This window comes from Streptomyces sp. RKAG293 (assembly GCF_023701745.1).
Lineage (GTDB): Bacteria > Actinomycetota > Actinomycetes > Streptomycetales > Streptomycetaceae > Actinacidiphila.
The window spans coordinates 4,088,902-4,203,588 of the sequence record NZ_JAJOZB010000001.1 but is presented as its reverse complement, the minus strand read 5'-3'; the positions used below and the strand labels follow the sequence as shown (position 1 = coordinate 4,203,588).

Here is a 114,687-nt window from a genome sequence, read left to right as displayed (position 1 = left end):
CCGTGCGACGCGGCGGAGCTGCGGGCCGCCGGCGCGGATGTGGTGCTGGACAGCCTGACCGAATTCCCCGCCTGGTTCGCCGGCTACGCGCCCGCGGCCGCCTGACCCTCGCGGGCTTCCTGAACCCGGCGCTTCTGCGCGAGAGCGGAGCGCAGCAGCCCGCCGAGCGCCAGCGCCAGACCGGCGCCCATCAGCATCGACACGAAGTACGCGGACGTCGGCAGCGGGTCGGAGCCGAGGAACAGCGGAACCATGGTGGCCAGCGTGCTCACGGCGCCCACGAAGAAGACGATCGCGCCGACGCGCACCAGGACGTCGCCCGCCCCGCGGGTTTCGGACGTTGCGGGGGTCGTCCCCCGGGAGTGAGGTGTGTTGGTCACCCGACCAGGGTAGATCGGGTCCAGAGAGATGGGGGACCACGGCGTCTTGTCACGGGCCATCGGGCCAATAGGCTGGTAGCACGAGCAGGTCCGGTCAGGACGGGCCTGCCGCACTGCTATCCAGGGCCCTTTCGGGGGCTTTACGAGCGATGAGGACGAGGTCGGACGTGCCTACCGGCAAGGTCAAGTGGTTCAACAGCGAGAAGGGCTTCGGCTTCCTCTCCCGCGATGACGGCGGCGACGTCTTCGTGCACTCGTCGGTGCTGCCCGACGGGGTGGCCGCGCTCAAGCCCGGCCAGCGTGTGGAGTTCGGAGTCGTCAACGGCCAGCGCGGCGAACAGGCGCTCTCCGTCACCCTCCTCGAACCCGCACCGTCCGTCGCGGCCGCCCAGCGCCGCAAGCCGGACGAACTGCTGCCCATCGTCCAGGACCTCACCACGCTCCTGGAGGAGGTGGCGCGCTCGCTGCAGCGCGGCCGCTATCCGGAGAAGACCCACGGCCACAAGATCGCGGGCGTGCTGCGCGCGGTGGCGGACCAGTTGGACGTCTAGGGATCGGTGGCAGCGGGGGTTCCGCAGCTTCAGAACGTCAGTGCGTCGGGGCCGAGGGGCGGTACCAGTCCCTCGGCAGCCGCGCGGGTGAGCAGCCCGCGGACCGCCGCGTAGCCGTCCTCACCGAGGTCGGCCGTGAACTCGTTCACATAAAGCCCGATGTGCTGGTCGGCGACCGCCGGATCCATCTCCTGCGAGTGCGCCAGCACGTAGTCGCGCGAGGGCGCCGGATCGTCCCACGCCATCCGCACCGACGTCCGGATCGCGTCCGCCAGCGCGTTCAGCTTCTCGGCGCCCAGCGACCGCTTGGCGATGATCGCGCCGAGCGGGATCGGCAGGCCGGTGGTGTCCTCCCAGTGCTCGCCCATGTCGGCGAGCTTGTGCAGCCCGTACTGCTGGTAGGTGAAGCGCGCCTCGTGGATGACCAGGCCCGCGTCGACCCGGCCGTCCCGCACCGCGGGCATGATCTCGTGGAACGGCATGACGACGACCTTGCCGATCCCCTCCGGCACTTCGGCCGCCGCCCACAGCCGGAACAGCAGATACGCCGTCGAGCGCTCGCTGGGCACCGCGACGGTCTTCCCGGCCAGGCTCATGGGCTCGCGGGTCAGCACCAGCGGGCCGCAGCCGCGGCCCAGGGCGCCGCCGCACGGCAGCAGCGCGAACTCGTCCAGCACCCACGGCAGCACGGCGTACGACACCTTCAGCACGTCGTACGCGCACTCCGCGCCCTGTTCGGCCAGGGTGTTGGTGATGTCGATGTCCGCGAACGTCACGTCCAGGGCGGGCGCGCCCGGCACCAGTCCGTGCGCCCACGCGTGGAACACGAAGGTGTCGTTCGGGCAGGGCGAATACGCGATCTTCATGTCAGGTCCCCAGGTCCTCACCGTCGAGCGTCGCCGGGAGTTTCCCGAAAGCCCCGGTCAGCGCGGCGAGCGCCGCCCCGATCCGCCAGGCGGCACGGTCCCGCGGGCCCACCGGGTTCGACACCGTACGGATCTCCAGCACGGGTACCCGGTGCGCCGCCGCGGCCTCCGCGACGCCGAACCCCTCCATGGCCTCGACGACGGCACCGGGATGGCGGCCCGCCAACTCGGCGGCCCGCTCGGCGCTTCCGGTCACCGTGGACACGGTCAGGACCGGTCCGTGGACCGCGCCCAGCGCCCGTGCCACGGCCGCGCTCAGCGCGGCGGGCGGGCGGTGCTCGCTCACTCCGAAGCCCAGTTCCGCGACGGGCAGGAAACCGTCGGGCGTCTGCGCGCCCAGGTCCGCCGCCACGATGGTCTCCGCGACGGCCACCGCCCCCAGGGGGCGGCGGGCTGGAAGCCGCCGCCGATCCCGGCGGAGACCACCAGGTCGTACGGGGACTCCGCCCGGGCCAGCGCCGTGGCCGTGCCGGCCGCCGCGGCGGCCGGGCCGACCCCGGCGGCGATCACGTCGCAGTGCACCGCGGGGTGCGCGGCCGCGCGCAGTCCCGCGGTCACGGCATCCCGTTCCGCCGCCACCGCGGTCACCACCAGCAGACGCATCTCCGCGGACCCGCTATGCGGCCTTCTCCAGCTTGAACTGCCAGACGCCGAAGACGTTGTCGGCGGTGGCGTCGGAGCTGCCGACGATGTTCAGCGTGGCGTTCTTCAGCGGCATCGAGCTGCCGGTCTGCGGGTCGCTGACCGTGAAGATCCCGGCGGACTCGGTGAGCGTCCAGTACGTCTCGTCCTTCAGGACGTCCGTCTTCTGGTTCACGCCCGAGGCGATCAGCCAGCCCTTCTCACCGATCGACGGGTCGACGCCGACCCGGATCTTCTCACCCGGCTTGACCTTGATCGTGTGCTTGGGGGCGGCGCTCAGGCACGCGATGAAGATCGCGCTCGGCAGTTTCTTGCCCTTGGCGTAGCACTTGGCAGTGGCCTCGGTGGTCACGGTCTTGGTGCCCACGGTCACGGTTGCCAGCGGGGTCGGCTTCTCACAAGCGGTGAGGAGGACCAGCCCGAGGGACACGGCACCGAGGGCGGCGGCAGCGCGGCGAATGCTCATGGAGGTGAGGCTACCGGGCGGTCGGCTTCCCGCCGCGCGGGGGTACGGCGTGGCGTCACGCCGCGGGAGGTCACGGGGCGGGAGGTCACGGGGCGGGGACGTCCGGCGGGCGGTGCGTCACGCCACGCGCGGGCGGGCCGTTCCGCGCCGGGCCGCGCCCATCAGGCCGCGGACCGACAGGACGAAGCCCACCAGCACCAGGCCGGCCGCCACCGCCATCCCCAGCGGGCCGATCAGCGGCAGCAGTATCCCGAGCCCGCCGCCGACCACCCATGACAGCTGCAGGGCGGTCTCCGAACGGGCGAACGCCGACGTCCTGACCTCTTCCGGGACGTCGCGCTGGATGAGCGCGTCCAGCGACAGCTTGCTCAGCGCCTGGGCGATACCGGCCACCGCGGCGACCGCCGCGACCGTCACCGTGCCGTACATCAGCGCCGCGACCGTCGTCGCCGCGAGCGCGCCGATCAGCGCCATCGCGATGATGACCTCCGGGCCGCGGGACTTCAGCCACGCCCCGAGCGCGGTCCCCAGCGCGTTGCCCGCACCCGCCGCGACCGCCACCATGCCGAGCGAGAACGCCGGGGTCAGACCGCTGAACGGGTGCTCGCGCAGCAGGAACGCCAGGAACATCGTCAGGAAACCGGACAGCGCGCGCAGCCCGGAATTGGCCTGCAGCGCGTGCAGCACGGACGATCCGACGCCCAGCAGCCCGGGCTTGCGTCCCGGCCCGCGCAGCCCGTCGCCCGGCAGCCCGGCGCCGGGCGTGTCGATGCCGTCGCCCGCACCGCCCGCGTCGGCGGCCCGCAGCTCGGCGAACCGCGCCTTCGCCTCGCCCTTCGCCGAGTCCACCTTGTGCGGCAGCGACATCGACAGCAGCGCCCCGCCCGCGAACACCACGAACGCCCCGTACAGCGGCCACTGCGGCCCGATCATGTGCAGCCCGGCACCGATCGGCGCCGCGATCGCCGTGGCCAGCAGCCCGGCCAGCGTGACCCGCGAATTCGCCTTCACCAGCGTGGTCTGTCCTGGCAGAAGTCTCGGCACGACGGCGCTGCGCACCACGCCGTACGCCTTCGACGCCACGAGCACGCCCAGCGCCGCCGGATACAGGCCGAGGCCCGCCGTCGTCACCACCGACGCCATCGTCCAGGCGAGCACCGCCCGCGCCAGCATCGCCATCGCCATGGCGGCCCGGCGGCCGTGCGTCATCCGGTCCAGCAGCGGGCCGATCACCGGCGCGAGCAACGCGAATGGCGCCATCGTGACCAGAAGATAGAGCGCCACCCGGCCGCGCGCCTCGCCGGTCGGTACCGAAAAGAACACAGTGCTGGCGAGAGCGATCGTGATCAACATGTCGCCCGCAGAATTCACCGCGTGCAGTTCGATCAGTTTCGCGAGTCCGGACTCGCCCGCCCCGTGGGCGTGCGTGGACCGCCGAATGCGGCGGCGCACGGCCCCACCGGACCGTTGCGCCGCGTTCACCAGGGCGCGTCCCGCCCTGCGAAGGGGCCCCGGGCCGGACTTCACTGCGCTTGCCACGAAGGCCATCCTGCCCCAAATGAGCTGCCTGTCACCCCCTCCTTTGCGCACGCGGTGCGCACGGGTAGCGTGCGATCGCGCAGAATGGGTGCCAACAGGTGCGCCCGAGGTCGTTCGGGTAGGGAAAGAAGCGTCGACGCGGTCCGCAGGTCCGCTCCGTTTTGGCCCCCGCCCGCCTCCGGCGGCGCACACGTGAGACGGCGTAACGGAGAGAATCGATTCTTGTGAGTGCTGCGATGCGAAGCCGTACCCCAGACCGCCTGTGCGCCGAGGCGGTCGATGTCGCGCTGGCTGTGACCGAGGAGGCCGCCGGGCCGCAATCGGTCGGCGAGCATCTTGGCGTCGTCGCCGAGGGCGACCGCGTCGTCACTCACTATTTCGCCTGTAAGGAACCCGCGTACCGCGGGTGGCGCTGGGCCACCACGCTCACCCGGGCCTCGCGCGCCAAGAACATCACGATCGACGAGACCGTGCTGCTGCCCGGCGACGACTCGATCCTGGCCCCCGAGTGGGTGCCGTGGAGCGAGCGGCTCCGTCCGGGTGACATGGGGCCCGGCGACCTGCTGCCCACCGAGTCCGACGATCTCCGGCTCGAACCCGGCTGGAGCGGTGAGGACGCGCCGCTGCCGAACTCCGTCGTCTCGGAGGAGCTCGCCGACGTCGTCGAGGCCGAGGACGCCGAGCTGTCCGGCCCTGCGGCCGCGCTTCCCGCGATCGGCAGCATCGGCGCGATCGCCGGGGAAATCGGGATGGGCCGGCGGCGTGTCCTCTCGCGGTACGGCCTGCACGGCGCAGCCGACCGCTGGGAGGAAGAGTTCGGCCCCAAGACGCCGATGGCCCAGGCGGCCCCGGCCAACTGCCTCAGCTGCGGCTTCTTCGTCCCGATCGCGGGCTCGCTGCGGCAGGCGTTCGGCATCTGCGCGAACGAGTTCTCGCCGGCGGACGGGCGTGTCGTGTCGCTGGGGTACGGGTGCGGGGGCCACTCGGAGGCGGCGGTGATGCCGAAGCCGCCGGTGCCGGCGCCGATGACTCTTGATGAGATCAACGAGGTGGATCCGCTGGTGCTGCATCCGGATCGGCAGGGGTCGGTGGAGGAGTCGACGCCGGCGGAGGAGCTGGGTCACTCGTAGCGGGTCGGTTCGTGGTTTCGGTGCCGGCGCCCTCCGGGGCGGGGCTTCGAAATCGACTATTTACGATCCCCCAACCTTCGGCCGGGGGTGCCCCCAGCCGCTCACAAATAGCTCGGCAGCATTTCGAAACCCCACCCCTGCGGCCCCGGTCACCTGGCGTCACAGCCGGCCGGCGGGAGCACGGGTCGGCGGGGATCGACCGGCCGGGGTCGAGCCGGATGCCGACGCACGTGCATCCTTGCCGGCAAAGGGCGGGCGGGTGGGGATAGCCCGCCGCAGGCGTGACGGTGTCGCGGGGGCGCGCGTACCCGCACCCCCGCTGCCGCTGGCGCAATGGCCCGCGGGCACCCGCCGCCCGTCTGGACCCGGCCGGCAGGCCAGAGGGCGGGTGGGTGGGGAAAGCCCGCCGCAGGCGCAACGGCGTCGCGGGCGCCCCGCTTACCCGCACCACCTGCCGGCAGGCGCTGATGTACCTGCACACCCGCCGGAGGCGGTGCGGCCCGCCGTGGGCGGGACGGCGTCGCGGGGGCTCGCGTACCCGTACCCCCATCGGCAGGCGCTGACATACCCGCCCGGCCCGCCGGAGGCGCATGTAGCGATACCTTCCCCAGGCAGGGGATTACGCGAGGCGAGGGAGACACCGACGTGAGCGGCGCAGCGGCGGTACGGGAATCCGGTGGGGCAGCGGCGGCGGATGGTTTCGGGACGGGGCGGCTGCGCCGCGGTGTGCTGGACGCGTGGGCGGCGTCGGCGGCGCGGTTCAGGGAGGACGCCAACGCCGAGGAGGACCTGGCGCTCGGCGGCTACCGGGACCGGCTCGTCGTCGAGCTGGCGCAGAACGCGGCGGACGCCGCGGTGCGGGCCGGGGTGCGGGGCCGGCTGCGGCTGACGCTGCACGCGGCGGAGGGCGACAGCCCCGCCGTGCTGGCGGCGGCGAACACCGGGGCGCCGCTGGACGCCGCGGGTGTGGAGTCGTTGTCGACGCTGCGGGCGTCGGCGAAGCGGGAGGACGCGGAGGCCACCGTCGGCCGGTTCGGCGTGGGGTTCGCGTCGGTGCTGGCGGTGAGTGACGAGCCGGCGGTGGTCGGGCGCTCCGGGGGTGTGCGGTGGTCGCTGGCGGAGGCCAGGGCGCTGGCGGCGGAGACGCCGGGGCTCGCGGACGAGCTGCGGCGCCGGGACGGGCATGTGCCGCTGCTGCGGCTGCCGTTCCCGGCGGAGGGTTCGGCGCCGGACGGGTACGACACGGTCGTGGTGCTGCCGCTGCGGGACGGTGCCGCGGAGGATCTGGCGGAGCGGCTGCTGGCCGGGATCGACGACGCGCTGCTGCTGACGCTGCCCGGACTGTCCGAGGTCGTGGTCGACACGCCGGACGGCGTAAGGACTTTGACGCAGCGTCAGGATGACGGAACGGTCCTCGTGGAGGACAGCGCGGCGGGTGCCGCGACCCGGTGGCGGGTGGCGTCGGCGGCGGGTCCGCTGGCGGCCGGGCTGCTGGCGGACCGGCCGGTGGAGGAACGGTTGCGGCCGGTGTGGTCGGTGACCTGGGCGGTGCCGGTGGACGGGGACGGTTCGCCGGGCCGGCCGCGTACGGCGGGCGTGGTGCACGCCCCGACGCCGACGGACGAGCCGCTGGGGCTGCCGGCGCTGCTGATCGCGTCGTTCCCGATGGATCCGAGCCGGCGGCACGCCGCGCCGGGTCCGCTGACGGACTTCCTGGTCGCGCGGGCGGCCGAGACGTATGTGGGGCTGCTGCGCGACTGGCAGCCGGTCGGTGTGGGCATCGTGGACCTGGTGCCGGGGCCGCTCGGCAAGGGGGAGCTGGACGCGGAGCTGCGCCGGCAGGTGCTGGCCGGCTTGCCCCGTACGGCGTTCCTGCCGCGGGCGGTGGCGGTGCCGAAGAGCGGCGACGCGCCCGAGGTGGCGGAGGGCCGGTGGGACGGCGGGGTCGGCGGTCCGGTGGTCGAGGGCGAGGCGCTGCGGCCGGTGGACGCCGAGGTCGTGGAGGGTGCGCAGGCGGAGGCCGTCAGTGTGCTCGCCGAGGTGTTCCCGACGCTGCTGCCGGCGGGTCTCGAGCGCCGCCCGGAGCTGCGCGCGCTGGGTGTGGCGCGGTTGTCGCTGGCCGACGCGATCGACCGGCTGGCGGGCGCCGAGCGCCCGGCGGTCTGGTGGCGCCGGCTGTACGACGCGCTGGCCGGGACGGATCCGGACCGGCTGACGGGCCTGCCGGTGCCGCTGGCGGACGGCCGGACGGTCGTCGGTCCGCGCCAGGTGCTGCTGCCGCTGCCCGACGGCGAGGTGGACCTCGCGCCGCTGGCCCGGCTGGGGCTGAAGGTGGCCGACCCCGAGGCGGTGCATCCGCTGCTGGAGAAGCTGGGCGCGCTGTCCGCGACGCCGAACGCCGTGCTGACGACCCCGCAGGTGCGGGCGGCCGTCGCCGGTTCGCTGGATTCGGGGGAGATCTGGGACGAGGACGGCCTGGACGCCGATGAGCTGGCGGAGGTCGTGCTCGGGCTGGTGAAGGCGGCGGGTCTCGCGCCGGGTGACGAGCCGTGGCTCGGGGCGCTGGCGCTGCCCGACGACGAGGGTGAGCTGGCCCCGGCGGGCGAGCTGGTGCTGCCGGGCAGCGCGCTGGAGCAGGTGCTGCGGGAGGGCGAACTGGCCCCCGTGGACCAGGAGCTGGCGGACCGCTGGGGCGAGCAGCCGCTGACGGCCGTGGGGGTGCTGGCGACGTTCGCGCTGGTGCGGGCGGCTGACGTGGTGCTGGATCCGGACGAGCTGGAGCCGCGCGAGAGCGACTGGGCCGAGCCGGACGACGTCGGTCTGCTGGACGCCGTCGACGTGTGGTGCGAGGACGTGCTGGACCGGCTGCCGGAGACGGATGTCCCGCCGGTGGCCACGGAGATCGTCGCGGTCCGGGATCTGGATCTGGTGGACGACGACGCGTGGCCGCAGGCGCTGGCCATGCTGTCCCGGCCGCCGCTGCGCGACGCGATCACCGCGCCCGTGCGGGTGCTGCTGCCGGACGGTACGACCGAGTCGGTCCGCGCGTACTCGGCGTGGTGGCTGCGCGACCACCCGGTGCTGGACGGCCGCCGCCCGGTCGGTCTGCGGGCCGCCGGGGGCGATCCGCTGCTGGCGGGGCTGTACGACGAGGCCGATGTCGACGTGGACGAGCAGGTGCTGCGCGCGCTGGGCGTCCGGACGACGGTGTCGGCGCTGCTCGACGAGCCGGGCGGCGGGGCCGAGCTGCTGGCGCGGCTGGCCGACCCGGACCGGCCGGTGACCTCCGCCCAGCTGCTGCGGCTGTACGCGGCGCTGGCCGCGCTCGACCCGGAGCAGGTGACGCTGCCGGACGAGCTGCGGGCCGTCGTCGACGGTGAGGTGCGGGTCGTGGACGCGGCTGACGCGCTGGTCGCGGACGCCCCTGACCTGCTGCCGCTGGCCGCCGGGCAGCCGCTGCTGCCGGTGCCGCCGTACCGGGCGGGGGACCTGGCGGAGCTGTTCCAGGTCCGCCGGCTGAGCGAGGCGTACGACGCGCCGGTGGTCTCCGAGGGGGAGACCCACGACGTTCCGCCGGCCGTGCACGAGCTGCTGCCGACGGCTCCCCGGTCGTACGTCGAGCACGAGGAGCTCGTGGTGGCGGGCGGCACGGAGCTGGACTGGCGCTACGTCGACGGCGTCCTGCACGCCGCGACCGTCGAGGGTGTCGCGGCCGGGCTGGCGTGGGCCGCGGGGCAGTGGCAGCGCCGCTTCGAGCTCGCGGCGCTGCTGGAGGACTCGTCCCGCACCGAGGAACTGGCCCGCGCCCGCTGGTTCGACTAGGGCCTGTCGTCTGGATCTCTAGTGGCCTGAGCTGAGTCTGGCCGCCTGGGTCCGCCCCACTTCGGTGGCGCGGCCCAGGAAGTCGGCGATGACGTCGAGCTCGCGGTCGCTGTACCCGTCGAGGATCTCGGTGAAGGCCTCGCCGGGCTCGTCCCAGGCTTCCCCGACCCTGGTGAGCGCCTCGGGCGCGAGGGCGACGAGCGCGCGCCTGCGGTCGCCGGGGTCGGCGGTCCTGACGACCAGGCCGGCCTTCTCCAGGCGGTCGACGAGCCGGGTCGCGGAGCCGGCCGTCAGGCCGGTCAGTTGGGCGATCCGCCCGGTGCTCAGCGGCTCCGGCTCCATGCCGAGCAGACCCAGGCACTGAAGGTCGGTGGGGTGCAGGCCGAGGTGGTCGGCCATGGCCTGGTTGAAGACCGTCCAGGCGGCGTAGTGGCGCTGGCTCTCGTCGGCGATCCGGGCGAGCAATTCTTTTCGGCTTGACATCGGGTCCTTCTTGCTCCAAATTTATGTGTGTGACGCAACATCTGCGCGGCGCAATCTGATCGCCGCGGTTGCATCCTACGCGGCTCAGGCCGCGCCCTTCTCTCCGAAAGACCAGCTCTCATGTCCACACTCACGCTTTCCCCTGCCACGGCCGCCGAGGCCGTCTCCCCCAACCGGCGGTGGGCCATCCTCGCCGTCATCCTCATCGCCGACGTCCTGGACCTCCTGGACGCGACGATCACCAACATCGCCGCACCCACCATCAGCAAGGACCTGAACGGGGGCGCCGCCCTCATCCAGTGGCTCGGCGCCGCCTACGCCCTCGCGCTCGGTGTGCTCCTCGTCGTCGGCGGCCGCCTCGGCGACAAGTTCGGCCGCCGCCGCGTCTTCCTCATCGGCCTCACCGGCTTCACCGTCGCCTCCATCGCCTGCGGGCTGTCCTTCAGCCCCGCCTCGATCATCGTCGCCCGCCTCGTCCAGGGTGCCTTCGGCGCCCTGCTGATCCCGCAGGGCTTCGGCATCCTCGGTGCCGTCTTCCCGCGTGACCAGATCGGCAAGGCGTTCAGCGCCTTCGGCCCGACCCTCGGCATCTCCGCCGTCGGCGGCCCGATCCTCGCCGGCTTCCTCATCGACGCCGACCTGTTCGGCGCCGGCTGGCGCTCCATGTTCCTCATCAACATCCTCCTCGGCGGCTTCGCGATCGTCGCCGCCGTCAAGCTCCTCCCGAAGGACACCGGCGACTCCACCACCGCCGTCGACGGCATCGGCTCCGGCCTGCTCGCCGGCACCATGCTCGGGCTGCTCTACGGCCTGATCGAGGGCTCCTCCAACGGCTGGACCCTCGTCCCGTTCGCCTCGCTCGCCGCCGGCCTCGTCTTCTTCGGCCTGTTCTGCCACCGCCAGCGCACCGCCGCCAGCCCGCTCATCCAGCCGTCGCTGCTCAAGAACCGCGGCTTCACCTCCGGCCTCATCCTCGGCATCGTGTTCTTCGCCGCCAACGCCGGCCTGCTGTTCGTCCTCTCGCTCTTCCTGCAGAACGGTCTGGGCTACTCCCCGATGCGCGCCGCGCTCGGCCTCGCCCCCGTCGCCGCCGGCATCGTCGTCGCCTCCATCGCCTGCTACCAGCTCGTCGGCAAGCTCGGACGCAATCTCGTCCTCATCGGCCTGCTGATCACCCTGATCGGCACCGGCTGGCTGCTCGCCCTCGTCCACACCTACGGCACCGACCTCGGCACCTGGTCGCTGCTCACCCCGATCCTGATCATCGGTCTCGGCATGGGCACCTGCTTCGGCACCATCTACGACGTCACCATCGGTGACATCGACCCCAAGGAAGCCGGCAGCGCCAGCGGCTCCCTCAGCGCCGTCCAGCAGCTCGCCAACGCCATCGGCGCCGCCGTCGTCACCACGGTCTACTTCAAGACCCTCGCCTCCGACGACGAGGCCCACGCCATGACCTACAGCCTGATCGTCGTCGCCTGCGTCGCGCTCCTCAGCACCGGCCTCGTGTGGCTCATGCCGCGCAACGCCCAGCCCGACGACCACCACTGACGCCGCATCACCGCAGCACCGCACCACCCGACATCCCCCAAGGGGCGCCCGCACCGGGCGCCCGGACCCGGAAGGACCACGACATGACCATCCTCGTCACCGGAAGCCGCGGCCGCATCGGCACCACGCTCATCGGCCTGCTGCACGAACAGGGCTTCAAGATCCGCGCCGCGTCCAGCGATCCCGACGAGCTCGTCCTGCCGGACGGCGTACCCGACGTGAAGCTGAGCCTCGCGGAGCCACATACGTTCCCCGACGCCCTGGCCGGCGTCGACTCCGTCTTCCTGTACGCCAACTCCTCGCACATCGAGGAGTTCATCAAGATCGCCAACGACGCCGGGGTGCAGCACGTGGTGCTGCTCTCCTCGTCCTCCGTGCTCGGTCCCGACGCGAGGAACGACGCCATCGCCCGGCAGCACCTGGAGGTCGAGGAGGCCCTCGCGTCCTCCGCCCTGCCGTACACGTTCCTGCGGCCCGGCGCCTTCGCGACCAACACGCTCTACTGGTCCTGGCCGCTCAGGACCACCGGCGCCGTCAGCCTGCCGTACCCCGGCGCGCACAACGACGCCGTCCACGAGTCGGACATCGCCGAAGCCGCGGTCGCCGTCCTGAAGGACCCGGCGCTGCGCGGCGGGGCGTACACCCTGACCGGCGCCGCGTCCATCACCTTCGGCGAGCAGATCGACCAGCTCGCCCGCGCCACCGGCCGGCCCTTCACGTTCGACGCCGTCACCCCCGAGGCCTGGAAGGCGGAGATGGCGGAGTACGTGCCCGCCGCCTACGCCGACGGGCTGCTCGCGTACTGGCGCTCCACCGACGGCAAGCCCGTCGACCTCACCACCGCCGTCGAGGAGCTCACCGGCCACCCGGCGCGCAGCTTCGCGGTGTGGGCCGCGGAGAACGCCGCCGAGTTCGTGAAGTAACCGCCGTATCCCGGGTGTCCCCGGTATCCCGGTGGGTCGTCAGTCGCTGTCGCGGACGCGGAGCGTTCGCCAGACCAGTTCCAGAACGAGCCCGGCCGCGACAGCGACCCCCACCGCCACCCACGGACCCTCCGTACCCACCAGCTTGAGCGCGAAGAACGTCTGCAGCCAGGGCGTGACCAGCACGATCAGGAAGCCCGCGCCCATCGCCAGCACCAGGCAGACCCGCCACAGCGTGTAGGGGCGGGCGACGATGGCCAGCACCCACATGGAGATCAGGAACAGGGTGAGGGTCGCGTTGCTGGTCTCGGCGTCCAGCGCCCCGTCACCGGTGTAGTGGTGGCGGGCCAGCAGGTACTCGCCGAACGTCGCCACCCCGCAGATGACGCCCGCGGGCGCCGAGTAACGCATCACCCGCCGGACGAAGTGCGGCTTGGCCCGCTCCTTGTTGGGGGCGAGCGCGAGGAAGAACGCCGGGACACCGATGGTCAGCGTGGACAGCAGCGTCAGATGGCGGGGCAGGAACGGATACGGCACCTGCCAGAAGACCACCAGCAGCGCCAGCAGCACCGAATAGACGGTCTTGGTGAGGAAGAGCGTCGCCACCCGCGTGATGTTCCCGATGACGCGGCGGCCCTCCGCGACCACCGACGGCAGCGTGGCGAAGCTGTTGTTGAGCAGCACGATCTGCGCGACGGCCCGGGTCGCCTCGGATCCCGAGCCCATGGAGACGCCGATGTCGGCGTCCTTCAGGGCGAGTACGTCATTGACGCCGTCGCCGGTCATCGCGACGTTGTGGCCCCGGGACTGGAGCGCGGCGACCATGTCGCGCTTCTGCTGCGGGGTGACCCGGCCGAAGACCGCGCCGTTCTCCAGCACGTCCGCCATCGCGTCCCGGTCGGTGGGCAGTTGACGGGCGTCGACCGGGTGCTCCGCGCCGGGCAGCCCGAGCTTGCCGGCGACCGCGCCGACCGAGATCGCGTTGTCGCCGGAGATGACCTTGGCGTGCACGCCCTGCTCCTCGAAGTACCGCAGGGTGTCGGCGGCGTCGGGGCGCAGCCGCTGTTCCAGGATGACCAGCGCCTGCGGGACGACGTCCGAGGCGACGCCCGGATCGTCGAGCCGGCGCTCGGTGCGCGCGAGCAGCAGCACCCGCAGGCCCTGGTTGTTGAGTTCGTCGATGTCGGCGAGTGCGGTGTGGCCGGTGGGCAGCAGGACGTCGGGTGCGCCGAGCAGCCAGCTGCTGCTGTCGCCGTCGGGCTCGTTGAAGGCGGCGCCGCTGTACTTGCGCGCGGAGGAAAACGGCAGGGCTTCGGTGCAGCGCCAGCCGTCGGCGCCGGCCCCGTCCGTCACCGTCGCGGGGTACGCGGCGACGATCGCCTGGAGGCTGGCGTTGGGCCGCGGATCGGAGCCGCCGAGGGCGCCGAGCACCTGCTGGATGTACGGCTCCGTGGCGCCGTCGAGCAGCCGCAGCCCGGTGACGTCCATCCCGCCCTCGGTGAGGGTGCCGGTCTTGTCGAGGCAGACGACGTCGACCCGTGCCAGGCCCTCGATGGCGGGGAGTTCCTGCACCAGGCACTGCTTGCGGCCGAGCCGGATGACGCCGATCGCGAAGGCGACGGAGGTGAGCAGCACCAGACCCTCGGGGACCATGGGGACGATGCCGGCGACCGTACGGCGCACCGCCTCGCGCCAGTCGTGGTCCTGGAGCACGAGCTGGCTGATGATCAGGCCGATCGCGGTCGGCACCATCATCCACGTCACGTACTTGAGGATCTGGCTGATGCCGTTGCGCAGTTCGGAGTTGACGAGGGTGAAGCGGGACGCCTCCTCGGCCAGCTGCGCGGCGTAGGCCCCGCGGCCGACCTTGGTGGCGGTGAACGCGCCGCCGCCCGCGACGACGAAGCTGCCCGACATGACGGGGTCGCCGGGCTTCTTCAGCACCGGGTCGGCCTCACCGGTGAGCAGCGATTCGTCGATCTCCAGCCCTTCGGCCTCGACGACCTCGCCGTCGACGACGGCCTTGTCGCCCGGGCCCAGCTCGATGAGGTCGCCCAGCACGATCGCGGAGGTGTGGATCTCGACGGCCGTGCCGTCGCGGCGCACGGCGGGCTTGGCCTCGCCGATGACGGCGAGGCTGTCGAGGGTCTTCTTGGCGCGCATCTCCTGGATGATGCCGATCGCCGTGTTGGCGACGATGACGAAGCCGAAGAGGCCGTCCTGGATCGGGCCGACGACGAGGATGACGAGGAAGAGCACGCCGATGATGGCGTTGAACCGGGTGAAGACGTTGGCCTTGACGATCTCGGTGGTGGAGCGCGACGACCGCACCGGAACGTCGTTCACCTCGCCCCGGGCCACCCGCTCGGCGACCTCACTACTGGTCAGTCCGGCGTTGCGGGCAACGACCTGGGTGTCCGTGCGATCCGTCATGGCACCGACGCTACGTGCGGATCGCCCGGTTCACCCGCCGGACGGAGCGTTCCGGGTGACCGTTCGGACGGGTATGGGGTGATGTTCTACGGGGTGACGTTCCGGTCGTCCTGCGGGGCTTCCCGCTGCGCGGCTTCGCGCTGCAGGGCCGCGTTGCGCCCCCGGACGTACCAGAGGCCGAAGAGGCCGAGCAGGGTGCCGGCGAGGCAGGTCCAGATCCACCAGGCGTGGCCGTGGTCGGCGTACCAGCCGTAGAAGGGGAGCTGCCCGATGAAGAGCACGAACCAGACGACCGTGCCGACCAGGACGGTCGCGATGTCGTTCGCTTCCAGCGGCTCGGGTGTCTCGTGCGTGGCTTTCCACTTGCTCATGCGGTCAGGGTACGTGGTGCCGACAGGTGCTCAATTGTGGGTGCGGCCGGTCGCCGCAAGGGTCTACGCGCGGAGATAGCGCTCGATCATTCGTTTGTTCATACTGAAGCCGTCCCCCTGGTGACTGGTTTCAGTCGTACGAACGCACAAATAGAGGACCCACATGTCCCCCTCGGCCACCGCTTCGGTCGACGCCAAGAACCCGTCACCCGTACCGCCCAAGAACGGCCTCGACCACTTCTTCCGGATCTCCGAGCGCGGATCGTCGGTCTCCCGCGAGGTCCGGGGCGGGCTCGCCACCTTCTTCGCGATGGCCTACATCATCGTGCTGAACCCGATCATCCTCAGCTCCGGCGTCGACAAGTACGGCCACCACCTGGACGGCGGCCAGCTGGTCACCGCCACCGTGCTGACCGCCGCGCTCACCACTCTCCTGATGGGTGTCATCGGCAATGTGCCGATCGCGCTCGCGGCCGGCCTCGGTGTGAACACCGTGGTCGCCCTGCAGCTCGCACCCAGGATGAGCTGGCCGGACGCGATGGGCATGGTCGTGCTGGCCGGTTTCGCGATCATGCTGCTGGTCGCCACCGGGCTGCGCGAGCGCGTGATGAGCGCGGTGCCGCTGGGGCTGCGCAAGGGCATCGCGATCGGCATCGGCCTGTTCATCATGCTGATCGGCCTGGTCGACTCGGGCTTCGTCACCCGCATCCCGGACGCCGCCCACACCACCGTCCCGCTGCAGCTGGGCTCGGACGGCCACCTCAACGGCTGGCCGGTGCTGGTCTTCATCCTGGGTGTGCTGCTCACGCTGGCCCTGATCATCCGCAGGGTGCCGGGCGCGATCCTGATCAGCATCGTCGCGATGACGGTGCTGGCCCTGATCATCGACGCGGTCGCGGACATCCCCGGCATGGCCTGGGGGCTGACCGTCCCCCAGTGGCCCGGCAACCCGGTGGCCAGCCCGGACTTCGGACTCATCGGCAACGTCAGCCTCTTCGGCGGTTTCGGCAAGGTCGGGATACTGACCGGGGTGCTGTTCGTCTTCACCGTCCTGCTGTCCTGCTTCTTCGACGCGATGGGCACGATCCTCGGCGTCAGCGACGAGGCGCACCTGCTGGACGAGAAGGGCGACCTGCCCGGCATGAACAAGGTGCTGATGGTCGACGGCATCGCCACCGCCCTCGGCGGCGCCACCTCCAGCTCCGCCAACACCTGCTTCGTGGAGTCGACGGCCGGTGTCGGCGAGGGTGCCAGGACCGGCCTCGCCAGCATCGTCACCGGGCTGATGTTCGTGCTCGCGCTGTTCTTCACCCCGCTCGCCACGATGGTCCCGGCCCAGGCCGCCACGCCCGCGCTGATCGCGGTCGGCTTCCTGATCCTGGCGAACAGCGTCCGGGACATCGACTGGGACGACTTCACGATCGCCGTCCCGGCGTTCCTGACGATGGTGATGATGCCGTTCACGTACTCCATCACCAACGGCATCGGCATCGGCTTCGTCACCTTCTGCCTGCTGCGGCTGGCCGCGGGGCGCGGCCGTGAGGTGCCGGTGGCCATGTACGTGGTCGCGGCGGTCTTCGGCTTCTACTACCTGATGCCGGCCCTCGGCCTGACCTGAGGCCCGGCCCGGGTCCCGGCCTGCGGCCCGGCCCGACCTTCCCGGGGTCGTCCCGGGGTCGTCCCGGTGTTGTGCCGGGGTTGTGCCGGGGTGTCACCCCGGCGGAGCGGCGTAGAACCGCTCCGTCTCGTCGACGGCGGTCTTGAACCGCTCGTCGAAGTCGTCGCGAACGAGCGTCCGGACCACGTAGTCCTGGACGCTCGTTCCGCATTTGGCGGCGTGGTCACGGAGCCGATCCAGCAGGTCGGCGTCTATACGCAGGCTGAGCACTCTCGATGCCATATGCCAAAGGTCCCCGGCGAGGGTGGTTCCAGGTGTCGTTTTCGGGCGCTAACTCACTCATATGGGTGAGGTTTACTTAGCCTAGGTAATGAGCTACCCTAATGAATGTGACCGAACTGTCCGAGGACGACCGCGCCGCAGTGAACTCTCTGCGCTCCGCAGTGATGCGACTGTCGCGGCGACTGCGCCACCAGCGGGTGGACGAGTCGCTCAGCCCGACCGAGATGTCCGTGCTGGGTACCCTCGCCCGCTGCGGCTCCGCCACACCCGGGGAGCTGGCCCGCAAGGAGCACGTCCAACCGCCCTCCATGACGCGCATCGTCGCGATGCTGGAGGCCAAGGACCTCGTCCGCCGGGACCCGCACCCCGACGACCGCCGCCAGGTGGTCGTCAGCCAGACGGAGCAGGCCGAGGCGATGCTCGAGGAGAGCCGCCGCAAGCGCAACGTGTGGCTGGCGCAGCTCACGGAGGGGCTGAGCGACGACGAGCGCGCCGTGCTGCGCGCCGCCGCGCCGGTCCTGGAGAAGCTCGCACAGCTGTAGTGACACCCGAGATGTAGTGACACCCGACCGGCGGACGGCGGGTGCGGAAGAACGTGGAATACCAGAAGTGAAGCGCAACGCCACACAGGGGAGGCGAACCTAGATTGAGTTCGGCAGCCGGCTCAGACACCGCACCCGGACAAGAACCCGATACGACCACGAAGCGCGGCATGTTCAGCTCGCTCAAGGTTCGTAACTACCGGCTCTTCGCGACCGGCGCGGTGGTGTCCAACACCGGCACCTGGATGTCGCGGATCGCCCAGGACTGGCTGGTGCTCAGCATCACCGGTTCTTCTTTCGCGGTGGGTATCACCACCGCCCTGCAGTTCCTGCCGATGCTGCTCTTCGGCCTGTTCGGCGGTGTGATCGCCGACCGTTACCCCAAGCGGCAGATCCTGCTGTGCACCCAGGCCGCGCTCGGCGGGCTCGGCCTGCTGCTCGCCGCACTGACGCTCAGCGGGCACGTCCAGGTCTGGCACGTGTACGTCATCGCCTTCGCCCTCGGCATGGTGACCGTCGTCGACAACCCGGCCCGGCAGACGTTCGTGGTCGAGATGGTCGGCCCCGGCGAGATACGCAACGCGGTCTCGCTGAACTCCGCGAACTTCCAGGCCGCCCGGCTGATCGGCCCCGCCGTCGCCGGTGTCCTGATCACCGCGGTCGGCAGCGGCTGGGCGTTCCTGCTCAACGGACTGTCGTTCCTCGCCCCGCTCGCCGGCCTGCTGATGATGCGTACCGCCGAGCTGCACAAGGTCGAGCGGGTGCCGCGAGGCAAGGGCCAGCTGCGGGAGGGCCTGCACTACGTCGCCGGGCGTCCGGAGCTCATCTGGCCGATCGTGCTGGTCGGGTTCATCGGGACCTTCGGCTTCAACTTCCCGATCATCCTCACCGGCTTCGTCAACCACGTCTACCACTCCGGTGCGAGCACCTACGGGCTGCTGAACACCATCATCGCGCTGGGCTCGCTGGGCGGCGCGCTGCTCGCCGCCCGCCGCGGACGCACCCGGCTGCGGCTGCTGGTGGCCGCCGCGTTCGCCTTCGGCATGCTGGAGGTGGTGGCCGCGGTGGCGCCGTCCTTCTGGATGTTCGCGCTCCTGCTGCTGCCGATCGGCGTCTTCGGTATGACGTTCAACACCTCGGCTAACGCCTCGGTGCAGCTCGCCTCCGACCCCGCCATGCGGGGCCGCGTCATGAGCCTGTACATGATGGTCTTCGTCGGTGGCACCCCCATCGGCGGCCCGGTCGTCGGCTGGGTGACCGACACCTACGGGGCCCGCGTCGGATTCCTCTCCGGCGGCCTCGTCGCGGCCCTCGCGGCGGTCGGTGTCGGCCTCGTGCTGGCCCGGGTCGGCGGGCTGCGGCTCAAGGTGGACCTGCACCGGGGAAAAGACCACCGGCTGATCGAGTTCGTGCCCCGTGAGGGCGCGGCCGCCCCACTGGTGACGGCCGCGTGAGGCCGTCGGCATGAGGCTGTTCGCGGCGGTACTGCCGCCCTCCGGGGTGGCGGACGAACTCGATCCGGCCGTCTCCCCGCTCCACCGGCTCCCCGGAGCCGGCCGGCTGCGCTGGACCGAACGCGCCGGGTGGCACTTCACGCTCGCCTTCCTCGGCGAGGTCGCCGACGCGACGCTCCCCGCGCTGCGGGACGGCCTCGCGGCCGCCGCCCGCCGGCACGCGCCCTGCGAACTGCGGCTGTCCGGCGGCGGCCGGTTCGGCGAGCGGGCGCTGTGGGCGGGCGCCGCGGGGGACACCGGCCGGCTCGCGGAACTGGCGGACTCCGTCCAGAGCGCCGCCCGGCAGGCCGGCGTCGATCCGGCGCAGGAGCACCCGTACACCCCGCACCTCACGCTGGCCCGCAGCCGCGGCGGCGTGGCCCTCGGCCCGTACGCCGCCGCGCTCGACGGATTCCTGGGCACGCCCTGGTCCGCCGACACCCTCGCGCTGGTGCGCAGCCACCCGGCGCCGGACGCCCACTACGAGACGGTGGCGACCTGGCCGCTGGGTCCGTGACCCCGGCCGGTTAACCTCGACACGTGGACCCCAAGACCCGAACCCGTGTAGTGACCGCCGCCCTCGTCCTGATGCTCGTCGTGGTGGTCGCGGGCGCACTGCTGCGCTGAGAGGCTGCCGCGCCGGCCCGCGGCCACCGGACCTGCCCGCCGGGCCCCGATTCTCACCGGGACCCGGCCAGCCAGGTACTACCAGGCGAAGGCTTCCGGGGACGGCCCCGGGCCGGGGAAGACCTCGTCCAGTGCGGCCAGGAACTCCTCCGACAGCTTCAGCTCGACCGCGTTGAGCGCCGAGTCCAGCTGCGCCTGCGTCCGCGGGCCGACGATCGGGCCGGTCACACCGGGCCGGGTCAGCAGCCACGCCAGACCGACATCACCCGGCGCCAGCTCGTGCTTGTCGCACAGGTCCTCGTACGCCTGGATCTGGTCGCGCTGCGCCGCGCTCTTGAGCGCGTCCGCGCTGCGGCCGGACGTCGAGCGCGCGCCGCCGCCCTCGCGCTCCTTGCGGAGCGCCCCGCCGAGCAGCCCGCCGTGCAGCGGCGACCACGGGATGACCCCGAGGCCGTACGCCTGCGCCGCCGGGATGACCTCCATCTCGGCACGCCGCTCGGCCAGGTTGTACAGGCACTGCTCGCTGGTCAGGCCCAGCGAACCGCGGCGGGCGGCCGCCTCGTTGGCCTGCGCGATGTTCCAGCCGGCGAAGTTCGACGAGCCGGCGTACAGGATCTTGCCCTGCTGGACGAGGACGTCGACGGCCTGCCAGATCTCGTCCCAGGGCGTGTTCCGGTCGATGTGGTGGAACTGGTAGAGGTCGATGTAGTCCGTGCCGAGCCGCTTCAGGCTCGCGTCGGCGGCACGGCGGATGTTGAGGGCGGAGAGCCGGTCGGCGTTCGGCCAGGCGTCACCCTCGGCGGCCATGTTGCCGTAGACCTTCGTCGCGAGAACGGTCTTCTCGCGGCGCCCGCCTCCCTTGGCGAACCAGGACCCGACGATCTCCTCGGTGCGGCCCTTGTTCTCGCCCCACCCGTACACATTGGCGGTGTCGAAGAAGTTGACGCCCGCGCCGAGCGCGGAGTCCATGATCGCGTGACTGTCGTTCTCATCGGTCTGGGGACCGAAGTTCATGGTGCCGAGCACCAGGCGGCTGACTTTGAGACCCGTGCGTCCGAGCTGCGTGTACTCCATGACCCCTAAGCCAAGCTCTTCGAGTGCGCTCGAAGCAAGGGGGTGGCCGCCCGCTGGGACGGGCGTGTCAGCGGGCGCCGCGACCAGCCCACGGCCTAGGGCCTGTCGTCTGGATCTCCGCGGCGTCGCGGTGTCCAGCACGCACATCTGCCGCGTTGTCGTCGGTCGACGACGCTCCGCGTCGCCTCCCTCCTCCGCCTTGCAGCTGCACGCACCGGACACCGCTCCTTCCCCCACGGAGATCCAGACGACAGACCCTAGCTCCGCGCATACGGTCCGCCGACCCCCCAGGCCTGGTGCATCGCGTCGGCGAACGCGGCCGCGAGGCGGTGTTCGCCGGAGGGACCGGGGTGCGTGCCGTCATAGGTGTCGGACGGCAGCTCGTAGCCGTCCGGCCGGGAGGCGAGCAGCAGCGGCGAGGCGCCGGTGTCCAGATCGGCGACGGCCTTGGCCATCCGGACGTTGAGATCCCGGCACTGCTCGGCGAAGGGGAGATCGTGGTCGGCCCGGACGTTGGGTATCACCGGCAGCAGCACCATACGGATCCGTGGATTGCCGGCCCGTGCCTCGCCGACGAAGCTCCGCAGGTTCTCCGCGGTCTGCTCGGCGGTCGTGTAGAAGCCGAGGTCGATCAGACCGAGCGAGATCAGCAGGAGATCGGGACGGTGCGCGCGCACCGCGTCCCCGATCAGCGGCGCCATGTGCAGCCAGCCCTCGCCCCAGCCGGCCAGGTGCCGCCGGGCGTCCGGCGGGAAGGCCGGGTCGGCGTACGCGTGCGAGACGGGCTCGCCGCTCTCCTTGTCGTGCAGCGCGGCGCGCGGGCCGACCACAGTGAACGGCTCGCCGAGCGAGCACAGGTGCTGCCACATGCGGTAACGCCAGGTGAAGTCGCCCGCGCTGCCGATGGTCATGGAATCGCCGACGAACATATAACGCACGCTGAGATCATCGCGGATACCCGGCCCCGGCCGCGATGCCCGGCGGCGTGAAGCCCGACACATGACGGGATGGCAGGCTGGGGGCATGCCGCGCTCCCGCATCGCCCTCGCCGCCTCCGTCGCCGCCGTGGCGTTCGCCGTTCTCGGACCGGTGCCGGGGGCCGTCGCCGACGGCGGGCCCGCCGTCGCGTTCACCATCAGCGACCCGCGGATCACCGAGTCCAGCGGGCTGGCCGCCAGCCACCTCCACAAGGGCGTGTACTGGACCCACAACGACAGCGACGACGGCCCGTACGTCTACGCGGTGGACTCCGCGACCGGCAAGACCGTCGCCAGGGTCACGATGCGCGGCATCGACCCCCGTGACGTGGAGGCGATCTCCATCGGCCCGGACGGCGACATCTACGTCGGCGACATCGGCGACAACCTCGGCGGGACCTGGCCGCATGTGTGGATCTACCGGTTCGCCGAGCCCAAGCAGCTGGGGAACACGACGGTGGACGTCGTCCGCTACACGGTCCAGTACGAGGGCGGCCCGCGGAACGCGGAGGCGCTGATGGTGCACCCCAAGACCGGCCGGGTCTACATCGCCAGCAAGAACGAGGACGGCGGCGCCCTGTACGCGGGCCCGAAGAAGCTCAGCCCGAAGGGCGTGAACGTCTTCCGGAAGATCGCCGAGGTGCCCTGGGTGACCGACGGTTCTTTCTCGCCCGACGGCACCCGGCTGGTGCTGCGCGGCTACTTCTGGGCGACCGCCTGGCGGTGGTCGGGAGACGCCCCGACGAAGATCGGCAGCCTCGATGTGCCGATGCAGCGGCAGGGCGAGTCGGTGGCCTTCACCCCGGACGGCCGAGCACTGATGTACGGCAGCGAGGGGAAGAACAGCGAGGTCTGGCGGGCGCCGCTCAACGGCGAGGACCTGCCGGACTCCGTGGCCCCGGACGCCGCCGGATCCACCGGAACGGGCCAGCCGGGTGGCAAGGGACCGGGCGCGGACGCCGCCAAGGACGGCTCGTCCGGCCACGGTGCGACCGTCGTCGGTTTCGCGGTGCTCGCCGCGATCTTCGTCGCGGCGACCGGCCTGCGCCGGATCCTGCGCCGCCGCCCCGAGTGACGAGGGGCCCGGCCGTCACCGGCCGGACCCCTCGTCAGTCGTACGTCGCGTGGGCTGTTACAGCTTGTCGATGACGTAGTCGATGCAGACCGTCAGCGCCTCGACGTCGGCCGGGTCGACCGCCGGGAACATCGCGACACGCAGCTGGTTACGGCCCAGCTTGCGGTACGGCTCGGTGTCCACGATGCCGTTGGCGCGCAGCGCCTTCGAGATCTGCGTGGCGTCGATCGCGTCGTCGAAGTCGATGGTGCCGATGACCTGCGAGCGCTGCTCCGGGTCGGCCACGAACGGCGACGCGTACGAGGACTTCTCGGCCCAGCCGTACAGCCGCGACGAGGAGTCCGCGGTGCGGGCGACCGCCCAGTCCAGCCCGCCCTGGCCGTTGATCCAGTCGAGCTGGTTGGCCAGCAGGAAGAGCGTGGACAGCGCCGGGGTGTTGTACGTCTGGTTCTTCGTCGAGTTGTCGATCGCCGTCGGCAGGTCGAAGAACGCGGGGATGTGCCGGCCGGACCCGGCGATCTCGGCGGCGCGCTCCAGCGCGGCCGGGGAGAACGCGGCCAGCCACAGGCCGCCGTCCGCCGCGAAGGACTTCTGCGGGGCGAAGTAGTAGACGTCCGTCTCGGTGATGTCGACCGGCAGGCCGCCCGCACCGGAGGTGGCGTCCACCAGGACGAGTGAACCGGCGTCGGCGCCCGGTACGCGCTTGATGGGCGCGGCGACACCCGTCGAGGTCTCGTTGTGCGTGAACGCGTACACGTCCACACCCGCCTCGGCGACCGGCACCGGGTGCGTACCCGGGTCGGACTTGACGACCGACGGGTCGTCCAGCCACGGCGCGAGCTTGGCGGCGGTCGCGAACTTGGAGGAGAACTCGCCGAACGACAGGTGCTGGGACTTCTGCCGGATCAGGCCATGGGTGGCCATGTCCCAGAACGCGGTGGACCCGCCGTTGCCGAGCACTACCTCATAGCCCTCGGGCAGGGAGAACAGCTGCCGGACACCTTCACGGACCTGGCCCACCAGGTTCTTCACCGGAGCCTGCCGGTGAGAGGTGCCGAGCAGGGACGTGCCGGTCGCGGCCAGCGCTTCGACCGCCTCCGTCCGTACCTTGGAGGGGCCCGCGCCGAAACGGCCGTCGGCGGGCTTGATGTCAGCGGGAATCTGGATATCAGCCACGGGCGAAGCGTAATCCGTCCTGAACCCGCTCTCGCTACTGGTCCACCCGGTGAGACAAGGTTGGCGTATGGATCTTGAGCAGGCGATGCGGGCGGCGGTACGGGGCACGGTCGCGTTCGACGCGGGGGCGCGGGCACTGGTGACGATGGACGCGTCGAACTACCGGCGGGTCCCGCTGGGCGTGGTGGCGCCCCGCGACGCGGACGACGTGGCGGCGGCGCTGGCGGTGTGCCGGGAGTACGGCGTACCGGTGGTGCCGCGCGGCGGCGGCACCTCGATCGCCGGGCAGGCGACGGGGGTCGGAGTGGTGCTGGACTTCACCCGCCATATGCGGGCGATCGAGCACATCGACCCCGAGGCGCGCACCGCGATCGTGCAGCCGGGTGTGGTCCTCGACGATCTGCGGGCGGCGGCCGCCGTACACGGGCTGACCTTCGGCCCGGATCCGTCCACCCACAGCCGCTGCACCCTCGGCGGCATGATCGGCAACAACGCGTGCGGCTCGCACTCGGTCGCCTGGGGGACGACCGCGGACAACGTGCACGAGCTGGAGGTGCTGACCTACGGCGGGGAGCGGGCCACCCTCGGCCGCGGCCTGCCGGGACCGCTGCACGACCGGACCGCCGCCTTCGCCGACGAGCGGCTGTCCGTGCTCCGCACCGGCTTCCCCGACCTGCCGCGCCGGATCTCCGGCTACGCCCTGGACCGGCTGCTCCCCGAGCACGGCCGGGATCTGGCGCGCGCCTTCACCGGCAGCGAGGGCACCCTCGGCGTGCTGACCCGCGCGACCGTACGGCTGGTGGAGCCGCCGGCCGCCCGCGCGCTGGCCCTGCTCGGCTACGAGGACGAGAGCGCCGCCGCCGAAGCCGCGCACCTGCTGCTGCCCCACCACCCGCTGACCGTCGAGGGCATGGCGGCCGACCTGGTGAGCGCCGCCGCCCGGGAGTCGCTGCCGCGTGGTGCCGCCTGGCTGTTCGTGGAGATGGGCGGCAGCACCGCGGCCGAGGCGCGGGCCCGCGCCTCGGAGCTGTGCCGCCACGCCGCCGCCGACGGCGCCAAGGACCACACCGTCGTCTCGGAGCCGGCCGAGCAGCGCGCCCTGTGGCGGATCCGCGAGGACGCCGCAGGCACCGCGACCCGGATGCCCGACGGCAGCGAGGCATGGCCCGGCTGGGAGGACTGCGCGGTGCCGCCGGCCCGGCTGGGCGCGTATCTGCGGGAGTTCAGGGCCCTGCTGGGCGAGCACGGCCTGCGCGGCTCCCCGTACGGACACTTCGGCGACGGCTGTGTACATGTCCGTATCGACTTCGATCTGCTGACACCGGCGGGCATCGCCCGCTTCCGGCGTTTCTCCGAGGAGACCGCCGACCTGGTCGTCGCCCACGGTGGCTCGCTGTCGGGCGAGCATGGCGACGGCCAGGCGCGGGCGGAACTCCTGCCGAAGATGTACGGCCCCGAACTCGTGGCTCTCTTTGGAGTTTTCAAGGATCTCTGGGACCCGGCGGGCGGAATGAACCCCGGCATGCTCGTCCGCCCCGCTCCTATGGATAGCAACCTCCGCTTCGACGTGCTGCCGTCGCGTGCGTCGCATCCCGTCGACGTCGAGTTCACCTATCCGGGTGACGGCGGCGATTTCACGGCGGCCGTCCGGCGCTGCGTGGGCGTCGGCAAATGCCGTACGTCCGCGACCACCTCGACCGGCGGGGACAGCGTGATGTGCCCGTCCTACCGCGTGACGGGGGAGGAGCGGCACTCCACGCGCGGACGGGCCCGGCTGCTGCACGAGATGCTCGCCGGCGAGATCATCGAGGACGGCTGGCGGTCGGAGGAGGTCCGCGACGCGCTCGACCTGTGCCTTTCCTGCAAGGGGTGCCGCAGCGACTGCCCGGTCGAGGTGGACATGGCGACGTACAAGGCCGAGTTCCTGCACCACCACTACGAAGGACGGCTGCGCCCCCGCTCGCACTACTCGATGGGATGGCTCCCGGTCTGGCTGAGAGCCGCCGCACCGTATGCGCGCGTCCTGAACGCCCTGGCACGGGGGCCGCTGGCGGGTCCGGCCAAGCGGGCCGGCGGCATCGCGCCGGAACGCGACATCCCCGCGCTGGCGCACGAGTCCTTCCGCGCCTGGTGGAACCACCGCGCCCTACGCCAGCAGGCCGCCCGCCCGGCCGGCCCCGGCAAGGCCGCGCCCGGAACGACTGCGCCCGGAACGACCGCATCTGGGACGACGGCGCCCGGCACGACCGCGCCCGGCACGACCGTCGTGCTGTGGCCCGACACCTTCACGAACCATCTGGCGCCACAGGTCGGACAGGCCGCGGTGAAGGTGCTGGAAGCCGCGGGCCTGCGGGTCGTCCTGCCGCCGAAGGCCGTCTGCTGCGGTCTGACGTGGGTGTCCACCGGGCAGCTGGACCGGGCCCGTACGGTCATGCGCCGTACGGTCGACGCCCTCGCACCCGCGCTCGACGCCGGGCTGCCGATCGTCGTCCTCGAACCCAGCTGCGGGGCGGCGCTCCGCGCCGACCTGCCGGAACTGCTCGGCTCCGGCGATCCCCGCGCGGCCCGGCTGGCCGCCTCCGTCCGGACCTTCGCCCAGGCGCTGGAGGAACTGGCACCCGGCTGGGTGCCGCCCCGCCTCGACCGTGCCGTCGTCGGACAGACGCACTGCCACCAGCACGCCGTGCTCGGCGACGCCGCCGAGCGGCGGCTCCGCGAGCGCGCCGGCCTCACCGGCACGCTCACCGGCGGCTGCTGCGGGCTGGCCGGCAACTTCGGTTTCGAGCAGGGCCACTACGAGGTGTCGGTGGCCTGCGCCGAGGAACAGCTGCTCCCGGCGGTCCGGGAGGCACCCGCGGGGGCCGCCGTCCTGGCGGACGGGTTCTCCTGCCGCACCCAGCTCGCGGAACTGGCCGGCACACCGGGCCGGCACCTGGCAGAACTCCTGGCGGAGGCGCTGCCGGACGCCTGAGGCCGGAGCAGCGGGACACGGCGAGGCCACCAACGACTGTGGCCTGCTCCCACCCCGGTACGAGGGTGGGAACAGGCCACAGCATCAACGATTCAGCAGCGCCTGACGCGGACTCAGTGCCCGATGCCCGCGAAGCCGTCGACCTCGCGCGGGTTGCGCGGGCCGGGGCCCATGTACCGGGCGGAGGGGCGGACGAGCCGGCCGGTGCGCTTCTGCTCCAGGATGTGGGCCGACCAGCCCGCCGTCCGGGCACAGGTGAACATCGACGTGAACATGTGCGCGGGAACCTCGGCGAAGTCCAGGACGATCGCCGCCCAGAACTCCACGTTGGTGGCGAGCACCCGGTCGGGACGCCGCGCGTGCAGCTCCGCGAGAGCCGCCTTCTCCAGCGCCTCCGCGACCTCGAAGCGGGGGGCACCCAGCTCCTTCGCCGTACGCCGCAGCACTCGCGCACGCGGGTCCTCGGCGCGGTACACGCGGTGGCCGAAGCCCATCAGGCGCTCGCCCTTGTCCAGGGCGCGCTTGACGTAGGCGCTCGCGTCGCCGGTCCGCTCGATCTCCTCGATCATGCCGAGGACGCGCGAGGGGGCGCCGCCGTGCAGCGGGCCCGACATGGCGCCGACGGCGCCGGACAGGGCCGCGGCCACGTCGGCACCCGTGGAGGCGATGACGCGGGCGGTGAACGTGGAGGCGTTCATGCCGTGCTCCGCGGCGGACGTCCAGTACGCGTCGACGGCGGCCACGTGCTTCGGGTCGGGCTCACCGCGCCAGCGGATCATGAAGCGCTCGACGATCGTCTGCGCCTTGTCGATCTCCTTCTGCGGGACCATGGCGTGGCCCTGGCCGCGCGCCGACTGGGCGACGTAGGAGAGCGCCATGACGGCGGCGCGCGCGAGGTCGTCACGGGCCTCGTCGACGTCGATGTCCAGCAGCGGTTTCAGACCCCACACGGGGGCGAGCATGGCGAGCGCCGACTGGACGTCGACACGGATGTCGCCGGAGTGCACCGGGATCGGGAACGGCTCGGCAGGCGGCAGGCCCGGATTGAACTTGCCGTCGACCAGCAGGCCCCACACGTTTCCGAATGAGACATGGCTGACGAGATCTTCGATGTCGACGCCTCGGTAACGGAGAGAGCCGCCTTCCTTGTCAGGTTCGGCGATCTCCGTCTCGAACGCGACTACTCCTTCGAGTCCGGGTACGAAGTCGGACATCAGGCGGCTCCTCGTGATGTGGTCGACAGGTGCTTGGCCGGCCGGCTGCTTGGACGGCCATTCCGGTAATGCCCCGCTCAGGTGATGGTCACCCTGCTCCATCGGAGACCCGAGGCCGGAGTCAGAAACGGTATCTCTTGATGTCAAGAGGCCACAGCCGCCCGACCCGCAATTCTGTCGGTTCTGGCACATGACGGGAAGCGTGAGGTGCGGCACACTCTTCGGCCCGGCCGGCCCGTTTGCGGCCCGGAAACCCCTACCGGCCCGGCGCCTGACCCCCACAGGACTCCGTCAGGACGACACGGAACCCCCCACAGGACGACAGCAGAACCCCCGTCAGGACGACACAGGACCCCGGCAGAACGGCCCGCGTGGCGCACCCCCGGGACGTACGGGGCCCAGGGGAGGCAAGATGTCCGGGTGCAGCATCATGTCGATCCCGCCGTCATGCGCGAGCAGTACCGCGCCCAGGGTCTCACCGAGGCCGAGCTGGCCGCCGACCCGTACTCGCAGTTCACCCGCTGGTTCGCGGACACCGTGACCGCGGGTCTCACCGAGCCGAACGCGATGATCGTCTCGACCGCCGACGCCGAGGGCCGCCCCAGCTCACGGACCGTGCTCCTCAAGGGCTTCGACCCGCGCGGCTTCGTCTTCTACACGAACTACGGCTCCCGCAAGGGCCGCGATCTGGTGGAGAACCCGCAGATCTCGCTGCTCTTCCCCTGGCATCCGATCGCCCGCCAGGTCATCGTCTCCGGCACCGTCGAACGCGTCTCGACGGACGAGACCGCCCGGTACTTCCGCAGCCGCCCGCACGGCTCGCGGCTGGGTGCGTGGGCCAGTGCGCAGTCCTCGGTGGTGGAGTCCCGGGAGGAGCTCGAACGGCGCTACGCGGAGCTGGAGGCGCGCTACCCGGAGGGCAGCGACGTCCCGGTGCCGACGTACTGGGGAGGCATCCGGGTGCGCGCCCGGAGCGTGGAATTCTGGCAGGGGCGCGAAAACCGGCTGCACGACCGGCTGCGCTACGAGCGCGCCGACGGGGAGAGCAGCGAAACGGGCGCCTGGAACGTCGTACGGCTGGCGCCGTAGAAACCCGCTGCGACCGCGGCCTTTCGACAACGCAAACGACCCGCGGGCTGCCCCCTGGAGTTTCCTCCAGGCACCGGCCGGACAAGTCCGACGAGCCCGCGGGTCGGGTGACTGCGTGGGATTGGCCCGCCCCTCGACCCCGTGCACGGAGTCTGCGCGACGAGCTTGGTGCGCGGGACTAGCCCGCAGTCACCTCACGTGTCCGACTGCACATCATGCTGCGAACCACCTCCCTTCATGTGTGACCGCAACATTAGGAACCGGCCCCGGGACGCACAACCGATTTATCGAAATGCCGTGTGGGCTGGGTCACACCGGGGTTGAATGATTCGACGTGCAGCCATTCGATGCGAAGCCGCTCAGTGATGGCGACGAGCAGCTACTCGCCGCTCTGCTCGACGGTATGGAGGCGGGCCTGTGCGCCTTCGACCGCGACGGTGTCATCACCCACTGGAATTCCGAAGCCGTACGGATCCTCGGCTGGTCGGCGGACGATGCCGTCGGCCGCCACGGCTTCTCGGGCTGGGCCGCCCGTAGTGCCGACGCGCATGACGTGCAGACGAGGCTGCTCGGCGCCATGGACGCGCCCGGCCGCCAGGTGCACGAATTCGCGCTGCTGACCAAGGACGGCCACCGGGTGCTCGTCCGCACCCAGTCCGCGGCCGTGCAGGGGCAGGACGGCCGCCCGGCCGGGGTCTACTGCGCCTTCTCCGAGGTGCACGCCCAGATCGACCTGGAACGCTCCATCGCGCTCAGCGAGGCGCTCTTCGACGACGCCTCGTGGGGTGTCGTCCTGATCGACGCGGACCTGCGGCCCGCCGTCGTGAACGCGCACGCCGCCCGCCTGCTGCGCACCGGCCGGGACACCCTGCTCGGCCGGCCGCTCGGCGATCTGCTGGAGCAGGGCCTGGAGGAGCTGGAGACGGCGCTGCAGCACGTGCTCGCGGAGGGCAGCCCGCCGGTCCCGTCCGAGCTGTGGCTGAGCCTGCGCGGCGACGAGAGCGCCAAACGGCACTGCTGGCGCAGCGGGTTCGTCCGCCTCGGGTCGCCGCTCGGCGAGGAGCCGGTGCCGCTGGGTGTGGGCTGGCTGTTCCTGGACGTGACGGAGGCCAAACTCGCCGAGCAAGAAGGATCGTTGCTGCGCTTCCGGCACAACCAGCTGCACCGGGCCGGGCGTACCGCGTCCGAGTGCGAGGACCCGGTGGAGGCCGCGACCACCTATCTGGACTTCGCGCTGGCCGGGTTCGCCGACCACGCGCTCGTCGACCTCGCCGGGGACGACGGCCGGCTGGTGCGCGCCGCCTCGACCCCGGAGGGGTCCTCGGGGCCGTGTCTGCCGGTCCCGGTCGGCACGATCCCGGTGGCGTACGGGGTGGCGCACCCCGTGCTGCAGGCCGTGGAGCGGATCGGCACCGTACGCGCCAGCTTCGGCGCCCTCGCCGCGGCCGAGCCCGCCTCGCGGGCCAGGATCGACGAGTGGGCGGCGGCCCGCCGTTGGCCCGAGGGGACCGTCCACGGCCTCTCCACGGTCCTGCGGAGCCGCGGACGCACTCTGGGCGCCGTCACGTTCCTGCGGGGCGCCGGGCGCCGTCTCTTCGACCGTTCGGACGCGGCGTACGCGGAGGACGTGGCCGTGCGGGTGGCCGCGGCGCTGGATCTGGCGCAACAGCTGGGCTGAGGGCTGGGCCGAGAGCCGTGCCGGTGCGGCGCCGCCGCCCCGGACCGCCGAACGGCCCGGTGCCGGCCCAGTGCCGGCCCAGTGCCGGCTCAGTGCCGGCTCAGTGGCGGCTCAGTGGCGGAAGAAGATCCGCGAGCCGTACTCCTCGAAGATGCGGCCGTTCCAGTCGTGGCCGCCGTCCACGTTCCCCGAGCGCAGCAGCGGCGGCGTGATGCCACGGGCGGCGAGCTCCGCGACCGCGGTGGCGACGACGGCCTGCATGAGGGCGCTGGTCACCACGGTCGAGGCGGGGGCGAACGGCGCCGGGACGTCGTCGCGGACGAGCTCCGCGTCGCCGACGGCGATCTTCGAGTCGAGCACGATGTCGCAGTGGTCCTTGAGGAACGTGCCGGACACGTGCCGGGGCTTGGTCTCCTTGGCGTAGGCCACGGAGGTGACACCGATGACCGTCAGGCCGAGGGCGCGGGCGTTCTGCGCCATTTCGACCGGCAGGGCGTTGCGCCCGGACAGCGAGATGACGACGAGGACGTCGCCGGGCTTGGCCGGGCTGGTGTCGAGCACGGCGCCCGCGAGGCCGTCGACCCGCTCCAGGGCGCTGCCCAGGGTCGCGGGCATGACGTCGATACCGACGACGCCGGGCACCGCGAGCAGGTTGACCAGGGCGAGGCCGCCCGCGCGGTAGACGACGTCCTGGGCGGCGAGCGAGGAGTGCCCGGCGCCGAAGGCGAAGATCCGGTTGCCCGCGGCGACGGCGTCGGCGATGGCCTTGCCCGCCGCTGTGATACCTGCGGACTCCTCGTCCCGTACCCTCCGGAGAAGGGCGATGGCCGCATCGAAGTATTCGCCGGCCAGATCGTCGCGGGGCTCACTCATGCGGATCACCGTGCGGCCACGCTGCCGTCGCTGTCAAGAATCCCGCGCCGGGGCCGGTTGTCGGTGGGATGCGTCAGAATTGGTGCAGGGCCACGCACTAGCTATTGAGGGGCGCGCATGTCCGGACTCATCGACACGACGGAGATGTATCTCCGCACCATCCTGGAGCTGGAAGAGGAGGGTGTGGTCCCCATGCGCGCCCGAATCGCCGAGCGGCTCGATCAGAGCGGTCCGACGGTCAGCCAGACGGTGGCGCGCATGGAACGTGACGGCCTGGTGCATGTCGCCGGCGACCGTCACCTGGAACTGACCGACGAAGGCCGGCGGACGGCGACGCGCGTGATGCGCAAGCACCGGATCGCCGAATGCCTGCTCGTCGACGTGATCGGCCTGGAGTGGGAGCAGGTGCACGCCGAGGCCTGCCGCTGGGAGCACGTCATGAGCGAGGCGGTGGAGCGCAAGGTGCTGGAGCTGTTGCGGCATCCGACCGAGTCGCCGTACGGGAACCCGATCCCGGGTCTCGAGGAGCTGGGCGAGAAGGCCGAGGCGGATCCCTTCCTGGAGGAGGGCATGGTCAGCCTGGCGGAGCTGTCGCCGGGCCCGGCCGGCGCCAGCGTCGTGGTGAAGCGGATCGGCGAGCCGATCCAGACCGACGCCCAGCTGATGTACACGCTGCGGCGGGCCGGTGTGCAGCCGGGCGCGGTGGTGAGCGTGACGAGCTCCGCGGGCGGGGTGCTCGTGGGCAGTGGCGGCGAGGCCGCCGAGCTGGGTGCCGAGGTCGCGTCGCACGTCTTCGTGGCCAAGCGGTAGGACCCGCGGTTTGTCCTGGTGGGAAAGGGCGGGGGCCCCGGCGCCTGATGGCGCCGGGGCCCTCCTCCCCTTGTCCCTCCCCTGGTGGTGCTCCCCTCGGAGGACCCGGAACCCCGAGCTTCCCGAGTACTCCGCGCGACCGCTTCCCCTTCGTGTCGCGCCCCGCAGGAGATCTCCCCTCGGCTACGGCGGTCAATCCTTGAGTGATGTCACTCGAAAGAGCGATGTTGTGCGCGTGACCCGTCTTATCGAATAGAAGTTCGATAACGTAGGCGCCGGAACGACCCGACCAGTTCGTCAGGGGGTGCGGCACATGATCCGACGTATCGAGGTGACCGGAGCGGGCTCCGTCCGGCTCGCCGCCTGGGATTATGCGGCCGAGTCCAAGGAGGGCGGCTCCGACCGGCCCGGGGTCCTGCTGCTGCACGGACTCATGGGCCGGGCCTCGCACTGGGCCGGCACCGCCCGCCGGCTCGCCCCCCGCTACCGCGCCATCGCCCTGGACCAGCGCGGCCACGGGCGCAGCGACAAGCCCGAGGGCCCGTACAGCCGCGAGGCGTACCTCGCGGACGCCGAGGCGGCCGTCGAGCAGCTCGGGCTCGCTCCCGTCACTCTCGTCGGGCACTCGATGGGCGGTCTCACCGCCTGGCAGCTCGCCGCCCGCCGACCGGACCTGGTGCGGGCCGTGGTCGTCTGCGACATGCGCGCCGCCGCCCTCGGGGAGGCCAGCCAGCGCGAGTGGGAGTCCTGGTTCGCGTCCTGGCCGCTGCCCTTCGCCAGCCTCGCCGACGTGCGCAAGTGGTTCGGCGAGGACGACCCCTGGGTCGATCCTCCGCGCCCCACCAGGGGTGATTTCTACACCGAGATCATGGAAGAGCGCGGTGACGGCTGGCGACCCGTCTTCGCCCGCCGCCACATGCTCCGCTCCCGGGCCCCGTGGATCCTTGACGCCCACTGGGAGGAGCTCACCCAGGTCCGCTGCCCCACCCTCGTCGTCCGCGGCCTGGAGGGCGAACTGGGGCGTGCCGAGGCCCAGGAGATGGTCCGCGTCCTGCCCCGCGGCAGCTATGCCGAGATCCCGGACGCCGGCCATCTCGTCCACTGGGAACAGCCCACCGCCTGGTACGAGACGGTCGAGCGGTTCCTCGAGGACTCCGCGATACCGCGGCAGCGGACCGAGACGAGCTGACGGGCACCGGCGGCAGGCGTCAGGAGCCCTCCGCCGCCTGCTCCTCCGGCGGTGTGAAGCTCACCGTGCGCAGGATCGCGACCGTCATGTCGCTGATCTCGCCCCAGTAGTCCACGGCGGCCGTGTCGAGGGTGAAGACGGCGGTGAACGGACCGGTGGGGAACGGCACGTAGACCTGGATCTGGCCGGTGAGCAGCGCGGCGTCCTCACCGGTCGCGGTCATCTCGCCTCCGATGGTGATCTCCCGCATGGAGACGGCGGAGACGGCGGGACCGCACGGCAGGTCCAGCCAGCGCGCGTCGTTGAGCGGGTCGCGGGTCATGATCTCGCGCAGTCCCAGCGCGGCCACCTCGACCGACGGATGGTCGGACTCGACGGCGGAGACGGTGAACGAGCAGTGCGCGATGCCGCCGTCGTCGATGCCGAACAGGCCCATCGCCGAGAAGGCCAGCCCGCCTTCGGTCATCAGCTCGGCGAGTCCCGCGTAGAAGAGCGCGGCCGGCGTCCACAGGTCGTCGTCGCCGTTGGGGAACAGCTCCCGTACGAAGTCCGCCGCGCCCGCGGCGCGTTCCTCCGGGGTGGCGGCGATCGGGAGGGGGTGGAAGCCGTCGGGGACGACGAACCACATGGGAGGTATGTCCGGTCCGCCGAGGGCGGTCGGGACGGAAGGGGTGAGATCGGAAATGGTCATGGAGTCGTGTCGCTCACAGGTCGCCGGGTCGGGGTGCCGCGGGCGCGCCCGCGTCGTCCATCAGGATCGTGTGGGTTTCGAACAGGCCCTTGCCGAGCTTCGCCGGGACGCGTGCCTCGACCCGGACGATGCCGCTCGGGAGCACCGTGAAGGCCGGGGCCTCGGCGTTCGGCGGGAGTTCGGTCAGGAAACGGGCGACGCGCTCGCGCTGCCCGTCGGTCAGCTGCTCGTCGGTCAGGGTGCTGACCGTGCCGTTCAGGTGCTGGACGACCTTGGCGGCGTTGTCGGCCGCGCCGGCGGACATCCGGACCCAGGATCCGTCCGCGAAGGTGATCAGCAGATCGGCCTTGGTCTCGGCGTACTCCCGGCGGTCCGCCCGCGCGATGCGCTCACGCGGCGCCTCCCAGAGCACGTCCGCCGGGGCCGTCACGGACGGGATGCCGAGGACGACCAGCCGCCGGTCGGTCACCACCGCGTCGGTGCGGTAGCCCTTGGGCTGCCGGGACGGGTCGAGCTGCCACGGCAGCGTACGGGCCACCGTGCCGGGCGCCGCCCACAGGACGGGGAAGTCCCCGACCTCGTTCGCGGGGTCCTGCGGGTCGCCGCGCAGGGCGACGTCGCCGAAGGGCGAGCCCGGCGCGCCGCCCGCGTTGGAGATGAGGTTGAGCAGCAGCGGGATGCCCAGCCAGGCGGCGCGGCCGGCGCGCTGCGTCGTCTGGTCGCTCTTCGTCCGCACGGTGAACTCCGGTCCCGGCGGCCAGCCGGCGGCCACGAGGTCCGGCTGGATGTCGTGGCGGCCGGTGTCCCGGTACCAGCGCGAGCCGGAGACGGGCGGGGCCATCCCGGTCGCGAAGCGCAGTGTGGTGCGGAACAGCGAGGCCTCGCCCGCGTCCGGATACCAGTCCATCGTCTCGCCGTCCTCAGTGCTCGGGTGCCCGCCGACCAGGGTGGGGTGGATCGGCGAGCGGTGGATCAGGGTGCGGTGGTTCCGTGGGCGCCGGCTCATTGGGCGCCGGTTCGGTGGGCGGTGCCTCAGTGGGCGGTGGCCGCCTGGTTGAACCGGTCGCCCGGGTGCAGGGCCTCACCGATGTGCTGTGGAACCGACCATAGCTTCGGTGCGATCTTGATCCCGGCGTCGATACCGCGGCCGAGGCCGGACATCGGGTTGATCGCCCACTTGCCCTTGCTGATGAGGTCCAGGCCGCGGGTGCCGAGCCACTGGCCCTTGGCGTAGTTCTGCTCGGCGACCAGGCCGAGCCGGCCCATCGTGCCCTCGGCCTTGATCAGACCGCCGCTCTTGAGGCCCCACAGGCCGATCGTCTTGCCCTTGACGGTGAAGCTGACGGCGCCGGCCACCCGGTCGCCGACACCGACGATGTTGCGGCCGATGGTCGTCACCCCGCGGAAGCCTTCGCCGAGTTCGGCCGCGCGGCCGGCCGCCACGGCGCCGTCGGCGACCTTGACGCCCTTGGAGAACGCCCCGAGGCCGGGGACCGCGCCGAGCGCGTCCAGCCCGATGGACATCCAGCTGACATCCGCGCCGGCCGCCTTGGCGACGAGGTGCGCCACCAGGGCGAGGGCGCTGGTGGCCACCGCCGCGCCCGCGAAGATCGCTCCGAGCGGCTCGAACGGGGCGGTGATGATGGCGAGCATGCCGAGGATGCCGCTGAGGTCGCCGAGCAGGTCACCGATCATCTTGATCATGTCGGCGTGGTCCTGGACCCACTTGACCGTGTCGTTCCAGGCGCCCTCGACGCCGCTGACCATGCGGTGGAAGAGGCCCGGCTTGTCGGGCGCCATGTCGCCGGCCTTGTCGAGGTCGTGACTGACGGACTGGGCGGCCCGGGTGAAGCGGTTGTGGAGTTCCTCGGCCCGGTGCCGGACGCCCTGCATGGCCGTGTCGGCGTCGGTGACGTCCTTGTGCTTCTTCTTGTTCTCGTCGGCGGCCGTGGGACTGGGGGAGGCGCCGGGCTGGGGGTGCGGGGTCTCGGTGCCGCTCGGGGTGGCGGTGGGGCCGGAGCCCAGCGCCCGCTTGGCGTCGTCGAGGGTGCCCTGCTTGGTCGCGGCCTCGCGCTCCAGCGCGGCGGCCTCGTCCTGGAAACCGTGCAGTTGCTCGGCCCAGCCGCCGATCGCGGTGGCGGCGCGGCCGAAGGAGTCGTGCGCCTTCTTGATCAACGGGGTGACGTCATGGGATATGTGCTGGCTGAAGGCCTTGGCCGCCTCGCCCTTCCAGTAACCGCACTCGATCTGCTGCAGCTCGCTGACGGTCGTCGTCAACTCGGTCGTCAGATCGCCCAGTTGCCGGGACAGCGCCCGGGTCTGCTCGACGTCGCCGGGCGTCGGATCGAACCCGAGGTGGGGGAAACTGCGGGTCACGAGCACTTGCCTTCCGGCTTGAGGGAGTTGGCGAGCTGGAGATCGGCGTCGTCGAAGGTCTTGCCGATCTGGTCGATCATCTGGACCGCGGTGTCTGCGTGCTCGCCGATCTGCTTGACGCCGTACTTCCACTCGTCCGCGAAGTCGTGCACGTCGTCGATGAGCTTGGGCGCCCCGACGCCCTCACCGTTGGCGTTGCCCATGGTCCGGCTGACGTTCTCCATGCGATGCGCGATGGTGGAGAACGTTCTGCGCAGGTCCCCCATCACGGTTCCGTTGATCTGCAGATCACCCATGGTTCATCCCGTTGAATTCGTTGAACGATTTGTCGGTCCGGACCTTTCGGACGGTCACATCCGTGGTCCTGAAGAACGTGCCGGCCGGGGGGTCCTCATCGATTGTCCGTCCGGGCCGCCCCAGCTGATCTTCCAAATGATGGAGATCCTGCGTGGATACGGTGTCCCGTTCGTCATCCGCCCGTCAGACGACGTCACACGGCTGTGACGTCACTCGTGCGGCTGATGGTTCCCCACCCTACGCACGGGCCGAAAGGTGAGGGGGACCGCATCCGGGGGGCGAAACCCGGCGCAATAGGCTGCCACGTCGGGGCGACCCGACCATACGTATGCGTACACAGGAGACGGGGGTGGCTGTTGATGCAGCCATTGGAGCCGGAAGACCCGCAGAGCCTAGGGGCGTACCGCCTGTTGGGACGGCTTGGCGCCGGCGGCATGGGACGGGTCTATCTCGCCCGGTCGCCGGGCGGCCGGACCGTCGCCGTGAAGGTGGTCCGTCCTGAACTGGCCGAGGACGCGCAGTTCCGTGCGCGGTTCCGGCACGAGGTCGAGATCGCGCGCGCGGTCTCCGGGGCCTATACGGCGCCTGTCGTCGACGCCGACACCGAGGGGCGGCTGCCGTGGCTGGCGACCGCGTACGTACTCGGCCCGCCGCTCAACGAGGTGATCGAGCAGCACGGCCCGCTGCCCGAGGCGTCCGTGCGCGCGCTGGGTGCCGGGCTGGCCGAGGCGCTCGTGGTGATCCACGGCGCGGGACTCGTGCACCGGGACCTGAAGCCGTCCAACGTGCTGCTGGCCGCGGACGGGCCACGGGTGATCGACTTCGGTATCGCGCGGGCCGTCGACGGCGACCGGATGACCAGTACGGGCGTGGTCGTCGGCTCGCCCGGGTTCATACCGCCCGAGCAGGCGGTCGGCGAGGTGGCCGGGCCTGCGGGCGATGTCTTCTCGCTGGGCGTGGTGCTGGCGTACGCGGCCACCGGCCAGCAGCCGTTCGGGATCGGGACGGCGGCTTCGCTGCTCTATCAGGTGGTGCACGGCATCCCCAATCTGACCGAAGTGCCCGCCTCGCTGCGGCCGTTGGTGCTGGCGTGCCTGCAGAAGGATCCGGCGCAGCGGCCGACGCCGCAGCAGATCAGCGAGGCGCTGGCACCGGACGGTGCCGCCTCCGTACTGCACAACTGGCTGCCGGGCCCGGTCTCCTCGACCATCGCGCAGCACGCCTCGCGGATCCTCGACCTGGACACCCCCGCCCACGGGACGGGCGCGGCCACCGTGCCGGAGGGACCGCCACGCACGCCGACCACCCTCGACCAGACGGCGCTGGAGCCCGCTTCACGTGCTTCCGGGTCGCGCTCCCGGCGCGGGTTCCTCGCCCTTGGCGCGGGTGTCGCGGTCGCGGCGGCGGGCGGCGGGGCCGTGTGGGCGTTCGGCGGGAAGGAGGGGAAGGGCGGGAAGGACCCGGTGGTCGATCCGACCGGCCGAGTGACGAACAGCAGCGGTCCCACGCCGGATCCGGTGTTCACCACCCCGGCGAGCGGTATGAGCCCGAAGGCGCTGTGGCGCAAGCAGGCCCAATCGCTGAGCCTGCAATACGGCGTCCCGGCCATGGCGTACGGCAACCTGATGATCATCTGTGGCAACCCGCTGATCGCGCACGACATCGGCACCGGTGAACTGAAGTGGTCCACCCCGGAGGTCGCGGACCTTTCGCATGAACTGGTGAGCGGCCACGATCTGCTGTTCTTCATGAGCCCTGAGGCCAACGGTGACTTCGTCGGCATCAGCCCGGTGAACGGCAAGGAGGCCTGGCGCAGCAACCTGGGCGGACGGCTCACCGACCCGAAGCCGATCGCCGCCGACGACAAGCACGTGTATCTCATCGCCACCATCCAGGATCCCAACGCCACCGAGACCAGCAAGACCCGGACGGTGGTGGCCGCCGTCGACATCGGCACCCGCAAGATGCTGTGGCAGCAGGAACGTGACCCGGGCGCCGGTGACTGGGACGTCTCGGCGACGACCGACGGCAGCTATCTCGTCTACGCCGACAACAACTACAACGTGACGGTTCGCGAGGTGGCGCACGGCAACCAGGTGTGGACGAAGAAGGTGGGCGAGGACGCCGCCTACCGGCCGGTCCTGCACGGTGACAAGGTCGTCATCGGCGGCAAGTCCATGCGCGGCTACGACCTGAAGAGCGGCGCCGAGCGCTGGTCGGTACCCGCACAGCACAAGAACGGCTTCAGCTCCCCGCTCTCCTCCGCCGACGGTGTGGTGTACGGCGCCGTGGTGTTGAAGGGCGTCTGGGCGGTCGACGCGCAGAGCGGGAAGGTGCTTTGGCAGCGCGAACTCACCGACGGGACCGGGCCGTTGCAGTTCGTACGGGCCGGGGACTCCGTCTATGGAGTGTCGTACTTCCAGGAGGGAGGCATCTTCGCCTTCAACGCCAAGAACGGTGCCCCGCGCTGGATCTACCGGAACAGCGCCAACGACGGCCTCTCCGAGGACAAGGGTGGCGCCGGCGTCTGGACCCTCACCGCCGCGGGCAAGCGCCTGCTGGTGGTCCACGGGGACCTGCTGTACGCGCTGCCCGCCGTCTGACGGGCTTGTCCCTTGGCACATGGGCTCGTCCCACCACAGGCGTGATTCGCCTGTGGTGGGACGGCCTGGCCTCGAGGCCGTCAGGCCAGCGGCACCGTCACCGTGCGCGGTTCGCCGTCGCCCAGGTGCAGGAGCGCGCGGCCGGGGGTGACCTGACCGCCGGCGCTGCTGCGGGCGAGGCGGACGCCGATCAGCTCGCCGCTCATCGTCTGCTGCGGTGAGAGCAGCGCGCCTCGGCGGGCCTTCTTCGCGTCGACCTGCCAGCCGGAGAAGCCGGAGCAGATGTCCTCCTCGCTGCCGGCCAGCACGAGCGCCCGGCGCAGGTCCGTGCCGCGCGCGATGATGTCGCGCAGGACGTCCTTGGCGTCGATGTCGCGCAGCAGCTCGGCGTCGTCGAGGAGGACGACGGCCGGGCTCCCGCCCGCCGCTTCCAGCGCCTTGGTCAGATCCTCGGCGGACAGATCGCTCTCGGTGAAGACCCCCAGCACCCCTTCGGTGCCCGCGAGGTCGCGCAGCGGCGACGGCCGCGGTGCGACGACGATGATGCGGGAACCCTGCTTGAGAAAGCTGCGGGCGAGCGACAACAAGACCGTGCTGCGGCCGGACTTGCCGGGGCCGCCGATGACGAACGCCGGCAGGCCGTCGGACAGGTCGGGGCCGTAGCCCATGATCTCGTCGCCGCCGACGCCGACCAGCCCCCACAGAGGGGAGCGGGCGGCATCGGTGTCGCGCATCTCCCAGGCGTCGGCGAACGACAGCCGCGACGGCAGCACGTCGACCTTGAACGGCCGCCGCGAGCGCGGCACGTCGGCGTCCCGTTCCAGGACCGCCGACCCGATGGCGGTGATCGCGGCGGCCTGGCCTTGCCCCGACGCGTCCGGGGCGAGCAGCGCGACCTGCGTCTCGATGCCGGACTCGGCGCGGTAGGCGCGGCCGGGGGCTATCTCGTCCGGGACCTTGCGGGGGTTGACGCTGATGAGGGAGAAGTCGGAGCGGTCCGAGAGCCGGAACGCCATCTTGTCCTCGGTGAGGGTGGCGATCCGGCCCGCCATCAGCGTCCGGTCACCGGTGATGATCACGTGGATGCCGACGCTCGCGCCCTCGCGGAGCATCGTGAACAGGTCGTCGGTCAGCGCCCCGTGGTCGAGTTCGCCGAGCGAGGGCAGCCAGCCCTCCCAGCGGTCGAGCAGCACGACGATGTGCGCGAGCTGGTCCTCCTCGGGGACACCGCCGCGCTGCTCGCCGATGTCCGCGTAGCCGTCGGCGGCCAGCACCTCCTGGCGGCGGGTCATCTCGGCCTTGAGGCGGCCGATCAGCCGGATCGCGCGCTCGGTCTGCGCACGGCCGACGACCGCGCCGCAGTGCGGCAGCCGGGACAGCGCGTTGAGTGCGCCGTTCCCGCAGTCGATGCCGTAGATGTGCACGTCCCGGACGCTGTGCGTACGGGCCAGTGAGCCGGCGATGGTGCGCAGCAGCTGGGAGCGTCCGGAGCGCGGGGCGCCGGCGACCAGCAGATGGCCGAAGGTGCTGAAGTCCACGGCGACCGGGCGCCTGGCCTGCAGCGCCGGAAGGTCCTCGATGCCGTACGGCGCGGGCGGAAGCGCGCCCGTCGCGGCGGGTACCGGCAGGTCGTCGAGGAGCAGGGTGTCGGGGAGCGCGGGCAGCCACGGGCTGTGCTGGGGCGGGATGCCGAGCCGTTCGTTGGCTTCGCAGACCGCCTCGACCAGCACCTTCAGGTCGGTGATCTCGTCCTCCTCGCCCTTGGCGCCGGCGGGGCGCCGCGGTACGGGGCGGCCGAGCTGCGACCACTCGACGAGGCCCACCCAGGGGGAGGCGACCGTCGGATCCACGGCGCCGGGGCGCCGGCCGCCGACGCGTCCGGACTGGAACGGCACGAGCGAGGTCGCCCCGAGCCGGACGTAGGCCCGGCCCGGGGTGGACTTGGAGATGGTGCCGGCGTCGGGGGCGTCGATGACGTCGGACGATTCGCTGGCGTCGGTGACGCGGAGGGCGATGCGGAGGTTGGTGTTGGCGCGGATCTCGGGGGAGACGACGCCGGAGGGGCGCTGGGTGGCGAGGATGAGGTGGATGCCGAGCGAACGGCCTCGCTGGGCGATGTTGACCAGGCCGGTGACGAAGTCGGGCAGCTCACGGACCATCGAGGCGAACTCGTCGATGACGATGAGGAGCCGCGGCATCGGCTTGAGGCCGGGCTGCCGCTTCATCAGGTCCGTGTAGTCCTCGATGTCCTTGGCCCCGGCCTCGGCCAGGATGTGCTCGCGGCGCTTGAGTTCGGCGCCGAGCGATTCCAGGGCGCGCTCGACGAGGTGCGCGTCGAGGTCGGTGACCATGCCGACGGTGTGCGGGAGTTGCACACAGTCCTTGAACGCCGAGCCGCCCTTGTAGTCGATGAGGACGAACGTCATCGCTTCCGGGGTGTTGGCGACGGCGAGCGACGCGACGATGGTCTGCAGCAGCTCCGACTTGCCGGAACCGGTGGTGCCGGCGATGAGCCCGTGCGGCCCGTCCTTGCGGATGTCGATCGCGAACGGCCCGTCGTAGGACTCCCCGACCACCGCCTGCGTCGAGATGGGGCTGAGCCGCCAGCGCGCGGCGATCGCGTCGCCGGTCGGCGGTTCCAGCTCCAGTACGTCCAGCAGCCGGCTGGAGCCGGGGATCGCCGAGTCCTCCGCGTCGCCGCTGATGTCGCGGATGGGGGAGAGGCAGCGGGCGAGCCGCGCGCACCAGGCGGGCGACACCAGGTCGGGGCGGACCTTGCGGAGCCGCGCGGCTCCGCTCTGGTCCACGCGCAGCCGGAACGAGCCGGCGGCGGGCTCCACAGCGGTGGCCGTGGACGCCTGGCTGCCTTCGTACCAGGCGTTCAGAGACGGGAAGCCACCCCGCTGGGCCGCCGCTTGCCCGACGGGCGCCTGTCCCTGGGCCGGGATCTGGTTCTGGTGCGGGGACGGGTTCTGGGCGGGCGTCTCGAACTCCGCGATCACCACGGCCTGGCACTCGCCCGGCAGGAAGCGTTCTTCCGAGTCCAGGCACAGCGCGTACATGCCGACTGCCGGACCCTCCCGGAGCAGTGCGACGACGCCGGGCAGCGACCGCAGGCGCCGCGAGCCGTCGAAGACCACCACGATGTCCGGGTCCTTGAAGAACGCGGCATGGTTGGAGGCGCTGCCCGCCTTCTGCTTGGCCTTCTGGCGTCCGTCGAGTATCGACGTCAGCTCGGCGATCCGGGCCGCCACCGTTTCGGCGTCCGTGCCGAGCAGCGCGCTCGCGTCCTGCCCGTCGGTCGGCCGCGAATGCGGCAGCCAGCGCACCCAGTCCCAGCTCTCCTGTCCCGACGCGTCGGTCAGTACGTAGAACTGCACGTCCATCGGGCTGTGCAGGGCCGCGGCCTGCGCCACCGCCCAACGGCCCATCGCCCGCACGCTGTCGCCGGGCGCGGCGAAACCGACCACGCCGAGCCGGCGCAACTCCACCGCGACCGGTGCGTCATCGATCTCCCAGGCGACCTGCCTGCGGTGCTCGTCCTGCTCGGGGTCGTCCAGCACGACCTCCGACGGGAGCTTCGCGGTGCCGACGCGCAGCAGCAGGTGATCGGTGTCGCTGCGGCGGCGCTCCCAGAGCCGGGTGCGCGGCCCGGTCGCGGTGTTGAGCACCGTCGCCGGGTCGGGGGACGCGGCGGCCCGGTCCTGCCGCTCGGCCTGGAGGGCTTCCTGCGCGTCCGTCTCGATGCGCTCCTTGTGGGCGCGGTACTCCGTGACGGTCTTCGTGTGCGACTTGCGGCCGTTCTTCTTGTCCATGAAGTAGTTGCCGATCATCACCATCGGACTGACGACCGCCATGAGCAGGTACATCATCCGGTGCATCATGAACGCCATCGTCACGGACATGACCAGCGGCATCAGCGCCATCAGCCACGGCAGCGGCCGGGCGTTGATGTCCCCGGGGGGCGACGGCAGCCGGAAGAGCGTGGTGCGCTCGGGCGGCAGCATGCGCGGCGGCCGGTTGTAGTCGAGGGTGCTGCCGTCGTCGCCCGGGTGCAGGGCGGCGTTCGGCGGGATGTACGGGCCCAGTTCCAGCAGCGAGTTGCCGAGCGCGATCTGCTCGCCCAGAGGCCAGTCGCGGGTGGCGCCGTCGATCGCGACCTGGCACGTGCCGCCCATCCCGACGGAGAGCACGGCCGCGCGCTCCGCCAGTTCCGAGTCCTCGATCCGGATCCGGACCGATGTGCCGCGCCCGATCTCCACCCGGCCGATGCCCAGCCGGTGCACCGCCCCGGCGTCCGGCCCGCCCGCCACCCGCAGTTCGACCACGCCGGCCGGCTCGCCCGGCAGACAGCCCGCCGGGTCGTAGAGGCTCACGACCGCGCCCTCGCGCAGCGGTGACTCCGCCACGGTCCGCGCCGGATCCACGGCGTACCCGTCCACGTACAACGCGGGCGATCCCGGCTGCCGGGCCGTTCCGCCGCTGATCGAGATGATCGCCGCGCCGTCCCCGCCGACCTGTCGGTCCAGCTCCCGCGCGATGTCGGCCACGGTCGACGCCGCGTCGGCGTCCAGCACGACATCCGCCCGGTTGCCGCCGAGCGGATCCACCACGGTCAGTGTCAGTCGCACGATCGTCCTCCGGGGGGTCCGACTAGGTCATACGGACGATATCCGCCCCACGAGTCCCAGGAACAGCCGCGCCGGGGATGCGAGGGTGCTGCGCCGCTGGTACGGCGGTCGCAGGGCCGGTTCGCAGAAAGTTGTCCACAGGCGGATCCGGGGGAGGAAAGGGACGAGTCATCATCAGTACATGACCGCGAACCGAGTCTCACGGCGAACCCGTCCCGCTACCTCTCCCCGCGATGGTCACGCCCTCGCCCATCTCCGCCAGGACGGCGTCGCGACCGTCCGCCAACTGCGAGTCCTAGGTGTGGGAAGCGGGGTCCTCGCCCACCGATGCCGCCCCGGCGGCCCGTGGCAGCGACTGCTGCCGCGCACCTACCTCTTCCACAACGGGCCCCCGACCGCACGACAACGGACCAGAGCGGCGCTCCTGTACGCGGGCGAGGGCGCGATGCTCACCGGGCCCGAGGCGTTACGGCTCTTCGGCCTGCGCTATGTCCCGCCCCTGCCGGGGACGCATGTGCTCGTACCCTGCAACCGGTACACCGGCAGCCGGGACTTCGTCACCGTCCTGCGCTCCCGGCACGTACCGAGGCCCCGCAACGTCGCCGGCTTCCCCACCGCGCCGCTGCCGCGGGCGCTGGTGGACACCACCCGGCTCGGAGCCGACCTCCAGCAGGTCAGGGCCGCCTGCGCCGAGGCCGTCCAGCGCGGCCGCTGCTCCGTCGAAGCGCTCACCGAGGAGATCCTCGGCACCTCGGCCCGCGGCATCGCCCCGATCCGCGCCGTCATACAGGAGCTGCTCGCCGGAGTCCGCTCCGTCTCCGAGGCCCAGGCCCGCGAAGTGCTGCGCACCGGCGGCCTGCCGGAACCACTCTGGAACGCCACCCTGCTGCTCGCCGACGGCACGTTCCTCGCCACCCCCGACGGCTACTGGCCGGACACCGGTGTGGTCCTGGAGATCGACTCCCGCGAGTACCACCTCAGCCCGGCCGACTGGCACCGCACCATGAACCGCCGCAACCACCTGGCGTCCCACGGCCTTCACCCCCTGGCCTTCACCCCAGCCCAACTCCGCCACACCCCGACCACCGTGATCCGCCACATCGCCCAGGCCCTGACCACGTACGGGGGCTGTGCGCCGGGGCATATCCGGGCGGTGCCGATCGGTTAGGCGCGCGCGTCAACAGTGCGGCGGTCGGGCAGCCGCTTCGCGGTCATGGCCGACCGCGAGAGGCGTCGGCCATGACCGGCCGGACTACGACGTCGGCTTGCCGACGGCCTGGATCTCCTGGACGGCGACGGGCTGGTCGAATGTCGAGTAGCCGTCCGGCAGGCGCTGCCCCGCGCCGATCTGGGGCGTGGCGGTCGGTGTCCAGCTGACGGTCCAGGTGATGCGGGCCCTGAGGGTGTACCCGCCACCGCCGGTCGTCGCCTTCCGGTACGTGATGTTGCATGCGGCGCCCGAGGTGTCGACCTGGTAGGCGGCACCCGATTTGGCGAAGGTGTAGTCGCACGACTGGGGGTCGGCGTACTGGGTTCCGGCGTCGATGTGCAGCGCCGAGGGGACGGCGACCACGGTGGCGGCGAGGTTCACAGCTGGCAGCGCGGCGGTCACCCAGACCGGGTCCACGGGATCGTCGAACTTGATGAAGGTGGGCAGGTTGACCTTCTGGCCCGCTGCAGCGGGACTCAAAGTCACCTGGCGCGAGGGCAGCTTGGTCGCGCCATAGGCGGCTTTGGAGAGCATCTCAGCGGTGATGACGGGACCGGTGGGCGGATCGGCGGGTCCGATCCATTGCCAGGAAGGCGATGCCGAGCACAAGGGGGAGCCGGGCGGGAGACGGTCGTTCTGCACGAGCAGCCACCACGTACCCTTGTCGCCCTTGTGGTAGTGGATCGCCTCCATTTCCGACCGTATTTGGTAGTAGTAGTCGTAGACCGTATCCGAGCCGTTCTGTCCGGCTTCGGTGTACTTGGCCATGAGATAGGCGTCGAACTCTTCGGGCGTGTAGAAGGGCTCGTACCAGCACGGGGGTGCGGTCCAGTTCACGTCGGAGGAGGCGATGGGCTTGGCGTCCTTGCCGTCGCTGCTGCCGGACCACTTGACCTGAGACTTGATCACGGTATTGGTCGGAGCGGGCGTCCCAGGGGTGGGCGGCAACGTGTCCTTGGCCACGGCGGGCGAGACGGTGGTGGCGAGGACGGCCAGGCACATCCCCAGGCCGACGATGCCGTACTTGTAAGGCCACTTCAGCTGCGGCATTCCTTGACGCCCTCCGTGTAGGTGTAGTTGAGCACCTGCCAATCACCTGCTGCGTTCTTTGAAAGGACCATGTTCCAGCGGCTGAAGTCCGCGAGGGACGGAGTCGTCGACACGGCCTTGCCCGTCTTGCGATTCTTCGAGAACGCCTTGCTCTGGTCCTCGCAGAGCAGCACGCTCGCCTTGTCCTTGCCGGTGATCTGCACCGTCGGCTGGTAGTAGCGGTACGTTCCGGTGACGGTCATTCCGCTCTTGCCGAACTTGATCACCGAGTCGGCGAGTTGGGCGCCTTGGAGCCCGGCGAAGTAGCGCTTGAGGTTCGCGCTCTTCGCGCCGCTGGCCTTGGCCTCGACCCACGAGGTCATCGCGAAGGAGCTGTCCCGCAGCACGGCCTTCTTCGCGGCATCCGTGCTCTCGAACCCGTCGACCTGGACCTTGACGTCGGCCGGCAGCTTGAACGTCGGCGCGTTCGGTTCCGCTGCGGCCGCCGAGGTGGTCGGAGCTGCGGTCGGGGTGGTGGTCGGGACGCCGGAGATTCCTTCGGAGGGTTTGGCGTCGCTGCCGCAGGCGGTCAGGGCCAGGGCCAGGGCCGTGGCCGTGGCGAGGGCGGCGGCGATGGGCGGCGTGCTGCGGGTCACGATGGGGTCCCCCGTGTGATGCGCGGACAGAGCGTTGAGGCTCGACGCTACCGGTGATGTCCGAGCGGTTATAGGGACCCTGCCCGTTCTGTGACCGGGTCCGTACGCCGGGGTCACATTCCTGACTGAAGTCCGTTCACCGATGAATGATCCCGGACAGTTCTGTTGCGCTTCCGTGAGTCTCCTGTCACACGATGCGCCTTGAGGGTGTTTATGCGGCGCTGATAGCGTGCGGTGACTTGACACCGGCCTGCGGGCTGTCGCCATCCGGAGCGCGACGACCTCTCCCCACGCAGCCAGGAGTCCAAGCACGCCAGCTCGACGGGGGCATTGACGTGAAGATCAGGGAACGTTCCGCTGCAGGTGGCAGTGGTGGTAGGCCGTCTGTGCCCGGGCCGATGATGGGTGGGCCGACGGGTGAGCGGCTGCCGGTCGCGCCGCGGGAGCGGAAGCCGGCGCTGGCGGCGCTCGCCGTACTGCTCATCCTCGTCGGGGCGCTGGGTGCGACGGTGCTGGTCATGCGTGCCGGGAACCGGATTTCGGCGATCGAGATCACCGAACCCGTACCGGCGGGGGAGCGCATTCCGGCTTCGGCGATCCGTGAAGTAATGGTCGCCGATGGTTCGGATATCAGTTATGTGAAGTGGTCGGACCGGACGAGGCTCGCCAACTACCGAGCCGCCGCCGACCTCGTCAAGGGGTCCGTTCTCGTCGGGCCGATGCTCAGCAGTGAGGAAAATCAGCTCAAGGCGGGCAAAGCGATCATCGGGCTCTCCCTCAAGGGCGGGCAGTTCCCCGAGGGGTTGAAGATCGGCGACACGGTCGCGGTCTACCGGGTGGGCAACGACGCGGCGAAGTCCACCGCGGGCAACTCCGGCAACTCCGGCGGCGGGAACACCCTGCTCGCCGACAACGCCAAGGTCAAGGCCGTCCCGGCCGGCGGCGGCGACGGACTCGGGAGCAGCGGCACCGCGTACTCGATCGTCGTCGACCAGAGCGACGCCGGCCCGCTGACGCTGGCCGCGTCCGCCGGCGAGGTCTCGCTGGTGCTCGTTCCCGCCAGCAAGGGCTGAGGCCCGCCATGGCACTTATCGCGATCGCGGCCGACAAGGGTTCGCCCGGTGTGACGACGACGGCTGTCGCCCTCGCCGCCGTCTGGCCGCGCCGCGCGCTGCTCGTCGAGGCGGACCCGTCCGGCGGTGACCTCGTCTACCGCAGCCAGGCCGCGCACGGCGGTGTGCTCGACCCGAACACCGGCATGCTGTCGCTGGCCGCGACGGCCCGCCGCGGGCTGGCCGCGGAACAGCTGTGGGACCACGCGCAGCCGCTGGCCGGGGGCCTCGACGTCGTCGTCGGGCTCGGCGGTTCCGAGCAGGCGGCCGGGCTGGTCGGGCTGTGGCCGACGCTGGGCCGGGCGTTCGCGACGCTCGCCGAGTCGCCGAACGGCGCGGCCGACGTGCTCGCCGACTGCGGCCGGATCGGCGCCGACTCGCCCTCGCTGGAACTGTTCTCGCATGCCGCGCTCGTCCTGCTGGTGTCCCGGACGGAGCCCGAGCAGCTCGCCAGGGTGCGGGACCGCGCCGCGGCGCTCTCCGCCAAGCTGCACGGTTCGCAGCGCGGCGCGGCCGCGCTCGGCTTCCCGCCGATCGGCGTGCTGCTGGTCGCCGAACCGGGACAGAGCGCCCGTATCGTCAGCCAGGTCAACGACATGCTCGTCGCCTCGCAGATCGCCGCCCGCGTCGTCGGCACCCTCGCCCACGACCCGGCGGGTGCCGAGCAGCTGGCCGGCCGCCGCCGTGGCCGGCTCGACAAGTCGCTGCTGATCCGTTCGGCCCGGCAGATCACCGCCGATGTGCCGCACCGGTACGGGGTTCTTCGATGAGCGGGGTTCTCCGATGAGCGCGATGGACCACCAGCTCGTCAAGCGGTTCCGGCAGGACGCGGGTGACCGCATATCCGAGCAGCGCCGCCTCGACCAGGTGTCGGGCGTGCCCGCGATGTCCCCCGAGGACGAGCGGCAGTTCGCCCGCGCGGTCATCGCGCAGATCCTGGAGGACTACGCGCGCGCCGAGATCAACCTCGGCCGCACGCCGCCCAACGCGGAGGCCGAGGAGGCGTACGCGGCGGCCGTGCACGCCGCGCTGTTCGGCGTCGGACGGCTGCAGCCGCTGCTCGACGACCCCGAGGTCGAGAACATCGACATCAACGGCTGTGACCAGGTGTTCGTCGGGTACGCGGACGGCCGCGAACTGAGCGCCGACCCGGTGGCCGAGTCCGACGAGGAGCTCATCGAGCTCATCCAGGTGCTCGGCGCGTACTCGGGCCTGTCGTCGCGCCCCTTCGACTCGGCGAACCCGCAGCTCGACCTGCGGCTCCCGGACGGCTCACGTCTGTCCGCCGTCATGGACGTCACGCGCCGCCCCGCACTCTCCATCCGCCGGGCCCGGCTCGGCAAGGTCTTCCTCTCCGACCTGGTCGGCAACAACACGCTCACCCCGGAACTGCACTCGTTCCTCAGCGCCGCCGTGCTCGCCCGCAAGAACATCATGATCGCGGGCGCCACCAACGCCGGGAAGACGACCCTGCTGCGCGCGCTCGCCAACGTCATCGGGCCGACCGAGCGTCTGATCACCGTCGAGCGGGCGCTGGAGCTCGGGCTCGACCAGTTCCCGGAACTGCACCCGAACGTCGTGGCGTTCGAGGAGCGGCTGCCCAACTCCGAGGGCCAGGGCATGATCTCGATGGCCGAGCTGGTGCGGCGGTCGCTGCGTATGAACCCCTCGCGCGTCATCGTCGGTGAGGTGCTCGGCGACGAGATCGTCACCATGCTCAACGCGATGTCGCAGGGCAACGACGGCTCGCTCTCCACGATCCACGCCAACAGCTCCGCCGAGGTCTTCAACCGCATCTCGACGTACGCCCTCCAGGCGAAGGAGCGGCTGCCCGTCGAGGCGTCCCAGATGCTCGTCGCGGGCGCCATCGACTTCGTCGTCTTCGTGCAGCGGCGCAACGACTTCGAACGCGGCGGCACCCTGCGCCGTGTCGTCACATCCATCCGGGAGGTCAACGGCATCGACGGCCGCGTCCTGTCCAGCGAGGTCTTCGCGGAGGGCCAGGACGGGCGGGCCTACCCGCACGCGCCGCTGTCCTGCCTGGACGAACTCCTCGCCAACGGCTACCAGCCCTCGGGGGTGTGGCGATGATGACCGGTGTGTTCTCCCTGCCCGTGCTGTACGGACTGCTGGCCGGCACGGCCGTCGGCGGCGGTATCGCGCTGTTCGTCGTCGCGCTGCGCGGCTGGGCGCCCAAGCCGGGCGCCGCCAACGACAACGGCAAGCGGGCCGCCGAGCTGGTCCGCTTCCTGTCCACCCGCGGCTCGCTGGCGATCGGCGGCGGACTCGTCGTCCTGGCGCTCACCCGGTGGATGGTGATGGGCGCCGCGACCGGCATCCTCGTCTTCACCTGGGACCGCCTCTTCGGCGGCGCCGCCGAGGAGCGCGCCGCGATGAAGCGCGTCGAGGCGCTCGCCGCCTGGACCGAGTCGCTGCGCGACACCATCGCCGGCGCCGTCGGCCTGGAGCAGGCCATCCCCGCCTCGGCGCGGGCCGCCGCCCCCGCGCTGCGCACCCACCTGGAGGCGCTCGTCGACCGGCTGCGGTCGCGTACTCCCCTCCCGGACGCGCTGCAGCACCTCGCCGACGAGATCAACGACGCCTCCGCCGACATCATCATCGCGGCGCTCATCCTCAACTCGCGCCTCCGCGGCCCGGGTCTGCGCGAGGTCCTCGGCGCCCTCGCCAAGTCGGCCCGCGAGGAGGTCGACATGCGGCAGCGCGTCATGGCGCAGCGCGCGAGCACCCGGCGCAGTGTGCAGATCGTCATCGTGGTGTCGGTGACCTTCGTGCTGGGGCTGGCGATCTTCAACCGGAGCTTCGTCGAGCCGTACGGGACGGCCGTCGGCCAGCTGGTGCTGGGCGTCGTGTGCGCGCTGTTCGCCGCCGGGTTCTGGTGGCTGCGCAATCTGTCGAAGATCGAGACGCCGGAACGGTTCCTGACGCACGCACCCGAGCGACAGGAGATGGGCGCCCGATGAACAGCATCTTCCTGACCGTGACCGTCGGCGCCATCGCCGGTCTCGGCATCTTCGCCCTCGTCCGGGCGCTGATGCCGAACCGCCGTGGTGCGGTCGCGACCGTCGCGCAGATCGACGCGCTGCGCGCGGCGGGGCCGTCGAACGGTCCCGCACCGCGCGCCACCGACCTCAAGGGGCGGCTCGGCCAGCGCGTTTCGGCCTTCTACCTGCAGCAGGGCTGGGAACAGCGCTCCCTGCGGGCGGACCTCGCCGTGCTCGACCGCAGCTGGGACAGCTTCCTCGCCACGAAGGTGATGCTGTCCGCGGTCGGGGTGTTCTTCGGCCCGTTCCTGTTCGCGATCGCCTGGCAGCTCGGCGTCGGCAGCAACCCCGTCATCCCGCTCTGGATGGCGCTGCTCTTCGGCGGTCTCTTCTTCTTCCTGCCGGACGTGGAAGTACGGCGCGACGCCGTCGACAAGCGCCGCGACCTGCGGCGTGTCATCGGTGCGTACCTCGACCTGGTCTCCATGAACCTCGCGGGGGGCCGCGGCCTTCCCGAGGCGCTCATGGCCGCCGCCGAGATCGGCGACGGCTGGGCGCTGCTGCGCATCCGCAACGCCCTCGCGGACGCGCGGATCACCGGCACGAGCCAGTGGGTCGCCCTGGGGCGGCTCGGCGACGAGCTGGGGGTCGAGGAACTCAAGGACCTGTCGGTCACCTTGGGGCTGGTCGCCGACGACGGTGCGAAGGTGCGCGAGTCGCTCGCCTCGCGGGCGGAGACGATGCGGCACCGGGAGCTTTCCGAGATCGAGGGCGGGGCAGGCGAGAAGTCGCAGTCCATGCTCGTGGCCCAGTTGTTGCTCTGTGCGGGCTTCCTGGTCTTCCTGATCTTTCCGGCCGCGATGCGGGTCTTCAAGGTCTGAAACGCCTGAAACATCCGAATCGCCTGAGACATCTGATGTGCAGAGTCTGATCCACGTAGTCACCGAGTCGAGAGGACTTGAACCATGAACCGTTTGCCCATCAGTCACCCCGCGATCGATTTCCTCGTCACGTTCATTCAGGGGCGGGTGCGTCACGCCCGCTCGGAGGAGACCTCACGCGGCGCGTCCGCCGTGGAGTGGGTCATCATCTCGGCCGTGGTCGTGACCATCGTCGGTGTGGTCGCCGCACTGATCAACAACGCGCTCAAGGGCAAGGCCACCGACGTCGGCAACTGCATCTCGGGCACCACCGACACGGGTACCTGCAAGTAAGCGGAGTGATGAGCAGCCGATCAGGGTCTTTCGTACGCCGCAGGCTGGACGCCGCCCGCGGTGACAGCGGTGTGGGCAGTCGCAGCGGCTCCGGTGGCGACCGCGGCATGACCGCGATCGAGTTCGTCTTCCTGACCCCGGTGCTCTTCTTCATGATCTTCGCGACCGTGCAGTTCGGGCTCTTCTACTTCGCCGACCATGTCGCGCAGGCCGCCGCCCAGGCGGGCGCCCGCAAGGCGCGGGCCGAGGCGGACGGCAACCCCGGTGGCTGGGAGGCGAAAGCCAAGGCCACGGCATCGAGCTATATCCAGCAGCTCGGGCCGAACCTGCTGGAAGGCCCGACGGTGACGTCCTCCGGCCCCGCCGACAACACCGTGGGGATCCGGGTGACGGCCACCGTGCCGACGGTCTTCCCGGGGATGACGTTCACGGTGAACGAGCACTCGCAGGGCCCGATCGAGCGCTTCGTACCGGACATCGGGGGCTGAGGCCGGACATGCGCAGTTGGCTGCGGAACAGGGCCCGTCGGGGCGGCCACTCCGGCGATCAGGGGATCTCCACCATCGAGGTGGTGATCCTCGCGCCGGTCATGATCCTGTTCATCCTCGTCCTGGTCGCCTTCGGACAGCTGGTCGACGGCCGGGGCGCGGTGGACAGCGCCGCCCGCGACGCCGCCCGCGCCGGCTCGCTGCAGCGCGACGGCGGGACGGCGATGCGCCAGGCCCAGGCGGCGGCCGAAGCGGATCTGGCGGACACCTGCCTCGACCACCCCACGGTGACGAAGACCAGCGCGGGCTTCGAGGCCGGCGGCCTCTTCTCCGTCGATGTGACGTGCACCGTCCGCGGGTTCGGGGTCCTGGGGCTCAACATCGAGAACACCATCACCGCCACGAGCGCCTCGCCGCTCGACCCGTACCGGAGGGCAGCACCGTGACGTGGCTGACGGCCCGACGCTCCGCGGCCCGCGACGACCGCGGCTCCGGCACCGCGGCGGTGCTCATGTTCGCCCTGGTGTTCATGACGCTCGCCGCCTTCGTCGTGGACGGCGGTCTGTCGATCCACCAGCGGGAGCGCGCCGCGGACATCGCCGAGCAGGCGGCCCGTTACGCGGCCCAGGACATCGACGTCGAAGCGCTGCGGAACGCGCCCGCGGGAACCCCGCCGCGCATCAACACCGCGAACTGCGACGCCCGGGTCAAGGACTTCGCCGCACGCTCCGGGCTCAGCATCGCGGACGCCGCCGCCTCCGGCTGCGACATGGCGAAGACCACCGACCAACATGTAGAGGTGAGGATCCAGCTCACCTACAGTCCCACTCTGACCGGTTTCTTCTACAGCAAGGACTTCACGGTCCACGGGACGGCGGCGGCCGAGATCGCCACCGGCTGATCCGTCCCGATCCATCCACCGCACCACCGAAGGCAGAAGGCAGAGGAACGAGCCATGGCACGCACGACCGCCAGTCGGCGTCCGGCCCAACCCGCGCAACCGGGCCGGCCGCAGCCGCCACGGCGCCGCCGTACGTTCGGTGACGTCGTCCGGGCGCTCCTGGCGTTTCTCGCGCTCGCCGTCCTGGTCGTGGGTGTGCCGGTCGCGCTGCTGAAGATCGTCGGCTCGCCGCTGCCGCACTCCTTCTCGATGGAGGTGCTGCGGGAGCCGATCACGACGGAGACGTTCATCAACGTACTGGCCGTCGTGGTGTGGCTGGCGTGGGCGCAGTTCGCGGCGTGCGTGATCGTGGAGACCAAGGCCGCGATCTCCGGGATCGGGATGCCGTCGCGGGTGCCCGCGTCCGGGCCGAGCCAGCTGCTGGCCCGCCAGTTGATCGCCGCGCTGCTGCTGATCGGCGCGAGCGCCGCCAGCCTCACGCCGGGGCTCGCGCAGCTCGGCAACCTGCACGACCAGCCGCACCGCGGCGGCCCGGCCGTGACCGCCCAGCAGACGCCGGGGCAGGTGCAGCAGCACCAGCAGCACGCGGCCGGTGCGCAGCAGCAGGGCGGCGGGGCCGCCTCCACGACGGTGACGCCGGGTGCGGCCGCCGCCGCGGAGGCCGCCAAGGAGGCGACGAAGTTCTACCGGATCCAGCCGCCGGAGGGCCGGCACCACGATTCGCTGTGGGAGATAGCCGAACGCCACCTCGGCGACGGCCGCCGCTACAACGAGATCTACCAGCTCAACAAGGACCGGGCGCAGCCCGACGGTTCGAAGCTGTCCAAGGCGAGCCTGATCCGGCCCGGCTGGATCATGGAGATGCCGGCCGACGCGCGCGGCGGCGACCTCGTGGAGATGCCGGTCGCGGCGCCGAAGCCCGCGCCTGACGTGCAGCACTACGCGGAGCGCGGCGGGGTCAAGGACACGGCGGCCGAAGGAGCCCACGCGGCGCACACCGCACCCGCCCAGACCCCGGTCCAGACACCGGCCCAGACGCCCACGCAGAAGCCCGCAGAGCAGCCCGCCCACGCCGAAGCGGCCCCGGTCGGGCCGGCCGTCGCCGCACCGTCCGCATCCCAGGGTTCCGGGCACGGATTCGGTCTGGCCGAGGCGCTCATCGGCGCCCCGCTGCTGGCGGCCGGACTGCTCGCCGCGCTGGGCCGGCGCCGCCGTACCGCGCTCTGGCAGTCGGTCACCGCGGGCGCGGTCCGCACGCCCCGCACCCCCAACGGGCCCGAGGCGGACGCCGCCGACGCGCTGCGGATCGGCGCGGACGCCGACACCGTCGCGTTCCTCGACCGCGCGCTGCGCGCCCTGTCGGCACGGCTCGCCTCGGACGGCGGCAAGCTGCCCACCGTCTACGCGGCGTGGCTCACCGACGAGGCGCTGCACCTCCAGCTGGCCTGGCCCGAGGGCCAGCCGCCCGCGCCGTGGCAGCTCGGCCAGGACCAGACGTTCTGGCGGCTGGACCGGGCGGACCTGCCCGCCGACGCGGACGTCTCCGCCAGCGCCCCGTACCCGGGCCTGGCCGCCCTCGGCACCCTCGACGGCGCCCGGCTGATGCTCAACCTCGAAGCGGTGCCCGGCATCGTGTCGCTGACCGGCGCCCGCGCCGACCGTGAGGCGGTACTCGCCTCCGTCGCCGCCGAACTCGCCACCAACGGCTGGTCGGACCGGATGACGGTGACGCTCGTGGGCTTCGCCGAGGACCTCACGGCCCTCGCGCCGGCCAGGATCCGGCACCTCGCGGACGTCCCCGAGGTCATCGAGACGATGGCCGCCGAGACCGCGCAGCGCTCCGCCGCACTGCGGACCGCCGGCCAGGACAACGTGCTGACCGGCAGGACCGGCAGCGCCCAGCACACCCAGCGCTCCCCGCACCTCGTCCTGATCGCCACCGAGCCCACCGAGGAGGAGGCCGACCGGCTCGCCGAACTCGCCGCCGACTCCGGCCGGCTGGGCATCGGCTACCTCGTCGCATCGGCCCGGGACGACCTGCCGGGCGCCGCCTGGGCGCTCGAGGTCACCGCGGCAGGCCGGCTGCTCGCCCCGCTCCTCGGTCTGGACCTGGAGGCACAGCTGCTCCCGGCCGCCCAGTACCAGGCGATCCTCGGGCTGTTCGCGGCGGCCGACCCGGACCGCGAACCGTCCGCCTCCGTACCGCCGTTCATGGTCGACCTCACCGACCAGGGCCGGCCCGGGGTGTACGCCCGCCTGCTCGGCCCGTTCGAACTCATCGGTCTGGAGACCCCGGAGGCCGGGCGCAGCCTGCTCCTCCACGAGGCGCTGGCGCTGCTCCTGCTGCACCGCGAGGGCGTCCATCCGCGGGTGCTGGCCTCCGCGCTCTGGCCGCGCGGCGTCACCGACGACGTGCGCGACGCGCTCATCGACCGGCTGCGCGACTGGCTCGGCACCGACGCCGACGGCTCGTCGCGGATGTCGTACGACGCGACCGGCCGCCTCGTGCTGTCCAGCACGGTCGTCTCCGACTGGGACGTCCTGCAGACCCTGCACCACGCGGCCTCCGAGGGCCCCGGTGCCGACGACCCGCAGACCCGCCGCCGGCTGCTGGCCGACGCCCTCGCGCTGGCCCGCGGCTCCCTCCTGGAGGACCGCGCCCCGGGCCGCTACGGCTGGCTCGCCCACGAGATCGTCGACGCCCAGCACCCGGTCCTCGTCGCCGAGGTCGCCCTCGCCCTCGCGGGTCTGCACCTCGACGCGGGCAAGCCGAAGGCCGCCGTCGCCGCCGTACAGACCGCCCTGGCGGTCACCGGCTCCGACGAGCGGCTCTGGCTCGCCCTCCTGCACGCGACCCACGCCACCGGCGACCCGGCCCGCCTCGAAGCCGCCGCCGAATCCCTCCTGGCCCGCAACCACACCCTCAACGGCGCGGCCCGCGGCCTTCCGCCCCGCGTCGAAGCCCTCCTGGACGAACTGCTCCCGACCTGGCGCGGCAGCATCGGCAGCATCGCCAACTGAGCAATCGCCAACTGAGCGATCGTCGGCCGAGCAATGGCCGGCCGAGCATCCGGCGCCCGGGCGTTCCCGCCCGGGCGTTCGGCTTGCTCAGCCCTTCGCCGTGCTCAGCCCTTCGCCACCGCCGCCAGGATCTCCGGAAGGCGGTTGAGGAGTCGGGGGGCGGTGAAGCGGAGGGATGCCGCGGCCAGGGCCAGGGCGTAGACGGCGCCGACCGGCAGCAGGATCCAGAGGTAGGCGTGGTGGCCGGCGACGTGGAGGTAGATCGTCAGGCCGACGAGCGGGAGACAGCAGGCCGCGCCGGTGAGGCCGCCGCCGAAGAGGCTGATCGCGGCGAGGCCGCCCTGGCCGGGGGCCGAGCTGCCGAACGGGTTGTCCTGCGGGAGGGCGTACGGGAAGCGGACGCTGGCGAAGGCGCCGGCGGCGATGAGGGCGCCCAGCAGGGCGAAGGACAGCCCCAGGGTCTCCGGGACGGCGTCCGGCCGGCCGAGGAGCAGGGCCGAGCCGATGGTGACGACCGTGACGTACGGGACGGCGACGGTCGACAGGGCCAGTGCGCGGGCGCGCAGTTCGGCGTGGGCGTCGGCGCGGGTGGAGATGGTGGAGGCGACCGTCCAGAAGGCGGAGCCGTCGACACCGAACTGGTTGTACATCTGCATGCCGAGGAGCCCGGCGGCCCAGCACGCCGAGTAGACGCTGCCGTGCTGGACGGCGGCCACGATCGGCAGCAGCAGTCCGACGGCCAGCGCCGTCGCCCAGGCCGCCTTGGAGCGCGGGTCGCGCCAGGCGTAGCGGAACTGGCGTTCCATCACGGTGCCGGTGCGGCCGCCGGGCAGCAGCGCGGTCAGCCGGCCGCCACCGGTGCCCGCTTCCTTCTCCGCGGCCTGGAGGGTGGAGGCGTCGGGGATGACCATCAGCCGGTACAGGCTGTGGTGCCACCAGCGGATCACCAGGGCCAGGACGGCCGCGACGTAGAGGAGTTCGAGGACGGCCGGCCCGTAGGAGCCCTCGGCCGCCGCGCGGACCGCGTCGATCGCGGGGGCGGGCGGCAGCCAGCGGAGCACGGAGGCGAGGGACTTGACCCGGTCCAGGCCGTCGGACGAGGCGAGCGAGCTGGCGCCGAGGTTGACGAGCTGTGCGCCGACCGCCACGAACAGGCCGCTGAGCAGGGCGAGGTCGCGCCCCTTGCGGCTGGTGAGCAGGCGGGTGTTGGCGGCGGCGACGGCGCGCGACAGCGCCACGCAGAGCAGGAGCACGAGGGCGACGGCGGCGACCGCGACGACGATGGAGACCGCGTTGCCCGCCAGCGCGGACACCGCGCCCGCCGTCACGATGACGGTGAAGACCGGCCCTACGCCCAGCAGCGAGGAGATCAGCAGGGCGGTGATCAGCGGCCGCGGGCGCAGCGGCAGCATGGCGAGGCGGGTGGGGTCGAGGGTGTCGTCGCCGCCGAAGAGGAACAGCGGCATCACGGCCCAGCCGATGACGAGGACGACGGCCAGCCCGACGGCGGCCGCCGGCCCGTAGTCGCTGTGGCGCAGCGCGATCATCCCGACGCCCATGGCGAGCCCGTACAGCATCGCGAAGACGACGCCGACGATCCAGCCGATGGTGCGGCCGGTGGACTGCCGCAGCCCGTTGCGGATGATGGCGAGCTTGAGCCGGATGAAGACCGGAGTGACCGACGGGTGGGTGGCTGCGGCGCTCATCGTGCGCCGCCCAGCCAGTCGAGGTCCTGGCCGCCGCGTTCGGTGGCGCCGACGAGCGACAGGAACGCGTCCTGGAGGGACGACGCCTCGCCCCGTACGTCGGCGAGCGGGCCCTGGGCGACGATCCGGCCGGCGGCCATCACCGCGACCCAGTCGCAGAGGCTCTCCACGAGCTCCATGACGTGCGAGGAGAAGACGACGGTGGCGCCCGACCGGGTGTAGCGCTCCAGGACGCCCCGGATGACCTGCGCGGACACCGGGTCGACACCCTCGAAGGGCTCGTCCAGGAAGAGCACTTCGGGGTTGTGGAGCAGCGCCGCGGCCAGCCCGATCTTCTTCCGCATGCCGGTCGAGTAGTCGACGACCAGCTTGTTCTGCGCGGCGGCGAGGTCGAGGACGTCGAGCAGCTGCGCGGCGCGTTTGTCGACCTCGGCGCCGGGCAGGCCGCGCAACCGGCCGGTGTAGGCGAGCAGTTCGCGGCCCGACAGGCGTTCGAAGAGCCGCAGTCCCTCGGGGAGTACGCCGATCCGGGACTTCACGGCGACGGGGTCGGTCCAGACGTCATGGCCGGTGATCAGGACGGTGCCGTCGTCGGGGCGGAGCAGGCCGGTGACCATGGAGAGCGTGGTGGTCTTGCCGGCGCCGTTCGGGCCGACCAGACCGATGAACCGTCCGGCCGGGAGTTCGAGGTCGATCCCGGCCACGGCCACCTGCTCGCCGAAGGACTTCCACAGGTTGTGGACGCTCACCGCGTAGCCCTGATCCGGTGCGCCTTGCTCCGGCGCGCCCTCGTCGGGCGCCCCCGCCTCGAATGTCTTCGGCACGTTGCGCCGTCCTTCCCCGTGGAGACCGCTGATCCACGGGGAAGCCTAGAGCAGGCCCTGTCAGGCCCCGGCGGGCGCTACCCGGGCCCGGCTCGCAGCCGCTTCGCGGCCGCACGCGTACGCCAGCGGGCTCAGCAGCTCCTCGACGTCGGGGAGCCAGCGGTTGAGGGCGGTGGGCTGGCGTGCCCACTGCACGGAGCCGCCGGTGCCGGTGCGGGTGGGCGGGGAAGCGATGAAGTCGCCCTCGCCACGGACCAGGAGGTCCAGGGAGGCGGGCGGCCAGCCCAGCTTGCGCAGCAGGTCGGGGACCTTGACCGACGCACCGGGCAGCACCAGGAAGATCAGCCGCCGGTTGGGGGTGCAGAGCACCGGGCCCAGCGGCAGGTCCATCCGTTCCATGCGGGCCAGGGCGAGGCAGCCGGCCACCTCGGGGACGTCGATCGCGTCGAAGGTGCGTCCGGTCGGCAGCAGGATCGACGCACGCGGCTGCTTGGACCACATCCGGCGCACCGCGACGGCGCTGCCGCTGGCCTGCGTCGCCCAGTCGGGGCGGGTCGGGTGCGCGCCGGGCGCCGGGCAGGCGGGGGAGTCGCACGAGCAGCGTGAACCGCCGCCGTCGTCCTCCAGCCAGGAGCCGGGCAGCACGTCCCAGTGCCGCTCCTCCGCGTATCGGACCGCTGTGTCGAGCAGTTGGTCGGTGAGCTGCTGCGGGGGGCTCCGATGGTGTCTTCCACGCGCTGCACAACTACCTCGGTCACCAAGGGTTACGGGGTGGAGCCGCGGCTCATCATGGGCGCACGGGTGCACGGCCGGGGGCGCGTGCGAGAACGCGGCCCCGGATGCGGGTAGTCCCTGGTGGGTGCGGAGACGTACGCCCTGGAAGAAATGCCGTGAAAACGGTGAATTCACGTCATGTGTGCTGGGCATTGATCTCTTATCGAAGATCGCCGGGGTCACCAGGGGGAGCGGGACGACGGGCGCAGGCCCGTGGTCCCGCGACGAAGGAGGGGCACGACATGGCCGCACGACCACTGGTGGCGCGGCAGCCGAACGAACGGCTGCAGGCGCTCATCCAGGAAGCCGGCTGCTCCAACGCCGGTTTGGCCCGCCGGGTCAACATGTGCGGGGCCGAGCACGGCCTCGACCTGCGGTACGACAAGACGTCCGTCGCCCGCTGGCTGAGAGGCCAGCAGCCGCGTGGCCGGGCACCGGCCATCATCTCCGAGGCGCTGGGCCGCAAGCTGGGCCGGGCCGTCTCCATCGACGAGATCGGCATGGCCAACGGCAAGAACCTCGCCACCGGCATCGGGCTGCACTTCGCGCCCACCGTCCTCGGCGCGATCGAGCAGGCCTGCGAGCTGTGGCGCAGCGACGTCGGGCGCCGGGACTTCCTCACCGGGTCGACGGTGGCCGCCTCGGCCCTCGTGGAGCCCAGCCGCGACTGGCTGATCACCCGCACCGACGGCGCCGTCGCCCGGGCCGGCGGCTCACGGGTCGGCAGGGCGGACGTGGAGGCGGTGCGGGCCACGACGAAGGCGCTCGTGGACCTGGACCACCGCTTCGGCAGCGGCCATGTCCGGCCCATCGTCGTGCACTACCTCAACAGCGTCGTGTCGGGCCTGCTGGCGGGCTCGTACCGCGAGGCGACCGGCCGTCAGCTCTTCGGCGCCGTGGCGCGGTTGACCGAACTCGCCGGGTACATGGCCATCGACACCGGGCAGCCGGGGCTCGCGCAGCGCTACTACATCCAGGCGCTGCGGCTCGCGCAGGCGGCGGGCGACCGCGGCTACGGCGGATACGTGCTGGCCGCCGGGATGAGCCATCTCGCCGAGACGCTCGGCAATCCGCGCGAGATCGCGCAGCTCGCCCGAGCTGCGCAGGAGGGGGCGCGCGGGCAGGTCACTCCCACCGCGCAGGCGATGTTCTACGCCGCGGAGGCCCGCGGGCACGCGCTGCTCGGCGACGCCCGGACGTTCGCCTCGGTCGCAGGACAGGCCGTCGACGCGCTGGAGCACTCCCAGCCGGACGACGATCCCGACTGGATCTCCCACTTCGACCAGGCCTATCTGGCCGACGAGTTGGCGCACGGCCACCGCGATCTCGGCCAGGCCGCACCGGCCGCCCGGCGCGCCGAGGAGGCCCTCGCGGGCCACCCCGTGACACGGGTGCGCCGCCGCGCGATCGGGCTGCTCCTCCTCGCCGACGCCCAGGTGCAGCAGCGCGAGATCGAGCAGGCCTGCCACACGGGCACCGAGGCGGTGGCCCTGCTGACCGGGCTGCGCTCCCATCGCGGTGCCGAATACCTCGACGACTTCCGCCGCCGCCTCGAACCGTACGGAGCGGAGCCCGCGGTACGGGAGTTCGGCGCCCATCTCCAGGAGCAGGAGGCCGCGGCGTAGGCCGTGTCGTCCGGGTGTTCGCGATACCGGCGGAATCACCACCCGCCGGAATCGATACCGGAACGACATCGCCGTGCACGACGCCCCAAGAGACGGCCGATACCTCGCCATTCGGTCCTTCCCCGTCGTCAACACGGCCCTGTCCGGCCCTCGCCCGATCGGGTGCGTGGTGGGTTCTCAGGCTGACCCGGTAGCGTGAGCCGTCGAGTCCGATGACGGGTCCGACGACGGGTGAAGGCGGGAGTTCCGGCGATGCACAGCGGACACGGCGACGAGACGCCGGACGATCAGTACCGGCAGAACCCGGGAACGCCCGAGCCCCGAAGGGGTGTGGTGCTGCCACCGGAGCAGCCGCCGCAGCACTACGAGGACCATGTGCGGCCCGCCGGCGGGCAGCCGTGGGACCAGGTGCCGGGCGCCGCGCAGCCGCTGCCGCCCGAGGCCGGCGCGGGGGCGGACGCGACGATGATGTTCCCGCCGTATCCGCAGGCCACCCCGCCCGCTCCCGCGATGCCGCCCGCGATGCCCCAGGCGCCACCCGCGGCCGCCGCACCGGTGCCGGAGGCGGACGCCACCCAGTTCCTGCCGCCGTACCCGCGCTCGTCGCCGCCCCCGGAGCCGTTCACCCCGGATCCGTTCCAGGCCGAGCCGTTCGCGCCGGAACCCTTCGCTCCCGAGCCGTTCACGCCCGAGCACTTCGGGGCGGGGACCGGGCCGGCGGGGTATCCCGCCGAGAGCGAGGCGGAGGCCACCCGGCACCTGTCGCTCTCGATCTTCGACGAGCCGTCGTACGACCAGCCGCAGGGGCCCTCGTACGACCAGTCGTACGACGAGCCGCAGTCCGCCCCGTCGGACGACTACGACCACCTGTACCGGCAGGACGGCCCCCGGCAGCAGCCGAGGCCGGAGCCGGCCCGTCAGCAGCCCTACCGGGTGCAGGCGGCGCCGCCGGCACCGGCGCCCGCCCAGGGTCATGCGGATCCCTATGACGGTGCGAATGGTACGAACAACGCGAATGGTGCGAACGGTGGCGGCGGTGGCGGATCGCGCCGCCGGCTCTCCCCGGCCGCGGTGATCGGCATCGTCGTCGGCGGCTGCGCCCTGGCCGGACTGGCCGCGGGCGCCGCGCTCAGCGCGGGCGGCGACGACGACAGCAAGGACCAGGCCAAGGCGAGCAAGCCGCCGGCCTCGTCGGCCGGGGCGTCCGCGCAGCCGGGCGGCGCCGCCGACGACGCCGCCACGAAGCAGGCGAAGACCCTGGACGCACTCCTCAAGGACAGCGGCAGCAGCCGGTCCTCGGTGGTCAGCGCGGTGGAGTCGATCAAGTCCTGCAAGAACCTGCCCCAGGCGGCGGCCGACCTGCGCGCGGCGGCCGGCCAGCGCGGCACGCTCGTCACCCGGCTCGCGGCCCTCCAGGTGGACCAGCTGCCGCAGCACGCGGAGCTGTCCGAGGCGCTGAACAAGGCGTGGGCGGCGTCGGCCGCGGCCGACAACGCGTACGCGTCCTGGGCGGACCAGGCGGCCGGCGACGGCAAGACCTGCAAGGGCGGCCACGCGAAGGGCACCCCGGTCAAGTCGGTGGGCGACCGCGAGAGCGGTAGCGCGACGGCGCAGAAGAAGCGCGCGGTCCGGCTCTGGAACGCGATCGCGAAGCAGCACAACCTGACCGAGCGTGAGTACTCCCAGCTCTGAGCCGATCGGGCGCCCGCGTCAGCGGCCGCCGGCGCGCACGCCGCTGCGGCCGGACAGGCCCTAGTTGCTCTGGCTCACCTGGCGGCCGAGCGTCGCCGCCATGTCGACGAATCCGGTGCGCGCGGCGACCAGCCGGCCGTCCTTGACGACCTGGTAGACGACCTTCGCGTTGACCATCCGCGGGTGGCCCGGCACCGGGAGCATGTTCTCGTTGCGCCAGCCGAGGTCCGGGGTGAGGCCGCCGGTCGAGATGCCGGTCGCCTTGTCCAGCGCGCGCTTGAGGGTCATCGGGTTGACCTCCTCCGCGCCCATCGTCCGGACGACCTCGGTGAAGACCGAGTAGGCGATCCAGGTGGTCTGGACGCCGGGGTCGGCGACGTCGATCCGGTTGTCGCCGAACGCGTACTTCTTCACGACCTCCTTCATCGCGTCCCACTTGGGGTCCGAGGTCGGCGGGTACCAGCCGGTGGCGAACGCGTTCTCCAGCGGGCTGTTCCTGCCGCCGGTGCTGTCGATCAGCGACTGCTGGATGCTGCCGATCACCGAGGAGAACCGGACGTCGGGCAGCTCTTCGCCGAGCCGCCGGAGTGAGTCGATGAACGTGTCCGTGCGGTCGCCGAGCACGGCCGCGACACAGGTGCCGGAGCGGGCGCTGCCGACCGCCCGCTGGGCGACGCCGGTGTACTCGGTGGAGTCGTCGGCCGTCGGCAGGTCGTTGGCGGCGGGCCGGCCGCCGGCCTTGAGGCCGGCGTCGAGGAACAGCGGGAACTGGTCGCCGACGATGGTGTCCGGCCGCACCAGGCTGACCTTGGAGCAGGAGGCCGCCAGTTGCTTCCCGTTGCCCGTCAGCAGGGCCGGCAGGCCGCCGTTGACGGGATAGGACATCGGGCTCTGGAACTCCTCCTGGGTTATCCCGTAGCCCCCGATGTACGGGATCCCGGCCGACTCCAGGGTGGAGGTGAAGCTGTTGGCGTGCTCGCTGTACGAGCCGATGACGGCGACCACGCCCTCGTCCTGGGCCCGCTGCGCGCACTTCGCGGCCTCGACGGTGTCGTTGTGGTCGTTGCAGGTGAGGACCTTGAGCTCACGGCCGTTCAGCCCGCCCGAGGCGTTGATGTGGGCCGCGAACGCCTGCGCCATGGCAGGCATTCCTGGCATGTTGGTCGATTTCGTACCGTCCGGTGCCCAGGTCATGACGACCACGGGTCCCGGGGAGCCCCCCGCGCTCCCCGGGATCACACCGCAGCCGCTGATCAGCGCCGCGCAGGTCGTCGATACAGCCAACAGGACAGCCTTGCGCGAACGCCGTTCAGTCATGAACATGGACGCTTCCGTTCCGCGCCCAACGCGGGGGTGACCCCGAGCGAACACAGCGTCACGTTCAGGTGAATTACAGGTGCGGATTCGAGGGAACGTACGATCGGTCACCGTGCAGACTTCGGAGAAGACTTCCCGCCGCGGTGCCCGCTCCTCCACGATGGGGGGCATGCCGCTCAATGACATGCCTTGGTGGCGCTGGCGCAGCAATGTGCGCTCGGCGCTGCACATGATCAGCGACCCGGTGTTCCAGCAGGAGTGCTGGCTCGCCGGGGTGCCCGGTTTCGGCGACGTCACCGACGCCGTCTACCGCCTCGTCGAGGACACCTGGCTCGACAACTGGTCCGCCGAGAAATACGTCGGGACGATCTTCCGCGACTCGCAGGAGGCCGCGCTCGTCGACGTCGCGGTGCTGCGGGTGCTGAAGATCCTGCACCAGGTGGGCGCGGACGCGCCGGTCAGCACCTACCTGGAGCACCACGCCTGGCCGGAGGCGGTCCGCGCCGCCCGTGAGGCGCACGTCAAGCTCGCGACGGCCGACGGGGACGACGTGGACGCGCCGCCGCGCTCGCTCGACGTCCTGGCGATCTACACGCGTACCGCCTGACGGACGGCGGCGCCGCGCCGGCCGCCGCGTGTGCGAGGCTGGCCCGTGTGAACGAGCCGCAATATGTGCTGACGCTGTCCTGTCCCGACAAGCAGGGCATCGTGCATGCCGTGTCGAGTTACCTCTTCATGACCGGCTGCAACATCGTGGACAGCCAGCAGTTCGGGGACCAGGACACCGGGCTGTTCTTCATGCGGGTGCACTTCACGGCCGAGCCGCCGGTGGACCAGGACAAACTGCGCGCGAGCTTCGCGGCGATCGGCAGCGCCTTCCAGATGGACTGGCAGCTGCACGCGGCGGACGAGAAGATGCGGGTCGTCCTCATGGTCAGCAAGTTCGGGCACTGCCTGAACGACCTGCTGTTCCGCACCCGGATCGGCGCGCTGCCCGTCGAGATCGCGGCCGTGGTCTCCAACCACACGGACTTCGAGGAGCTCGCCGGCTCCTACGGCATCCCGTTCCACCACATCCCGGTGACCGCCGACACCAAGGACCAGGCGGAGGCGCGGCTGCTGGAACTGGTCGAGGCGGAGCGCGTGGACCTGGTGGTGCTGGCCCGCTACATGCAGGTCATCTCCGACGACCTGTGCAAGCGGCTGCCCGGCCGGATCATCAACATCCACCACTCGTTCCTGCCGAGCTTCAAGGGCGCCAAGCCCTACCACCAGGCGCACGCACGCGGGGTGAAGCTGATCGGCGCGACCGCGCACTACGTGACGGCGGCCCTCGACGAAGGACCGATCATCGAGCAGGAGGTCGAGCGGGTGGGGCACGAGGTCACCCCCGAGCAGCTCGTGGCGATCGGCCGGGACGTCGAGTGCCAGGCGCTGGCGCGCGCCGTGAAGTGGCACAGCGAGCACCGCGTCCTGATCAACGGGCACCGCACGGTCGTCTTCGCCTGACGTGCGGTGCCGCGGGCCGTACCGGTCCGGTCAGGCGCCGGCGCCCAGCTCCTTGTAGTGGGCCTGGCAGACGTCGAAGTCCGGCAGCCGGCCGCCGTCCCGCATCTCCGCGAAGCTGGGGGCGGCCGCGTCCCGGGCGGACAGCTGGGGCGCGCCGGTCTGCCAGTCGATGCCGAGCTCGGGGTCGAGCGGGTGCACACCGTGCTCCTTGTCGGGACGGAAGACGTCCGAGACGAGGTACGAGAGCGTGGCGTCGTCGCTGAGGGCGCAGAAGCCGTGGCCCATGCCCTCCGCGATGTACAGGGCCTTGCGGTCCACGTCGTCCAGCCGGACGCCGTCCCACTGCCCGAAGGTGGGCGAGCCGACCCGCAGGTCGACCACCACGTCGAGCACCGCGCCGCGTACGCACGTCACGTACTTGGCCTGGCCCATCGGGACGTCGGCGAAGTGGATGCCGCGCACGACGTCCTTCGACGACACCGACATGTTGGCCTGCGCGAGCCGCATCGGATGCCCGACCTCGGCCTCCAGCCGGTCGAAGCGGTACCACTCCAGGAACAGCCCGCGCGGGTCGCCGTGCTGCTGGGGGGTGATCTCCCAGGCGCCGTGGAAGGACAGCGGTCGGATGTTCATCGCGGGAGGTCCTCTTCGAGGGCGAGCGTGTTGACCAGGTATTCGCCGTAACCGCTCTTCAGCAGCGGTTCGGCCAGTTTGCGCAGCTGCTCGGAGTCGATGAACCCCATCCGCCAGGCGGTCTCCTCGACGCAGCCGAGCTTCAGCCCCTGCCGCTCCTCGATGACCCGGACGTACTCCGAGGCCTGGACGAGGGAGTCGAAGGTGCCGGTGTCCAGCCAGGCGGTGCCGCGGTCCAGTACGGAGACGCGGAGCTTGCCCTGCTTCAGGTAGGTCGCGTTGACCTCGGTGATCTCCAGCTCGCCGCGCGCGCTGGGCTTGAGGCTGTTGGTGATGTCCACGACCTGGCCGTCGTAGAAGTAGAGGCCGGGGACGGCGAAGCGCGACTTCGGCCGCTCCGGCTTCTCCTCGATCGACAGCGCGTTGCCGTGCTCGTCGAACTCGACGACGCCGTACGCGGTGGGGTCCTTCACCTGGTAGGCGAAGATCACACCGCCGTCGGGGGAGCTGTGGTCCTGCAATTGCCGCCCGAGGCCCGCGCCGTGGAAGATGTTGTCACCGAGAATGAGCGCCACCGGCTCGCCGCCGATGAAGTCCGCACCGATCTGGAATGCCTGGGCGATTCCACCGGGATTCGGCTGCGAGCGGTATTCGATATTGATACCGAATTGCGAGCCGTCGCCGAGGAGCCGACGGAACTGCTCCTGGTCCTGCTCGGTGGTGATGAGCAGTATGTCGCGAATTCCCGCCATCATGAGCGTCGACAGCGGGTAATAGACCATCGGCTTGTCGTAGACCGGCATCAGCTGTTTGGAGACCGCTTTGGTGATCGGCCACAGCCGGGACCCGGTCCCGCCGGCGAGGAGGATACCACGCATGTTGTTTCTACTTTCTCCGGCGGCAGGCGGCCGATGACTGCTCGGCTTCGCCCCTGCACTCGGGGAACGGCTAGAGTTACGGCGAAGCAAACCATCTTACGCCGCCCCCCAGTAGGGGCCTGACTGGACTCTGGCACTCATGAACATTCTTGTTACCGGTGGCGCCGGATTCATCGGCTCGCAGTTCGTCCGCGCAGTCCTGTCAGGGGAGATGCCGGGGCTCGAGACCGCCTCCGTCACCGTACTGGACAAACTCACCTACGCCGGCAATCCGGAGAACCTCGCTCCGGTCGCCCACCTGCCCGGCTACCGGTTCGCGCACGGCGACATCTGCGACGCGGACTTCGTCGCCTCCGTCCTGCCCGGCCATGACGCGGTGGTGCACTTCGCCGCGGAGTCGCACGTCGACCGGTCGATCACCGGCGCGGCCGCGTTCGTCACCACGAACGTGCTCGGCACCCAGACCCTGCTGGACGCCGCCCACAAGCTCGGCATCGGCCGCTTCGTGCACGTGTCCACGGACGAGGTGTACGGCTCGATCAGCGAAGGCTCGTGGACCGAGGACTGGCCGCTCGCGCCCAACTCCCCGTACGCCGCGGCGAAGGCGGGCTCCGACCTGATCGCGCTCGCCTACCACCGCACGCACGGGATGGACGTGGTGGTCACCCGCTGCTCCAACAACTACGGGCACCATCACTTCCCCGAGAAGATGATCCCGCTGTTCGTGACGAACCTGCTGGACGGCAAGAAGGTCCCGCTCTACGGCGACGGCGGCAACATCCGTGACTGGCTGCACGTCTCCGACCACTGCCGGGGCATCGCGCTCGCGCTGCAGGGCGGCAAGGCCGGTGAGGTCTATCACATCGGCGGCGGCACCGAGTTGACGAACAAGGAGCTCGCCGGCCGGCTGCTGGAAGCCTGCGGCGCCGGCTGGGACATGGTCGAGTACGTCGAGGACCGCAAGGGCCACGACCTGCGCTACTCCCTGGACATCGGCAAGTCCCGCGCCGAGCTGGGCTACGAGCCGCTGATCGGCTTCGACCAGGGCCTCGCCGACACCGTCGCCTGGTACCGCGACAACCGCGCCTGGTGGGAGCCGCTCAAGGCCAAGGCGGCGCTTTCATGAGCGATGCCGGCACGAACGAGGACCCGGCCGCCGGCGTCACCCGCTGGCTGGTGACCGGGGCCGGCGGCATGCTCGGCCAGGAGGTCGTGGCGGCCCTCGCGGCTGATCCGGCTTCGGCCGTCACCGCCGCCACCCGGGCCGACCTGGATCTGACCGACCCCGCGGCGCTGCTCGCGGCGGTCCGCGGCCACCGGATCGTGGTCAACGCCGCCGCCTGGACGGACGTCGACGGCGCGGAGGCCGACGAGGCCGCCGCCACCGTCGTCAACGGCGACGGAGTGCGCCACCTGGCCGCCGCCTGCGCCGCCGCGGGCGCGCTGCTCATCCATGTCTCCACCGACTACGTCTTCCCCGGCGACGCCAAGGAGCCGTACCGCGAGGACGACCCGACCGGGCCCGTCAACGCCTACGGCCGCGGCAAGCTCGCCGGTGAACTCGCGGTCGCCGAGCTGCTGCCCGACAGCGGCTACACCGTGCGCACCGCGTGGCTGTACGGCGCGCACGGCCGCAACTTCGTGGCGACCATGCTGAAGCTGGCGGCCACCCACGAGACGCTCGACGTCGTCGACGACCAGCTCGGCCAGCCCACCTGGGCCCGCGCGCTGGCCGTCCGGCTCACCGAGCTGGGCCGCGCCGCGCTCGCCGGCGACGCCCCGGCCGGCGCGTACCACGGCACGGCCGCCGGCCAGGCCACCTGGTACGAGCTGGCCCGCGCCGCGTTCGAGCTGTCCGGCCTCGACCCGGAGCGGATCCGCCCCACCACGGCCGACAAGTTCGTCCGGCCGGCCAAGCGTCCGGCCTACAGCGTGCTGGGCCACGACCGCTGGTCCGCCGCCGGGCTGCCGGCGATGGCCGACTGGCGGGACGAGCTGAAGGCCGCGGTCGCGGCGGGAACGTTCGCCGCCGGAGCCTGAGTTCGGCCGGCCGCACGACGCAGGACCACGGAACGACGAAGGAGGGGCACCCGCCGCGGCGGGTGCCCCTCCTTCGTCGTTCACCGGGTTACGGCTGGCCCTTGCGCCAGGCGTACTCGCAGCCGTGCAGCAGCTGGTCCGTCTCCGGCGGGGAGATCGGGTTGAGCTTGCGCGGCGGGTCGCACTTGCCGTGCGGGGCGAACTTGGAGCAGGTGCCGTCGGGCTTCGCGAGCAGGTGCGCCTGGTAGGCGAGCCGGCCCATGGTGCTGACGCCCTTCGGGTTCTCCGGGAAGAAGGGGTCGGACTGGGCGGAGGCCGCCATGCCGGTGAGCACCACGGTGGCGGTCAGTACGCCGATGGCGGCGTAGCGGCCCGCGTTGCGGGACGCGGCCGGCGACTGCAGCGCGGGGATCGCGGCGAGCCGCTCCTTGACGCGCTCGCCGGTCAGGACGCAGGCGAGACCGAACAGCGCGAGACCGCAGTAGAGGAGCGTCTGGTAGGTACGGGGGAAGAGCTGGACCGCCTGGTCGCGCTCCATGTGGGAGGCGAAGAAGAAGCGGATCGCCCAGGCGCTGCCGAAGCAGGCGACGACGCCGATGACGGCGGAGCGGCGCAGCCCGACGGTGAGCGCCACCGCGACGCCGACCATCATCAGCGCGGTGAACACCCCGACGCCGCCGAGTTCGCCCGGCGGCGGCCACATGCCGGGCAGGTTGCCGTTGCGGGTGTAGAACGGCGTCATCGCGATGTAGCCGGGGTCGACCAGCGTCAGCGTCGAGCAGAAGCGGTCCTTGGTGCTGTCGGCGGCCGACAGCAGCATGTAGCCGTACTTGCCGCCGATGATCAGGAACGCCAGCAGAGCGGTCCCGAGGAACGCGCCGGCCCGCAGCATCCCGTCCCGCCCGGAGCGCCAGGGGAACAGCCCGACGATGGCGAGGAGTATCCCGGGGGCGGACCAGATGTGCCAGCCGGAGTAGACGATGAACAGGACGCCGAGCATCGCTCCGACGGCCGCGCCCCGCCAGGCCACGGCCGGATACGGCCGGCGCGGTGAATTGCGCAGCAGCTGCAGGAGCTTGGCGAGCAGCGGGATGAGGACGACGAGCACCAGCGGGCTGTACGGCTTGTAGACCACGACCGAGGGGATGCCGGCCAGCATGCCGACGCCGAGCGCCGGCAGCGGACGCAGGAACATCCGCCAGGCCAGGTACGCGGCCGGACCGGTGAGCGCGATCGAGATGATCAGGATCCACTTGAGGGCGAACGCCGTCTGGTGGTTGTCGACGAAGTGGTCGGCCCAGAAGGCGGTCAGGTGCGGCAGCACCGGCGGGTAGATGTTGACCATGTGGCCGCTGTGCTGGATCTGGGTGGCCCAGGCCTCCAGCCGTCCGTTGTCACCGCTCTGGCCGTTCAGCGGCCAGGGGGTGCCGCGCAGGGCGACGACCTGTCCGCCGGCCGTCATGCCCGTCGCCAGTCCGGCGATGGCGGCGCAGACCAGCCGCAGCACGATCCGGTGCACCCGGGGACTGGCCCGGAAGACCGACCAGAGCACGAGGGCGAGCAGCGGCAGTGCCACCGCGATGAGCCGGAACTGCAGCGCCGCCAGCCCGCTGACCTGTCCGATCCGGGTCATCGGGTTGACCGCGATGGACGTGCTCCACCGGGCGAAGGCGAGGGCGGCCCCGATCGCGACGGCGAACTCGGCGGCGATCATCGCCAGCCGTTTGCGCCAGGGCTTGAACGCGACAGCGGCGGCGTTGAGCACCCCTGCTGCTCCGGGCGCCCTCGGCGCGTCGGTCGGTGTCATATCTCAGTCAGCTCCAGCGATCCGGTCGGTCGCCCTGGCAGCGGCGTGACCGTCTTCGAGGTCGGTGTGTGTGCGCCGGAGCCGGACGGGTAGGGCGGCTAGCGTGCTGACCGCCGTCTTCACGTGTGAGGTGCTGCACACCAGTACTGATGAGGTTCGGTGGGACAGCGTTCCAGATCGTACGGGAATCCCGATCGGGGTTTGCCGCCGGGCGGGCCCGGGGGCCTGCGGGCACTGGCCCGCGGCCGGTCAGCCGGGCTTGACGGTGCCGATCGCCTCGGCATCCCCGACGAGTGCCCGGGTCGTCGGGTCGAAGGGCCGGTCGAAGCGGCGCAGCCCGACGCGCAGTCCGAACAACAGGGCGACGGCGGCGGCACTGGCGGCGATCGCGTAGGACAGTTCGACCTGCAGCGCCGTGCCGCCGGGCAGCAGGGGGGCGATGCCGAGGGCGAGGGCCCCGATGGTCCAGGCGACGCACAGTATGCGGTGGCCGCCGGTGGCCAGGGTGCCGCTGCTGAGCACGATCGCGGCGAGGTGGGCGACCGCGCCGAGACCCAGCAGACCGAAGTCCAGGGAGCTGAGGGCCGGCGGCGCGTGGAAGGCCGTCTCGTTCAGGGCCGGGCCGATCACCGCGCAGACGACCGCCCAGCCGGCGCCGAGCGCCGACACCATCAGCAGGTTGCCGCGCAGGGTGCGCAGGAAGCCGGCCTTGTCGCCGGCGGTGTGCCGGCCGGTGAGCTCCACCAGCAGGGACGCCTGCATCGAGCTGACCAGGAACTGCGGCACCCGCACCAGGATCAGCGCCGAGACCAGGGCGGTGACCAGCGGGGCGTTGTCCGGGTCGAGGAGCTTGGCGGTGACGACCGGAGCGTTGGCCACGGCCTGCATCAGCGTGGTGGAGACGACCAGCACGCCGAAGCCGTTGTGGATCTCACCGGGGCCGGCGGCCGGTCCCGGCCGGGACGCCCGGCGCATCGCGGGCAGGCACAGGAGCACGGCGGGCAGCGGGGCCAGCGCCATGGCCAGGCCGAAGGCGAGGAAGGAGCCGTTCGCGGCCAGCAGAGCGACCGCGGCGCCCACCCGCAGCGCCGCGTCGGCGGTCAGCTGGACGGCGTACCAGCGGAAGTTCCCGTACCCGGCGAGGATGCCGCGCGCGGTGTGCTGCGCGGCCCAGCCCACGAAGGCCGCGCCCAGCACCGCGACCATCGCCCGGTCGCCGTTGAAGAGCAGGTTCGCCAGCGGGCCCGAGGCCGCGGCCAGCGCCGCCAGGACCACGGCCAGCATCGCCGTCGCCGTGAGTATCCCGCGCCGGATGGCGGGTCCGGCGCCCAGCCCGGAGGCGGTCCGCGCGGCGACCACCCGGGTCAGCTCCTGCTCGACGGGGAAGAACAGCCCGATGCCCGCGAAGGCGATCACCGACCACAGGACGGAGATCTGGGCCATGTCGTCATGGCCGAGCGTCCGTCCGGCCAGGGCCAGGAAGATGTACGAGGCGCCGGCGTTCGCCGCCACCCCGGCCCCGACGAGAAGGGTCCCGGAAGGGAGCGTGCGCAGGAGTGCTGTGGGCGACTTCATGTGGCGGCCAGAATACCCCGGAGGGCATGACAGGTACTCGCCGGACCTGCGCCCCGAGCGGCCCGGAGCCCGTGGGGCGTGGGCGTCCACCCGGCTTTCGGCTCTTGTGGCCAAGGGGTACCATGAGCGCCGTGTCCGGCAGCGTGTGTGACGTCGCCACCCAGTCGAGGGTTGGCGGGACGTCTTCTTCGCCCTCTGCCCGGTAGCCGGTCATTCCCTGGACGTCAGCCGACGTCGGTATGACGCGGCAGCCTCGTACTCCGACCGGAAAGACGGCTGAATCGTGCAATTGTCCGTACTGACTTCGGTGACCGGCTTGGCGGTGCTCGGATGCATCGTCGAGCTGTTGCGTCGCCAGCAACTGCGCGAGAAGTACGCGGCCCTGTGGCTGCTCATCGGCCTGATCATCGCTCCGCTCGGTTTCTTCCCGACCTGGCTCGACTCGATCGCCAACAAGCTCGGCGTCGCCTCCGGTGTGAGCCTGGTGCTCTTCGCCGGCTTCGTCCTTGTGCTGCTCGTCACACTGCACCTGAGCTGGGAGTCCAGCCGTCTCGAGGCCGAGACGCGCACCCTGGCCGAGGAAGTGGCCCTGATCCGGGCGCACTTGGCGCAGAGCGCCGACCCGATGCCCGCCAACGCGGTGAAGCCCGTCATCGACGGCACCACCGGCACCGACGGGACCACCCCCACCACCCCTACGGATGATCGCGAGGCCCGGGCATGATCGATGGCCGACGGGTGCTGGTGATCGTGCCGGCGTGGAACGAGGACGCCGGACTGGCGACGACCCTGGGTGAGATCAACAAGGAACTGCCCGACGCGGACATCCTCGTCGTGGACGACGGTTCCACCGACCGCACGGCCAAGGTCGCCGCGGCGGAGGGCGCGATCGTCGCCCGCCTGCCGTACAACCTCGGCGTCGGCGGCGCCATGCGGCTGGGCTACCGCTACGCGCTGGAGTACAACTACGACGTCGCGATCCAGATCGACGCCGACGGCCAGCACGACCCGAGCTATGTGCCGGCCCTGCTGCGCGAGCTCGACAACGCCGACCTGGTCGTCGGCGCCCGCTTCGGCGGCGAGGGCGACTACCAGGCCCGCGGCCCGCGCCGCTGGGCGATGCGGCTGCTGTCCGGAGTCATGTCCAAGCTGGCCGGCACCCGGCTGACCGACGCCACCTCCGGCTTCCGCGCCTGCAACCGCGACCTGATCGAGTTCTTCGCCGGCTGGTACCCGGTGGAGTACCTCGGCGACACGGTGGAGAGCACCGTCGGCGCGATCCGCTGCGGCTACACCGTCCGGCAGGTCCCGGTCGCGATGCGGCCGCGCACCACCGGCAAGCCGAGCCACTCGCCGCTGCGCGCCATGGTCTACCTGGCCCGCGCGGGCCTGGTCCTGCTGCTCGCGCTGATCCGGCGGGTGCCGACCCAGGCCCCGCACACGATGGCCTCGGCATGACCGACCAGGATCCGTCCGGCGGCGGTTCCGCCGGACCGCGCTTCGACATCCTGATGCCGTACTACGGCGACGTCACCCTGATGCAGGACGCCGTCCGCAGCGTGCTGGCCCAGGACGGAAGCGACTGGCGGCTCACCGTCGTCGACGACGGCAAGGAGGCGGGCGTACCGGAGTGGTTCGCCGCCCTCGCCGACGACCGCGTCCGTTACCTCCGCAACGAGCGGAACCTCGGGGTGACGGGTAACTTCAACCGGTGCGTGGAGCTGTCGGAGGGCGAGTACACCGTCCTCATGGGCTGTGACGACCTGCTGCTGCCGAACTATCTGCGGACGGTGCGCGCCGCCCTGGACCATGAGCCGAAGGCGACCATGGTGCAGCCCGGCGTCGATGTCATCGACGGCGAGGGACGGTTGTCCCGGACCCTGGTGGACACCACCAAGGAGCGGCTCTACGCGCCGAAGGGCCCGCGCCCCCTCACGCTCAGCGGCGAGGACCTGGCGGTGAGCCTGCTGCGCGGCAACTGGCTCTACTTCCCCTCCATCTGCTGGCGTACCGAAGCGATGCGCAGGTTCCGCTTCCGGGCCGACCTCGGGGTCATCCAGGATCTGGCGCTCGTCGTCGACCTGCTGCTCGACGGCGCCTCACTGGTCGTCACGGACACCGTGTCCTTCCAGTACCGCAGACATGCCGTCAGCGAGTCGTCCGCCAAGGCCCTTTCGGGGGACCGCTTCGACGAGGCGCGGCGCTTCTTCCGGGAGACCGCGGAACGGCTGACGGCCCACGGCTGGAACCGCGCCGCGAAGGCCTCGCGCCGGTACTGGTCCTCACGGCTGCACGCGCTCACCCTGCTGCCCGCCGCGGCCCGCCGCGGACCCCGGGGCAGCACCCGCGGATTGATTCGGCACGCGTTCGGTTCCATCGGCAGGGGCCCCACGACCTGATTGTTACTCAGCTGCACCGCGGCGGTGAACGAATCGTTATCGACGTTCTTCGTCCGGCCGGGCGAATTCACATTCTGCGATCCTGCTCGCCTGTATGATCGTAAAATCATGAATCTGCGCCGGATAGCTCTCCTTGTCGCCGCCCTCGGCGTAGTTGTCGCAGTATGCGTTCAGTACGGCACCAACCTGCTGGACAGTGCCAAGGAGACGGTGACGGCGCTGCCGACACCCGGGCGCCCGCCGGTGCAGGTGGTGACTCCGCCCCCCGAGAAGGGCGGTCCCGGCAAAAATGTCGGAATCAATGTCGCCAAGGAAAACGCCCTTCCGGGTACGACCGACTGGAAACTGAAGAACCCCGGTCCGCAAAACGCTATCGAAGGTTATGCCGATCGGGTGAGTGTCGACCCGGGCGATAAATTCGGTCTGTACGTCTCCACCCCTGCGCGCGATTTCCAGGTGGAGGCGTACAGGATGGGCTGGTACGACGGTAAGCAGGGCCGGCTGGTCTGGTCGTCCGACCGTGTCAGGGGTCAGCGACAGGCCGCCGCGGAGACGACTCCGCAGATCTATATGGCGCGCGCCCCCTGGAAGCGTTCCCTGGAGGTCTCCACCCAGGGCTGGCCGGAGGGCGACTACCGGCTGAAGCTCGTCTCCGCCGCCGGCCACGACCGCTGGGTGCCCCTCACGGTGCGCTCGAAGTCGGCCGAAGGCCGCAGCGTCTTCATCAACGCGGTCGCCACGTGGGCGGCGTACAACTCCTGGGGCGGCGCCAACATTTACGGCGGCATCAAGGGCTACGGGGACCGGGCGCGCAAGGTGAGCTTCGACCGCCCCTACAGCGGGGCGGGCGACGGCCTGTTCGGCTGGCACGAGCTGCCGATGCTGACGCTCGCCGAGCGCATGGGCATCCCGTTGGCCTACGGCACCTCGCTGGAGCTGGATTCCGAGCCGGCCCGCTTCAAGGGCGCCCGCGGGATGATCTTCCCGAGCCATGACGAGTACTGGTCGTCGGGAATGCGGACCAACACCATCGCCTTGCGTGACAAGGGCGTCAACCTGGCATTCTTCGGGGCGAACAACGCCTACCGCCACGTGCGGTTCGAGTCCTCGCCGCTGGGCGCCGAGCGCGTCGTCACCTGCTACAAGGACGCCGCCGAGGACCCGATGAGCCTCACGGACACCGACGAGGCCACCCAGCAATGGCGGCAGGCGCCCAACCCGCGTCCCGAGTCCTCGTTCCTCGGCATCCAGTACGAATGGGCCGGGGTGCTCGCCCCGTACGTGGTCACCGACCCGAACGTCTGGATGTACAAGGGCACCGGCGCGCACGCCGGTTCGCAGTATCCGGGTCTCGTCCGCAGTGAATTCGACCGGGTCTTCTCGGACGGGAACACTCCGCGGCCCATTCAGATTCTCTCGAATTCGCCGGTGGTCATCAACGGCAAGGACAAGAGCTTCGCCAATTCGTCCTACTACACCACTGTTTCCGGCGCCGGGGTGTTCAGCGCGGGAACCCTGGGATGGACGTGTGCCGTGGACGCGTCGCCGTGCTGGGGCAAACTGCCCAAGGAAACCGGGAAATTCGCCACCAAGGTCGCCGAGAACATAATCAGCGCCTTTCAGGCGGGGCCCGCGGCCAAGGCCCATCCGGCCGTGGACAACTACGAGAAGTACGCCCGCCCGACAGGCCGTTTCAAGTACAACATGTGACCCACGTCGCACCCGTGCCCCGGCCGGGGCACGGGCGGCGCCCGCCGCTCAGAGCCGGGACAGGCTCGCGGCGGCGAAGAGCACATCGCGGATGACGTCGCGGTCCCCGTCCTGGCCCACCGCTATCCGCTCGGGCTCGAGATGACCCGCGGCCAGCTGGCAGAACTCGACGCTGTCGAGCGCGACATGGGCCACCGCCTCCTCGGCGGTGGCGAGCGCGCCGGGTGAGTCCAGGGCGATGTACCAGTTCCCCCCGCCCCGGCCCTCGACCTCCAGATGCACCGACCGGCCGGGTGAGCCCGCGGCGGTGAGCCGGGACGGGGAGGCCGTGAGTCCGGCGCGGCGGCGCCCCGCTATGGCGGTGGGCAGCATCCGGGCCGCCAGGTCGATCATGCGGTTGAGGTTGCGCGGCGCCGGCGGGTCGTACGGGTAGTCGACGGCCTCGGCGATGTCCCAGGCGTGTATCCAGCACTCGAAGGCCCGATCGAGGAAGGCGTCCCGCAGCGGCAGCGTGAACCCGCCGTACCCGACGTCCAGTCCGGCCGTCCCGTGACCGGCGAAGGACACCGTGCGCACCAGCGTCCGGCTCTGCTCGCGCCACCGGGCACGCAACGGGGCGCCCGGCACGTTCCGCGCCGTGGCCCAGTAACTCTCGGTGCGCTGCGCGGGATCGAACGGCAGCTCGTCGATGGGCAGCCCGAGCGCGGACGCGACCAGGCCGTCCACCGCGCAGAGATGGCCGATGACCTGCGCGACGGAGACCTCACGGGCCACCCGCTTGTCCTCGTACCAGCGCAGTTCCACCGGCGCGTCCCAGTAGCCGTCGCCGAGATCGCGCAGCAACGCGTCCAGCCGGGCGGACTCCGCGTCGTACGGGCCCGCCCATTCGGGCACCGGAATGCGCGCCGGGCGGCGGTCGAGACAGCCCGACAGCACCCGGGACCGCAGCAGCGGATCAAGGTCGAGCGTCTCCTCCTGGTGCAGCAGGCCGACGGCGTCGCGCAGCCGCAGCGCCTCGTCCGCGCAGGCCGCGCAGTCCGTGAGGTGCACCTCGACGGCGAGCGACTCGTCGCGTGAGCAGGCGGCCAGCGCCCAGGCGCCGAGCAGGGACTTGAGGGTGCTGTGGTCGTACGGCGGGAACGGTTCCCGGTCCGGCCCGGTGCCCGTCGTCCCGGCGGTCACCGCTGCCGCCCGTCGAGACCCGCGTGCGCGGCGGGTGCCATCGCGGTGGACAGCAGCTGCAGGCCCAGGCGCAGCCGGCGCCTGGCCTCGTCCTCCGTCACGCCCAGGTCGGCGGCGGTCTGCCGGTAGTCGCGCCGCCGGAAGTAGGCGAGTTCGAGGGCGTCGCGCAGCGGGGCCGGCATGGAGGTGACGATGAAGTCGGCGCGGGCCGCGGTGTTGGCCTCGCGGACCTTCGCCTCGACCTCGTCCTGGCTGCTCCGGCCGCGGTTCTCCGCATGGCGCAGCCGCTGCACGGCCCGGCGCTGGGTGAGCGCGGCGATCCAGGAGCGCAGCGAGCCGCGCCTCGGGTCGTAGGCGTCGGGGTTCTCCCAGAGGAAGCCGAAGACCTCGCGGGTGATGTGGTTCGCGGCCTCGTCGTCGTCCAGCACGCGGTGGGCGAGGCTGTGCACCAGCGACGCGTACCGGTCGTACAGCTCGCCGAGCGCGGCTTCCTCCCCGCGGGCCAGCCGCTGCTGCATCTTGCGGTCCCAGCGGGGTGGTGCCGGTGTCGCCATGCCGCCGCCCCTCTCCCCTCGCCGCCGGCGGTTCCGTCGGCGGCGTCCGCTCTGCCGGGCCTGCCCGGCCCCGTCAGCTCGAATGTAACCGCCACCTACGACGGCGTACGCCCCTTTGCGCCATCCTGCCGCCGTATCGGACCGCTTCTGGCGATGTGTTATGCGGGTGTGACCGCGGTACTGCTCGGCTGTGCGGGATTCCGGGCATAGGGTTCACATGATGACGCTGTCGCAATTCCCCGAGGAGCGGCCTTCCGGGCCTCCGCGGACCGCCAGGGTGGCCGGGCTGCTCCCAGCGACGTCGCGAGGTGAGACTCAGTGGAAGTAACGCAGGTCGAGCAGGACGGCTGGGCCGTGGTGATCGTCACGGGCGAAATGGACCTCCTGACCTCCCCCACCGTGCGCCAGCACGTACACGAGGCGGTCGCCGACGGGCGGCGCAGCGTGGTCCTCGATCTCGCGGAGGTGCGCTTCTGCGACTCCAGCGGAGTGGGTGTGCTGATCGCCGCGCGCCGGCTGATGCGTTCGTGTGCGGGCCGGCTCCGTATCGTCCTGCCGGACCAGGGCGCCGCCGACGACGGCTCCCATGTCAACCGGGTGCTGGCCGCCCTCGGCGTCCGCCGCCTCTTCGACGTCTACCCGGACCTCGCCTCCGCGACCGACGACTCGGCCCGGCCGATATCCGCCTAGGGCCTGTCGTCTGGATCTCCGCGGCGTCGCGGTGTCCAGCACGCACATCTGCCGCGTTGTCGTCGGTCGACGACGCTCCGCGTCGCCTCCCTCCTCCGCCTTGCAGCTGCACGCACCGGACACCGCTCCTTCCCCCACGGAGATCCAGACGACAGACCCCAGGCCGTGTTGATGGTGCCTCTCAGTACACCGGTGGTCTGGCCGGGGGCTTCGCCGGAGCCGGGCCCAGCGTCGTGGTGCCGATCGCGGCACGGTGGCCGAGGCCGGTGCGATAGGCGTCCATGGCGGCCTCGACCCGTCCGGTACTGCGCAGCAGATCGCCCAGCAGCCGGCAGAGGTCCGCGAGATCGCCGGCGGCGCCGGCGCGTTCCAGCAGGGACAGCGCGTTGACGTAGTGCTCCTCGGCGGCGTCGAGTTCGCCGTCCTCCTGCGCGATCAGACCGAGCAGCCGGTGGGCACCGGCCGCGTGGATGGCGCCGCGCTCGGGACCGATGCGGTCGAGGAGCCGGGCGAGCAGCTCGCCCGCCTCGGAGTGGCTGCCGCGCCGGCGCAGCACGTCGGCGAGTTCCACCTCCACCTGATCGGCGAAGAGCACGGACCGCTGTGCCGCCAGCATGTCGCGGGCGAGCCGCAGTTCACGTTCCGCATGCTCCAGATTGCCGTCCTGGGCGTGCACATAACCCCGCATCCAATGACATTTCGCCAGGTCGGAGCGGAAGCCCAGCCGCTGGTACAGCTCCTGTGCCGTGGCGAGCGAGGCGTCGGCCTCGGTGATCCGGCCCTCGGCGATGAGGGTGCGGGCCACGCTGCGGTGCATTCCGGCGACCAGCGCGGGATCGGTGGCGGAGGGGGCGAGTGCGAGGGCGAGCTCGGCGGCCTGGGCGGCGCGGGCGTGGGCGCCCATGTCCATGTACGGGGCGATGACGGCGGTGTGCAGGAGCAGCAGCGCGTCGGCGTCCTGGGTTGCGGCGGCGTGCAGCCCGTCGATCGCGCTCTCCAGCAGGTAGCAGGCGTAGCGCAGTTCACCCGCGAGCAGATGGGAGACCGCCCGGCCGCGGATCGCCGCGGCCCGGCGCGGCAGCGGCTCGCCCGCCAGCAGCTTCTCCACGGCCTCGAAGTGCTCGCGGGCGACGGTGAGTTCACCGGTCTCGAGGGCGCAGTCACCCAGTCCGAGCAGGCCCGAGACCTGCTCGTCCGCGAGCTCGTGGTCCCCGGCGGTGGCGAGCGCCGCGCGGAACCGGTCCGCCGCGGTGGCCGCGTCGCCCGCGGCCAGCGCGATCCGGGCCTCGCCCAGCCGGCGCGCCGCGTGCACCTGCGCCTGTGCGCGGCCCGGCCGGCGGTCCCGCGGACCTTTGCGCGCCGCAACCGCACTGTCCGTAGCGTCCGCCACGTCCGCCTCCCAAGGCCTGGTCGCGCCACGCGGCCGGACGTCCTGCGCGCGTCAACTCGGCGACGCGTCCGGGAAGTTACGTGGTCAGCAGACGCAGACTAGCCGCTGTCGGGGCATGCCCGGCCGCAGCTGTCACGGCCCGCTAATCCTGGCGGTGCCAGGGGCCCCATTGGTCCCGGTCATCCCGATCGTCCCAGTCCTTCCCGGGATTCCCGCGCTCTCAGGCTTGCCGCGAACGGGCCCTTCGCCGGCGCAGCACGACGAAGCCGGCGCCGAGCGCGAGGACCGTGAGCCCGCCGGCCAGCGCGACCCGCTTGCGGGTGAGGAGGAGGCGGTCACCGGTGACGGCGATCACGGCGGTGTTGTCGCCCGGGTCGGTGTCGAAGTTGGTGCGCGAGTTGGGGTCGTGGTCGATCTGGAGGGTCGCGGAGCCCGCCGAACCGTCGATGACCCGGTCGATCCGCAGCTGGAACGGGAAGATGACGGACTCGCCCGGGTCGAGCCAGTTCTTGGTCTCGCAGGTGTACTGCGGGGCGCCGCCGGCACCGGGCGCGTCCTCGTCGTTCGGCCGCACCGGCCGGCAGCCCTTGGGCGCCTTGACGACGGTGGTGCCCGCCGGAACGCGGACGTCGACGGCGACGACCGGGTTGCCGACGGTGATGTCGGAGACCGCGGCGGGGCCGTGGTTGGTCACCGTCACTCCGGCGGTGACGCGCCGGCCGACCGTGCCGGAGACGCGGCTGCCGGTGACCGCGAGGTCCGCGGTGTTGCGGACGGCGACCGCGGTGGTGGCGAAGTTGTCCTCCTGGTAGAGGTCATCGGCCGAGGGACCCGGGCGTGGCATCAGGCGCAGCGGGGTGCCCGTGCCCTTGGTCCAGGACGCGGTCCCGTGGGCGTCGGCGAGCGCGTCGGCGGATTTCGACGTCACGCGCAGATCCGTCCGCTCCCAGAGCGCGAAGCTCTCGGTGCGGAAGGCCGGCGGCTCGGCGAACGCGTAGGTCGCGCCGGGCGCCAGCGGCTGGTCGATCACGCAGAGCGCGGAGGCGGAGGCGGGGAAGTCGGCCGACGGCGGCGTCCGGAGGGACTCGCAGTTGGAGTGCGCGGCGGACCAGGCCAGTCCGCGGGATCCGTAGATGCGCACGATCGCGCCGGGAGCCGTCTCGTTCCCGGCGTTGGTGAGGGTGAAGGGCAGCACCACGGTGGCGCCCGGTGCCGGGGGCGCGGCCGCCCGCAGCCGGAACGGCGCGGAGGTGACCACGTCGGGGCCGGAGCCGACGGAGACCGTGGTCCGAACGGCACGCGCGCCGCCCGGTGCCCCCTTCGGGGTGTACGTGATCACGCCGTGCGCCCCGGCCCGGGCGCCGACGAGGCTGTGTATGCGAAGCGACAGCAGCTTTCCGGGGTTGGAAGGGCTGGTGCGCAGATCGCACTTGGCGACGGCGCTGCCGCGGGCGTGGGTGCAGCTGGTGGGCCAGATCACTTCCGCGACGCCGGCCAGTCCGCGGGCGTCGACGGTGAACACGCCGGGGGTGAGCGTCCCCGTGGGTCCCCCCTGCCGCAGCCCGACCTCCAGCGTGCGCAGCGCGCCCGGGTCGGGGGCGGAGGGGGCCGGCACCACGAGCCGGGCCGGCGCGGTCACCGCGATGTCCCCGCTCGGGGCGCTGCTCCGGGCGCCGCTCCGGGCGCCGCCGTCAACGCCGGCCGGGGCTACGGCGGCCGGGGCTCCGGCGAACGGGGATCCCGCGGCTCCCAGCGTCAGGAGGCACACGGCGGAGGCCACGGCAGCGGTCACAGCACCACGGAAGGACGGACTTCTCAAGGCAACCTTCAGCTGAAGAAAAGGAGATGCCTTCGTGCGGGTGTGCGATATCGAGGGCAGCGAGCAGAGGTGAGAATACGGGAACGGAGCGGGAGAATCTAGGACGGGCCGGTGCCGCCGAAGCGCTCCCGCAGCTTGAACTTCAGCACCTTGCGCAGCACGTCGTTGCGCGGCAGGGCGTCCACGATCTCCAGCTGCTCCGGCAGCTTGTGGGCGGACAGCCCGTGCTCCCGCAGATACCCGGTGATGTCCGCGAGGGTGACCGGCGGCGCACCGGCGGGCTGTTCCACGACGGCGCAGACCCGTTCACCGCGTTCGGGGTCGGGCAGCCCGACGACGGCGGCGTCGGCGACGGCGGGGTGTTCGTAGAGCAGGTCCTCGATCTCCTGGGCGGAGATGTTCTCGCCCTTGCGGATGATGATGTCCTTGAGCCGGCCGGTGAGGACGAGATAGCCGTCCGGGGTGAGCCGGCCGAGGTCGCCGGTGATGAGGAAGCCGTCCGGGTCGAAGACCTCGGCGGTCTGGGCGGTGTGGAGATAGCCCTGGCAGACGGCCTCGCCGCGCAGCCTGACCTCACCGTCGGTACCGGCGGGCAGCGGTTTGCCGTCGGAGTCCGTGATGCGGATCTCCATCGCTGCCGGCGGGCACCCCTCGGTGGTCGCGAGATGGTCGGGGGTGTCGTCGGGAGCGCCCATGGTGATCATGGGGACCTCGGTCATGCCGTAGCCGTGGGTGAGTTGGCAGCCCATCTCCCGGGTGACCTCGTAGTACAGCTCGGGCGGCATGGGCGCGCCGCCGCCGGCGAGCAGTCGCAGGCTGGGGATGAGCTTGGTGGCGGGGTCCTTGCGCTGCTCGGCCAGGAACATCGAGTAGAAGACGGTGCTGCCGCCCGCGACCGTGACGCCGTGCTCCCGGTAGGTGTCGAGCGAGGCGGGCAGCGCGAAGTGCTCGAGGAGCAGCGCGGGGAAGCCGTAGAGCAGCAGCATCACGGTGTAGTCGGGGCCGGCGACATGGGCGTAGGGGAAGGCCATGGAGCCGACGTCGTCGGGGGTGAGCCGCAGCGCGTGGGCGAGGCAGCCGCCGGCGGCGATGAGGCTGCGGTCGGTGTGCAGCACGCCCTTGGGGTCGGAGGTGGTGCCGGAGGTCCAGTAGATCCAGCGGACCGAGGTGCCGTCGGCGGGCGGTTCCGGCAGCACGGCCGGATCGCCGTCGGGGAGCCGGTCGTAGGTGGTGAGCAGGAGCGGCGGCCGGGACAGCCGCGGCGCGAGGCGGTCGGCCATCGCCGCGTAGTCGTAGCCGCGCCACTCGCCGGGTATCGCGAAGAACTCCGCCTCGGCCTCGCGCAGCGCGTAGCCGACCTCCCGGTCCCGGTAGAAGGGGATGAGCGGGGTCTGTACGGCGCCGAGCCGGGCGAGGGCGAAGGTCAGCAGCACCGTCTCGATCCGGGTGGGCAGCTGCCAGGCGAACCGGCTGCCGGGCCGGACGCCGAGGTCGTAGAGGCCGGCGGCGACGCGTTCCGCCCGGTGGCAGAGCTGGCCGAAGGTGATCCGGCGGCCGTCGGTGTCGAGGAGGACGGGGGCGTCAGGGGTGAGCTCGGCGCGGCGGGCGGCGAGCGCCCAGAGGGTGGGTGACGCACCGAGGGCCGCTGCGACGGCGGTCGGGGTCTCCTGCGCCGAGACGGTGCCGGGCTCCCGCGCCGCGACGGTTCCGGGCTTCTGCGCCGCGACCGTTCCGGGCTCCTGCGCCTGGGCCGTGCCGGAATGCGTCGGGGCCGTGCCGCTCTCCCGCGTCGGGTCCATGCCGGTCTCCTCCGTACCGTCACCACACCTGACGTAGCGTCAGATCCTGGCGGCAGCGTATGCGGCGCGGCCCCGCCGGTCCAGGGGTGTGACGCCGATGGACGCGACGTGCGTGCGTGCGTACTCTAAATCTGACGATCCATCAGATCTGCAGGGAGAGGCCGATGGAACTGCCCAGGATCATCAGCGTCGACGACCATGTCATCGAACCCGCGCACCTCTTCGAGAAGTGGCTGCCGGCCAAGTACCGCGACCGCGGTCCGAAGCCGCTGACCGCCGGTATCGGTGAGCTCGCGTACGTCGCCGGGAAGTACCAGATCACGATGGACCCGGACGGACCGCCCACCGACTGGTGGATCTACGAGGATCTCAAGTTCCCGTACAAGCGGAACATCGCCGCCGTCGGCTTCGACCGCGACGACATGACCCTGGAGGGCATCACCCGCGCCGAGATGCGCCGCGGCTGCTGGGACCCCAAGGAACGCCTGGCGGACATGGACCTCAACCATGTCGAGGCGTCGCTCTGCTTCCCGACCTTCCCGCGGTTCTGCGGGCAGACGTTCTCGGAGGCGCACGACAAGGAGGTCGCGCTCGCCTGTGTGCGCGCCTACAACGACTGGATGGTCGACGAGTGGTGCGGTGACAGCGGCGGCCGGCTCATCCCGCTGTGCATCATCCCGCTCTGGGACATCGACCTGGCCGTGGCCGAGATCCGCCGCAACGCCGCCCGCGGCGTCAAGGCCGTCACGTTCAGCGAGATCCCGACGCACCTGGGCCTGCCGAGCATCCACTCCGGCTACTGGGACCCGTTCTTCGCGGTGTGCCAGGAGACCGGCACGGTCGTGAACATGCACATCGGCTCGTCCTCGCAGATGCCCGCCGCCTCCCCGGACGCGCCGCCCGCCGTCCAGGCCGCGCTCAGCTTCAACAACGCGATGGCCTCGATGATGGACTTCCTCTTCAGCGGGGTCCTCGTCAAGTTCCCGACCCTCAAACTCGCCTACAGCGAGGGCCAGATGGGCTGGATCCCGTACGCCCTGGAGCGCGCCGACACCGTCTGGGAGGAGCACCGGGCCTGGGGCGGGGTGCGCGACATCATCCCCGAGCCGCCGTCGACGTACTACTACCGGCAGATCTTCTGCTGCTTCTTCCGCGACAAGCACGGGGTCGCGTCGCTGGACGTCGTCGGGCGCGACAACGCGACCTTCGAGACGGACTACCCGCACGTGGACTCGACCTTCCCGCACACCAAGGCGGTCGCCGAGGACCACATGAAGGGGCTCGACGACGAGACCGTCTACAAGCTCATGCGCGGCAACGCGATCCGGATGCTCGATCTCGACTTCGACCGCGGTCTCGACCTCTCGTCCTTCGCACGGCAGAGCCCCGCGCCCGCGCCCGCGGCCGGCGCATCCGGCAGGTGAGACGCGCGTGGATCTGACGTACACCGCTGAGCAGGAGGAGTTCCGGGCCGGGCTGCGGTCCTGGCTCGGCGACGTACTGCCCAAGCTGCCGCCCCGGCCCGACCCGCGCGACTGGCCGGGGCGGCGCGCGTACGACGCCGGCTGGCAGCGGATGCTGTACGACGCGGGGTACGCGGGCCTGCACTGGCCGGTCGACGCGGGCGGGCGGGGCGCGACGCCGGTGCAGCACCTGATCTTCCTGGAGGAGACGGAGAAGGCGGGCGCGCCCTATGTGGGCGCCAACTTCGTCGGGCTGCTGCACGCCGGGCCCACCATCGCCGCCGAGGGCACCGACGAGCAGCGGCGGCGCTGGCTGCCGCCGGTGCTGCGCGGCGACGAGGTGTGGTGCCAGGGGTTCAGCGAACCCGGCGCAGGCTCCGACCTGGCCTCGCTGCGGACCCGCGCGGTGCGCGACGGCGACGCGTACGTGGTGACCGGCTCGAAGATCTGGACCTCGCACGCGGAGGTCGCGGACTGGTGCGAGCTGCTGGTCCGCACCGATCCGCAGGCGCCCAAGCACCGCGGCATCTCCTGGCTCGCGATGCCGATGGACGCCCCGGGCGTCACGGTAAGGCCGCTGCGCACCCTCGCGGGGTCGACGGAGTTCGCCGAGATGTTCCTCGACGAGGTGCGGGTGCCGGTCGCGAACCGGGTGGGGGCGGAGAACGACGGCTGGCGCGTCACCATGGTCACCCTCTCCTTCGAACGCGGCACCGCCTTCGTCGGCGAGGTCGTCGCCTGCCGCCGCGTCCTGGGCGAGGTCGCGCGCGCCGCCAAGGCCAACGGCAGCTGGGACGATCCGGCGCTGCGGCGCAGGCTGGGCCGGCTAGCGGCCGAGTTCTCCGTGCTGTGGCGGCTCACCCAGTGGAACGTCAGCGAGGCGGAACGCTCGTTGCGGGCCGGCGGCACGGGCGTGCCCGGGACCGGCGGGTCGGTCTTCAAACTGCGCTACTCGCACGCCCGGCAGGAGCTGTACGACACGGCCGCCGACGTGCTGGGGCCGCTCGCGCAGGACGCCGGGCATCCGTGGACGGCGGAGCGGCTGTCGTCGCTCTCGTACACGATCGCGGCCGGCACTTCGCAGATCCAGAAGAACATCGTGGCCGAGCGCATCCTCGGCCTCCCGAAGGGTTGAGGGCCGAAGGTTGACGGCCGAGGAGCGGGGGCTGACCGTGGATTTCCAACCGACAGAAGATCAAGAGGCATTGCGGACGGGGGTGCGGGAGCTGCTCGCCGGGCGCTTCCCGCGCGAGGCGCTGCGCGCGGCGGTCGACGCGGGCGACGCGGTCGACGCCCTGGAGACCGGTTCCGGTTCTGGTTCCGGGCCTGGTTCCGGCGCCGGTTCCGGCAGCGGTTCCGCTTCCGGCTCGGCGGGCGGGCCGCCGGTGGTCGACCGGGCGCTGTGGCGTGAGCTGGGGGAGGCCGGGTTCTTCGCCCTCAGGCTGCCGGAGGCGGACGGCGGCGTGGGCCTCGGGCTGCCCGAGGCCGTGCTCGTCTTCGAGGAGGCCGGCCGCGTCCTGCTGCCGGGACCGCTGGTCGGTACGCATCTGGCGGCGACCCATCTGACCGGTCCGGTGGCGGCGGGCGCGGCGGCAGGAGAGCTGCTGGTGGCCCTGGCGCTGCCGCCCGCCCCGGTCGGCCACCTGGGCGCCGCGGACGCCGTCCTGGTGCTGGGGGAGCCCGGGTCCAGGGAGCCCGGGCCCCGGGAGCGCGGGTCGGGGGAGCGCGGGTCGGGGGAGCGCGGGGAGTTCGGCGGGACGGGCGTTGCGACGGGCATCGGGCTCTTCGCCGCGGACGGATATCCGGCGGCGGAGATCCGTTCCGTCGACCCCCTCACCCCTCTTCACCTGCCCGGCAGCGTCCTGACCCCGGCCCGTGTACCCGGCGGCGGCGCGGGCGCCGACCCGGATCTCGCCGGCGCCGACCCGGTCCTGCTGCGGCGGGAAGCCGCGCTGCTGACCGCCGCACTGCAGGTCGGCAGTGCCGGAAGGACCCTTGAGATGGCCGTGCAACACGCCCGGCAACGTGAGCAGTTCGGGCGGCCGATCGGGGCGTTCCAGGCGGTGAAGCACCTGTGCGCGGACATGCTCGTACGGCTGGAGATGGCCCGCACGGCCGTCTACGCGGCGGCGGTGTCCTGCGACGCCTTCGAGACGGCCGCGGCGCGGCTGCTCGCCGACGACGCGGCATCCCGCAACGCACGTGACTGCCTGCAGGTCTTCGGAGGGATGGGCTTCACGTGGGAGGCCGACGTACACCTCCACATCAAGCGGTCCTGGGTGCTCGCCGCCGGGCGCGCGGACGCGGAGCGCCATGAGGAGGAGCTGGCGGGGGAACTGCCCGGATGAAGGCACCGTAAATGATCAGTGACGCTGCGTTGATATCGGGTTGTGTCCTACGCGTTACTCGTGACGGACCGGAGTCGGCGTCCGGCTCGGGTACGCTCCATCGGGTGCGAGAGGTACAGAGGCGCCGAGTGGTCGCCGCCCGGCGGAGCCGGGCGGGCGCCGCGCCTGGGACGCCTGGATGTTCGAATCCTCCCCACGCGCCCCGCAATGTGCTTCGCACAGTATGCGGTACGCATACTCCTTTGCGCTGGAATATGCCCGAAGCGCTTGTTGGGGTGACTGTAGGTCAATCATGCTGTGCTACATGGACGTCACGTACGGTGACTTCTCTGTGGCGCGAGGCGATGTGTCCGCCGGTTCGGATGGTGTGAGCGGTGCAGGTGCTTCAGGTTCAGCTCGAGGTCGGCGCGGATCCCGCGGAAGTGGGCCGGGCCAGGCGATGGGCGCGCTCACGGCTTCTGGGCTCCGGCATAGGGGCCGACGAACCGCTCGCCGAGACCCTGATTCTGCTGATCTCCGAGCTCGTGACGAACGCGGTCGTGCACACCGGCTGTCCCGCGGTGCTGCGCATGCTCTTCCCGGACACCTCGGATGCCTCGGGCACCTCGGACTCGACGGTCCGGGTCGAGGTGGCGGACGCCAGCGACTGCCCGCCCACCCCACGGCACGCGCACCGGGACGAGACCGGGGGCCGCGGCCTGGAGCTGGTGGACGGGCTGGCCGACCGGTGGGGCTGGCAGCCCGAAGGAGCCGGCAAGCGGATCTGGTGCGAGGTGGACCGCGCCGAGCGGATCGCCTGCCGGGAGACCGTGGACCAGCAGCCCGGTGAGCGCCAGAGCGCGGCACACCGGGCCACCGACCGGCCCCTGACCCTCACGGACCGAACCCTCACGGACCGGACCCTCGCCGACCGGAATCTCGCAGACCGCACCCTCGTGGACCAGCGGATCAGCCTGAAGCGCCTAGAGCACTGCGACCGGTGCGACCGGACTGCCTGCCCCGCCCACGAAGGGCTCGGGCGTGGCGTCCAGGAAGAACTCGTACCGCCCCGCCTCGGCGCAGGCCTCTGACAACTCCTCCAGATTCCAGTTCTGGCCCTGCAGCATCCCCATTTCCACGAGATCGAGCCCGTGCACCGGCAGCCAGAGGTTCTCGATCTCCGGCGGGAAGATCTCGAAGGTGAGCGTGTCGTTGGCGACCGCCGCCACATCGCGCGCGTGGAACCACTCCGGCGTCCTGATGGACAGCCCGGGGACGGGAAGGCGTAGCCGTGCTTGTCGCCGCCCAGGTAGGAGCGCAGCTGGCCGGTGCGGACCAGCACGATGTCCCCGGCGCGGACCGTGGTGCCCGCCAGTTCCTCGGCCGCCTCCAGGTCCTCGGGGTGACCGCGTGGTCGCCGGGCAGCCGGTCCAGCTTCCGGGCGGCGGCGACGTCGAGCAGCACACCGCGTGAGACCAGCGTCGTCACCTTCTCGATGCCGCTGAAGGCGGCGCCGCCGTGCGCGGTGACGGAGTCGGCCGGACGGCCGTTGTAGATCTTTCCGGAGTGCGAGACATGGGTCAGGCCGTCCCAGTGGGTGGCCGCCTGCAGGCCCATGGTGACGGCGTCGTCGCTGGTGGCGATGGTCCCCGGGCCGAACATCTCCAGGTTGAGCGCGACCATCGTGCGCAGCGGGTTGACCCGGCCGGGGATCATGCCGGTCTGCACGCCGTCCTGCTGCAGCGGCAGGGCCAGCGGGACGCGCCGGCCGCTGCGCACGGTCCCGGCCGCGATGCGCACCACTTCGTCGGTGATCAGGTTCAGCGTGCCGATCTCGTCGCCCTCGCCCCACCGCCCCCAGTTGTTGATCCGTTTGGCGATGTCGTGGAACTCGGCGGGAAGCGTCACAGCGGCCTCCTGGTCGTAGGGCTTGTGCTGGGGTGTGTACTCACTCCTAGAATCTAACGGTCCGTCAGAAACCATGAGAAGGGGCGGGACGTGGGCAACTTCCTGACCGGAAAAGTCGTCGCTGTTACGGGTGCCGGGCGTGGCATCGGCCGCGCGGTCGCGCTCGCCTGTGCCGCCGAGGGGCCAAGGTCGTCGTCAACGACTACGGGGTCTCGATCGACGGCGCGAGCGAACCGGCGAGCGAGATCGCGGAGTCGGTCGTCAAAGAGATCCAGGCGGCGGGCGGCGAGGCCGTCGCCGTCGCCGACGACGTGTCGACGATGGCGGGCGGCGCGCGCATCGTCACCACGGCCGTCGAGACGTACGGGCGTATCGACGGTGTCGTGTGCGTGGCCGGCATCCTGCGCGAACGCATGCTCTTCAACATGGGCGAGGAGGAGTGGGACCCGGTCATCGCCACCCACCTGAAAGGCACCTTCACCGTCTTCCGGGCCGCGTCCGCGGTCATGCGCAAACAGGGCGCCGGCACCCTGATCGGCTTCACCAGCGGCAACCACCAGGGCAGCGTCTCGCAGCCGAACTACTCGGCGGCGAAGGGCGGCATCATCTCGCTGGTGCGCAGCGCCGCACTCGGCCTCAACAAGTACGGGGTGACGGCGAACTGCGTCGCCCCGGTCGCCCGCACCCGCATGTCGGCCAACGTGCCCATGGAGCTGAAGGAGATCGGCGAACCGGAGGACGTGGCCGCCATGGTCGTCTTCCTGCTCTCCGAGCGCGCCTCCGACATCACCGGGCAGGTCTACACCGTCGCCGGACCGAAGATCGCCGTCTGGGCGCAGCCGCGAGAACTGCGGTCGGCCTGGGGCGACGGGCCCTGGACGCCGGAACGCATCGCGGACGTCCTGCCCGGAACCATCGGCGTCGACCCGATGCCGATGCTCGAACAGCTGGAGGCGATGCGCGCGGCAGCGGCCGCGGCCGAGCGGCCCAACGCATAGCGACCGTCCGGCCCTTCATGATCGGCCCGATGACCGGAGGATCCGTGGACTTTACGTTCGGCCCGGAGGCCGAATCCTTCCGCGCCCAGGCGCGGGCCTGGCTCGCCGAACACCGTGACGGGTGGCCGGCGGGCGGGCGCGGCTGGGAGCGCACCCTCGGCACGGCCGGCTGGATAGGGCTCGGCTGGACCGGGGACTACGGCAACCGCCGGGCGACCCTCGCCCAGCAGGTCGTCTGGGGTGAGGAGTACGCGAGATCCGGCGCCCCCGGCCGGTCCGGCCACATCGGTGAGAACCTGCTGGCCCCCACCCTCCTCGCCCACGGCACCGCAGCGCAGCGGGACCGCTTCCTCCCTTCGATAGCCCGCGGCGAGGAACTGTGGTGCCAGGGCTACAGCGAACCGGACGCCGGATCCGACCTGGCCGGGATCCGCACCGCGGCGGTCCGGGACGACGGCGGCGGCTACCGGATCACCGGTCAGAAGATCTGGACGTCGCTCGCCCAGGACGCCGACTGGTGCTTCGTCCTGGCCCGCACCGAACCAGGCTCCCGCCGGCACCACGGCCTCAGCTTCCTGCTGGTGCCGATGGACCAGCCCGGCCGGATCGAGGTCCGGCCGATCCGCCAGATGTCCGGCGACGCCGAGTTCAACGAGGTCTTCTTCGACGCGGCGCACGCGTCCGCCGACCACCTCGTCGGGGCGGAGGGCGGCGGCTGGACCGTCGCCATGTCCCTGCTCGGCTACGAGCGAGGGGTGTCCACCCTCGTCCAGCAGATCGGCTTCGAGCAGGAACTGCGCGAGATCACCGACCTCGCCCGGACCACCGGCGCCGACACCGAACCCGTCCTGCGGGCCCGGATCGTCCGCCAGTGGGCCGAGCTCAGGACGATGCGCTGGAACGCCCTGCGCACCCTGGGCACCGACTCGCCCGGCGCCCCCAGCGTCGCCAAGCTGCTGTGGGGCGGCTGGCACCAGCGGCTCGGCGAACTGGCCATGGCGGTCCGGGGCGCGGAGGCCGCCACCGGCCCCACCGCCTGGACCCCGTCCCGGCCCTACGAACTCGACGCGCTGCAGCGGATGTTCCTCTTCAGCCGTGCCGACACGATCTACGGCGGCTCGGACGAGATCCAGCGCACCATCATCGCCGAGCGGGTGCTCGGCCTCCCGAAGGAGCCGCGGCCATGAGCCGACCTGTACCTCCGACCTCCGCGCACTGGATCAACGGGCAGTGGCACGAGCCCGCCCAGGGCCACTACGCGATCATCAACCCGGCCACCGAGGAAATCGTCGGGCACGCCCCCGAGGCGACCGCCGACGACGTGGACGCGGCCGTCCGGGCGGCCCGCGCCGCCTTCGATGGCTGGTCGCGCACCGCCCCGCGCGACCGTGCCGCCGTCCTCGACCGGATAGCCGACGCGATCTCCGCCCGCGCCGCCGAACTCGTCCCCCTCCTCCAGGCCGAGACGGGCGCCACCGCGCGCGTCGCCGCCGCCCTGCAACTCCCGCCGGCCGCCGACCGCTTCCGCCGCTACGCCCGCGGCGCGGTCGAGCCCGATGTCATCCCGCTCGCCCCACAACCCGTCAAAGCATCTCCTCTCGCACCCGGTGGACTGATCGGCGCCGCCGCCGTACGCCGCCCGGTCGGCGTCGTCGGCTGCGTCACCTCGTACAACTTCCCGCTCGCCAACCTCGCGGGAAAGGTCGCCCCCGCCCTGGCGATGGGCAACACGGTGGTGGCCAAGCCCGCCCCGCAGGACCCGCTGACCTGCCTGCTGCTCGGTGAGATCTTCAAGGAGGCGGGCCTGCCCGACGGCGTGTTCAACGTGATCGCCGGATCGGGGGCGGCGGCGGGCGAGGCACTCGTCGCGCACCCGGGCGTCGACATGATCAGCTTCACCGGGTCGACGGCGGTCGGGAAGGCGATCGCTTCAGCGTCCGGCCGGACGCTGAAGCGCACGCTGATGGAACTCGGCGGCAAGGGTGCGGCGATCGTCCTGCCGGAATCGGGTGGAGCGGTCCTCAAGGCGGCGGTCGGGGCGGTCGCCTCCACCTGGGCCTTCCACAGCGGTCAGATCTGCACGGCGCCCACCCGCGTACTGGTCCACCGCGACCAGTACGAGCAGGTGATCACCGCCCTTGCACAGTACGCCGGAGCGCTGACCACCGGGGACCCTGTGGATAACTCGACCGTCGTCGGCCCGCTCATCAGCGCCGCCCAGCGCGATCGCGTCGAGGCGTACATCGCCGGCGCCCGCGCCCAGGGCGCCCGCGTCGTCACCGGCGGCGAACGTCCCGACCTCAAGCCCGGCTTCTACGTCGCCCCCACCCTCATCGCCGACGTCACCCCGGACATGACCGTCGCCCAGGAGGAACTCTTCGGCCCGGTCGTCGTCGCCCTTGCCTACGACACCGAGGACGAGGCCGTCGAGATCGCCAACGGCACCCCGTACGGGCTCTACGACTACGTCTTCTCCGACGACGCGGGCCGCGCCTGGGCACTCGCCGCCCGCCTGCGCAGCGGCAACGTCGGCATCAACACCGTCCAGCGCCACCCCGAGACGCCGTTCGGCGGCTTCAAGGAGAGCGGGGTCGGCCGGGACGGCGGCTCGTTCGGACTGCACGCGTACAGCGAACTCCAATCGGTCGTCTGGCCTTCCTGAAACCGAAGGCCCTTGAGGGAACAGGACAGTTCATGAGAGGCGTCATTTTCGACGGCACACAGCCCCAGGTGGTCGACGACCTGGAGGTCCGCGGCCCAGGCCCCGGCGAGGTGCTGGTCGCCATCCAGGCCGCGGGCCTGTGCCACAGCGATCTGTCCGTCATCGACGGCACGATCCCGTTCCCCGTCCCCGTGGTCCTCGGCCACGAGGGCGCCGGCATCGTCGAGGCGGTCGGCCCCGGCGTCACCCATGTCGAGCCCGGCGACCACGTGGCGCTGTCGACCCTCGCCAACTGCGGCACCTGCGCGCAGTGCGACCGCGGCCGCCCGACCATGTGCCGCAAGGCGATCGGCTACCCGGGCAGGCCCTTCTCCCGGCAGGGCAAGGACCTGTTCAACTTCGCCTCGAACTCGGCCTTCGCGGAGAAGACCGTGGTCAAGGCCGTCCAGGCGGTCAAGATCCCGAAGGAGATCCCCTTCACCTCCGCCGCCCTGATCGGCTGCGGCGTCCTGACGGGCGTCGGCGCCGCGCTCAACCGCGCCAAGGTCGACCGCGGCGACACGGTCGTCGTCATCGGCACCGGCGGCATCGGCCTCAACGTCCTCCAGGGGTGCCGGATAGCGGGCGCCACCCGGATCGTCGCCGTGGACGCCAACCCCGCCAAGGGCGACGTGGCCCGGCAGTTCGGCGCCACCGACTTCATCGACGCGTCCGCCGTGGACGACACCGTCGCGGCCGTCCGCGAGCTGCTGCCGACCGGCGCCGACCACACCTTCGAATGCGTCGGCAACGTCAAACTCATCCGCCAGGCGATCGACCTCCTCGACCGGCACGGCCAGGCCGTCCTGCTGGGCGTTCCGCCGGCCGACGCCGAAGCGAGCTTCCTGGTGTCGTCCATGTACCTGGACAAGTCCATCCTGGGCTGCCGGTACGGCTCGTCCCGCCCGCAGCGCGACATCGCGCTCTACGCCGAGCTCTACCGCCAGGGCAGGCTGCTGCTCGACGAACTGGTCACCGAGACCTACCCCGTCGAGGACTTCGCGAAGGCCGCCGACGACGCCCACCACGGCCGGGTGGCACGGGGGGTGCTCACGTTCTGACGGGTCCGAACGGGCGCTAGCCGCCCACCTTCCGGCAGCCCGGCGACGGCGTCGTCGATCCGGGCGTCGGAGGGGGCGTTCAGACTGCTGGTGTGGCGGTGGTTGTGGTGGCGGCGGTGGCGTTGAAGGTGCGGCGGTAGGCGGACGGTGAGACGCCCAGCGCCGTGTGCAGGTGCTGCCGCATGGACGCCGCCGTGCCGAACCCGGCCCGGTGCGCGACCTGGTCGACGCTCAGGTCGCTGGACTCCAGCAGGTGGCGGGCGCGTTCGACGCGCTGCTGCACGAGCCATTGCCCGGGGCTGATCCCGACCTCCTCACGGAACCGCCGGGTGAAGGTCCGTACGCTCATCGACTCGCGCTCGGCGAGTTCGCGCAGCGTCAGCGGCCGGTCGAGCCGGCCCAGCGCCCAGGCGCGGGCGCCCGTGGTGCTGGCCAGCTGCGGTTCGGGGAGCGGCCGTTGGATGTACTGCGCCTGGCCGCCGTCGCGGTGCGGGGGGACGACGGTGCGGCGGGCGACGGCGTTCGCGATCGCGGTGCCGTGGTCCCGGCGGACGATGTGCAGGCAGAGATCGATTCCGGAGGCGACGCCGGCCGAGGTGAGGATGTCGCCGTCGTCGATGTAGAGCACGTCGGGATCCACTTTGACCTGCGGAAATAGTCGCTGGAAGTGATCGGCGCTGTCCCAGTGGGTGGTGGCGGGCCGGCCGTCCAGCAGACCGGCGGCGGCCAGCAGATAGCTGCCCGTGCAGATCGACACGACGCGGGTGCCGGGCCGGATGCGCGCGAAGGCGGCGGCCAGCGGGCCGGACAGTCGGCCCGAGACGTAGATGTCGTCGAGCTCGTGCGTCGCGGGGACGACGACGGTGTCGGCCGCCTCCAGGACCTCGGGCCCGTTCTCGACGAGGATCGGGAAGTCGGCGTCGGTCTGGACGAGCCCCGGCACGGCCGAGCAGGTCACGACCTCGTAGAGCTTGCGGCCCTCCTGGGTGCGGGCCCCGCCGAAGATCCGGGCGGGGATCCCCAGCTCGAAGGGGATCACGCCGGGCATGACCAGAACCGCCACCCGGTGCCGGTCCTGATGCCGGAACGGTCCCGCGGGGGCGTCGGCCGAGGTCGTGGCCGGGGTCTCGGCCGTTCCTCGCGCTGCGGTGCGCTGCTTCCCGGCCTGGTCCGGAGTCGTCATGGCCCGATTCTTTCACATCATGGCCATCCGGCCACTCGTTCCGTGTTGAAGCAGGCCCGAAGCTGATCGTGTGACGCAGACACCTCAAGCCCCCGCCCAGGATCCGCAGGACGTTCCGGTCTCCGAGGGACAGGACACACCGGTCTCCGAGGCATCGGACGCCGGGATACCGTCCGGCGCGGTGCCCACTCCCGGCCGGCGGTCGCGGGTTCACCGCGCCTGGTTCGTGGCCGCCGTCACCTTCGTGACGATCATCGGTGCGGCGGCGTTCGCCTCCCTGCCCGGTCTGCTGATCGAACCCCTGCACGCGGAATTCGGCTGGTCACGCGGCATGATCGGCTTCGCCGTCTCCATCAACCTCGCGCTGTACGGGATCACCGCACCGTTCGCCGCCGCCCTGATGGATCGATTCGGCATCCGCCGCGTCGTCGCCGCCGCACTCACCACCATCGCGCTCGGCGCCGGCCTCACTATCTTCATGACGCAGACCTGGCAGCTGATCCTCTGCTGGGGCATCCTCGTCGGCACCGGCAGCGGGTGCATGGCCCTCGCTTTCGCCGCCACCGTCGCCAACCGGTGGTTCGTCACCCGCCGCGGACTGGTGACCGGCATCCTGACGGCGGCCGGCGCGGCCGGACAGCTGGTCTTCCTGCCGCTGCTGTCCTGGATCGTCGAGCAGCACGGCTGGCGGCCCGCCGCCGCGACCGTCGCCCTCTCGGCGCTCGCCGTCGTGCCGTTCGTCTGGCTGCTGCTGCGTGACCACCCCGCGGACGTCGGCCTGTCGGCCTACGGGGCACCGGAGTTCACCCCCAAGCCGGCCCCGGTGCGCGGCGCCGCCCGGCGGGCGCTCAAGGCGCTGTCCGTCGCTGCTCGTACGGGCCCCTTCTGGCTGCTCGCGGGATCCTTCGCGATCTGCGGAGCCTCCACGAACGGCCTGATCAGAACCCACTTCGTACCCGCCGCCCACGACCACGGCATGCCGGTCACGGCCGCCGCGTCCCTGCTCGCAGTCATCGGCGTCTTCGACATCGCCGGAACCATCGCCTCCGGCTGGTTCACCGACCGCTTCGAGCCGCGCCGGCTGCTCGCCGTCTACTACGGGATGCGGGGACTGTCATTGATGTTCCTGCCGCAGCTGATGGCGGACACCGTGCACCCGCCCATGATCGTCTTCATCGTCTTCTACGGCCTGGACTGGGTCGCCACCGTCCCGCCGACCATCGCCCTCTGTCGTCAGTACTACGGCGACGACAGCGCCATCGTCTTCGGGTGGGTCCTGGCCGCGCACCAGATCGGTGCCGCCGTCGTGGCCTTCCTGGGCGGTGTCGCGCGGGACGCCTTCGGCTCGTACGACCTCGTCTGGTACAGCTCGGGCGCGCTGTGCGCGGTCGCCGCGCTGATGGTCCTGGTCATCCGGCGGGGCCCTCGACGAGGATCCCGGCCGTCGCGGCGGCGTGAACTGCGCGTCCCTGTCCGACCCTCTGTTTTCCCGCCCCTGTGTTAACTACTGGGCGAAACGGCCGAAGCGTCCACGGTAGAAGAGCAGCGGCCCGGCCTCGGGCGTGGTCCCGTCCGCGTCATCGGGCTCCGCGCAGCCGAGTTCGTTGACCCGGCCGACGACGATCAAGTGGTCGCCACCGGTGTGCACCGCGTGGATCGTGCAGTCGATCCACGCGGGTATGCCCGCCAGCCGCGGCGAGCCGGTGACGGGGGCGGGCGTCCAGCCGACCCCCGCGAACTTGTCCGCCCCGCTCACGGCGAAGCCGCGGCACAGGGTGCCCTGTTCGTCGCTGAGGATGTTGACGCAGAAGACGCCGGCGCGCGCGATCTTCGGCCAGGTCGTGGACGTACGCGCCACCATGAACGCGACCAGTGGCGGATCGAGCGACAGCGACGCGAAGGACTGGCACGCGAACCCCGTCGGGCCCTCCGCCCCGGGAGCGGTGACGATCGTCACCCCGGACGCGAACGTGCCCAGCACCTTCCGGAACACCCCCGGATCGACCGGCGCCCGTTCGTCCGGCCCCACGGCCCGCAAGTCCGGGCGCGGCAGCGGTTCCACGGGGCCCGCCGTCGTGGCGGCCCCTACCGACCTGAGGTACCGGACGGCGGTGGCCGCCATCCCTGCGTGTCCCATCACATCGACCATTGAAGCTGACGGTACGTCAGATGGGAAGGGGGATCCGTCGGCGGCTTGTGTAGGGCATACTTTTGAACGCGTTCAATAATGCGCTCGGGTGTGGGGAGAGGGGACAGCCATGCGCTGGATCAGACGGGGCGGGCATGAGTTGAAGGCGTGGCTGAGGACCTTCTTCCGGGGTACACCCCTCTTGGCCGCGTTCCTGACGTACGTCGCGGCGGCCTGTGTGGCGGTGGCGGGCTACCTGGCGCTGGACCCGGCCACGGACCCCCGCACCGGCAGCGAAGGATCGGTCAGCCTGCTCGGCTGCTGCCTCCCCCTGATCGCGCTCCCTCTTCTCGGGCTCTTCGCGATCAGCGGCGCGGTCCTGCACGCGCTGCCGGTCCTCGCGCTTTCCGCGCGGGTGGCCGGACGGCAGGGGCGTTGGTGGTGGCTGTGGTGCGTCCCCATCGCCGCGGGGACCGGGACGCTGTACACCCTGGTCGTCGCTTCCCCCCTCCAGGACCATGTCCTGTGGTGGGTCTGCATTTCCACGGGTGCGCTCCTCGCCGCCTGGAACGCGGGATTCCACCTGCGGCGGGAGTCGCGCACCGGGGTGACGACAGCGAGAGGCCGGATCGGATTTCGCACCTTCATGGCAGGGAGCCTCAGCGTCGCACTGCTGCTCGCCGGATCGGCGGTGGCGTACGGCACCGGTCTGGTGACGCGGTACGAGCCGCCGGTGCTGAGCGTGGCGGCCGTCGCCGGCACCTGGACGGACGGCAACGGCGGTACGGCGGTACTCACGGCTGACGGAGGAGCGGTCCTTGCCGGAATCTTCGTCGACGACGGGTTCGGGGACTTCCCGGGAGCGCTCGCGACGACGATCTGCGCCGGCCGCGGGACATGGGCCTATCAGGCGGATCCGGATGTCTGGAAGCAGCGGGTCGTGATCAACGGGCCTGGATGCGGTGACCTACAGCCCTTCGAGGTCGGCGGAAGGACCGGCCGGCCACAGCTGTTCTTCTTCGTCGGGGACCCGGATTCGCCGACGCGCTACACCCTCACGCAGCAGACCGGTTAGCGCCCTGGCCGGCCGGACCCCCCGCCGTCACCGCCTTCCGCCACCGCCCGCCGTCATCGCCCGCTGTCATCGCCCGCCGTCACCGCCTCCCGTCACCGCCCGCCGTCACCGCCTCCCGTCACCGCCCCCTGAACTCCGGGGACCTGCGCTCCACAAAGCTCCTGACGCCTTCCTGGGCGTCGTCCGTCGTCATGTTGATCTCCTGGGCGGCCGCCTCCGCCGCGAAGGCGGTCGAACGGTCGGCGTCCAGCGAGGCGTTGACCAGCTGCTTGGTCAGGGCGATGGAACGGGTCGGGCCGGTGGCGAGGCGTTCTGCCCATTCGCGGGCGGTCTTCTCCAGGTCGTCGGCGGGGACGACGCGGTTGACGAGGCCGAGGCGTTCCGCGGCGGCGGCCGGGAGGTCGTCGCCGAAGAACATCAGCTCCTTCGCGCGCTGCGGGCCGATGAGCCGCGGCAGCAGATACGCGCCGCCTCCGTCGGGCACGAGGCCGCGGCGGACGAAGACCTCGATGAACTTCGCACGGTCGGAGGCGAGGACGAGGTCACAGGCGAAGGCGAGGTGCGCGCCGATGCCGGCCGCCGTGCCGTTGACCGCCGCGATCACCGGCTTCTCGCAGTCCAGGACGGCGGCGACGAGGCGCTGCGCGCCGCGCCGGATCGTCCGGGCGACATCGCCCGCGACGCGCTCGCCGGGCGCTGCCGCGCCGCCGCTGAGGTCGGCGCCCGCGCAGAACGCGCGGCCGGTGGCGGTGATGACGACCGCCCGGACGGCGGGGTCGGCGGACGCCGCGTCGAGCAGCGCGATGATGCGTTCGCGCTGGTCCCAGGTGACGGCGTTCATCGCTTCCGGGCGGTTGAGAGTGATCCATGAGACGCCGTTGTCAGTGGCGTGAAGTACCAATGAATCAACCGGATCGACCGGCTCGGAATCATCCACATCAATCGGCTCGGCGGAATCTTCACGGGGGGTGGGCGTCATGCGGAAGTGGCTCCTTGCTGTACGGAGGGCTGGGGGCGGATCGGACGGCTCACCGGCAGACGGCTCACGGGCAGACGGCTCACCGGCAGACCGCCAGTGCGTCGAGCGCCACCGCCCCCTGGCCGCGCGGCAGCACCATCAGCGGGTTGATGTCGAGTTCGGAGAGATCGCCGCCGAGTTCCATCGCCATCCGCTGCACGCGCATGACGACGTCGACGAGCGCGTCGACGTCGGCCGGGGGCGCCCCTCTGACCCCTTCGAGCAGCCGGTGGCCGCGGAGTTCACCGAGCATGTCGCGGGCCATGTCCTCGCCGAACGGCGGTACGCGGACGGCGGCGTCGGCGAGGATCTCGACGAGCACCCCGCCGAGGCCGACGGTGACGGTCGGGCCGAAGAGGGGGTCCTGGGTGACGCCGACGACCATCTCGACGCCGCGTTCGACCATCTGGCAGACGAGGATGCCGTCGAGTTCCACGCCCTCGTAGCGGGCTATGTCGGTCAGGTCGCGATAGGCGTCGCGGACCTGGCTCGCGGAGGTCAGACCGATCTTGACCAGGCCGAGTTCGGTCTTGTGGCCGAGCTGCGCACCGGACGCCTTCATGACGACGGGGTAGCCCACCAGGCCCGCGGCCCGGACGGACCCGGCCGCGCTGGTGACCAGCTGCTCGCGCGGCACGCGGATCCCGTACGCGCGCAGCATCTGCTTCGCCGCGTGCTCGCTGAGCTGGTGGCCCGCGCGCATCAGGGCCTGGGCCTTGCGGGCGGAGGAGGAGCGTGTGCGGGGGGCGTCGTCGAAGGGGGAGCGGTAGGCGGCGGAGAAGTGGTGGTGGTCGAGGTAGGACTTGACGGCGCTGATGCAGTTGCCGAAGGTGCGGAAGGTGGCGAGCCGGGACGAGCCGAGGAGCGTGGTGCGGTAGGCGTCCTCGGTGCCCAGCGGCGAGCCCCACACCACGCACACCAGCTTGTCCGTGCTCTCCGCCGCGTCGGCCAGGTCCTGCGCGAGCTTGTCGCTCATGGGTGGGAACGGACCGGTGATCGGACAGATGAGCACGCCGACGGACGGGTCGGCGAGGATCGCGTCGATGATCTTCCGGCCGCGCCAGTCGCCCACCGGGTGACCGCCGTTGTCGATGGGGTTCGCGACGTTGAGGTAGTCGGGGATCCACTGGTGGAGTTCGGTCTGCTTCGCGTCGGACAGGCGCGGGATGTCGAGCCCGGCGGCGGTGGCGAGGTCGGAGAAGTGGGCTCCGGTGCCGCCGGATATGGAATAGACGACGACGCCGTCGGCGGTGGGCGGCTTGGCCCGCGCCAGCAGGGTCGCCGTGTCCTGGAGCTGGTCGAGCCCGTCGACGCGGATGACGCCGAACTGCTTGAAGGCCGCGTCGACGACGGCGTCGGAGCCGGTCAGCTTGCCGGTGTGGGAGGCGGCCATACGGGCGCCGGTCTCGGTGCGGCCGACCTTCACCATCACCACCGGCACCTTGTTGCGGGCCGCCCGGTCGGCGGCGAGGGTGAACGAGCGGCCGTCCCTGAGCCCTTCCACATAGGCGGCGATGGCCCCGACCTCGGGCTGCTCGGCGAAGTACGAGATGAAGTCGGCGGTCTCGAGGTCCGCCTCGTTGCCGGTGGGTGCCCAGTGGCTGATGCGGATGCCCAGTTCCTGCAGCGTGTAGAGGGGCCGGCCCTGGTGGCCCGACTGTGTGATCAGCGCGATGGCCGGCCCGGTGAGGTCGTCGCGGAACTTCTCGAAGGCGTTGAGGTTGGTGTTCGGACCGAGCAGCCGCATGCCGGAGGCGGCGACGACCTCGGCGAGCCGGGTCTGCGCGGCGGCGCCCTCCTCGCCGGTCTCGGCGAAGCCGGAGGCGAAGGCGACGGCGAACCGGACCTTGGCCTCGGCCAGCTGCTCGATGACGGGAAGGGGGTCACCGACGAGGAGCACCGCGAGGTCCACGGTCTCCGGCAGATCCGTCACCGAGGCATAGCAGGGCAGGTCGAAGACGGTCTCGCGGCCGGGGTTGACCGGGAAGAGCCGGGCCCCGACCCGCTGCGACCAGGCGATGAGCTGTCTGGTGATGCCGGTGTTCGGCCGTCCTTCCGTGTCGGACGCGCCGACCACCGCCACGGTCTCCGGCCGGAAGAACCGGTCGAGGTCCGGGACGGTGTTGTGCAGCGGACGGCCACCGACGTCGGTGTCGGACGCGCCGCGTGCGGCGGGCCCGGGGCCGGGGCTGCGGGTGCTGTATGTCGATCCAAGCATCGGTCTCGCCCGCTCCTGCTCGAAGGTATACAGAACTGACGCATAGTCAGATTACTGAACTGACGACGTGTCAGGAACAGTGCGGGCATGTGAAAGATGTGAAGGAGGCCAACTAGGCCGCTATTCAGGGGGTTTTGGGCACGCGAACCGACACCGGCGGACCCGCTCGGTGGCATCTTTGGCCGGAAACGGCCAGGGCGGGGTCCGGGGCGGGCAAGGGAGGAAAGGGTGCGTATGCGAACGGAGCGGACAGCGGCCGGTCACGGCCGCCGGGAGGTGCGGGCGGCCGCGCGGGCGATACGCCGGGCGTCGATGGCGAGTTCGCGGAACATGCCGCTGATGGGGTTGGTGAAGCCGGTGAAGTAGAGACCGGGAGCGCCGGGCGGGGTGTGCGGGCCGTGTACGAGGGGGCGGCCGTTGCCGTCGAGGACGCCCAGGTGGCCCACGAGGGGTTCCAGGCCGCGCCGGTATCCGGTGGCGGCGATGACGACCTCCGGGCTGATGCCCGAACCGTCGGCCAGCACGACCTTGTCGCCGTCGAAGCTCTCCACGGCGGCGACGGGTTCCACCCGCCGTGCCTGGATCGCGTCGATGAGGCCGACGTCCTGCACCGGGATGGCTCCGTCGTCGCGGACGCGGGAGTAGAGGCCCGTGGTGGGGCGGGCGAGTCCGTAGGCGGACAGGTCGGGGATGCTGAGCCGCTCCACGTACGGGGCGACCCGGTCGACGACCGCGGTCGGCAGCCGGCGGCAGAGGATCCCGGTGGCCTGGGCGGGCCAGCCCGCCGTGGTGCGGCGCAGGATGTGCGGCGGCGTCCGGACGGCGATCCGCACGCGGGCGGCGCCCCCCTCGATGAGGTCGACGGCGATCTCGGCGCCGGTGTTGCCGACGCCGACGACGAGCACGTCGCGGCCCGCGTAGGGCTGGGCGTTGCGGTAGTGGGCGGCGTGCAGCAGCTCGCTGGAGAAACCGTCGCGGCCTGGCCAGTCCGGCAGGTGGGGTACGTGGTTGGTGCCGGTGGCGACCACGACGACGGAGGCGGTGAGCAGCCGTCCGCCGGTGGCGGGCAGCTGCCACGTACCGCCGCCCGCACTGCCGCCCTTGCCGCCGCGCCCGCCGGCTCCTCCAGGGCTGCCTCCGGCGGTGTCGGCGCCGTCGACGCGGTCGATCCGGGACACCTCGATGCCGGTGGCGACGTCGATCCGGTGGTGCGCGGTGTAGCGCTCCAGGTAGCGGATGACGTCGTCGCGGCCGACCCAGCGTCCGTACGCGCGCGGGATGGCGAAGCCGGGCAGACCTGACAGCCGTCGCGGGGTGTGCAGATGGAGCCGGTCGTAGTGGCCGCGCCAGGACGCGGCGACCGCGTCCGACCGCTCCAGCACGAGCGTGCGGACGCCGCGTCGGCTCAGCGCCGCCGCCGCGGCGAGGCCGCCGGGTCCCGCGCCGATGACGATCGCGTCGGGGGAGGCGGTGGGTGCGGAGGGGGCCGGCGGGACGGAGGAGGTGGGCTGGTCGACCATGTGGTGCTCCCGGGGCCTGTCGGAGGGGCGGTCGGAGGGACGAACCGGAAGGTGGCAGGTGGCGCGGGAGTGAGAGTAGTCCCGGAAGCGATCAATCCGAGAGCGTTTGGCGCCGGACTCTTGCGCGGATCGGTCTCCATCCGATGAACTGACGTACCGTCAGATTTCGAGTGGGAGGCCCGCGATGCAGACGATCTGGCTCACCGGAGCCGAATGGCTCGCCGTGCTGCGCATAGGCCTCGGTCTGTGGTGGCTGGAGAGCTGGCGGCACAAGGACAAGAAGGGCTGGTTCGAGCGCGGCACCGGCATCGCCTGGGCCAAGAGCGTCGCGGACAAACACCGCTGGAGCTTTGTGCGGGGCGGCTTCACCACCGTCGTCGCGCCACGGCCCAAGCTGATGGCGTACATCGTCGTGTACGCCGAGCTGGCGCTCGGGCTGGGCCTGACGGTCGGCCTGCTGACACCCGTGGCGCTCGTCGGCGGGCTGCTCCTCAACCTGCTCTATCTCGTCCTGATGATCCACGACTGGGCCGAGCAGGGCCAGAACGCCATGATGGCGCTCATATCGCTCGTCGCACTGTTCGCGATGAGCTGGCAGGCCTGGTCGCTCGACAACCTGTGGGGGCTGTTCCTGTGACGGCGCAGCGCTTCGACCTTCCCGACATCGACGCCTTCACCCGCCCGTACTGGGAGGCCGCCGCCGACGGCCGGCTGCTGATCCGGCGCTGCGCCGCCTGCGGGGCCGCGCACCACTATCCACGCGAGTTCTGCCCGTCCTGCTGGAGCGAGGACGTCGCCTGGGAGCAGGCGAGCGGCCGCGCCACGCTCTACACCTGGTCGGTCGTCCACCTCAACGACCTGCCGCCCTTCGGCACCCGGGTGCCGTACGTCGCCGCCGTCGTCGATCTCGCCGAAGGCCCGCGGATGATGACGGAGGTCATCGACTGCGAAGCGTCCGCCCTGCGGATCGGCATGGACCTGCACGTACGCTTCCGCACCGAAGAAGCCGCTCCCGACGGGCCGGACGCTCCGGCCGCTTCCCAGGCTCCGGCCGTCGCCGTCTTCGCGCCGGCTTCGCCCACCGCACTCGAGGGCTGACCGGGCGGTCCGGTCAGCCGCCCGCCGTTCGGTAGAGGGTGAAGAGGGCGTCCTCGAAGAGGGGGCTGTAGGAGACGCTGTCGTCCGGGCCGCCGCCGTCCAGGCCGCCCACCAGGCCGATGACCTTGCCGGTCTTGGTCTTCGGGTCGAAGTCGAGCAGCCAGGGGCTGCCGGACGTGCCGTCGTAGTAGCCGCCGCAGTCCATCTGCAACTGGCGCAGGCCGGAGAGGCGGGAGGTGGCCGTCGTGCAGCTGATCGCCCGGCCCGTCGGGTCGAAGGCCTCGCCGGGGTAGCCGATCACGGTGACCTTGTTGGTCCAGCCGGGTGTCCGGGTGAGGACGTTGGCGCCGGTGATGTCCTCGATGCTCCGGCCCTCGTCGTTCTTCTTCACCCGTGCGAAGGCGAAGTCGTAGTCCGAGCCCGAGCCGGTGTCGTAGTCGTCCCACCGGGGGTCGGTGAAGACCTGGTCGACGGCCCAGGTCCCGTACGGCTGGGTCTTCGCGCCCTTGACGTAGTCGGGGACGAAGACGACGTCCGTGCCCGCCTCGCAGTGCGCGGCGGTCAGCAGGAGGCTGCGGGACGGGCTGTGGACGACGCTCGCCGAGCAGAAGTGGGCCTCGGCCGAGTCATCGACGGAGAAGAGCACGCCGACGGTCGGGATGCCGTTGATGTGCCGGGCGGCGCCGGCCGGGGCGATGGTGGTGCTGACGTTCGCGTTGGGGAGCGGTAGTTCCTCCGGCCCGAACGGAGCGGTCTGCGGCATGGCGTTCGCCATCCGCTCCGGGGTCCAGAACTGGGCCGCGGCCTGGTTCGTCCAGCCCTCCCGGGCGTTCGGCTGCGGGCTGGCCCACGGCGTCCACAGCGCGGCGGCGGTCAGCACGAGAGTGCAGGCCAGGGGCAGGGCGAACCGCTTGACCACGCGATACCCCTCTCCGGGCCGCCCGTAGATCGACTGACCGGGCCAGCGTACTCACGCACGCCGCGAAGAGGCCTTTCGTGATCTTCGATCTTCGTGATTCTTCCGACCGATGCGACACATTGTCCCGGTCGGGCCATCGCACCCCGGCCCCGGACGGGGCGGAGGAGGGAGGCGACGCGGAGCGTCGTCGACCGACGACAACGCGGCAGATGTGCGTGCTGGACACCGGGACGCCGCGGAGATCCAGACGACAGGCCCTAGCCGCGTTCCAGGATCACCGTTCCCGAGGAGCAGAACCAGCCGCCGGTGCCGGAGGCGACGGCCAGCCGCGGCAGCCGCCCGCCGGACTTGCGTACCTGCCGGTCGCCCGCCTCGCCGCGCAGCTGCCGGACGGCCTCGATGAGCAGGAACAGACCGCGCATCCCGGGGTGGCAGGCGGACAGGCCGCCGCCGTCGGTGTTGACGGGCAGATCGCCGTCGATCGTGAGCCGGCCCTTCTCGACGAAGGCGCCGCCCTCGCCCTTGGCGCAGAAGCCGAGGTCCTCCAGCGTCACCAGCGTCATGTACGTGAAGGCGTCGTAGATCTCGGCGAGGTCGATGTCGGCGGGGGTCACCCCGGCCCGTTCGAAGGCGATCCGGCCCGAGACCGCCGCAGGGGAGACCGTGAAGTCCTCCCACTCGGACATCGTGGTGTGCGAGACCGAGGTGCCCGAGCCGAGGATCCAGACGGGGGTCTTCGCCGTGTCCGGTAGGTACTCCTCGGCGGCCAGCAGCACCGCGCCGCCGCCGTCGGAGCGGATGCAGCAGTGCAGCTTGGTGAACGGGTCGGCGATCATCGGCCCGGACAGCACCTCGTCGACGGTGATCGGGGTGCGGTACATCGCGTCGGGGTTGCGGGCGGCGTTGGCGCGGGCCTGTACGGCGACCTCGGCGAGCTGTTCCAGCGTCGTGCCGTACTGGTGCATGTGGCGGCGCGCGGCCATCGCGTACTTGGAGATGAGGGTGTGGCCGTACGGGACCTCGAACTGCAGCGGTCCGCGGGCCCCGAAGGAGAGGTTCGCGGTGCGCCGTTTCGCCTTGATGTCGGCGCGCGCGGTGGAGCCGTAGACGAGCAGGACGGCGTTGGCGTGGCCGGCGGCTATCGCCTCGGCGGCGTGCGCGGCCATGACCTCCCAGGTGGAGCCGCCCACGGCGGTGGAATCCACCCAGGTGGGGCGCAGGCCGAGGTACTCGGCGACCTCGACGGGCGCGAGGATCCCCAGGCCGGCTGAGGCCAGGCCGTCGACGACCGACCGGTCGAGCCCGGAGTCGGCCAGCGCCCGGCGGGCGGCCTGGGCGTGGAGGGCGTACGGGGTGGCCTCGTCGACCCGTCCGCAGTCGGACAGCGCCACGCCGACGACGGCGACCTTGCGAGCAGCAGCAGCCATGAATCTGACGGTACATCAGATTTGAAAGCCCGGAACAGGGGGGAACGGAACAGGGGGCCGGAACGGGGGACCGGAGCGGGGATGCGGCGAGGGGGGTGGGACGGGTCCGGGCTCAGCGCCTCTTGCGCAGCTGGGCGGCCGCCGAGGACATCTGCGTCAGGGCGACGAGCGCGAGCAGGATGTACAGCACCCGCTGGAAGCCCGAGATGTCGCTCATCCAGAACTGTGCGCTGATCCACAGGACCAGCAGGGCGGCCCAGATCGCGATGTAGACCTTGAGCTGCGTCGTCGACGTGTCCGGTCCGGGGGAGAGGAAGCGCAGCGTGGTGCTGCGCGGGCGCTGCGGCTTCGGGCGCGGGGTCTTGCCGTCCTGGCTGGGGTTCTGGCTGGGGTTCTGGCTCATGCCGGACATCATGCCCGGTCGGGAATGGGTGCTCCCCGGCCCTGTGCATCTGGACTGCCGCTCCCTAAGATGACGGACCGTCAGATGAGCCTGTGAGGAGCCCGCCGATGGATGCCGCGTTCACCGAGGAGCAGGACGAGATCCGGCGCACCCTGCGAGAGGTGCTGCAGAAACGCTGCGGGCCGGACGAGGTCAAGGCCGCGGTCGGCACCGCCGCGGGATACGACGAGCCCCTGTGGCGCCAGCTCGCCGAACAGCTCGGCCTGCCGGGGCTCGGGCTGCCGACGGAGTACGGCGGCGCCGGCTGCGGGCCGACCGAACTCGTGCTGGCCTGCGAGGAGGCGGGCCGCACGCTGCTGCCGTCGCCCCTGTTCAGCACCGCGGTGCTGGCCGCCCCGCTCATCGCCGACCTCGGCACCGAGCAGCAGCGCGCCGACCTGCTGCCCAGGATCGCCGCCGGCGCCGTGACGGTGGCGCTCGCGCTGCCGGGCGGACTCGGTACGGCCCTGGGCCTGACCGGCCCGAACGACGGCAGCTGGGCGGGTGGCGGCCGCGCCGGCGGCATCCAGGCCCGCCAGGAGCCGGACGGGGCCGGCTGGCGGCTCTACGGGCAGGCCGACCAGGTGCTCGGCGGGCACAGCGCCGGCCTGCTGCTCGTCGCCGCCCACGCGGGCGGCTACGCGGCCGCCCGCACCCGGCTCTTCCTCGTCGACGGCGACGCGGCCGGCGTCGTACGCACCCGCCTCACCGCGCTCGACGAGACCCGCCCCGAGGCCCGCATCGAGCTGCGCGACGTCGCCGCCGTGCCGCTCGGCGGCGACGAGGCGGCCGACCCGGGGCCCGCGCTCGCCCGGGCAGGTGAACTCGCCGCCGCCGCGCTCGCCGCGGAGGCGGTCGGCGCCGCGGACCAGGCGCTCGCCTCGACCGTGGAGTACGTGCAGGTCAGAGAGCAGTTCGGACGTCCCGTCGGCTCCTTCCAGGCGGTCAAGCACCGGCTCGCCGACCTTTACGTCCAGGTCCAGGCGGCGCGCTCCGCCGCCTACTACGCCGCCTGGGCGGCCGCCGCCTCCGAGGGCGATCTGCCGGTCGCCGGGCCGCTCGCGCTCGCACAGGCGCTGGAGGCGCTGCGGTCCGTCGCGGGTGAGGCGATCCAGCTGCACGGCGGCGTCGGCTTCACCTGGGAGCACCACGCGCACCTGTACTTCAAGCGCGCCGCGTCCGACGAGCTGCTCTTCGGCCCGGTGCACCTGCTGCGCGCCCGCGCCGCCGACCGGGCGGGGCTCTTCGGCCCGGCGGTCGCGACGGCTCCTCCGGCGGCTCCCGTGGTTTCGACGGCTCCTCCGGGGATTCCCGCGGCTGAGGCGGCCGCGAAAACTCCGACGGCTTCGACCGAGTCGACGGCCGCCGGGAGCGCGGCATGAAGAAGACGCTGATGGAACGTTCGAAGCCACTCGTCCAGAAGGTGTCGTCCACCCGCGGCTTCGCGAAGGTCGCGCCGTACGTCGTCCCGGCCATGGACAAGGTCGTGCACCGGCTGACCAAGGGAAAGGTCCTGCTCAGTGCCCAGATGCTGCCGGGCATCGTCCTGACGGCGACCGGCGCGAAGAGCGGGCAGCCGCGCCGTACGCCGCTGGCGTGCATGCCCGAGGACGGCGGCACGTTCGTCCTCATCGGCAGCAACTTCGGGCGGACCGATCACCCGGCGTGGACCGGCAATCTGATCAGGCATCCGGACGCGGAGATCAGCTGGAAGGGGAAGGACCTGCTCGTCGTCGCCCGGCTCCTCGAAGGCCCCGAACGCGAGGCGGCCTGGGCGGCGGTCCTGAAGTTCTGGCCGCCCTACGCGTCCTACGCGGCGCGCGTGGACCGACAGATACGGCTCTTCCGTCTCGTACCGCGCGGCGCGGATCCGGTCGCGGACTGACCGCCGACGACGTATCGAGCGATGGCATCCGCACGCACGAGAACGCGGGCGCCGTACCGGCTACCTCCCCCGAGGACCGGACGGCGCCCGCGTTGGGCGTGACGTGGCAGGACGGATGGACACGTGAACAGGAGCGCGCCAAGGGCCGCTTGGGGCCTGATGAGTTACTTGACGGGCTTCTTTCCGGTGACGCCGAGATGCACCAGCAGTGCGAGGTTCGGCTTCAACTCGGCCTGTTTGACGCCCCAGCTGGTGAACCCCTTCTGGTGCGAGGCGACGGCGGCCAGCATGGCGACCAGCGAGCCGGCCATGGCGGCCGGGCTGACCTCCTTGTCGACCTTGCCCTTGCTCTGCAGATCCTTGATGGAATCCGTGAGCGAGTTGGTGACGGCGTTGAGGATCTTCATGCGGATCTTGTAGAACCGCTTGTCCCCTTCCGCCGCTCCGAGGTCGACGACGCGCAGAATCGCGTCGTTCTTCCGCCAGAAGGAGAGGAAGCCGTCGACCAGTTCCTCCGCCGCCAGGGCGCCGGACTTGCCGATCCAGGAGCGTCCGGCGACCAGGTCGGTGAGGCTCGCTCCTTCCTTGGCCATTTCCTCGGCGAGTTCGAGGACCGCGCCCTCGACGTCGGGGAAGTACTGGTAGAACGTTGCGGGGGAGGTGCCCGCCATCCGGGCCACGTCAATGACCTTGACGTCCCGGTACGGCGAGGTGCTGAGCATCTCGCCGAGGCAGTCGAGCAGCTTCTGCCGCGTCGCCTGACCTCGACGACCGGCAACACGGCCGTCGACGGTGCGAACTTGTCCTGTCATGCCGTCAGTTTACCGGCGGGTGATCAGCGCGCGATTCGGCCTCGTGCAAATGGGTTCGACCGGTTTCCGGGTGCGGTCCGGACTGCGTCGGGTGCGGTGCCGATGGCGTCGGGTGCGGTGCCGACCGCTTCGGGTGCGGTGCGGGGGTGTTTGCCCGTCAGGCTTTGCCCGGGCTCCGGCCGGACACTCCCGGGCCTGCGCCGGACACTCCCGGGCCTGCGCCGGACCTTCCCGGGTCTGCACCGGACATTCCCGGGCCCACGCCGGATAACTGGCCGTCAGACCTGTCGGCGGCTCAGTCGCCGGCGCCGGCCCCGCCGCTCCGGGACGCCTCCGGTCCGCCATTCGAGCGAATCATCTTATCAACAGCCTGTGGATAACTTCTGTGGGCAGAGCCCTTCGCAGCTCAAGAAGGGAGCATATGTTCGAATAGTGTCGGAAGTGCCGTATTCGCCGGCCTTGGCGCGACGCGGACGGCCCGCGACACGCCGTCCCGACTTCTTCATCGGTCGGGATGCGTCGGGTCGAAGTCGGCCGGGCTCAGGTCCCCCCGTGGATCGGTCGGCAGCCCGCCCCGCGGCGTCCGGGCCCGGGTTTTGCCTGGTTCCGGCCCGGTTCGGGCCCGGTCCCGCGTCCCTTCCGGCTCCGGTCAGCCGTCGGTTCACACCGGTCAGGACCCGGGGTCCGTACCGACAGAATCGACAGATGTCGTGTCGTTACGCCCCCGGGTTCGCAACTGGACCCTTCGCCAGGAAGAATCAGCTTCCATATGGGGAACACCCCACGGGGAGGGACGGGCACCGGTGGAGCAGCTGACGCAGCACGACCCGCGACGGATCGGCCCTTTCGAGGTGCTGGCCCGGCTCGGTGCCGGCGGCATGGGGCTGGTCTATCTCGCCAGGTCGGCCTCGGGCCGCAGGGTCGCGATCAAGACGGTGCGCGCCGAGCTCGCCGAGGACCAGCTGTTCCGGGTCCGGTTCAGCCGTGAGGTCGAGGCGGCACGCGCGGTCAGCGGCTTCTACACGGCCGCCGTCGTGGACGCGGACGCGCGCGCGGCCGTGCCCTGGCTGGCCACCGCGTACGTCCCCGCCCCCTCCCTCGAAGAGATCATCAACGAGGCCGGGCCGATGCCCGCCCAGGCCGTCCGCTGGCTCGCCGCCGGCGTCGCCGAGGCGCTCCAGTCCATCCACGGCGCGGGGCTCGTGCACCGTGACATGAAGCCGTCCAACGTCCTGGTCGTCGAGGACGGGCCCCGGGTGATCGACTTCGGTATCGCCAGCGGGGTGTCCAACACCCGGCTGACCATGACGAACGTCGCCGTCGGCACACCCGCCTACATGTCGCCCGAGCAGGCTCGCGACTCGCGCAGCGTGCGCGGCGCCAGCGATGTGTTCTCGCTCGGCTCGACGCTGGTGTTCGCCGCGACGGGGCACGCCCCCTTCCACGGCGCGAACCCCGTCGAGACGGTCTTCATGCTGCTCCGCGAAGGCCCCGACCTGGCGGGTCTGCCCAGCGAGCTGCGGCCCCTCATCGAGTCCTGCATGCGGATGGAAGCCGACCAGCGGCCCACGCCCGCGGAGCTCCAGGCCCAGCTCGCCCCGCATCTGTTCTCCACCGGCAGCGACGACACCGGTACGGCGTCCGCGTGGCTGCCGCCCGGGGCGGTCGCGCTGATAGAGCAGCGCCGCAGCGGCCGGCCGGCCGTCGCCGTCAACGCCAGCACCGCACCGCCGCGGCTGCCTCCCCCGCCGCCGTCCGAGCCGCCGCGCACCCCCGACCCGGAACCGGTCGGGCACGGCCGGCACGGCGTGGGCGGCCGACAGGGCCCCGGCGGCCCCGGTGGCGCCGGTGGGCTGAACGGTCCTGGTGGTTTCAACGGTCCCGGCGCGCTGAACAACGGCCCCGGCGGTCCGCATCAGGGCGGTCTGAACGCGCCGGTCGGCGGGCGCGGTGGTGCCGTGGCCGAGCCGCACACCCACGGGCCCGTCCGGCTGGCCGGTTCGGCCCCGATAGGGCCTGGCCTGCGCGTCGCGGACGCCGACCACAAGGTGCGGCCGCCGGACGGCGCCCCCGGTACGGACTGGGTGCGCCGCGGTGGCTCCCACCGGGCCAACGGGCCCGGCGCGCTCCCCGTGCAGCAGCCCCAGCCGCCGGCCCCGCCGGGGGAGTGGCGGCCTTGGCGCTTCCGCATGTCCAACGACGTGTGGGGCACGCCCGTCGTCTCCGACGGCCGCCTGTACGTCACCTCCTTCGAGGTGCACGCGCTCGACATCGCCAGCGGGCGGCGGCAGTTCAAGACCCGTGACGTCGCCTGGACGATGGCCGTCGCCGACGGCCGCATCCACGCCTCCGACGGACCGAGCCTCTACGCCCTCGACACGGCCGACGGCGGCGACCTCTGGCGCACCGGCGTAGAGGGCTGGATCTACTCGCTGCACGCCGAACGCGGCACGGTCGTCACCGGCACGCGGGGCGGCGGCGTCCAGGCCTGGGACGCCGACCGCGGTCTGCTGCGCTGGGAGCGCGGCGGCGCGCAGACCGAATTCGAGTCCCCCGAGTCGGGGCCCTCGATCGCCGCCGGCACCGTCTACTTCCAGGGCGGCGGCCGCTTCTACGCCATCGACGCCGGGTCCGGCGCCGAGCGCTGGTCCTACCCGGTCGGTGCGACCGGCGTCCCCGGCGCCACCGGCAGCGTCCCGACGCGGCCGGTCGTGGCCGACGGCATCGTCTACGTCACCGCGGGCACCCGGGTCCTCGCCCTCGACGCCAGGTCCGGGGCGGAGCGCTGGCGCTTCGACGCCCCCGCCGTCATGTTCGGGCCGCCGGCCCACGTGCCGGGCGCCGGCGCGGCGGGCGGTGGCATCTACATCGCCGACCACCTCGGCACCGTCTACGCCCTCGACCCGCACAGCGGCCGCGACCGCTGGCGCGTCGCCACCGAGCCCCGGCAGTCCCTCGAACCGGTGCTCGTCGCCGGCGGCGACGTGCTGCTGGGCGCCGGCAGCGCGCTCTACACGCTCGACGCCGTCACCGGCAATCCGAAGTGGCGCTTCGCCGCCCAGGGCGAGATCGTCGGATCACCGGTCGTCGCGGACGGACGCGTCCACTTCGGCTCGAAGGACCACTGCCTGTACACGGTGGACGCCGGGGGCGGCCAGCTGCGCTGGAAGCTCGAAACGGGCGGCGAGATCACGGGGTCGCCGGTGGCGGCGGACGGGGTCGTGTACGCGTGCAGCAAGGATCGGTGTGTGTATGCGCTGGACGCGGTGAAGGGGACGGGGGCCGCGGCGCGGCGGCCTTAGGGCCTGTCGTCTGGATCTCCGCGGCGTCGCGGTGTCCAGCACGCACATCTGCCGCGTTGTCGTCGGTCGACGACGCTCCGCGTTGCCTCCCTCCTCCGCCTTGCAGCTGCACGCACCGGACACCGCTCCTTCCCCCACGGAGA

At 71.7% G+C, this 114,687-nt stretch carries 94 protein-coding genes and 4 pseudogenes (1 of these 98 only partly in view); 54 read left to right on the top strand and 44 right to left on the bottom strand.

What is annotated here, in order from left to right:
• Nucleotides 1-105, top strand: the 3' end of a protein-coding gene (locus LNW72_RS18440) for an HAD hydrolase-like protein (protein WP_250976424.1). The gene continues 537 nt to the left of window position 1, outside the view; only the last 105 of its 642 coding nucleotides appear in the window; its start codon lies off the left edge, out of view; its stop codon occupies nt 103-105.
• Here the strand turns inward: LNW72_RS18440 and LNW72_RS18435 are convergent.
• Entirely contained in the window at nt 84-380 is a 297-nt protein-coding gene (locus LNW72_RS18435; protein ID WP_250976423.1) for a hypothetical protein, read from the bottom strand. The genes LNW72_RS18440 and LNW72_RS18435 overlap by 22 nt on opposite strands.
• A gap of 167 nt (nt 381-547) precedes the next feature.
• Here LNW72_RS18435 and LNW72_RS41215 point away from each other — a divergent pair, with 167 nt between their 5' ends.
• The gene (locus LNW72_RS41215; RefSeq protein WP_138358916.1) at nt 548-931 is read left to right on the top strand and encodes a cold-shock protein; all 384 of its coding nucleotides are present in this window, start codon (nt 548-550) and stop codon (nt 929-931) included.
• A gap of 29 nt (nt 932-960) precedes the next feature.
• On the opposite strand, the gene LNW72_RS18425 is transcribed toward LNW72_RS41215, so the two are convergent.
• The 4 genes and pseudogenes from LNW72_RS18425 to LNW72_RS18410 form a co-directional block, all read right to left on the bottom strand.
• Nucleotides 961-1,797 (bottom strand): 1,4-dihydroxy-6-naphthoate synthase, encoded by an 837-nt coding sequence (locus LNW72_RS18425; RefSeq protein WP_250976422.1) that lies wholly within the window; start codon nt 1,795-1,797, stop codon nt 961-963.
• Between the two features lies 1 nt (nt 1,798).
• Nucleotides 1,799-2,460: pseudogene (locus tag LNW72_RS18420) on the bottom strand (futalosine hydrolase).
• A gap of 13 nt (nt 2,461-2,473) precedes the next feature.
• Nucleotides 2,474-2,965: a hypothetical protein gene (locus LNW72_RS18415; protein ID WP_250976421.1), complete on the bottom strand. Its 492-nt coding sequence runs from the start codon at nt 2,963-2,965 to the stop codon at nt 2,474-2,476.
• Between the two features lie 117 nt (nt 2,966-3,082).
• Nucleotides 3,083-4,513: an MFS transporter gene (locus LNW72_RS18410; protein WP_250976420.1), complete on the bottom strand. Its 1,431-nt coding sequence runs from the start codon at nt 4,511-4,513 to the stop codon at nt 3,083-3,085.
• Between the two features lie 227 nt (nt 4,514-4,740).
• Here LNW72_RS18410 and LNW72_RS18405 point away from each other — a divergent pair, with 227 nt between their 5' ends.
• Both LNW72_RS18405 and LNW72_RS18400 read left to right on the top strand, forming a co-directional pair.
• The gene (locus LNW72_RS18405) at nt 4,741-5,634 is read left to right on the top strand and encodes a DUF3027 domain-containing protein (protein ID WP_250976419.1); all 894 of its coding nucleotides are present in this window, start codon (nt 4,741-4,743) and stop codon (nt 5,632-5,634) included.
• A gap of 645 nt (nt 5,635-6,279) precedes the next feature.
• The gene (locus LNW72_RS18400) at nt 6,280-9,456 is read left to right on the top strand and encodes a sacsin N-terminal ATP-binding-like domain-containing protein (RefSeq protein ID WP_250976418.1); all 3,177 of its coding nucleotides are present in this window, start codon (nt 6,280-6,282) and stop codon (nt 9,454-9,456) included.
• Nucleotides 9,457-9,474: 18 nt separating this feature from the next.
• Here the strand turns inward: LNW72_RS18400 and LNW72_RS18395 are convergent, their stop codons facing one another.
• A complete protein-coding gene (locus LNW72_RS18395) occupies nt 9,475-9,939 on the bottom strand; it encodes a MarR family transcriptional regulator (RefSeq protein WP_250976417.1) in 465 nt (154 codons plus the stop codon).
• Nucleotides 9,940-10,059: 120 nt separating this feature from the next.
• Between LNW72_RS18395 and LNW72_RS18390 the strand changes: the two genes are divergently transcribed.
• Nucleotides 10,060-11,490: an MFS transporter gene (locus tag LNW72_RS18390; RefSeq protein ID WP_250976416.1), complete on the top strand. Its 1,431-nt coding sequence runs from the start codon at nt 10,060-10,062 to the stop codon at nt 11,488-11,490.
• Between the two features lie 83 nt (nt 11,491-11,573).
• Nucleotides 11,574-12,413: an NAD(P)H-binding protein gene (locus tag LNW72_RS18385; protein WP_250976415.1), complete on the top strand. Its 840-nt coding sequence runs from the start codon at nt 11,574-11,576 to the stop codon at nt 12,411-12,413.
• Nucleotides 12,414-12,452: 39 nt separating this feature from the next.
• Here LNW72_RS18385 and LNW72_RS18380 read toward each other — a convergent pair whose 3' ends face one another.
• Nucleotides 12,453-14,846: an HAD-IC family P-type ATPase gene (locus LNW72_RS18380; RefSeq protein WP_250976414.1), complete on the bottom strand. Its 2,394-nt coding sequence runs from the start codon at nt 14,844-14,846 to the stop codon at nt 12,453-12,455.
• An 86-nt stretch (nt 14,847-14,932) separates the two neighbouring features.
• A complete protein-coding gene (locus tag LNW72_RS18375) occupies nt 14,933-15,217 on the bottom strand; it encodes a DUF2530 domain-containing protein (RefSeq protein WP_250976413.1) in 285 nt (94 codons plus the stop codon).
• A gap of 163 nt (nt 15,218-15,380) precedes the next feature.
• Between LNW72_RS18375 and LNW72_RS18370 the strand changes: the two genes are divergently transcribed.
• Nucleotides 15,381-16,835: an NCS2 family permease gene (locus tag LNW72_RS18370; protein ID WP_250976412.1), complete on the top strand. Its 1,455-nt coding sequence runs from the start codon at nt 15,381-15,383 to the stop codon at nt 16,833-16,835.
• Nucleotides 16,836-16,928: 93 nt separating this feature from the next.
• Here the strand turns inward: LNW72_RS18370 and LNW72_RS18365 are convergent, their stop codons facing one another.
• Nucleotides 16,929-17,117 (bottom strand): ribbon-helix-helix protein, CopG family, encoded by a 189-nt coding sequence (locus LNW72_RS18365; RefSeq protein ID WP_138353500.1) that lies wholly within the window; start codon nt 17,115-17,117, stop codon nt 16,929-16,931.
• A 101-nt stretch (nt 17,118-17,218) separates the two neighbouring features.
• Here LNW72_RS18365 and LNW72_RS18360 point away from each other — a divergent pair, with 101 nt between their 5' ends.
• The 3 genes from LNW72_RS18360 (at nt 17,219) to thpR (ending at nt 19,669) form a co-directional block, all read left to right on the top strand.
• The gene (locus LNW72_RS18360) at nt 17,219-17,659 is read left to right on the top strand and encodes a MarR family winged helix-turn-helix transcriptional regulator (protein WP_138353501.1); all 441 of its coding nucleotides are present in this window, start codon (nt 17,219-17,221) and stop codon (nt 17,657-17,659) included.
• A 104-nt stretch (nt 17,660-17,763) separates the two neighbouring features.
• Nucleotides 17,764-19,113 (top strand): MFS transporter, encoded by a 1,350-nt coding sequence (locus LNW72_RS18355; protein ID WP_250976411.1) that lies wholly within the window; start codon nt 17,764-17,766, stop codon nt 19,111-19,113.
• Nucleotides 19,114-19,123: 10 nt separating this feature from the next.
• Nucleotides 19,124-19,669 carry an RNA 2',3'-cyclic phosphodiesterase gene (thpR, locus tag LNW72_RS18350; protein ID WP_250976410.1) on the top strand — a complete coding sequence of 182 codons (546 nt, stop codon included), beginning with the start codon at nt 19,124-19,126 and terminating at the stop codon, nt 19,667-19,669.
• 188 nt (nt 19,670-19,857) lie between these two features.
• Here the strand turns inward: thpR and LNW72_RS18345 are convergent, their stop codons facing one another.
• Both LNW72_RS18345 and LNW72_RS18340 read right to left on the bottom strand, forming a co-directional pair.
• Nucleotides 19,858-20,853: an aldo/keto reductase gene (locus tag LNW72_RS18345; protein ID WP_250976409.1), complete on the bottom strand. Its 996-nt coding sequence runs from the start codon at nt 20,851-20,853 to the stop codon at nt 19,858-19,860.
• Between the two features lie 257 nt (nt 20,854-21,110).
• Complete coding sequence (locus tag LNW72_RS18340; protein WP_250980212.1) at nt 21,111-21,782, bottom strand: GDSL-type esterase/lipase family protein; 672 nt, start codon at nt 21,780-21,782, stop codon at nt 21,111-21,113.
• 94 nt (nt 21,783-21,876) lie between these two features.
• Here LNW72_RS18340 and LNW72_RS18335 point away from each other — a divergent pair, with 94 nt between their 5' ends.
• Nucleotides 21,877-22,905, top strand: a complete 1,029-nt coding sequence (locus LNW72_RS18335) for a hypothetical protein (protein ID WP_250976408.1) — start codon at nt 21,877-21,879, stop codon at nt 22,903-22,905.
• Nucleotides 22,906-22,962: 57 nt separating this feature from the next.
• Here the strand turns inward: LNW72_RS18335 and serC are convergent, their stop codons facing one another.
• Entirely contained in the window at nt 22,963-24,081 is a 1,119-nt protein-coding gene (gene serC / locus LNW72_RS18330; RefSeq protein WP_250976407.1) for a phosphoserine transaminase, read from the bottom strand.
• A gap of 67 nt (nt 24,082-24,148) precedes the next feature.
• Here serC and LNW72_RS18325 point away from each other — a divergent pair, with 67 nt between their 5' ends.
• Nucleotides 24,149-27,052 carry an FAD-binding and (Fe-S)-binding domain-containing protein gene (locus LNW72_RS18325; RefSeq protein ID WP_308401969.1) on the top strand — a complete coding sequence of 968 codons (2,904 nt, stop codon included), beginning with the start codon at nt 24,149-24,151 and terminating at the stop codon, nt 27,050-27,052.
• 113 nt (nt 27,053-27,165) lie between these two features.
• Here the strand turns inward: LNW72_RS18325 and LNW72_RS18320 are convergent, their stop codons facing one another.
• Entirely contained in the window at nt 27,166-28,266 is a 1,101-nt protein-coding gene (locus tag LNW72_RS18320; protein WP_250976406.1) for a citrate synthase 2, read from the bottom strand.
• 447 nt (nt 28,267-28,713) lie between these two features.
• Between LNW72_RS18320 and pdxH the strand changes: the two genes are divergently transcribed.
• Both pdxH and LNW72_RS18310 read left to right on the top strand, forming a co-directional pair.
• On the top strand, nt 28,714-29,355 hold the full coding sequence (gene pdxH, locus LNW72_RS18315) for a pyridoxamine 5'-phosphate oxidase (protein ID WP_250980210.1): 642 nt from the start codon (nt 28,714-28,716) through the stop codon (nt 29,353-29,355).
• 334 nt (nt 29,356-29,689) lie between these two features.
• Nucleotides 29,690-31,033 carry a PAS domain-containing protein gene (locus tag LNW72_RS18310; RefSeq protein ID WP_308401968.1) on the top strand — a complete coding sequence of 448 codons (1,344 nt, stop codon included), beginning with the start codon at nt 29,690-29,692 and terminating at the stop codon, nt 31,031-31,033.
• Between the two features lie 111 nt (nt 31,034-31,144).
• Here the strand turns inward: LNW72_RS18310 and LNW72_RS18305 are convergent, their stop codons facing one another.
• Nucleotides 31,145-31,906 carry an SIS domain-containing protein gene (locus LNW72_RS18305; protein WP_250976405.1) on the bottom strand — a complete coding sequence of 254 codons (762 nt, stop codon included), beginning with the start codon at nt 31,904-31,906 and terminating at the stop codon, nt 31,145-31,147.
• Nucleotides 31,907-32,023: 117 nt separating this feature from the next.
• On the opposite strand from LNW72_RS18305, the gene LNW72_RS18300 reads away from it, so the two are divergent.
• Complete coding sequence (locus tag LNW72_RS18300) at nt 32,024-32,716, top strand: metal-dependent transcriptional regulator (RefSeq protein ID WP_250976404.1); 693 nt, start codon at nt 32,024-32,026, stop codon at nt 32,714-32,716.
• Nucleotides 32,717-33,029: 313 nt separating this feature from the next.
• Complete coding sequence (locus tag LNW72_RS18295) at nt 33,030-33,905, top strand: alpha/beta fold hydrolase (RefSeq protein WP_250976403.1); 876 nt, start codon at nt 33,030-33,032, stop codon at nt 33,903-33,905.
• Nucleotides 33,906-33,924: 19 nt separating this feature from the next.
• On the opposite strand, the gene LNW72_RS18290 is transcribed toward LNW72_RS18295, so the two are convergent.
• Genes LNW72_RS18290 through LNW72_RS18275 form a run of 4 tightly spaced genes read right to left on the bottom strand, consistent with a single transcriptional unit; the run spans nt 33,925 to nt 37,268 of the window.
• Nucleotides 33,925-34,596: a hypothetical protein gene (locus LNW72_RS18290; RefSeq protein ID WP_250976402.1), complete on the bottom strand. Its 672-nt coding sequence runs from the start codon at nt 34,594-34,596 to the stop codon at nt 33,925-33,927.
• Between the two features lie 13 nt (nt 34,597-34,609).
• Entirely contained in the window at nt 34,610-35,602 is a 993-nt protein-coding gene (locus LNW72_RS18285) for a hypothetical protein (RefSeq protein WP_308401967.1), read from the bottom strand.
• Between the two features lie 26 nt (nt 35,603-35,628).
• Nucleotides 35,629-36,972, bottom strand: coding sequence for a putative T7SS-secreted protein (locus LNW72_RS18280; protein WP_250976401.1), 1,344 nt, complete (start codon nt 36,970-36,972; stop codon nt 35,629-35,631).
• The gene (locus tag LNW72_RS18275; RefSeq protein WP_250976400.1) at nt 36,969-37,268 is read right to left on the bottom strand and encodes a hypothetical protein; all 300 of its coding nucleotides are present in this window, start codon (nt 37,266-37,268) and stop codon (nt 36,969-36,971) included. Before LNW72_RS18275 ends, LNW72_RS18280 begins: the two co-directional genes overlap by 4 nt.
• Before the next feature lie 360 nt (nt 37,269-37,628).
• Between LNW72_RS18275 and LNW72_RS18270 the strand changes: the two genes are divergently transcribed.
• Entirely contained in the window at nt 37,629-39,872 is a 2,244-nt protein-coding gene (locus tag LNW72_RS18270; RefSeq protein ID WP_285369619.1) for a serine/threonine-protein kinase, read from the top strand.
• A gap of 80 nt (nt 39,873-39,952) precedes the next feature.
• On the opposite strand, the gene LNW72_RS18265 is transcribed toward LNW72_RS18270, so the two are convergent.
• Entirely contained in the window at nt 39,953-44,503 is a 4,551-nt protein-coding gene (locus LNW72_RS18265; protein ID WP_250976398.1) for an FtsK/SpoIIIE domain-containing protein, read from the bottom strand.
• A gap of 181 nt (nt 44,504-44,684) precedes the next feature.
• On the opposite strand from LNW72_RS18265, the gene LNW72_RS18260 reads away from it, so the two are divergent.
• Nucleotides 44,685-45,671 carry a hypothetical protein gene (locus LNW72_RS18260; RefSeq protein WP_250976397.1) on the top strand — a complete coding sequence of 329 codons (987 nt, stop codon included), beginning with the start codon at nt 44,685-44,687 and terminating at the stop codon, nt 45,669-45,671.
• 84 nt (nt 45,672-45,755) lie between these two features.
• On the opposite strand, the gene LNW72_RS18255 is transcribed toward LNW72_RS18260, so the two are convergent.
• Together LNW72_RS18255 and LNW72_RS18250 are read right to left on the bottom strand one after the other, a co-directional pair.
• Complete coding sequence (locus tag LNW72_RS18255; protein WP_250976396.1) at nt 45,756-46,763, bottom strand: hypothetical protein; 1,008 nt, start codon at nt 46,761-46,763, stop codon at nt 45,756-45,758.
• Complete coding sequence (locus LNW72_RS18250; RefSeq protein WP_250976395.1) at nt 46,751-47,398, bottom strand: hypothetical protein; 648 nt, start codon at nt 47,396-47,398, stop codon at nt 46,751-46,753. Before LNW72_RS18250 ends, LNW72_RS18255 begins: the two co-directional genes overlap by 13 nt.
• Nucleotides 47,399-47,796: 398 nt before the next feature.
• On the opposite strand from LNW72_RS18250, the gene LNW72_RS18245 reads away from it, so the two are divergent.
• From LNW72_RS18245 to LNW72_RS18200, 10 genes are all read left to right on the top strand, one after another.
• Nucleotides 47,797-48,471 carry a hypothetical protein gene (locus LNW72_RS18245; RefSeq protein ID WP_250976394.1) on the top strand — a complete coding sequence of 225 codons (675 nt, stop codon included), beginning with the start codon at nt 47,797-47,799 and terminating at the stop codon, nt 48,469-48,471.
• An 8-nt stretch (nt 48,472-48,479) separates the two neighbouring features.
• A complete protein-coding gene (locus LNW72_RS18240) occupies nt 48,480-49,280 on the top strand; it encodes a hypothetical protein (RefSeq protein ID WP_138353523.1) in 801 nt (266 codons plus the stop codon).
• A 13-nt stretch (nt 49,281-49,293) separates the two neighbouring features.
• A complete protein-coding gene (locus LNW72_RS18235; protein WP_250976393.1) occupies nt 49,294-50,601 on the top strand; it encodes an ATPase, T2SS/T4P/T4SS family in 1,308 nt (435 codons plus the stop codon).
• Nucleotides 50,601-51,491: a type II secretion system F family protein gene (locus LNW72_RS18230; protein WP_138353597.1), complete on the top strand. Its 891-nt coding sequence runs from the start codon at nt 50,601-50,603 to the stop codon at nt 51,489-51,491. Before LNW72_RS18235 ends, LNW72_RS18230 begins: the two co-directional genes overlap by 1 nt.
• The gene (locus LNW72_RS18225; RefSeq protein WP_250976392.1) at nt 51,488-52,393 is read left to right on the top strand and encodes a type II secretion system F family protein; all 906 of its coding nucleotides are present in this window, start codon (nt 51,488-51,490) and stop codon (nt 52,391-52,393) included. Before LNW72_RS18230 ends, LNW72_RS18225 begins: the two co-directional genes overlap by 4 nt.
• Nucleotides 52,394-52,477: 84 nt before the next feature.
• Nucleotides 52,478-52,726, top strand: coding sequence for a hypothetical protein (locus LNW72_RS18220; RefSeq protein WP_138353525.1), 249 nt, complete (start codon nt 52,478-52,480; stop codon nt 52,724-52,726).
• Between the two features lie 8 nt (nt 52,727-52,734).
• Nucleotides 52,735-53,214, top strand: a complete 480-nt coding sequence (locus LNW72_RS18215) for a TadE family protein (RefSeq protein WP_250976391.1) — start codon at nt 52,735-52,737, stop codon at nt 53,212-53,214.
• Nucleotides 53,215-53,222: 8 nt separating this feature from the next.
• Nucleotides 53,223-53,660 carry a TadE/TadG family type IV pilus assembly protein gene (locus LNW72_RS18210; protein WP_250976390.1) on the top strand — a complete coding sequence of 146 codons (438 nt, stop codon included), beginning with the start codon at nt 53,223-53,225 and terminating at the stop codon, nt 53,658-53,660.
• Nucleotides 53,657-54,115, top strand: coding sequence for a pilus assembly protein TadG-related protein (locus LNW72_RS18205; RefSeq protein ID WP_250976389.1), 459 nt, complete (start codon nt 53,657-53,659; stop codon nt 54,113-54,115). The genes LNW72_RS18210 and LNW72_RS18205 overlap by 4 nt, the downstream gene beginning before the upstream one ends.
• A 54-nt stretch (nt 54,116-54,169) precedes the next feature.
• Nucleotides 54,170-57,136 (top strand): BTAD domain-containing putative transcriptional regulator, encoded by a 2,967-nt coding sequence (locus tag LNW72_RS18200; RefSeq protein ID WP_250976388.1) that lies wholly within the window; start codon nt 54,170-54,172, stop codon nt 57,134-57,136.
• A 104-nt stretch (nt 57,137-57,240) separates the two neighbouring features.
• Here LNW72_RS18200 and LNW72_RS18195 read toward each other — a convergent pair whose 3' ends face one another.
• From LNW72_RS18195 to LNW72_RS18185, 3 genes are all read right to left on the bottom strand, one after another.
• Nucleotides 57,241-58,842 (bottom strand): transporter, encoded by a 1,602-nt coding sequence (locus LNW72_RS18195; RefSeq protein ID WP_250976387.1) that lies wholly within the window; start codon nt 58,840-58,842, stop codon nt 57,241-57,243.
• A complete protein-coding gene (locus tag LNW72_RS18190) occupies nt 58,839-59,591 on the bottom strand; it encodes an ABC transporter ATP-binding protein (protein ID WP_250980207.1) in 753 nt (250 codons plus the stop codon). Before LNW72_RS18190 ends, LNW72_RS18195 begins: the two co-directional genes overlap by 4 nt.
• Nucleotides 59,592-59,726: 135 nt before the next feature.
• On the bottom strand, nt 59,727-60,356 hold the full coding sequence (locus LNW72_RS18185) for a bifunctional DNA primase/polymerase (protein ID WP_250980206.1): 630 nt from the start codon (nt 60,354-60,356) through the stop codon (nt 59,727-59,729).
• A 326-nt stretch (nt 60,357-60,682) separates the two neighbouring features.
• Between LNW72_RS18185 and LNW72_RS18180 the strand changes: the two genes are divergently transcribed.
• Complete coding sequence (locus LNW72_RS18180; RefSeq protein WP_250976386.1) at nt 60,683-62,065, top strand: transcriptional regulator; 1,383 nt, start codon at nt 60,683-60,685, stop codon at nt 62,063-62,065.
• 252 nt (nt 62,066-62,317) lie between these two features.
• Nucleotides 62,318-63,757 carry a hypothetical protein gene (locus LNW72_RS18175; protein ID WP_250976385.1) on the top strand — a complete coding sequence of 480 codons (1,440 nt, stop codon included), beginning with the start codon at nt 62,318-62,320 and terminating at the stop codon, nt 63,755-63,757.
• A 60-nt stretch (nt 63,758-63,817) separates the two neighbouring features.
• On the opposite strand, the gene LNW72_RS18170 is transcribed toward LNW72_RS18175, so the two are convergent.
• Nucleotides 63,818-65,074, bottom strand: a complete 1,257-nt coding sequence (locus tag LNW72_RS18170; protein WP_285369618.1) for an ABC transporter substrate-binding protein — start codon at nt 65,072-65,074, stop codon at nt 63,818-63,820.
• A 160-nt stretch (nt 65,075-65,234) separates the two neighbouring features.
• Between LNW72_RS18170 and LNW72_RS18165 the strand changes: the two genes are divergently transcribed.
• Nucleotides 65,235-65,681, top strand: a complete 447-nt coding sequence (locus LNW72_RS18165) for a hypothetical protein (RefSeq protein ID WP_187145299.1) — start codon at nt 65,235-65,237, stop codon at nt 65,679-65,681.
• A gap of 38 nt (nt 65,682-65,719) precedes the next feature.
• Complete coding sequence (purU, locus tag LNW72_RS18160; RefSeq protein ID WP_250980205.1) at nt 65,720-66,583, top strand: formyltetrahydrofolate deformylase; 864 nt, start codon at nt 65,720-65,722, stop codon at nt 66,581-66,583.
• A gap of 30 nt (nt 66,584-66,613) precedes the next feature.
• Here purU and rfbC read toward each other — a convergent pair whose 3' ends face one another.
• Both rfbC and rfbA read right to left on the bottom strand, forming a co-directional pair.
• Nucleotides 66,614-67,216, bottom strand: coding sequence for a dTDP-4-dehydrorhamnose 3,5-epimerase (gene rfbC / locus LNW72_RS18155; RefSeq protein ID WP_250976383.1), 603 nt, complete (start codon nt 67,214-67,216; stop codon nt 66,614-66,616).
• Nucleotides 67,213-68,094 (bottom strand): glucose-1-phosphate thymidylyltransferase RfbA, encoded by an 882-nt coding sequence (gene rfbA / locus LNW72_RS18150; protein WP_250976382.1) that lies wholly within the window; start codon nt 68,092-68,094, stop codon nt 67,213-67,215. The genes rfbC and rfbA overlap by 4 nt, the downstream gene beginning before the upstream one ends.
• 139 nt (nt 68,095-68,233) lie before the next feature.
• On the opposite strand from rfbA, the gene rfbB reads away from it, so the two are divergent.
• A complete protein-coding gene (gene rfbB / locus LNW72_RS18145; RefSeq protein WP_250976381.1) occupies nt 68,234-69,220 on the top strand; it encodes a dTDP-glucose 4,6-dehydratase in 987 nt (328 codons plus the stop codon).
• Nucleotides 69,217-70,134: a dTDP-4-dehydrorhamnose reductase gene (gene rfbD, locus LNW72_RS18140; protein ID WP_250976380.1), complete on the top strand. Its 918-nt coding sequence runs from the start codon at nt 69,217-69,219 to the stop codon at nt 70,132-70,134. Before rfbB ends, rfbD begins: the two co-directional genes overlap by 4 nt.
• Before the next feature lie 88 nt (nt 70,135-70,222).
• Here rfbD and LNW72_RS18135 read toward each other — a convergent pair whose 3' ends face one another.
• Complete coding sequence (locus tag LNW72_RS18135) at nt 70,223-71,941, bottom strand: hypothetical protein (protein ID WP_250976379.1); 1,719 nt, start codon at nt 71,939-71,941, stop codon at nt 70,223-70,225.
• 249 nt (nt 71,942-72,190) lie between these two features.
• Nucleotides 72,191-73,516: a hypothetical protein gene (locus tag LNW72_RS18130; protein ID WP_250976378.1), complete on the bottom strand. Its 1,326-nt coding sequence runs from the start codon at nt 73,514-73,516 to the stop codon at nt 72,191-72,193.
• Nucleotides 73,517-73,805: 289 nt separating this feature from the next.
• Between LNW72_RS18130 and LNW72_RS18125 the strand changes: the two genes are divergently transcribed.
• The 4 genes from LNW72_RS18125 to LNW72_RS18110 are packed head-to-tail and all read left to right on the top strand — an operon-like array spanning nt 73,806 to nt 77,625.
• Nucleotides 73,806-74,240 (top strand): DUF2304 domain-containing protein, encoded by a 435-nt coding sequence (locus LNW72_RS18125; RefSeq protein WP_250976377.1) that lies wholly within the window; start codon nt 73,806-73,808, stop codon nt 74,238-74,240.
• Nucleotides 74,237-74,974, top strand: coding sequence for a glycosyltransferase family 2 protein (locus tag LNW72_RS18120; protein WP_250976376.1), 738 nt, complete (start codon nt 74,237-74,239; stop codon nt 74,972-74,974). The genes LNW72_RS18125 and LNW72_RS18120 overlap by 4 nt, the downstream gene beginning before the upstream one ends.
• On the top strand, nt 74,971-75,915 hold the full coding sequence (locus tag LNW72_RS18115; protein WP_250976375.1) for a glycosyltransferase family 2 protein: 945 nt from the start codon (nt 74,971-74,973) through the stop codon (nt 75,913-75,915). The genes LNW72_RS18120 and LNW72_RS18115 overlap by 4 nt, the downstream gene beginning before the upstream one ends.
• Before the next feature lie 24 nt (nt 75,916-75,939).
• Nucleotides 75,940-77,625, top strand: coding sequence for a N,N-dimethylformamidase beta subunit family domain-containing protein (locus LNW72_RS18110; RefSeq protein WP_250976374.1), 1,686 nt, complete (start codon nt 75,940-75,942; stop codon nt 77,623-77,625).
• 48 nt (nt 77,626-77,673) lie between these two features.
• Here LNW72_RS18110 and LNW72_RS18105 read toward each other — a convergent pair whose 3' ends face one another.
• The gene (locus LNW72_RS18105; RefSeq protein ID WP_250976373.1) at nt 77,674-78,807 is read right to left on the bottom strand and encodes a maleylpyruvate isomerase family mycothiol-dependent enzyme; all 1,134 of its coding nucleotides are present in this window, start codon (nt 78,805-78,807) and stop codon (nt 77,674-77,676) included.
• Nucleotides 78,804-79,361: a sigma-70 family RNA polymerase sigma factor gene (locus tag LNW72_RS18100; RefSeq protein ID WP_250976372.1), complete on the bottom strand. Its 558-nt coding sequence runs from the start codon at nt 79,359-79,361 to the stop codon at nt 78,804-78,806. The genes LNW72_RS18105 and LNW72_RS18100 overlap by 4 nt, the downstream gene beginning before the upstream one ends.
• Nucleotides 79,362-79,679: 318 nt before the next feature.
• Between LNW72_RS18100 and LNW72_RS18095 the strand changes: the two genes are divergently transcribed.
• Nucleotides 79,680-80,051 (top strand): STAS domain-containing protein, encoded by a 372-nt coding sequence (locus LNW72_RS18095; RefSeq protein ID WP_138353549.1) that lies wholly within the window; start codon nt 79,680-79,682, stop codon nt 80,049-80,051.
• Nucleotides 80,052-80,232: 181 nt separating this feature from the next.
• Here the strand turns inward: LNW72_RS18095 and LNW72_RS18090 are convergent, their stop codons facing one another.
• From LNW72_RS18090 to LNW72_RS18080, 3 genes are all read right to left on the bottom strand, one after another.
• Nucleotides 80,233-81,441: a transcriptional regulator gene (locus LNW72_RS18090; RefSeq protein WP_250976371.1), complete on the bottom strand. Its 1,209-nt coding sequence runs from the start codon at nt 81,439-81,441 to the stop codon at nt 80,233-80,235.
• 220 nt (nt 81,442-81,661) lie between these two features.
• Nucleotides 81,662-83,233, bottom strand: a complete 1,572-nt coding sequence (locus LNW72_RS18085; RefSeq protein WP_250976370.1) for a DUF11 domain-containing protein — start codon at nt 83,231-83,233, stop codon at nt 81,662-81,664.
• A 125-nt stretch (nt 83,234-83,358) separates the two neighbouring features.
• The gene (locus LNW72_RS18080; protein ID WP_250976369.1) at nt 83,359-85,059 is read right to left on the bottom strand and encodes a class I adenylate-forming enzyme family protein; all 1,701 of its coding nucleotides are present in this window, start codon (nt 85,057-85,059) and stop codon (nt 83,359-83,361) included.
• 164 nt (nt 85,060-85,223) lie between these two features.
• Here LNW72_RS18080 and LNW72_RS18075 point away from each other — a divergent pair, with 164 nt between their 5' ends.
• The 4 genes and pseudogenes from LNW72_RS18075 to LNW72_RS18060 all read left to right on the top strand — a co-directional run.
• Entirely contained in the window at nt 85,224-86,483 is a 1,260-nt protein-coding gene (locus LNW72_RS18075; RefSeq protein ID WP_250976368.1) for an amidohydrolase family protein, read from the top strand.
• Nucleotides 86,484-86,490: 7 nt separating this feature from the next.
• The gene (locus LNW72_RS18070; protein WP_250976367.1) at nt 86,491-87,657 is read left to right on the top strand and encodes an acyl-CoA dehydrogenase; all 1,167 of its coding nucleotides are present in this window, start codon (nt 86,491-86,493) and stop codon (nt 87,655-87,657) included.
• 37 nt (nt 87,658-87,694) lie between these two features.
• Nucleotides 87,695-88,870: an acyl-CoA dehydrogenase family protein gene (locus tag LNW72_RS18065; RefSeq protein ID WP_250976366.1), complete on the top strand. Its 1,176-nt coding sequence runs from the start codon at nt 87,695-87,697 to the stop codon at nt 88,868-88,870.
• A 374-nt stretch (nt 88,871-89,244) separates the two neighbouring features.
• A pseudogene (locus tag LNW72_RS18060) lies at nt 89,245-89,676 on the top strand (ATP-binding protein); the annotation flags it as partial.
• 156 nt (nt 89,677-89,832) lie between these two features.
• Here the strand turns inward: LNW72_RS18060 and LNW72_RS18055 are convergent.
• Nucleotides 89,833-90,757: pseudogene (locus LNW72_RS18055) on the bottom strand (cyclase family protein).
• A gap of 90 nt (nt 90,758-90,847) precedes the next feature.
• On the opposite strand from LNW72_RS18055, the pseudogene LNW72_RS18050 reads away from it, so the two are divergent.
• The 4 genes and pseudogenes from LNW72_RS18050 (at nt 90,848) to LNW72_RS18035 (ending at nt 95,517) form a co-directional block, all read left to right on the top strand.
• Nucleotides 90,848-91,755: pseudogene (locus tag LNW72_RS18050) on the top strand (SDR family oxidoreductase).
• Between the two features lie 44 nt (nt 91,756-91,799).
• The gene (locus tag LNW72_RS18045) at nt 91,800-92,942 is read left to right on the top strand and encodes an acyl-CoA dehydrogenase family protein (protein WP_250980204.1); all 1,143 of its coding nucleotides are present in this window, start codon (nt 91,800-91,802) and stop codon (nt 92,940-92,942) included.
• Entirely contained in the window at nt 92,939-94,417 is a 1,479-nt protein-coding gene (locus LNW72_RS18040; RefSeq protein ID WP_250976365.1) for an aldehyde dehydrogenase family protein, read from the top strand. The genes LNW72_RS18045 and LNW72_RS18040 overlap by 4 nt, the downstream gene beginning before the upstream one ends.
• A gap of 32 nt (nt 94,418-94,449) precedes the next feature.
• Nucleotides 94,450-95,517, top strand: coding sequence for a Zn-dependent alcohol dehydrogenase (locus LNW72_RS18035; RefSeq protein WP_250976364.1), 1,068 nt, complete (start codon nt 94,450-94,452; stop codon nt 95,515-95,517).
• A gap of 79 nt (nt 95,518-95,596) precedes the next feature.
• On the opposite strand, the gene LNW72_RS18030 is transcribed toward LNW72_RS18035, so the two are convergent.
• Nucleotides 95,597-96,700, bottom strand: coding sequence for a GlxA family transcriptional regulator (locus LNW72_RS18030; protein WP_374117287.1), 1,104 nt, complete (start codon nt 96,698-96,700; stop codon nt 95,597-95,599).
• Nucleotides 96,701-96,866: 166 nt separating this feature from the next.
• On the opposite strand from LNW72_RS18030, the gene LNW72_RS18025 reads away from it, so the two are divergent.
• Nucleotides 96,867-98,204, top strand: a complete 1,338-nt coding sequence (locus LNW72_RS18025; protein ID WP_250980202.1) for an MFS transporter — start codon at nt 96,867-96,869, stop codon at nt 98,202-98,204.
• Here the strand turns inward: LNW72_RS18025 and LNW72_RS18020 are convergent, their stop codons facing one another.
• The gene (locus tag LNW72_RS18020) at nt 98,205-98,837 is read right to left on the bottom strand and encodes a flavin reductase family protein (RefSeq protein WP_250976363.1); all 633 of its coding nucleotides are present in this window, start codon (nt 98,835-98,837) and stop codon (nt 98,205-98,207) included.
• Nucleotides 98,838-98,958: 121 nt separating this feature from the next.
• Between LNW72_RS18020 and LNW72_RS18015 the strand changes: the two genes are divergently transcribed.
• Nucleotides 98,959-99,903: a hypothetical protein gene (locus LNW72_RS18015; protein ID WP_250976362.1), complete on the top strand. Its 945-nt coding sequence runs from the start codon at nt 98,959-98,961 to the stop codon at nt 99,901-99,903.
• 118 nt (nt 99,904-100,021) lie between these two features.
• On the opposite strand, the gene LNW72_RS18010 is transcribed toward LNW72_RS18015, so the two are convergent.
• From LNW72_RS18010 to LNW72_RS18000, 3 genes are all read right to left on the bottom strand, one after another.
• Nucleotides 100,022-100,882 carry an enoyl-CoA hydratase/isomerase family protein gene (locus LNW72_RS18010; protein WP_250976361.1) on the bottom strand — a complete coding sequence of 287 codons (861 nt, stop codon included), beginning with the start codon at nt 100,880-100,882 and terminating at the stop codon, nt 100,022-100,024.
• 79 nt (nt 100,883-100,961) lie between these two features.
• Nucleotides 100,962-103,139: an acetate--CoA ligase family protein gene (locus LNW72_RS18005; RefSeq protein WP_250976360.1), complete on the bottom strand. Its 2,178-nt coding sequence runs from the start codon at nt 103,137-103,139 to the stop codon at nt 100,962-100,964.
• Nucleotides 103,140-103,399: 260 nt separating this feature from the next.
• On the bottom strand, nt 103,400-104,659 hold the full coding sequence (locus tag LNW72_RS18000; protein ID WP_250976359.1) for an NAD(P)/FAD-dependent oxidoreductase: 1,260 nt from the start codon (nt 104,657-104,659) through the stop codon (nt 103,400-103,402).
• Nucleotides 104,660-104,843: 184 nt separating this feature from the next.
• Between LNW72_RS18000 and LNW72_RS17995 the strand changes: the two genes are divergently transcribed.
• Nucleotides 104,844-105,296, top strand: a complete 453-nt coding sequence (locus tag LNW72_RS17995) for a DoxX family protein (RefSeq protein ID WP_250976358.1) — start codon at nt 104,844-104,846, stop codon at nt 105,294-105,296.
• Nucleotides 105,278-105,757, top strand: a complete 480-nt coding sequence (locus LNW72_RS17990; protein WP_374117286.1) for a Zn-ribbon domain-containing OB-fold protein — start codon at nt 105,278-105,280, stop codon at nt 105,755-105,757. Before LNW72_RS17995 ends, LNW72_RS17990 begins: the two co-directional genes overlap by 19 nt.
• Before the next feature lie 13 nt (nt 105,758-105,770).
• Here the strand turns inward: LNW72_RS17990 and LNW72_RS17985 are convergent, their stop codons facing one another.
• The 3 genes from LNW72_RS17985 to LNW72_RS17975 form a co-directional block, all read right to left on the bottom strand.
• Nucleotides 105,771-106,676 (bottom strand): trypsin-like serine protease, encoded by a 906-nt coding sequence (locus tag LNW72_RS17985; RefSeq protein WP_250976356.1) that lies wholly within the window; start codon nt 106,674-106,676, stop codon nt 105,771-105,773.
• A 257-nt stretch (nt 106,677-106,933) separates the two neighbouring features.
• Nucleotides 106,934-108,103, bottom strand: a complete 1,170-nt coding sequence (locus LNW72_RS17980; protein ID WP_250976355.1) for an acetyl-CoA acetyltransferase — start codon at nt 108,101-108,103, stop codon at nt 106,934-106,936.
• 112 nt (nt 108,104-108,215) lie between these two features.
• A complete protein-coding gene (locus tag LNW72_RS17975; RefSeq protein ID WP_250976354.1) occupies nt 108,216-108,506 on the bottom strand; it encodes a hypothetical protein in 291 nt (96 codons plus the stop codon).
• Nucleotides 108,507-108,613: 107 nt separating this feature from the next.
• Here LNW72_RS17975 and LNW72_RS17970 point away from each other — a divergent pair, with 107 nt between their 5' ends.
• Together LNW72_RS17970 and LNW72_RS17965 are read left to right on the top strand one after the other, a co-directional pair.
• On the top strand, nt 108,614-109,927 hold the full coding sequence (locus LNW72_RS17970; RefSeq protein ID WP_250976353.1) for an acyl-CoA dehydrogenase family protein: 1,314 nt from the start codon (nt 108,614-108,616) through the stop codon (nt 109,925-109,927).
• Nucleotides 109,924-110,430: a nitroreductase family deazaflavin-dependent oxidoreductase gene (locus LNW72_RS17965; protein ID WP_250976352.1), complete on the top strand. Its 507-nt coding sequence runs from the start codon at nt 109,924-109,926 to the stop codon at nt 110,428-110,430. The genes LNW72_RS17970 and LNW72_RS17965 overlap by 4 nt, the downstream gene beginning before the upstream one ends.
• Before the next feature lie 164 nt (nt 110,431-110,594).
• Here the strand turns inward: LNW72_RS17965 and LNW72_RS17960 are convergent, their stop codons facing one another.
• Nucleotides 110,595-111,242 carry a TetR family transcriptional regulator gene (locus LNW72_RS17960; RefSeq protein WP_138353567.1) on the bottom strand — a complete coding sequence of 216 codons (648 nt, stop codon included), beginning with the start codon at nt 111,240-111,242 and terminating at the stop codon, nt 110,595-110,597.
• A gap of 803 nt (nt 111,243-112,045) precedes the next feature.
• Here LNW72_RS17960 and LNW72_RS17955 point away from each other — a divergent pair.
• The gene (locus LNW72_RS17955; RefSeq protein WP_250976351.1) at nt 112,046-114,544 is read left to right on the top strand and encodes a serine/threonine-protein kinase; all 2,499 of its coding nucleotides are present in this window, start codon (nt 112,046-112,048) and stop codon (nt 114,542-114,544) included.
• The last annotated feature ends 143 nt before the right edge of the window (nt 114,545-114,687 follow it).

Coding starts and splice junctions, on each gene's coding strand:
- LNW72_RS18425 (WP_250976422.1), bottom strand. CDS start 1,797: ATGAAGATCGCGTATTCGCCCTGCCCGAACGACACCTTCGTGTTCCAC.
- LNW72_RS18415 (WP_250976421.1), bottom strand. CDS start 2,965: ATGAGCATTCGCCGCGCTGCCGCCGCCCTCGGTGCCGTGTCCCTCGGG.
- LNW72_RS18410 (WP_250976420.1), bottom strand. CDS start 4,513: ATGGCCTTCGTGGCAAGCGCAGTGAAGTCCGGCCCGGGGCCCCTTCGC.
- LNW72_RS18405 (WP_250976419.1), top strand. CDS start 4,741: ATGCGAAGCCGTACCCCAGACCGCCTGTGCGCCGAGGCGGTCGATGTC.
- LNW72_RS18395 (WP_250976417.1), bottom strand. CDS start 9,939: ATGTCAAGCCGAAAAGAATTGCTCGCCCGGATCGCCGACGAGAGCCAG.
- LNW72_RS18390 (WP_250976416.1), top strand. CDS start 10,060: ATGTCCACACTCACGCTTTCCCCTGCCACGGCCGCCGAGGCCGTCTCC.
- LNW72_RS18385 (WP_250976415.1), top strand. CDS start 11,574: ATGACCATCCTCGTCACCGGAAGCCGCGGCCGCATCGGCACCACGCTC.
- LNW72_RS18380 (WP_250976414.1), bottom strand. CDS start 14,846: ATGACGGATCGCACGGACACCCAGGTCGTTGCCCGCAACGCCGGACTG.
- LNW72_RS18375 (WP_250976413.1), bottom strand. CDS start 15,217: ATGAGCAAGTGGAAAGCCACGCACGAGACACCCGAGCCGCTGGAAGCG.
- LNW72_RS18370 (WP_250976412.1), top strand. CDS start 15,381: ATGTCCCCCTCGGCCACCGCTTCGGTCGACGCCAAGAACCCGTCACCC.
- LNW72_RS18365 (WP_138353500.1), bottom strand. CDS start 17,117: ATGGCATCGAGAGTGCTCAGCCTGCGTATAGACGCCGACCTGCTGGAT.
- LNW72_RS18360 (WP_138353501.1), top strand. CDS start 17,219: ATGAATGTGACCGAACTGTCCGAGGACGACCGCGCCGCAGTGAACTCT.
- thpR (WP_250976410.1), top strand. CDS start 19,124: ATGAGGCTGTTCGCGGCGGTACTGCCGCCCTCCGGGGTGGCGGACGAA.
- LNW72_RS18345 (WP_250976409.1), bottom strand. CDS start 20,853: ATGGAGTACACGCAGCTCGGACGCACGGGTCTCAAAGTCAGCCGCCTG.
- LNW72_RS18340 (WP_250980212.1), bottom strand. CDS start 21,782: ATGTTCGTCGGCGATTCCATGACCATCGGCAGCGCGGGCGACTTCACC.
- LNW72_RS18335 (WP_250976408.1), top strand. CDS start 21,877: ATGCCGCGCTCCCGCATCGCCCTCGCCGCCTCCGTCGCCGCCGTGGCG.
- LNW72_RS18325 (WP_308401969.1), top strand. CDS start 24,149: ATGGATCTTGAGCAGGCGATGCGGGCGGCGGTACGGGGCACGGTCGCG.
- LNW72_RS18320 (WP_250976406.1), bottom strand. CDS start 28,266: ATGTCCGACTTCGTACCCGGACTCGAAGGAGTAGTCGCGTTCGAGACG.
- pdxH (WP_250980210.1), top strand. CDS start 28,714: ATGCGCGAGCAGTACCGCGCCCAGGGTCTCACCGAGGCCGAGCTGGCC.
- LNW72_RS18305 (WP_250976405.1), bottom strand. CDS start 31,906: ATGAGTGAGCCCCGCGACGATCTGGCCGGCGAATACTTCGATGCGGCC.
- LNW72_RS18300 (WP_250976404.1), top strand. CDS start 32,024: ATGTCCGGACTCATCGACACGACGGAGATGTATCTCCGCACCATCCTG.
- LNW72_RS18295 (WP_250976403.1), top strand. CDS start 33,030: ATGATCCGACGTATCGAGGTGACCGGAGCGGGCTCCGTCCGGCTCGCC.
- LNW72_RS18290 (WP_250976402.1), bottom strand. CDS start 34,596: ATGACCATTTCCGATCTCACCCCTTCCGTCCCGACCGCCCTCGGCGGA.
- LNW72_RS18285 (WP_308401967.1), bottom strand. CDS start 35,602: ATGAGCCGGCGCCCACGGAACCACCGCACCCTGATCCACCGCTCGCCG.
- LNW72_RS18275 (WP_250976400.1), bottom strand. CDS start 37,268: ATGGGTGATCTGCAGATCAACGGAACCGTGATGGGGGACCTGCGCAGA.
- LNW72_RS18270 (WP_285369619.1), top strand. CDS start 37,629: ATGCAGCCATTGGAGCCGGAAGACCCGCAGAGCCTAGGGGCGTACCGC.
- LNW72_RS18260 (WP_250976397.1), top strand. CDS start 44,685: ATGACCGCGAACCGAGTCTCACGGCGAACCCGTCCCGCTACCTCTCCC.
- LNW72_RS18255 (WP_250976396.1), bottom strand. CDS start 46,763: ATGCCGCAGCTGAAGTGGCCTTACAAGTACGGCATCGTCGGCCTGGGG.
- LNW72_RS18245 (WP_250976394.1), top strand. CDS start 47,797: ATGATGGGTGGGCCGACGGGTGAGCGGCTGCCGGTCGCGCCGCGGGAG.
- LNW72_RS18240 (WP_138353523.1), top strand. CDS start 48,480: ATGGCACTTATCGCGATCGCGGCCGACAAGGGTTCGCCCGGTGTGACG.
- LNW72_RS18235 (WP_250976393.1), top strand. CDS start 49,294: ATGAGCGCGATGGACCACCAGCTCGTCAAGCGGTTCCGGCAGGACGCG.
- LNW72_RS18230 (WP_138353597.1), top strand. CDS start 50,601: ATGACCGGTGTGTTCTCCCTGCCCGTGCTGTACGGACTGCTGGCCGGC.
- LNW72_RS18225 (WP_250976392.1), top strand. CDS start 51,488: ATGAACAGCATCTTCCTGACCGTGACCGTCGGCGCCATCGCCGGTCTC.
- LNW72_RS18220 (WP_138353525.1), top strand. CDS start 52,478: ATGAACCGTTTGCCCATCAGTCACCCCGCGATCGATTTCCTCGTCACG.
- LNW72_RS18215 (WP_250976391.1), top strand. CDS start 52,735: ATGAGCAGCCGATCAGGGTCTTTCGTACGCCGCAGGCTGGACGCCGCC.
- LNW72_RS18210 (WP_250976390.1), top strand. CDS start 53,223: ATGCGCAGTTGGCTGCGGAACAGGGCCCGTCGGGGCGGCCACTCCGGC.
- LNW72_RS18200 (WP_250976388.1), top strand. CDS start 54,170: ATGGCACGCACGACCGCCAGTCGGCGTCCGGCCCAACCCGCGCAACCG.
- LNW72_RS18195 (WP_250976387.1), bottom strand. CDS start 58,842: ATGAGCGCCGCAGCCACCCACCCGTCGGTCACTCCGGTCTTCATCCGG.
- LNW72_RS18180 (WP_250976386.1), top strand. CDS start 60,683: ATGGCCGCACGACCACTGGTGGCGCGGCAGCCGAACGAACGGCTGCAG.
- LNW72_RS18175 (WP_250976385.1), top strand. CDS start 62,318: ATGCACAGCGGACACGGCGACGAGACGCCGGACGATCAGTACCGGCAG.
- LNW72_RS18170 (WP_285369618.1), bottom strand. CDS start 65,074: ATGACTGAACGGCGTTCGCGCAAGGCTGTCCTGTTGGCTGTATCGACG.
- LNW72_RS18165 (WP_187145299.1), top strand. CDS start 65,235: ATGGGGGGCATGCCGCTCAATGACATGCCTTGGTGGCGCTGGCGCAGC.
- rfbC (WP_250976383.1), bottom strand. CDS start 67,216: ATGAACATCCGACCGCTGTCCTTCCACGGCGCCTGGGAGATCACCCCC.
- rfbA (WP_250976382.1), bottom strand. CDS start 68,094: ATGCGTGGTATCCTCCTCGCCGGCGGGACCGGGTCCCGGCTGTGGCCG.
- rfbB (WP_250976381.1), top strand. CDS start 68,234: ATGAACATTCTTGTTACCGGTGGCGCCGGATTCATCGGCTCGCAGTTC.
- rfbD (WP_250976380.1), top strand. CDS start 69,217: ATGAGCGATGCCGGCACGAACGAGGACCCGGCCGCCGGCGTCACCCGC.
- LNW72_RS18135 (WP_250976379.1), bottom strand. CDS start 71,941: ATGACACCGACCGACGCGCCGAGGGCGCCCGGAGCAGCAGGGGTGCTC.
- LNW72_RS18130 (WP_250976378.1), bottom strand. CDS start 73,516: ATGAAGTCGCCCACAGCACTCCTGCGCACGCTCCCTTCCGGGACCCTT.
- LNW72_RS18120 (WP_250976376.1), top strand. CDS start 74,237: ATGATCGATGGCCGACGGGTGCTGGTGATCGTGCCGGCGTGGAACGAG.
- LNW72_RS18115 (WP_250976375.1), top strand. CDS start 74,971: ATGACCGACCAGGATCCGTCCGGCGGCGGTTCCGCCGGACCGCGCTTC.
- LNW72_RS18100 (WP_250976372.1), bottom strand. CDS start 79,361: ATGGCGACACCGGCACCACCCCGCTGGGACCGCAAGATGCAGCAGCGG.
- LNW72_RS18080 (WP_250976369.1), bottom strand. CDS start 85,059: ATGGACCCGACGCGGGAGAGCGGCACGGCCCCGACGCATTCCGGCACG.
- LNW72_RS18075 (WP_250976368.1), top strand. CDS start 85,224: ATGGAACTGCCCAGGATCATCAGCGTCGACGACCATGTCATCGAACCC.
- LNW72_RS18040 (WP_250976365.1), top strand. CDS start 92,939: ATGAGCCGACCTGTACCTCCGACCTCCGCGCACTGGATCAACGGGCAG.
- LNW72_RS18035 (WP_250976364.1), top strand. CDS start 94,450: ATGAGAGGCGTCATTTTCGACGGCACACAGCCCCAGGTGGTCGACGAC.
- LNW72_RS18030 (WP_374117287.1), bottom strand. CDS start 96,700: ATGACGACTCCGGACCAGGCCGGGAAGCAGCGCACCGCAGCGCGAGGA.
- LNW72_RS18020 (WP_250976363.1), bottom strand. CDS start 98,837: ATGGGACACGCAGGGATGGCGGCCACCGCCGTCCGGTACCTCAGGTCG.
- LNW72_RS18015 (WP_250976362.1), top strand. CDS start 98,959: ATGCGCTGGATCAGACGGGGCGGGCATGAGTTGAAGGCGTGGCTGAGG.
- LNW72_RS18010 (WP_250976361.1), bottom strand. CDS start 100,882: ATGACGCCCACCCCCCGTGAAGATTCCGCCGAGCCGATTGATGTGGAT.
- LNW72_RS18005 (WP_250976360.1), bottom strand. CDS start 103,139: ATGCTTGGATCGACATACAGCACCCGCAGCCCCGGCCCCGGGCCCGCC.
- LNW72_RS18000 (WP_250976359.1), bottom strand. CDS start 104,659: ATGGTCGACCAGCCCACCTCCTCCGTCCCGCCGGCCCCCTCCGCACCC.
- LNW72_RS17995 (WP_250976358.1), top strand. CDS start 104,844: ATGCAGACGATCTGGCTCACCGGAGCCGAATGGCTCGCCGTGCTGCGC.
- LNW72_RS17980 (WP_250976355.1), bottom strand. CDS start 108,103: ATGGCTGCTGCTGCTCGCAAGGTCGCCGTCGTCGGCGTGGCGCTGTCC.
- LNW72_RS17975 (WP_250976354.1), bottom strand. CDS start 108,506: ATGAGCCAGAACCCCAGCCAGAACCCCAGCCAGGACGGCAAGACCCCG.
- LNW72_RS17970 (WP_250976353.1), top strand. CDS start 108,614: ATGGATGCCGCGTTCACCGAGGAGCAGGACGAGATCCGGCGCACCCTG.
- LNW72_RS17965 (WP_250976352.1), top strand. CDS start 109,924: ATGAAGAAGACGCTGATGGAACGTTCGAAGCCACTCGTCCAGAAGGTG.
- LNW72_RS17960 (WP_138353567.1), bottom strand. CDS start 111,242: ATGACAGGACAAGTTCGCACCGTCGACGGCCGTGTTGCCGGTCGTCGA.